At 70.1% G+C, this 114,029-nt stretch carries 104 protein-coding genes, 1 pseudogene and 1 riboswitch (2 of these 106 running past the window's edge); of the genes and pseudogenes, 72 read left to right on the top strand and 33 right to left on the bottom strand.

What is annotated here, in order from left to right; genetic code table 11:
• The 4 genes from purL to V6V89_RS05080 all read right to left on the bottom strand — a co-directional run.
• On the bottom strand, positions 1 to 1,728 hold the 5' portion of the coding sequence (gene purL / locus V6V89_RS05095) for a phosphoribosylformylglycinamidine synthase subunit PurL (protein WP_442935071.1). The gene continues 600 nt to the left of window position 1, outside the view; the window shows 1,728 of its 2,328 coding nt (coding positions 1-1,728); it begins with the start codon at positions 1,726 to 1,728; its stop codon lies beyond the left edge, outside the window.
• A 41-nt stretch (positions 1,729 to 1,769) separates the two neighbouring features.
• Positions 1,770 to 2,459, bottom strand: coding sequence for a phosphoribosylformylglycinamidine synthase subunit PurQ (purQ, locus tag V6V89_RS05090; RefSeq protein ID WP_334617757.1), 690 nt, complete (start codon positions 2,457 to 2,459; stop codon positions 1,770 to 1,772).
• Positions 2,456 to 2,737 carry a phosphoribosylformylglycinamidine synthase subunit PurS gene (gene purS / locus V6V89_RS05085; protein ID WP_334617756.1) on the bottom strand — a complete coding sequence of 94 codons (282 nt, stop codon included), beginning with the start codon at positions 2,735 to 2,737 and terminating at the stop codon, positions 2,456 to 2,458. The genes purQ and purS overlap by 4 nt, the downstream gene beginning before the upstream one ends.
• 146 nt (positions 2,738 to 2,883) lie before the next feature.
• Positions 2,884 to 3,630 (bottom strand): TMEM165/GDT1 family protein, encoded by a 747-nt coding sequence (locus tag V6V89_RS05080; RefSeq protein ID WP_334617755.1) that lies wholly within the window; start codon positions 3,628 to 3,630, stop codon positions 2,884 to 2,886.
• A gap of 136 nt (positions 3,631 to 3,766) precedes the next feature.
• On the opposite strand from V6V89_RS05080, the gene V6V89_RS05075 reads away from it, so the two are divergent.
• Positions 3,767 to 4,447 carry a S1 family peptidase gene (locus V6V89_RS05075; protein WP_334617754.1) on the top strand — a complete coding sequence of 227 codons (681 nt, stop codon included), beginning with the start codon at positions 3,767 to 3,769 and terminating at the stop codon, positions 4,445 to 4,447.
• A 133-nt stretch (positions 4,448 to 4,580) separates the two neighbouring features.
• On the opposite strand, the gene purB is transcribed toward V6V89_RS05075, so the two are convergent.
• Positions 4,581 to 5,996 (bottom strand): adenylosuccinate lyase, encoded by a 1,416-nt coding sequence (gene purB / locus V6V89_RS05070; RefSeq protein ID WP_334617753.1) that lies wholly within the window; start codon positions 5,994 to 5,996, stop codon positions 4,581 to 4,583.
• Between the two features lie 17 nt (positions 5,997 to 6,013).
• Positions 6,014 to 7,300: an acetyl-CoA C-acetyltransferase gene (locus V6V89_RS05065; protein ID WP_334617752.1), complete on the bottom strand. Its 1,287-nt coding sequence runs from the start codon at positions 7,298 to 7,300 to the stop codon at positions 6,014 to 6,016.
• A gap of 101 nt (positions 7,301 to 7,401) precedes the next feature.
• Between V6V89_RS05065 and V6V89_RS05060 the strand changes: the two genes are divergently transcribed.
• Positions 7,402 to 8,724: a 3-oxoacyl-ACP reductase gene (locus tag V6V89_RS05060; protein WP_334617751.1), complete on the top strand. Its 1,323-nt coding sequence runs from the start codon at positions 7,402 to 7,404 to the stop codon at positions 8,722 to 8,724.
• Positions 8,724 to 9,524 carry a MaoC/PaaZ C-terminal domain-containing protein gene (locus tag V6V89_RS05055; RefSeq protein ID WP_334617944.1) on the top strand — a complete coding sequence of 267 codons (801 nt, stop codon included), beginning with the start codon at positions 8,724 to 8,726 and terminating at the stop codon, positions 9,522 to 9,524. Before V6V89_RS05060 ends, V6V89_RS05055 begins: the two co-directional genes overlap by 1 nt.
• 91 nt (positions 9,525 to 9,615) lie before the next feature.
• Here the strand turns inward: V6V89_RS05055 and V6V89_RS05050 are convergent, their stop codons facing one another.
• Positions 9,616 to 10,251, bottom strand: coding sequence for a TetR/AcrR family transcriptional regulator (locus V6V89_RS05050; RefSeq protein WP_334617750.1), 636 nt, complete (start codon positions 10,249 to 10,251; stop codon positions 9,616 to 9,618).
• Between the two features lie 71 nt (positions 10,252 to 10,322).
• Between V6V89_RS05050 and V6V89_RS05045 the strand changes: the two genes are divergently transcribed.
• The 3 genes from V6V89_RS05045 to V6V89_RS05035 are packed head-to-tail and all read left to right on the top strand — an operon-like array spanning position 10,323 to position 13,600.
• Complete coding sequence (locus V6V89_RS05045; RefSeq protein ID WP_334617749.1) at positions 10,323 to 10,775, top strand: SCP2 sterol-binding domain-containing protein; 453 nt, start codon at positions 10,323 to 10,325, stop codon at positions 10,773 to 10,775.
• A 1-nt stretch (position 10,776) separates the two neighbouring features.
• Positions 10,777 to 11,991: an acyl-CoA dehydrogenase family protein gene (locus V6V89_RS05040; RefSeq protein ID WP_334617748.1), complete on the top strand. Its 1,215-nt coding sequence runs from the start codon at positions 10,777 to 10,779 to the stop codon at positions 11,989 to 11,991.
• Positions 11,992 to 12,043: 52 nt separating this feature from the next.
• Positions 12,044 to 13,600, top strand: coding sequence for an AMP-binding protein (locus tag V6V89_RS05035; protein WP_334617747.1), 1,557 nt, complete (start codon positions 12,044 to 12,046; stop codon positions 13,598 to 13,600).
• Between the two features lie 96 nt (positions 13,601 to 13,696).
• On the opposite strand, the gene purD is transcribed toward V6V89_RS05035, so the two are convergent.
• Positions 13,697 to 14,938, bottom strand: a complete 1,242-nt coding sequence (purD, locus tag V6V89_RS05030; RefSeq protein ID WP_334617746.1) for a phosphoribosylamine--glycine ligase — start codon at positions 14,936 to 14,938, stop codon at positions 13,697 to 13,699.
• Between the two features lie 13 nt (positions 14,939 to 14,951).
• A complete protein-coding gene (locus V6V89_RS05025) occupies positions 14,952 to 17,006 on the bottom strand; it encodes a SpoIIE family protein phosphatase (RefSeq protein WP_334617745.1) in 2,055 nt (684 codons plus the stop codon).
• Positions 17,007 to 17,088: 82 nt separating this feature from the next.
• Here V6V89_RS05025 and V6V89_RS05020 point away from each other — a divergent pair, with 82 nt between their 5' ends.
• Positions 17,089 to 21,489 (top strand): HAMP domain-containing protein, encoded by a 4,401-nt coding sequence (locus V6V89_RS05020; protein ID WP_334617744.1) that lies wholly within the window; start codon positions 17,089 to 17,091, stop codon positions 21,487 to 21,489.
• A complete protein-coding gene (locus V6V89_RS05015; RefSeq protein ID WP_334617743.1) occupies positions 21,490 to 22,035 on the top strand; it encodes a response regulator in 546 nt (181 codons plus the stop codon).
• Positions 22,036 to 22,080: 45 nt separating this feature from the next.
• Here the strand turns inward: V6V89_RS05015 and V6V89_RS05010 are convergent, their stop codons facing one another.
• Entirely contained in the window at positions 22,081 to 22,854 is a 774-nt protein-coding gene (locus tag V6V89_RS05010; protein WP_334617742.1) for a hypothetical protein, read from the bottom strand.
• 27 nt (positions 22,855 to 22,881) lie between these two features.
• Between V6V89_RS05010 and V6V89_RS05005 the strand changes: the two genes are divergently transcribed.
• Positions 22,882 to 24,663 (top strand): BTAD domain-containing putative transcriptional regulator, encoded by a 1,782-nt coding sequence (locus tag V6V89_RS05005; protein ID WP_334617741.1) that lies wholly within the window; start codon positions 22,882 to 22,884, stop codon positions 24,661 to 24,663.
• 10 nt (positions 24,664 to 24,673) lie between these two features.
• Here the strand turns inward: V6V89_RS05005 and V6V89_RS05000 are convergent, their stop codons facing one another.
• Entirely contained in the window at positions 24,674 to 25,009 is a 336-nt protein-coding gene (locus V6V89_RS05000) for an STAS domain-containing protein (RefSeq protein ID WP_334617740.1), read from the bottom strand.
• A gap of 122 nt (positions 25,010 to 25,131) precedes the next feature.
• Between V6V89_RS05000 and hemL the strand changes: the two genes are divergently transcribed.
• The 6 genes from hemL to ccsB are packed head-to-tail and all read left to right on the top strand — an operon-like array spanning position 25,132 to position 30,924.
• Entirely contained in the window at positions 25,132 to 26,460 is a 1,329-nt protein-coding gene (gene hemL, locus V6V89_RS04995; protein WP_334617739.1) for a glutamate-1-semialdehyde 2,1-aminomutase, read from the top strand.
• Positions 26,457 to 27,107 (top strand): histidine phosphatase family protein, encoded by a 651-nt coding sequence (locus V6V89_RS04990; RefSeq protein ID WP_334617738.1) that lies wholly within the window; start codon positions 26,457 to 26,459, stop codon positions 27,105 to 27,107. Before hemL ends, V6V89_RS04990 begins: the two co-directional genes overlap by 4 nt.
• Before the next feature lie 35 nt (positions 27,108 to 27,142).
• A complete protein-coding gene (locus V6V89_RS04985) occupies positions 27,143 to 27,649 on the top strand; it encodes a TlpA disulfide reductase family protein (RefSeq protein ID WP_334617943.1) in 507 nt (168 codons plus the stop codon).
• On the top strand, positions 27,649 to 28,395 hold the full coding sequence (locus V6V89_RS04980; protein WP_442935065.1) for a cytochrome c biogenesis CcdA family protein: 747 nt from the start codon (positions 27,649 to 27,651) through the stop codon (positions 28,393 to 28,395). Before V6V89_RS04985 ends, V6V89_RS04980 begins: the two co-directional genes overlap by 1 nt.
• On the top strand, positions 28,392 to 29,969 hold the full coding sequence (gene resB, locus V6V89_RS04975; protein WP_334617737.1) for a cytochrome c biogenesis protein ResB: 1,578 nt from the start codon (positions 28,392 to 28,394) through the stop codon (positions 29,967 to 29,969). The genes V6V89_RS04980 and resB overlap by 4 nt, the downstream gene beginning before the upstream one ends.
• Entirely contained in the window at positions 29,953 to 30,924 is a 972-nt protein-coding gene (ccsB, locus tag V6V89_RS04970) for a c-type cytochrome biogenesis protein CcsB (protein ID WP_334617736.1), read from the top strand. The genes resB and ccsB overlap by 17 nt, the downstream gene beginning before the upstream one ends.
• A gap of 117 nt (positions 30,925 to 31,041) precedes the next feature.
• Here ccsB and V6V89_RS04965 read toward each other — a convergent pair whose 3' ends face one another.
• Positions 31,042 to 31,719: a hypothetical protein gene (locus V6V89_RS04965; RefSeq protein WP_334617735.1), complete on the bottom strand. Its 678-nt coding sequence runs from the start codon at positions 31,717 to 31,719 to the stop codon at positions 31,042 to 31,044.
• 646 nt (positions 31,720 to 32,365) lie between these two features.
• Here V6V89_RS04965 and V6V89_RS04960 point away from each other — a divergent pair.
• Both V6V89_RS04960 and mqnP read left to right on the top strand, forming a co-directional pair.
• A complete protein-coding gene (locus tag V6V89_RS04960; protein WP_334617734.1) occupies positions 32,366 to 33,829 on the top strand; it encodes a menaquinone biosynthesis decarboxylase in 1,464 nt (487 codons plus the stop codon).
• The gene (gene mqnP, locus V6V89_RS04955; RefSeq protein WP_334617733.1) at positions 33,826 to 34,683 is read left to right on the top strand and encodes a menaquinone biosynthesis prenyltransferase MqnP; all 858 of its coding nucleotides are present in this window, start codon (positions 33,826 to 33,828) and stop codon (positions 34,681 to 34,683) included. The genes V6V89_RS04960 and mqnP overlap by 4 nt, the downstream gene beginning before the upstream one ends.
• On the opposite strand, the gene V6V89_RS04950 is transcribed toward mqnP, so the two are convergent.
• A complete protein-coding gene (locus V6V89_RS04950; protein WP_334617732.1) occupies positions 34,674 to 35,531 on the bottom strand; it encodes a terpene synthase family protein in 858 nt (285 codons plus the stop codon). The two genes, mqnP and V6V89_RS04950, sit on opposite strands and share 10 nt — an antisense overlap.
• Before the next feature lie 108 nt (positions 35,532 to 35,639).
• Between V6V89_RS04950 and V6V89_RS04945 the strand changes: the two genes are divergently transcribed.
• The gene (locus tag V6V89_RS04945) at positions 35,640 to 36,263 is read left to right on the top strand and encodes a UbiX family flavin prenyltransferase (protein WP_334617731.1); all 624 of its coding nucleotides are present in this window, start codon (positions 35,640 to 35,642) and stop codon (positions 36,261 to 36,263) included.
• Positions 36,264 to 36,303: 40 nt separating this feature from the next.
• Here the strand turns inward: V6V89_RS04945 and V6V89_RS04940 are convergent, their stop codons facing one another.
• Positions 36,304 to 36,609: a BldC family transcriptional regulator gene (locus tag V6V89_RS04940; protein ID WP_334617730.1), complete on the bottom strand. Its 306-nt coding sequence runs from the start codon at positions 36,607 to 36,609 to the stop codon at positions 36,304 to 36,306.
• Positions 36,610 to 36,797: 188 nt separating this feature from the next.
• Here V6V89_RS04940 and V6V89_RS04935 point away from each other — a divergent pair, with 188 nt between their 5' ends.
• The 3 genes from V6V89_RS04935 to V6V89_RS04925 are packed head-to-tail and all read left to right on the top strand — an operon-like array spanning position 36,798 to position 39,088.
• The gene (locus V6V89_RS04935; RefSeq protein ID WP_334617729.1) at positions 36,798 to 37,283 is read left to right on the top strand and encodes an Lrp/AsnC family transcriptional regulator; all 486 of its coding nucleotides are present in this window, start codon (positions 36,798 to 36,800) and stop codon (positions 37,281 to 37,283) included.
• Positions 37,261 to 38,358, top strand: coding sequence for a PLP-dependent cysteine synthase family protein (locus tag V6V89_RS04930; protein ID WP_334617941.1), 1,098 nt, complete (start codon positions 37,261 to 37,263; stop codon positions 38,356 to 38,358). Before V6V89_RS04935 ends, V6V89_RS04930 begins: the two co-directional genes overlap by 23 nt.
• A complete protein-coding gene (locus tag V6V89_RS04925) occupies positions 38,351 to 39,088 on the top strand; it encodes a metallophosphoesterase family protein (RefSeq protein WP_334617728.1) in 738 nt (245 codons plus the stop codon). Before V6V89_RS04930 ends, V6V89_RS04925 begins: the two co-directional genes overlap by 8 nt.
• Here V6V89_RS04925 and V6V89_RS04920 read toward each other — a convergent pair.
• The 4 genes from V6V89_RS04920 to V6V89_RS04905 form a co-directional block, all read right to left on the bottom strand.
• Entirely contained in the window at positions 39,051 to 39,665 is a 615-nt protein-coding gene (locus V6V89_RS04920; RefSeq protein WP_334617939.1) for a putative glycolipid-binding domain-containing protein, read from the bottom strand. The two genes, V6V89_RS04925 and V6V89_RS04920, sit on opposite strands and share 38 nt — an antisense overlap.
• A gap of 11 nt (positions 39,666 to 39,676) precedes the next feature.
• On the bottom strand, positions 39,677 to 41,059 hold the full coding sequence (locus tag V6V89_RS04915; protein ID WP_442935064.1) for a DEAD/DEAH box helicase: 1,383 nt from the start codon (positions 41,057 to 41,059) through the stop codon (positions 39,677 to 39,679).
• Positions 41,060 to 41,235: 176 nt separating this feature from the next.
• Positions 41,236 to 43,362 (bottom strand): hypothetical protein, encoded by a 2,127-nt coding sequence (locus tag V6V89_RS04910; protein ID WP_334617727.1) that lies wholly within the window; start codon positions 43,360 to 43,362, stop codon positions 41,236 to 41,238.
• A gap of 55 nt (positions 43,363 to 43,417) precedes the next feature.
• Positions 43,418 to 44,944: a C40 family peptidase gene (locus V6V89_RS04905; RefSeq protein WP_334617726.1), complete on the bottom strand. Its 1,527-nt coding sequence runs from the start codon at positions 44,942 to 44,944 to the stop codon at positions 43,418 to 43,420.
• Between the two features lie 167 nt (positions 44,945 to 45,111).
• Here V6V89_RS04905 and V6V89_RS04900 point away from each other — a divergent pair, with 167 nt between their 5' ends.
• The 3 genes from V6V89_RS04900 to V6V89_RS04890 all read left to right on the top strand — a co-directional run bounded on the left by V6V89_RS04900 (position 45,112) and on the right by V6V89_RS04890 (position 46,469).
• Positions 45,112 to 45,618 carry a hypothetical protein gene (locus V6V89_RS04900; protein ID WP_334617725.1) on the top strand — a complete coding sequence of 169 codons (507 nt, stop codon included), beginning with the start codon at positions 45,112 to 45,114 and terminating at the stop codon, positions 45,616 to 45,618.
• Positions 45,619 to 45,773: 155 nt separating this feature from the next.
• A complete protein-coding gene (locus tag V6V89_RS04895) occupies positions 45,774 to 46,196 on the top strand; it encodes a hypothetical protein (protein WP_334617724.1) in 423 nt (140 codons plus the stop codon).
• 9 nt (positions 46,197 to 46,205) lie between these two features.
• Complete coding sequence (locus V6V89_RS04890; RefSeq protein ID WP_334617723.1) at positions 46,206 to 46,469, top strand: DUF4229 domain-containing protein; 264 nt, start codon at positions 46,206 to 46,208, stop codon at positions 46,467 to 46,469.
• Between the two features lie 108 nt (positions 46,470 to 46,577).
• On the opposite strand, the gene V6V89_RS04885 is transcribed toward V6V89_RS04890, so the two are convergent.
• Positions 46,578 to 47,915 carry a C39 family peptidase gene (locus V6V89_RS04885; protein WP_334617722.1) on the bottom strand — a complete coding sequence of 446 codons (1,338 nt, stop codon included), beginning with the start codon at positions 47,913 to 47,915 and terminating at the stop codon, positions 46,578 to 46,580.
• A 160-nt stretch (positions 47,916 to 48,075) separates the two neighbouring features.
• Between V6V89_RS04885 and V6V89_RS04880 the strand changes: the two genes are divergently transcribed.
• The 11 genes from V6V89_RS04880 to V6V89_RS04830 all read left to right on the top strand — a co-directional run bounded on the left by V6V89_RS04880 (position 48,076) and on the right by V6V89_RS04830 (position 61,764).
• Positions 48,076 to 49,923 (top strand): M14 family zinc carboxypeptidase, encoded by a 1,848-nt coding sequence (locus V6V89_RS04880; protein ID WP_334617721.1) that lies wholly within the window; start codon positions 48,076 to 48,078, stop codon positions 49,921 to 49,923.
• 79 nt (positions 49,924 to 50,002) lie between these two features.
• Positions 50,003 to 50,066, top strand: a riboswitch (cobalamin riboswitch).
• A gap of 105 nt (positions 50,067 to 50,171) precedes the next feature.
• Positions 50,172 to 51,086, top strand: coding sequence for an ABC transporter substrate-binding protein (locus V6V89_RS04875; RefSeq protein WP_334617720.1), 915 nt, complete (start codon positions 50,172 to 50,174; stop codon positions 51,084 to 51,086).
• Complete coding sequence (locus V6V89_RS04870) at positions 51,083 to 52,135, top strand: FecCD family ABC transporter permease (protein ID WP_334617719.1); 1,053 nt, start codon at positions 51,083 to 51,085, stop codon at positions 52,133 to 52,135. The genes V6V89_RS04875 and V6V89_RS04870 overlap by 4 nt, the downstream gene beginning before the upstream one ends.
• Positions 52,132 to 52,914, top strand: a complete 783-nt coding sequence (locus tag V6V89_RS04865; RefSeq protein WP_334617718.1) for an ABC transporter ATP-binding protein — start codon at positions 52,132 to 52,134, stop codon at positions 52,912 to 52,914. The genes V6V89_RS04870 and V6V89_RS04865 overlap by 4 nt, the downstream gene beginning before the upstream one ends.
• Before the next feature lie 155 nt (positions 52,915 to 53,069).
• Positions 53,070 to 54,365: a hypothetical protein gene (locus tag V6V89_RS04860; RefSeq protein ID WP_334617717.1), complete on the top strand. Its 1,296-nt coding sequence runs from the start codon at positions 53,070 to 53,072 to the stop codon at positions 54,363 to 54,365.
• Positions 54,362 to 55,333, top strand: coding sequence for a glutamate ABC transporter substrate-binding protein (locus tag V6V89_RS04855; protein ID WP_334617716.1), 972 nt, complete (start codon positions 54,362 to 54,364; stop codon positions 55,331 to 55,333). Before V6V89_RS04860 ends, V6V89_RS04855 begins: the two co-directional genes overlap by 4 nt.
• Before the next feature lie 3 nt (positions 55,334 to 55,336).
• A complete protein-coding gene (locus tag V6V89_RS04850; protein ID WP_334617715.1) occupies positions 55,337 to 56,536 on the top strand; it encodes a hypothetical protein in 1,200 nt (399 codons plus the stop codon).
• Positions 56,533 to 58,779 (top strand): serine/threonine-protein kinase, encoded by a 2,247-nt coding sequence (locus V6V89_RS04845; RefSeq protein ID WP_334617714.1) that lies wholly within the window; start codon positions 56,533 to 56,535, stop codon positions 58,777 to 58,779. The genes V6V89_RS04850 and V6V89_RS04845 overlap by 4 nt, the downstream gene beginning before the upstream one ends.
• Positions 58,776 to 59,759 carry a PP2C family protein-serine/threonine phosphatase gene (locus tag V6V89_RS04840; protein WP_334617713.1) on the top strand — a complete coding sequence of 328 codons (984 nt, stop codon included), beginning with the start codon at positions 58,776 to 58,778 and terminating at the stop codon, positions 59,757 to 59,759. The genes V6V89_RS04845 and V6V89_RS04840 overlap by 4 nt, the downstream gene beginning before the upstream one ends.
• Entirely contained in the window at positions 59,756 to 61,048 is a 1,293-nt protein-coding gene (locus V6V89_RS04835) for a VWA domain-containing protein (RefSeq protein WP_334617712.1), read from the top strand. The genes V6V89_RS04840 and V6V89_RS04835 overlap by 4 nt, the downstream gene beginning before the upstream one ends.
• Positions 61,048 to 61,764, top strand: a complete 717-nt coding sequence (locus V6V89_RS04830; protein WP_334617711.1) for an FHA domain-containing protein — start codon at positions 61,048 to 61,050, stop codon at positions 61,762 to 61,764. Before V6V89_RS04835 ends, V6V89_RS04830 begins: the two co-directional genes overlap by 1 nt.
• A gap of 47 nt (positions 61,765 to 61,811) precedes the next feature.
• Here the strand turns inward: V6V89_RS04830 and V6V89_RS04825 are convergent, their stop codons facing one another.
• Complete coding sequence (locus V6V89_RS04825; protein ID WP_334617710.1) at positions 61,812 to 62,471, bottom strand: LPXTG cell wall anchor domain-containing protein; 660 nt, start codon at positions 62,469 to 62,471, stop codon at positions 61,812 to 61,814.
• 300 nt (positions 62,472 to 62,771) lie between these two features.
• Between V6V89_RS04825 and V6V89_RS04820 the strand changes: the two genes are divergently transcribed.
• Positions 62,772 to 63,374 (top strand): RNA polymerase sigma factor, encoded by a 603-nt coding sequence (locus V6V89_RS04820; RefSeq protein WP_334617709.1) that lies wholly within the window; start codon positions 62,772 to 62,774, stop codon positions 63,372 to 63,374.
• A 34-nt stretch (positions 63,375 to 63,408) separates the two neighbouring features.
• A complete protein-coding gene (locus V6V89_RS04815) occupies positions 63,409 to 64,143 on the top strand; it encodes a hypothetical protein (RefSeq protein ID WP_334617708.1) in 735 nt (244 codons plus the stop codon).
• Positions 64,144 to 64,245: 102 nt separating this feature from the next.
• Here V6V89_RS04815 and V6V89_RS04810 read toward each other — a convergent pair whose 3' ends face one another.
• From V6V89_RS04810 to V6V89_RS04795, 4 genes are read right to left on the bottom strand one after another with little or no spacing between them, the layout of a single operon-like run.
• Entirely contained in the window at positions 64,246 to 65,481 is a 1,236-nt protein-coding gene (locus V6V89_RS04810) for a (Fe-S)-binding protein (protein ID WP_334617707.1), read from the bottom strand.
• Positions 65,482 to 65,492: 11 nt separating this feature from the next.
• A complete protein-coding gene (locus V6V89_RS04805; protein WP_334617706.1) occupies positions 65,493 to 66,554 on the bottom strand; it encodes an FAD-binding oxidoreductase in 1,062 nt (353 codons plus the stop codon).
• Positions 66,551 to 67,996: an FAD-linked oxidase C-terminal domain-containing protein gene (locus tag V6V89_RS04800; protein WP_334617705.1), complete on the bottom strand. Its 1,446-nt coding sequence runs from the start codon at positions 67,994 to 67,996 to the stop codon at positions 66,551 to 66,553. The genes V6V89_RS04805 and V6V89_RS04800 overlap by 4 nt, the downstream gene beginning before the upstream one ends.
• A 52-nt stretch (positions 67,997 to 68,048) precedes the next feature.
• Complete coding sequence (locus V6V89_RS04795) at positions 68,049 to 69,212, bottom strand: 4-hydroxybenzoate 3-monooxygenase (protein ID WP_334617704.1); 1,164 nt, start codon at positions 69,210 to 69,212, stop codon at positions 68,049 to 68,051.
• A 70-nt stretch (positions 69,213 to 69,282) separates the two neighbouring features.
• Here V6V89_RS04795 and V6V89_RS04790 point away from each other — a divergent pair, with 70 nt between their 5' ends.
• Complete coding sequence (locus V6V89_RS04790) at positions 69,283 to 70,071, top strand: IclR family transcriptional regulator (RefSeq protein ID WP_334617703.1); 789 nt, start codon at positions 69,283 to 69,285, stop codon at positions 70,069 to 70,071.
• Here V6V89_RS04790 and V6V89_RS04785 read toward each other — a convergent pair.
• From V6V89_RS04785 to V6V89_RS04775, 3 genes are all read right to left on the bottom strand, one after another.
• Positions 70,042 to 70,575, bottom strand: a complete 534-nt coding sequence (locus V6V89_RS04785) for a hypothetical protein (RefSeq protein ID WP_334617702.1) — start codon at positions 70,573 to 70,575, stop codon at positions 70,042 to 70,044. The two genes, V6V89_RS04790 and V6V89_RS04785, sit on opposite strands and share 30 nt — an antisense overlap.
• Before the next feature lie 27 nt (positions 70,576 to 70,602).
• A complete protein-coding gene (locus tag V6V89_RS04780) occupies positions 70,603 to 72,600 on the bottom strand; it encodes a HelD family protein (protein WP_334617701.1) in 1,998 nt (665 codons plus the stop codon).
• A 150-nt stretch (positions 72,601 to 72,750) separates the two neighbouring features.
• Positions 72,751 to 74,136, bottom strand: coding sequence for an ATP-binding protein (locus tag V6V89_RS04775; protein ID WP_334617700.1), 1,386 nt, complete (start codon positions 74,134 to 74,136; stop codon positions 72,751 to 72,753).
• A 242-nt stretch (positions 74,137 to 74,378) separates the two neighbouring features.
• Here V6V89_RS04775 and V6V89_RS04770 point away from each other — a divergent pair, with 242 nt between their 5' ends.
• Positions 74,379 to 75,137, top strand: a complete 759-nt coding sequence (locus V6V89_RS04770; protein WP_334617699.1) for an MFS transporter — start codon at positions 74,379 to 74,381, stop codon at positions 75,135 to 75,137.
• Positions 75,046 to 75,885: a menaquinone biosynthetic enzyme MqnA/MqnD family protein gene (locus V6V89_RS04765; RefSeq protein ID WP_334617698.1), complete on the top strand. Its 840-nt coding sequence runs from the start codon at positions 75,046 to 75,048 to the stop codon at positions 75,883 to 75,885. The genes V6V89_RS04770 and V6V89_RS04765 overlap by 92 nt, the downstream gene beginning before the upstream one ends.
• On the opposite strand, the gene V6V89_RS04760 is transcribed toward V6V89_RS04765, so the two are convergent.
• Complete coding sequence (locus V6V89_RS04760; RefSeq protein WP_334617697.1) at positions 75,882 to 76,805, bottom strand: serine hydrolase; 924 nt, start codon at positions 76,803 to 76,805, stop codon at positions 75,882 to 75,884. The two genes, V6V89_RS04765 and V6V89_RS04760, sit on opposite strands and share 4 nt — an antisense overlap.
• 8 nt (positions 76,806 to 76,813) lie before the next feature.
• The gene (locus tag V6V89_RS04755) at positions 76,814 to 77,776 is read right to left on the bottom strand and encodes a hypothetical protein (protein ID WP_334617696.1); all 963 of its coding nucleotides are present in this window, start codon (positions 77,774 to 77,776) and stop codon (positions 76,814 to 76,816) included.
• A gap of 121 nt (positions 77,777 to 77,897) precedes the next feature.
• Here V6V89_RS04755 and paaA point away from each other — a divergent pair, with 121 nt between their 5' ends.
• From paaA to paaE, 5 genes are read left to right on the top strand one after another with little or no spacing between them, the layout of a single operon-like run.
• A complete protein-coding gene (gene paaA / locus V6V89_RS04750) occupies positions 77,898 to 78,932 on the top strand; it encodes a 1,2-phenylacetyl-CoA epoxidase subunit PaaA (RefSeq protein ID WP_334617695.1) in 1,035 nt (344 codons plus the stop codon).
• Entirely contained in the window at positions 78,929 to 79,213 is a 285-nt protein-coding gene (paaB, locus tag V6V89_RS04745) for a 1,2-phenylacetyl-CoA epoxidase subunit PaaB (protein ID WP_334617694.1), read from the top strand. The genes paaA and paaB overlap by 4 nt, the downstream gene beginning before the upstream one ends.
• The gene (gene paaC / locus V6V89_RS04740; protein WP_334617693.1) at positions 79,210 to 79,905 is read left to right on the top strand and encodes a 1,2-phenylacetyl-CoA epoxidase subunit PaaC; all 696 of its coding nucleotides are present in this window, start codon (positions 79,210 to 79,212) and stop codon (positions 79,903 to 79,905) included. The genes paaB and paaC overlap by 4 nt, the downstream gene beginning before the upstream one ends.
• Complete coding sequence (paaD, locus tag V6V89_RS04735; RefSeq protein ID WP_334617692.1) at positions 79,899 to 80,360, top strand: 1,2-phenylacetyl-CoA epoxidase subunit PaaD; 462 nt, start codon at positions 79,899 to 79,901, stop codon at positions 80,358 to 80,360. Before paaC ends, paaD begins: the two co-directional genes overlap by 7 nt.
• A 22-nt stretch (positions 80,361 to 80,382) precedes the next feature.
• Positions 80,383 to 81,477, top strand: coding sequence for a 1,2-phenylacetyl-CoA epoxidase subunit PaaE (gene paaE, locus V6V89_RS04730; RefSeq protein ID WP_334617691.1), 1,095 nt, complete (start codon positions 80,383 to 80,385; stop codon positions 81,475 to 81,477).
• A gap of 71 nt (positions 81,478 to 81,548) precedes the next feature.
• On the opposite strand, the gene V6V89_RS04725 is transcribed toward paaE, so the two are convergent.
• Positions 81,549 to 82,988, bottom strand: coding sequence for a phospholipid carrier-dependent glycosyltransferase (locus V6V89_RS04725; protein ID WP_334617690.1), 1,440 nt, complete (start codon positions 82,986 to 82,988; stop codon positions 81,549 to 81,551).
• Positions 82,989 to 83,060: 72 nt separating this feature from the next.
• Here V6V89_RS04725 and mqnC point away from each other — a divergent pair, with 72 nt between their 5' ends.
• The 22 genes and pseudogenes from mqnC (at position 83,061) to V6V89_RS04615 (ending at position 107,157) form a co-directional block, all read left to right on the top strand.
• Entirely contained in the window at positions 83,061 to 84,242 is a 1,182-nt protein-coding gene (mqnC, locus tag V6V89_RS04720; protein WP_334617689.1) for a cyclic dehypoxanthinyl futalosine synthase, read from the top strand.
• A gap of 86 nt (positions 84,243 to 84,328) precedes the next feature.
• Positions 84,329 to 85,444: an LPXTG cell wall anchor domain-containing protein gene (locus tag V6V89_RS04715; RefSeq protein ID WP_334617688.1), complete on the top strand. Its 1,116-nt coding sequence runs from the start codon at positions 84,329 to 84,331 to the stop codon at positions 85,442 to 85,444.
• Between the two features lie 118 nt (positions 85,445 to 85,562).
• Positions 85,563 to 86,726 (top strand): hypothetical protein, encoded by a 1,164-nt coding sequence (locus tag V6V89_RS04710; RefSeq protein WP_334617687.1) that lies wholly within the window; start codon positions 85,563 to 85,565, stop codon positions 86,724 to 86,726.
• 89 nt (positions 86,727 to 86,815) lie between these two features.
• Complete coding sequence (locus V6V89_RS04705) at positions 86,816 to 87,508, top strand: demethylmenaquinone methyltransferase (protein WP_334617686.1); 693 nt, start codon at positions 86,816 to 86,818, stop codon at positions 87,506 to 87,508.
• Positions 87,509 to 87,603: 95 nt separating this feature from the next.
• A complete protein-coding gene (locus V6V89_RS04700) occupies positions 87,604 to 87,840 on the top strand; it encodes a hypothetical protein (RefSeq protein WP_334617685.1) in 237 nt (78 codons plus the stop codon).
• A gap of 216 nt (positions 87,841 to 88,056) precedes the next feature.
• Complete coding sequence (locus tag V6V89_RS04695) at positions 88,057 to 89,319, top strand: geranylgeranyl reductase family protein (protein WP_334617684.1); 1,263 nt, start codon at positions 88,057 to 88,059, stop codon at positions 89,317 to 89,319.
• Positions 89,320 to 89,387: 68 nt separating this feature from the next.
• A complete protein-coding gene (locus V6V89_RS04690) occupies positions 89,388 to 89,753 on the top strand; it encodes an NADH-quinone oxidoreductase subunit A (protein ID WP_334617683.1) in 366 nt (121 codons plus the stop codon).
• Between the two features lie 12 nt (positions 89,754 to 89,765).
• Positions 89,766 to 90,440 (top strand): NuoB/complex I 20 kDa subunit family protein, encoded by a 675-nt coding sequence (locus tag V6V89_RS04685; RefSeq protein WP_334617682.1) that lies wholly within the window; start codon positions 89,766 to 89,768, stop codon positions 90,438 to 90,440.
• Entirely contained in the window at positions 90,440 to 91,183 is a 744-nt protein-coding gene (locus tag V6V89_RS04680) for an NADH-quinone oxidoreductase subunit C (RefSeq protein WP_334617681.1), read from the top strand. The genes V6V89_RS04685 and V6V89_RS04680 overlap by 1 nt, the downstream gene beginning before the upstream one ends.
• Positions 91,180 to 92,496, top strand: coding sequence for an NADH-quinone oxidoreductase subunit D (locus tag V6V89_RS04675; RefSeq protein ID WP_334617680.1), 1,317 nt, complete (start codon positions 91,180 to 91,182; stop codon positions 92,494 to 92,496). Before V6V89_RS04680 ends, V6V89_RS04675 begins: the two co-directional genes overlap by 4 nt.
• Positions 92,493 to 93,176: pseudogene (nuoE, locus tag V6V89_RS04670) on the top strand (NADH-quinone oxidoreductase subunit NuoE); the annotation flags it as partial. The gene V6V89_RS04675 and the pseudogene nuoE, both read left to right, overlap by 4 nt.
• 8 nt (positions 93,177 to 93,184) lie before the next feature.
• A complete protein-coding gene (gene nuoF, locus V6V89_RS04665) occupies positions 93,185 to 94,504 on the top strand; it encodes an NADH-quinone oxidoreductase subunit NuoF (RefSeq protein ID WP_334617679.1) in 1,320 nt (439 codons plus the stop codon).
• Complete coding sequence (locus V6V89_RS04660) at positions 94,504 to 96,945, top strand: NADH-quinone oxidoreductase subunit G (RefSeq protein WP_334617678.1); 2,442 nt, start codon at positions 94,504 to 94,506, stop codon at positions 96,943 to 96,945. The genes nuoF and V6V89_RS04660 overlap by 1 nt, the downstream gene beginning before the upstream one ends.
• A gap of 85 nt (positions 96,946 to 97,030) precedes the next feature.
• Complete coding sequence (nuoH, locus tag V6V89_RS04655) at positions 97,031 to 98,380, top strand: NADH-quinone oxidoreductase subunit NuoH (protein WP_334617677.1); 1,350 nt, start codon at positions 97,031 to 97,033, stop codon at positions 98,378 to 98,380.
• Positions 98,377 to 98,955 carry an NADH-quinone oxidoreductase subunit NuoI gene (gene nuoI / locus V6V89_RS04650; RefSeq protein ID WP_334617676.1) on the top strand — a complete coding sequence of 193 codons (579 nt, stop codon included), beginning with the start codon at positions 98,377 to 98,379 and terminating at the stop codon, positions 98,953 to 98,955. The genes nuoH and nuoI overlap by 4 nt, the downstream gene beginning before the upstream one ends.
• Positions 98,952 to 99,686, top strand: coding sequence for an NADH-quinone oxidoreductase subunit J (locus V6V89_RS04645; RefSeq protein ID WP_334617675.1), 735 nt, complete (start codon positions 98,952 to 98,954; stop codon positions 99,684 to 99,686). The genes nuoI and V6V89_RS04645 overlap by 4 nt, the downstream gene beginning before the upstream one ends.
• A gap of 34 nt (positions 99,687 to 99,720) precedes the next feature.
• Entirely contained in the window at positions 99,721 to 100,029 is a 309-nt protein-coding gene (gene nuoK, locus V6V89_RS04640; protein ID WP_334617674.1) for an NADH-quinone oxidoreductase subunit NuoK, read from the top strand.
• Between the two features lie 13 nt (positions 100,030 to 100,042).
• Complete coding sequence (gene nuoL, locus V6V89_RS04635; RefSeq protein ID WP_334617673.1) at positions 100,043 to 102,001, top strand: NADH-quinone oxidoreductase subunit L; 1,959 nt, start codon at positions 100,043 to 100,045, stop codon at positions 101,999 to 102,001.
• Positions 102,002 to 102,065: 64 nt separating this feature from the next.
• Positions 102,066 to 103,592, top strand: coding sequence for an NADH-quinone oxidoreductase subunit M (locus V6V89_RS04630; RefSeq protein WP_334617672.1), 1,527 nt, complete (start codon positions 102,066 to 102,068; stop codon positions 103,590 to 103,592).
• The gene (gene nuoN, locus V6V89_RS04625) at positions 103,592 to 105,124 is read left to right on the top strand and encodes an NADH-quinone oxidoreductase subunit NuoN (RefSeq protein ID WP_334617671.1); all 1,533 of its coding nucleotides are present in this window, start codon (positions 103,592 to 103,594) and stop codon (positions 105,122 to 105,124) included. Before V6V89_RS04630 ends, nuoN begins: the two co-directional genes overlap by 1 nt.
• Positions 105,125 to 105,191: 67 nt before the next feature.
• Positions 105,192 to 106,208, top strand: a complete 1,017-nt coding sequence (locus tag V6V89_RS04620; protein WP_442935070.1) for a polyprenyl synthetase family protein — start codon at positions 105,192 to 105,194, stop codon at positions 106,206 to 106,208.
• Between the two features lie 166 nt (positions 106,209 to 106,374).
• Positions 106,375 to 107,157, top strand: a complete 783-nt coding sequence (locus V6V89_RS04615) for an IclR family transcriptional regulator (RefSeq protein WP_334617669.1) — start codon at positions 106,375 to 106,377, stop codon at positions 107,155 to 107,157.
• A 34-nt stretch (positions 107,158 to 107,191) separates the two neighbouring features.
• Here V6V89_RS04615 and V6V89_RS04610 read toward each other — a convergent pair whose 3' ends face one another.
• A complete protein-coding gene (locus tag V6V89_RS04610; RefSeq protein ID WP_334617668.1) occupies positions 107,192 to 109,303 on the bottom strand; it encodes a PhoX family protein in 2,112 nt (703 codons plus the stop codon).
• Between the two features lie 191 nt (positions 109,304 to 109,494).
• On the opposite strand from V6V89_RS04610, the gene V6V89_RS04605 reads away from it, so the two are divergent.
• The 4 genes from V6V89_RS04605 (at position 109,495) to rarD (ending at position 112,132) form a co-directional block, all read left to right on the top strand.
• The gene (locus V6V89_RS04605; protein WP_265248691.1) at positions 109,495 to 109,989 is read left to right on the top strand and encodes a sigma-70 family RNA polymerase sigma factor; all 495 of its coding nucleotides are present in this window, start codon (positions 109,495 to 109,497) and stop codon (positions 109,987 to 109,989) included.
• Complete coding sequence (locus V6V89_RS04600) at positions 109,986 to 110,678, top strand: anti-sigma factor family protein (protein WP_334617667.1); 693 nt, start codon at positions 109,986 to 109,988, stop codon at positions 110,676 to 110,678. Before V6V89_RS04605 ends, V6V89_RS04600 begins: the two co-directional genes overlap by 4 nt.
• 69 nt (positions 110,679 to 110,747) lie before the next feature.
• Positions 110,748 to 111,206 carry a GNAT family N-acetyltransferase gene (locus tag V6V89_RS04595; RefSeq protein ID WP_334617666.1) on the top strand — a complete coding sequence of 153 codons (459 nt, stop codon included), beginning with the start codon at positions 110,748 to 110,750 and terminating at the stop codon, positions 111,204 to 111,206.
• Positions 111,203 to 112,132: an EamA family transporter RarD gene (rarD, locus tag V6V89_RS04590; RefSeq protein ID WP_334617665.1), complete on the top strand. Its 930-nt coding sequence runs from the start codon at positions 111,203 to 111,205 to the stop codon at positions 112,130 to 112,132. The genes V6V89_RS04595 and rarD overlap by 4 nt, the downstream gene beginning before the upstream one ends.
• Before the next feature lie 113 nt (positions 112,133 to 112,245).
• On the opposite strand, the gene V6V89_RS04585 is transcribed toward rarD, so the two are convergent.
• Positions 112,246 to 112,623: a phage holin family protein gene (locus tag V6V89_RS04585; RefSeq protein WP_334617664.1), complete on the bottom strand. Its 378-nt coding sequence runs from the start codon at positions 112,621 to 112,623 to the stop codon at positions 112,246 to 112,248.
• A gap of 74 nt (positions 112,624 to 112,697) precedes the next feature.
• Between V6V89_RS04585 and eccB the strand changes: the two genes are divergently transcribed.
• Positions 112,698 to 113,975, top strand: coding sequence for a type VII secretion protein EccB (eccB, locus tag V6V89_RS04580; protein ID WP_334617663.1), 1,278 nt, complete (start codon positions 112,698 to 112,700; stop codon positions 113,973 to 113,975).
• Here the strand turns inward: eccB and V6V89_RS04575 are convergent, their stop codons facing one another.
• Positions 113,976 to 114,029 carry the 3' portion of a glutamate ABC transporter substrate-binding protein gene (locus V6V89_RS04575; protein WP_334617662.1) on the bottom strand. Its footprint extends 813 nt past the window's final position, so 54 of the gene's 867 nt are visible here — the last part of the coding sequence; its start codon lies beyond the right edge, outside the window; its stop codon occupies positions 113,976 to 113,978.

Below are 114,029 nucleotides of genomic sequence, written 5' to 3'. Positions count from 1 at the left end.
CGTCGGGTGGATCGCGGCGGCGCCGGTCTGGTTGTAGAAGCTGACGTTGCCGCCGGTGACCGGGATGCCCAGCTCGGCGCAGCCGTCTGCCAGACCACGAACGGCCTCGGCGAACTGCCACATGACGCTGGGGTCCTCGGGCGAGCCGAAGTTGAGGCAGTTGGTGACGGCCAGCGGGCGGGCGCCGGTGACGGCCACATTGCGGTACGCCTCGGCGAGGGCGAGCTTGGCCCCCTGGTACGGGTCGAGCCGGGCGAACCGGCCGTTGCCGTCGACCGAGAGGGCCACGCCGAGGCCGCTGCGCTCGTCGATCCGGATCACACCGGAGTCTTCGGGCTGGGCGAGCACGGTGTTGCCCAGCACGTGCCGGTCGTACTGCTCGGTGACCCAGGTCTTGTCGCACAGGTTGGGCGAGGCGACCATCCGCAGCAGGGTCTCCCGAAGCGCCTCCGGTGTGGACGGTCGGGGCAGCGTTTCCGCGCGGTCGGCCTGGAGCAGGATGCGATCGGCGGGCTCGCGCACCGGGCGGGCGTAGACGGGCCCGTCGTCGGCCAGCGAGCCGGGCGGCACGTCGACCACGGTGTGGCCGCGCCAGTCGATCGTGAGGCGGCCGGGCAGCCCGTCCGGGCCGGGCGGGGTGACCTCGCCGATCGCGGTGGCGATCACGCCCCACTTTTCGGCGATCGCCAGCACCGCGTGGAGCTGTGCGGGCTCGACGATCAGCAGCATGCGCTCCTGCGACTCGCTCGCGAGGATCTCGTGCGGCGCCATCGACGGCTCGCGCAGCGGCACCCGCTCGAGGGCGACCGTCATGCCGGTGCCCGCCGCGGCGGCGGTCTCGGTGAGCGCGCAGGTGAGGCCGGCGCCGCCGAGATCCTGGATGCCGACCACCAGCTTGGCGTCGTACAGCTCCAGGCACGCCTCGATGAGCAGCTTCTCCATGAACGGGTCGCCGACCTGAACGGACGGCCGACGCTGCTCGCTCTCGTCGTCGAAGGTGGCGCTGGCGAGCACGGACACGCCGCCGATGCCGTCGCGGCCCGTCTTGGCGCCCATGAGCACCACGATGTTGCCGGCGCCGGCGGCGGCCTTGTTTTGCAGGCGGTCGACCGGCAGCACGCCGACGCAGAGCGCGTTGACCAGCGGGTTGCCCTGGTAGCAGGGGTCGAAGACGACCTCACCGCCGATGTTGGGCAGGCCGAGAGAGTTGCCGTATCCGCCGATGCCAGCCACCACCCCCGGCAGTACCCGGGCGGTGTCCTCGTGGTCGGCGGCGCCGAACCGCAGCGGATCCATGACCGCGACGGGTCGCGCGCCCATCGCGAGGATGTCGCGGACGATGCCGCCGACGCCTGTCGCGGCGCCCTGGTACGGCTCGACGTAGCTCGGGTGGTTGTGCGACTCGACCTTGAAGGTCACCGCGAGGTCGTCGGAGATCTGGATGACGCCCGCGTTTTCGCCGATACCGGCGAGCAGCCGGTCGCTCGGCGGCGCCTTCTCGCCGAACTGCCGCAGGTGCACCTTGCTCGACTTGTAGGAGCAGTGCTCGCTCCACATGATCGAGTACATGGCCAGCTCGGACTGCGTGGGCCGGCGGCCGAGGATCTCGCGGATGCGCTCATACTCGTCGTCCTTCAGGCCCAGCTCCGCGTAGGGCTGGAGCTCCTGTGGCGTCGCCGTGGCGCGCTGGACGGTGTCGGGCCCGCCGTTGTACTCGTCGACAGCCATCGACGGTGCCTCTTCTTGTTGTAGAGCGCTAGCTAGCTCGGTCATGCCTGTGCCCCCGCGCCGGCAAGGTGCTTGAGTACGGACGTGAAGAAGGCCAGCCCGTCGATGGACGGGCCGGTCAGGGCCTCGACCGCGTGCTCCGGGTGCGGCATGATGCCGACCACGTTGCCGGCGGCGTTGCTGATGGCCGCGATGTCGTTGAGGGAGCCGTTGGGGTTGCCGTTGATGTATCGGGCGACCACCTGGCCGTTGGCCTCCAACTCCTCAAGGGTCCGCTGGTCGGCGACGTACCGGCCTTCACCGTGCTTGACCGGGATCAGCACTTCCTGGCTGGCGGCGAACGCGTTCGTCCACACCGGCTGGACGGCCTCGATGCGCAGCCACTGGTCGCGGTTGCGGAAGTGCAGGTGCTCGTTGCGGGTCAGCGCGCCCGGCAGCAGGTGCGCCTCGCAGAGGATCTGGAAGCCGTTGCAGATGCCGAGCACCGGCATGCCGTCGCGGGCCGCCTGAGCGATCGACTCCATGACCGGGGCGAACCGGGCGATCGCGCCGCCACGCAGGTAGTCGCCGTACGAAAAGCCACCCGGGAGTATGACCGCGTCGACGCTGTGCAGATCGGGGTCGGCGTGCCAGAGGCGAACCGCTTCGCCACCCGCGAGGCGTACGCCACGGGCCGCGTCGCCGTCGTCCAGAGACCCGGGAAACGTGACGACACCGATGCGCGCGCTCATGCGGATGCCTCAACCGATTCGGCGGGCTCCTTCGCGGGCTCTTCCGCCTCCACCCGCACCGTGAAGTCTTCGATCACGGGGTTGGCCAGCAGCTCGTCCGCGATTTCCCGGGCGCGGTCCAAGTCTGGCTCGCCGGAGAACTCGATCTCGATCCGCCGGCCGATGCGCACCGACGCGACCTCGGTGACACCGAGCCTCGGCAGCGCGTTGGCGACCGCCTGGCCCTGCGGATCAAGGATCTCCGGCTTGAGCATGACGTCGACGACGACGCGAGCCACTGGGCACTCCTGACTGTGTATGCGGACGCTGCCGCTATCGACCGCCGGGGTCGAATGTGGTGCCGCCCCCCGCCCCCGGACAAGCGTGCCAAGCGTACCTGGTAGAGGGTGGGCAGCTTGCACCGGCTGTCCTGCTCACGGATGGCTCAACCGGCCACCGTACCGATCACCGTGATGGTCGCGAGGAGGGCGCATACCCCCGCGGCGGCGTACCGCACGACGGACAGCTTCACGCGCCGCAGCAGCCAGCGGCCGAGCAGCACCGCTGCCCCGGAGACGGTTATCAGCGCCGCCCAGGAGCCGAAGAACACGGGCACCGCGGGCTTTCCGCTCGCCACCAGACCGGCGGTCAGCAACTGGGACAGATCACCCCATTCGGCGGTGAAGAGGACGAGAAAACTCGTCCCCGCTGCCCGCCAGCCGCGCTTGCCGGTCGTGATCTTTTCGTTGAACTCGCGCTCCTGCTCGGCCTCGGCGCTGTCGGCCGAGCGCGCACCGCGAAACAGCAGCACCGCGCCGACCGCGAAGAGGGCGGCGGCGACCAGCGCCACCGGACGTTCTGGCAGTTGGGAGAGCAGATGGCCGGCACCGACCGCGACCAGGCACTGCACGCCGAACGCGGCGCTCACGCCGAGCCACACCGGCAGCGCCGGATACCGCGTGCTGAGCACCAGGGTGGCGACGAACGTCTTGTCTGGCAGCTCCACGGGGAGGATCAGCACGAACGCGGTGAGCGCGACGAGCGCGTACTCCATGGTGACGGTTTCCTTTCCCGGCAGGGCCGGGAGCACGGGCGCCCTCGACCCGGCCGCACGGCCTGGGTCGAAGGTCTCGCCCACCGCGGTCAACCGCGGCCACGTGGCCGGGCGCCGGGGCGCCAGTGTGTCGACCACGCGATTGGGGGCTACTCCCCTTCGCTGAAGCGATCATACCTGGCCATCACGCCGTCGTATGACCTGGATCGGATCCTTGTCGACAGGTGTCGATGCGTCCTAGCGTGTCCCAAACCCCTCACAAAGGAGGTCCACCATGCGCATGCGCCTAGCCGTGACGGCACTCGCCACCGCGGCCGCCGCGGCCGTGGCCGCGCCCAGCGCCGCGGTCGCCGCTGACGTGGAGCCGTACATCATCGGTGGCAGCACCGTCTCTTCGGCACCATGGGCGGCCGCGGTCTTCAGCGGCGGCTCGTTCACCTGCTCCGGCACCATCATCGCCCCGAACTGGGTGCTGACCGCGCGGCACTGCGTCAGCGGCAGCATGTCGGTGCGCGTCGGCAGCGTCCTGCGCTCGTCGGGCGGCGTCACCCGCACGGTCAGCGCCAGCTATGGCCGGTACGACCTGGCCCTCATGCGGCTCAGCAGCAGCGTCAGCACCAGCTACGTGACCCTGGCGAGCAGTGACCCGCCGGTGGGCTCGACCAACTCGATCTACGGCTGGGGCATGACCTGCTACAGCGGCTGCGGGGCCTCCAGCCAGCTCAAGACCGCGTCGGTGCGAGTGACCAGCACCAGCGTGTCGGACGCGTACGGTGGCCGCGCGATCCGCAGCACCGCGATCAACGGAAACGCGTGGCGCGGCGACTCGGGCGGCCCTGAGTTCTACAACGGCGCCCAGGTCGGCGTGGCCTCCACGGCCAACGGCGTCAACATCCAGAACTACGGCAGCGTCGCGTTCAACCGCGACTGGATCCGCTCGACCGCGGGCGTCTGACCTTCTCCCGCTTCCCGGTTCCGCCGATCAAGGGCAATGGCACGTGGTTCGATCTCCATTCCACGTGCCATTGCCCTTGATCGATGCGATGATCCTTACCGGTACCCGATCTGTCGGACATCCGCGGCGTCCCTCAAAGGATGGGATCGGGTGCGTACGCGGCGGCCTCCGGATGGTCCGCGACGACCTGCGCGACCCTCTCGGCCACGGCCGTCACCTGGGCTTGGGCGGCACCAACGAAAGCGGACCGGTCGGCCACCAGGGTGTCGATTTCGGCGCGGGTCAGGCCGAGGCGCTGGTCGTGCGCCAGCCGGTCGAAGAGGTCGTTCTCCGCGACGCCCTTTTCGCGCATGTCGAGCGCCACGGCCACCGCGTGTTCCTTGATCGCCTCATGCGCCGTTTCCCGCCCCACGCCGCGCCGCACGGCCGCGACCAGGACCTTCGTGGTCGAGAGGAACGGCAGGTACCGGTCGAGCTCGCGGGCGATCACGGCGGGGTACGCGCCGAACTCGTCGAGCACCGTCAAGAACGTCTGGAACAGGCCGTCGGCGGCGAAGAACGAGTCCGGCAACGCGACCCGGCGCACCACCGAGCACGAGACGTCGCCCTCGTTCCACTGGTCGCCGGCGAGCTCACCGACCATCGACAGGTAACCCCGGATGATCACCGCGAACCCGTTGACGCGTTCGCTCGACCGGGTGTTCATCTTGTGTGGCATCGCGGAGGAGCCGACCTGACCGGGCTTGAACCCCTCGGTGACCAGCTCCTGCCCGACCATCAGCCGGATCGTGGCGGCCAGCGACGATGGGGCGGCGGCGACCTGCGCCAAGGCGGACACCACGGCCAGGTCGATCGAGCGCGGGTACACCTGGCCGACGCTGTCGAGCACGCGGCTGAAGCCGAGGTGCGTAGCGACGCGCCGCTCCAGCTCGGCCGCCCGTTCGAAGGAACCGAGCAGGTCGAGCTGGTCGGCCGCGGTGCCCACCGGGCCCTTGATGCCGCGCAACGGGTACCAGCGGATGAGGTCTTCGAGGCGCTCGTACGCGATCAGCAGTTCGTCGGCGGCGGACGCGAATCGCTTGCCGAGCGTGGTGGCCTGCGCGGGCACGTTGTGCGAGCGCCCCGCCATCACCAGGTCGGAGTGCTCCACCGCGAGCCGGGCCAGGCGCGCCAGGGTCGCCACCACCCGGTCGCGTACGAGCTCCAGCGACTGCCGCACCTGGAGCTGCTCGACGTTTTCGGTGAGGTCGCGCGAGGTCATGCCCTTGTGGATGTGCTCGTGACCGGCGAGCGCGCTGAACTCCTCGATCCGCGCCTTCACGTCGTGCCGGGTGATCCGCTCGCGCGCCGCGATCGACGCCAGGTCGACCTGGTCGAGCACCGCCTCGTACGCCTCGACCACGCCCTCGGGCACCTCGACGCCGAGGTCGCGCTGGGCACGCAGGACGGCCAGCCACAGCCGGCGCTCCAGGCGTACCTTCTCTTCCGGCGACCAGAGGGTGACCAGCTCAGGGGATGCGTACCGGGCGGCGAGAACGTTCGGGATCACGCCACCACGGTACGGCGTCAGCGTTCGACGATCGCCACCACGCCCTGGCCACCGGCGGCGCAGATGGAGATCAGCCCGCGCCCCTTGGTGCCCTTCTGGGCGAGCAGCTTGGCGAGTGTGGCGAGGATGCGGCCGCCGGTCGCGGCGAACGGGTGCCCGGCGGCGAGCGACGAGCCGTTGACGTTGAGCTTGGACCGGTCGATCGCGCCCAGCGGTGCGTCGAGGCCGAGCCTGGTCTTGCAGTATTCGGGCGACTCCCACGCCGCCAGCGTGGCGAGCACCTGCGACGCGAACGCCTCGTGGATCTCGTAGAAGTCGAAGTCCTGGAGCTTCAGGTTGCGCCGGTCGAGCAGCCGGCACACCGCGTACGCAGGCGCCATGAGCAGCCCTTCGCCGCCGTGCACGAAATCGACCGCCGCCGTCTCGCCGTCGACGAGCCAAGCCTGTACCGGCAGGTTGTGCGCGCGGGCCCAGACCTCGGACGCGAGCAGCACCACCGACGCGCCGTCGGTGAGCGGCGTCGAGTTGCCGGCGGTCATCGTGGCGTCGCCGTCCTTGACGCCGTAGACCGGCTTGAGGGAGGCCAGCTTCTCCAGCGAGGTGTCCGGGCGCAGGTTCTGGTCGCGCTTGAGCCCGAGGTAGGGCGTCACCAGGTCGTCGAAGAACCCCTGGTCGTACGCCGCGGCGAGCTTGCGGTGCGATTCGAGCGCGAGGGCGTCCTGGTCTTCCCGGGTGATGCCCCACTCCCGTGCGGTGATGGCCGCGTGCTCGCCCATCGACAGCCCGGTGCGCGGCTCGGCGTTCTGCGGAAGCTGCGGCTTGAACGGCTGGAGTGGGCGCAGCTTGGCCGCGGCTCGCAGCCGCGCGCCGAGGCTGCGAGCCGCGTTCATCTCGATCAGCGCGCGCCGCATGTCTTCGTTGAGCTGGAGCGGCGCGTCGGACGTGGTGTCGACGCCGCCCGCGATGCCGACCTCGATCTGGCCGAGCGCGATCTTGTTTGCGACCAGCAGCGCCGTCTCCAGGCCGGTGCCGCACGCCTGCTGCACGTCGTACGCCGGCGTGTGCGGGTCGAGCTTCGAACCGAGAACCACCTCGCGGGTGAGGTTGAAGTCACGCGAGTGCTTGAGGACAGCACCGGCTGCCACCTCGCCGAGGCGCTTGCCGGCCAGCCCGTACCGGGCCACGAGCCCGTCGAGCGCGGCGGTGAGCATGTCCTGGTTGGACGCCGCGGCGTACCGGCTGTTGGAGCGCGCGAACGGGATGCGGTTGCCGCCGATGACGGCGACTCGTCGGACGGTCTGCACTTGGCGTTCCCCTCCCTAGGGGCGCCCACAAAACGCTTCGCTGCGCTCCACGTTTCCGCGGGGACCCCGCCACTCAACCTACTGACGAGTAGGATACGCCTATGAGCGATCGGTACGCGACCTTTGCCAACTCCGGGCCGGGCCGCGCCCTGGTCAAGCGCCTGGGGCTGCCCGCACCGCCGCACCTGCGTCGCCACCGGCCCGGCGACCCCCTGGTACCCGGCCCGGTGCGCGTCGAATCCGCCGCCGGGGGCCGACTTGACGAGCCGGTCAGGGCGATCCTCAAGGCGGCCGGAGTCTCCAACGACGGCGAGCGGTACTCCGGGCTGGTCTTCGACGCCACCGGCATCGCCGACTCCACCGACCTGAAGGCCCTGTTCGACTTCTTCCACCCGAACGCCCGCGCGCTCCTGCCCTCGGGCCGGGTGATCGTGCTGGGCACCCCGCCGGAGGCATGCGAGTCCCCGCGCGAGGCCACCGCACAGCGCGCCCTCGAAGGGCTGACCCGCAGTATCGGCAAGGAGTTCGGGCGGGGCACGACCGCGCAGCTCGTCTACGTGACGCCCGGCGCGGAGGGCGCCACCGAGTCGACGCTCCGGTTCCTGCTGTCCGGGCGCTCGGCGTACGTCTCGGGGCAGGTCATCCGAATAGGACCCGGCGCCTTCATGACGCCGGCCGACTGGGATCGGCCCCTCGACGGCAAGGTCGCGCTGGTCACCGGCGCGGCGCGGGGGATCGGCGCGGCCATCGCGCGGGTCCTGGCCCGCGACGGCGCGCAGGTCGTCGCGCTCGACGTGCCCGCCGCCGGCGACGCGCTCGCCGACGTGGCCAACGACATCAGGGGTACCACGTATCAGCTCGACCTCACCGCTGCCGACGCGCCCGGGCGGCTCGTCGACCACATCGGGAGCCGCCACGGCCGGCTCGACATCGTGGTGCACAACGCCGGCATCACCCGCGACAAGACGATCGCCCGGATGGACGCCGACCGGTGGGATTCGGTGCTCGACGTCAACCTCTCCAGCCAGGAGCGCATCAACGACGCGCTCCTTGCCCGCGACCTGATCCCGCACGGCGGGCGTCTGGTCGGGGTCGCGTCGATCGCGGGAATCGCCGGCAATCGCGGCCAGACCAACTACGCCACCAGCAAAGCCGGCGTGATCGGGCTCGTGGAGTCGATGGCGCCGGTGCTGGCCGAGCGGGAAATCACCATCAACGCGGTGGCACCGGGGTTCATCGAGACCCGGATGACCGCGAAGATTCCGGTCATGCTCCGCGAGGCCGGCCGCCGGATGAACAGCATGTCCCAGGGCGGCCTGCCGGTCGACGTGGCGGAGACGATCGCGTGGTTCGCGTCGCCGGCATCTGGCGGCGTCACCGGAAACGTGGTCCGCGTCTGCGGCCAGAGCCTGCTGGGGGCGTGATGTATCTGCGCGCCGCGATCGGCCTGGTCCCCGCGTTCTCCCGGCCCCGCACACTCCCCGACACCGTGCACGAACTGCGGGATGTGAAAGTCGAACTGCACCGGCTCGCCGACTACAACCGGGTCTGCGGCTTCCGGCTCACCGACGCGCTGCCGCCGACCTACCCGCACATCCTGGCGTTTCCGCTGGCGATGCGGCTCATGGCGGGTACGGACTTCCCGTTTCCGGTGGTGGGTCTGGTACACGTCGCCAACCGCATCGAGCTGTTGCGCCCGATCGACGCGAGCGAGCCGCTCGACCTGTCGGTGCGCGCCGCCGACCTGCGGCCGCACGACCGTGGCCGGCAGTTCGACATCGTGGCCACCGCCTCCTCGGGCGGCATCGAGGTGTGGCGCGGCGTCTCGACGTACCTGAAGCGGGAGGGCAAGGGCGGCGTCCGCGGCGGTGATCGCGCGGAACCGCCGGCGCCGTCCGCCCGGTGGCGCGTCGCCCCGCGCGTGGGCACCGACTACGCGCGCGTCTCCGGCGACCACAACCCGATACACACCTCGCGGATCGGGGCGCGGCTCTTCGGTTTCCCGCGCCCGATCGCACACGGCATGTGGAGCAAGGCACGCTGCCTGGCGGCGCTGGAGGGCCGCCTGCCCGCGGCGTACACAGTGGACGTGGCTTTCAAGCTCCCGATCCTGATGCCCGCGACGGTGGCCTTCACGGCCGCCCCGTCCTGGACGTTCGCCCTGCATGACGCAAGGTCCGGAAAGCCCCACCTCACCGGCGCCATCGATGGGCTGGTTGGCTGACCGGTCGCTACGCAAGGCGATGCATCGGCCTTCGAGGAGCACTCGTGGCTGTCCGCCGACGTCCGGAGGATGCTGCTTCCTGCCTAGGCGCTCACAACCTCGCGTGCCAGGTCTCGCCGCGCAGCAGCTGGGCGGCGCCTACCCAGGCGATGTTCATCATGCGGGTGGCGGTCTTGTCAGGGTCGGCGTCGGGATGGTCGGCGAGCCAGTCGGCCAGCGACTCCGAGGCGCCCACCAGGGCGTACGCCATCACCTCGAGGTCCATGTCGCGGACGTCCTGTCCCTCGGCGGCGAGTGCCTGCGCCAGCATCGCGGCGATCACCTGGACGATGCGCTCGCGCATGGTCGCGAGCGCGCCCGCGAACGGCTGCTCGCCGCGCGCCTGGCGGTACAGGACGGCCCAGCCGTCCCGGTGCGCGCCCACGAACCCGAAGAATGCCCGGAGCCCACGCCAGAGCTGCTCGTCGGGCGGGAGGTCGGCGCCGACTCCCGCCACGATGGCCTCCATCAGCCGGGTGCCCTCCCGGTGCAGGCAGGCGATGTAGAGCTCCTCTTTGGTGCCCAGGTACGCGTACACCATGGGTTTGGAGATGCCGGCATCCTCGGCGATCTCGTCCATGCTCGCTGCGTGGAACCCTCGGCGGGAGAAGACGCGGACCGCCGCGTCGAGCATTTGTTGCTCACGCACGGCCCGGGGCAGTCGTTTGAACGTTGGTGACGTTGTCACCCTTGCGAGCATACCTACTCGCACGTAAGGTTACGCGCGAGTAAGTTAATCAGATCCCGGAGGCACATCCGATGACCGACTTCGATCCGGCTACGTTCGCCAACGTAGACCCCAAGCAGTTCGCACAGCTCGTCAAGACCACGCCGGACGCGCAGATCAAGCAGGTCATGCAGAGCGACCTGCGCGGCAAGATCCTTGACGAGGTGTTCGGCCGGATGCCCACCCTCTTCCGTCCGGACCGCGCGGGCTCCACCAACGCGGTGATCCACTGGACGGTCACCGAGCGGCCGGACGGCGGTGCCGACACCTACGAGGTCGTCATCGAGAACGGCGCCTGCACGGTCTCGGAGAGCGCCGACCGCGACCCGAAGCTCACGCTCACCATGGGCCCGGTCGAGTTCCTGAAGGTCGTCTCGGGCGGTGGCAACCCCGTGATGATGTTCATGACCGGCAAGCTCAAGGCCAAGGGTGACCTGGGCCTGGCTGCCAACATCGCCAACCTGTTCGACATCCCGAAGGCCTGATATGCCTGAGTTCTCGCTCGACCTGAACGAGGAACAGCGGGATCTCCGCGACTGGGTGCACGGCTTCGCGCGAGACGTCGTGCGCCCAGCCGCGGCAGAGTGGGACGCCCGCGAAGAGACGCCGTGGCCGCTGCTCCAGGAGGCGGCGAAGATCGGGCTCTACGGCTTCGAGTTCCTCGCCAACTGCTGGGCCGACCCCACCGGCATCTCGCTGCCCATCGCCAACGAAGAGCTTTTCTGGGGAGACGCCGGCATCGGCCTGTCGCTGTTCGGCACGTCGCTCGCCGTCGCGGCGATCTACGGGTCCGGTACCCCGGAGCAGCTCGTCGAATGGGTGCCGCAGTGCTTCGGCACGGTCGACGAGCCGGCGGTCGCCGCCTTCTGCAGCACCGAGCCGGAGGCCGGTTCGGACGTCGGCTCGATGCGCACCAAGGCGCGGTACGACGAGGCCACCGACGAGTGGATCCTCAGTGGACAGAAGGCGTACGCCACGAACGGCGGGATCGCCACCGTGCACGTGGTCACCGCGACGGTCGACCCTTCCCTCGGCTCGCGGGGACAGGCAGCGTTCGTGGTGCCACCAGGTACGCCAGGACTGTCGTCGCCCGGCAAGCTCAAGAAGCTGGGCCTACGTGCCTCGCACACCGCCGACCTGTTCCTCGACGAGGTTCGGGTGCCGGGGCGGTGCCTGCTCGGCGGCCGTGAGGCGCTACAGGAGCGGCTCGACCGGGCACGCAGCGGCCAGCGGGCCGCAGGCCAGGCTGCGATGCGGACGTTCGAGCTGTCCCGCCCGACCGTGGGGGCGCAGGCGATCGGCGTGGCACGAGCGGCGTACGAGTACGCCCTGCAGTACGCCCGCGAGCGCGTGCAGTTCGGCCGGGCCATCATCGAGAACCAGGCCATCGCGTTCGCGCTCGCCGACATGAAGATGGAGATCGACGCCGCGCGGCTGCTGGTCTGGCGGGCCGCGTGGATGGGGCGCAACAACCGCGCCTTCGACGCGGGCGAGGGCTCGATGTCCAAGCTCAAGGCCGGCGAGGTCGCGGTGTCGGTGACCGAGAAGGCCGTGCAGATTCTCGGCGGCGCCGGGTTCCTGCGCGAGCACCCGGTCGAGCGCTGGTATCGGGACGCGAAGATCTACACGATCTTCGAGGGCACGTCCGAGATCCAGCGACTCGTGATCTCACGGGCAATCTCCGGGATGCAGATCAAATGAACCACCCCACGAAAATGCTCCGCCGCGCTCCACATTTCCGCGAGGAACCCGGATGATCACGCCGTTCGTCGTGGCGACGCTGACCCGACGCGGCCTGCTCACCCCGGGTTCCCCGGTGCGGGTGGCGTCCCAGGTCAAACAGCTCTGGCGGTGGGGCTTCAGCCTCGCCGGGGAGCTGCGGCAGGCCGCCGCCCGCGATCCCGGCCGGGTCGCCGTCATCGACTCCAGGCGCGGCCCGGTCACGTACGCCGAGCTGCTGCACCGCTCCGAACAGCTGGCCCGGTCGCTGCGCGGCGCGGCCGGCATCGGGTCCGGCGACCGGATCGGTCTGCTCTGCCGCAATCACGCGGGCATGGTCGAGGCGATGGTCGCCGGCACGCTGCTGGGCGCCGACACGGTTCTGATCAACACCGGCCTCTCCAGCGCGCAGCTGAGCGTGGTGGCGGTGGAACAGCGGCTGCGCCTGCTCATCCACGACGCGGAGTTCGCGGACCGGGTCGTCGAGGTGCCCGCACAGGTGGAGCGGATCGAAGAGAGCCGCGCCGAGGAGCTGACCGCTGGCGCGCCGCCGGGCGAGCTGCGGCCGCCCGAGCGCGACGGCCGCACGATCGTGTTGACCTCTGGCACCACGGGCATGCCCAAGGGCGCCCGGCGCCGCACGCCCGCCGGCTTCGGCCCACTCGTCTCGATCATCCACCGCATCCCGCTGCATGTCCGCGACCGCATCATGATCGCCGCGCCGCTCTTCCACACCTGGGGCTACGCCGCCCTTCAGGTCGCGTTCGCGCTGCGCGCGACCGTGGTGCTGGAGCGCAGGTTCGACCCGGTAGGCCTGGTCGCGGCGGTCACCCGCCACAACTGCCGGGCTCTTTTCGCCGTACCGGTCATGCTGCAGCGGCTGCTGGAGGTGCCCCCACCGGCGCCGAACCCGCTGCGGATTGTCGCGGTCAGCGGTTCTGCCCTACCCGGCGGGCTCTCGACGCGGTTCATGGACGCGTACGGGGAGGTGCTCTACAACCTGTACGGCTCGACCGAGGCGTCGTGGGTGTCGATCGCCACGCCCGCCAACCTGAGGATCGCCCCGCAAACCGCGGGCAAGCCGCCGCACGGCACCAAGGTCGCGATCCTCGACGAGAAGGGCGAGCCGGTGCCGCGCGGGCAGGTCGGCCGGATCTTTGCCGGCAACGAGATGATCTTCGAGGGGTACACGTCGGGTGCGAGCCGGGAGACCCTCGACGGGCTCATCTCCACCGGCGACCTGGGGTTCGTCAACGGCGACGGGCTGCTGTTCGTGGCCGGGCGCGACGACGACATGATCGTCTCCGGCGGCGAGAACGTCTTCCCGTCCGAAGTGGAGAACCTGCTCGCCGACCTCCCGCAGGTACGCGAGGTGGCGGTGATCGGCGTGCCCGACTCCGAGTTTGGCCAGCGCCTCGCGGCGTACGTGGCTCTGCACCAGGGGGAGACGCTCGACGCCGACGCGGTGCGCGAGTACGTGAAGCGCTACCGGGCCCGCTTCTGCGTGCCGCGCGACGTGTACTTCGTGCCGTTCCTGCCGCGCAACGCCACCGGCAAGGTCGTAACCCGGGATCTGCCTCAGCCCCGCTGACCCACGGGCCGGCCCTGGGAACGTCACAAGGGCGGCTCAGACCGGCCGCGCCGCCAGGCGCCGCGGCTTCAGACCGAGGCCGCCTCGTAGGGTGGCCTACCCGAGGCGTCCCTCGGCAGCCGCCAGCGCGATGTCGGAGCGCCGGTGCCCGCCCTCCAGACTCACCCCGTCGAGCAGCGCGTACGCCCTGGTTCGCGCCGTGGCAAGGTTCAGGCCGGTGGCGGTGCCACAGACGACCCTGCCGCCCGCGGAGACGAGGGCACCGTCGGAGGCCCGGCGCGCGGTGCCGGCGTGGATGATGCCGGCGCGTTCCGCGCCGGTGATGACGTCGCCGGTGCGCGGCGCGGCCGGGTATCCGGCGGACGCCAGCACGACCGTGACGGCCGCGCCCGGCCGCCAGCGCAGCGGCGGGTGCGCGGCCAGCGTGCCGGTCGCCGCCGCGTGCAGCAGGCTGGCCAGCGGCATGTCCAGCAGCGCGAGGACCGCCTGCGTCTCCGGATCACCGAACCGCGCGTTGAACTCGATCACCCGCGGACCGGCCTTGGTCAGCGCGAGCCCCACGTAGAGCAGTCCGCTGAACGGCGTGCCGCGGCGCCGCATCTCGGCGAGCGTCGGGTGCACGGTGCTGGCCAGCACCTCGTCGACCAGGCCGGCGGGTGCCCAGTCCAGCGGTGCGTACGCGCCCATGCCGCCCGTGTTGGGGCCGGAGTCGCCGTCGCCGACCCGCTTGAAGTCCTGCGCCGGCTGAAGAGGCACGGCTGCCTCGCCGTCGGTCACCACGAAGAGCGACACCTCGGGACCGTCGAGGTACTCCTCGATGACGACCCGCTCGCAGGCCGCCGCGTGCGCGAGGGCCGCGTCGCGGTCGCTGGTGACGACGACGCCCTTCCCGGCGGCGAGGCCGTCATTCTTGACCACGTAGGGCGCGCCGAACTCGTCGAGCGCCCGGGCGGCCGACTCGGCATCGGCGCATGCGTACGCCCGCGCGGTGGGCACGCCGGCGGCCGCCATGACGTCCTTGGCGAACGCCTTCGAGCCTTCGAGCTGGGCGGCCGCCCCCGAAGGGCCGAAGCAGGCGATGCCCTTGGCGCGTACCGCGTCGGCGACCCCCGCGACGAGCGGCGCCTCGGGACCGATCACCACCAGGTCGGCGCCGGTCTCCACGGCCAGCGCCGCGACCGCTGCCGGATCGGTCGCCGCCACCTGCCGTAGCTGGGCGACGGCCGCGATACCCGGGTTGCCCGGAGCGGCGATGAGCTGGTCGACGGCTGGGTCGGCGGCGAGGCTGAGCGCGAGCGCATGCTCCCGCCCGCCACCTCCGATGAGAAGTACGCGCACGCCAGAATCCTAGTTACACGGGGTCGTTCTTCAGGACGAGGATGGCGATGTCATCCCTTGGAGGCTCCGCGGAGAAGCCGATCGCGCTCGAGCGGAGCCGGGCGGCCACCACGTCGGCGGAGTACCCGGCCAGCGGCCCTGCCGTGTCGCGCAGCCGGTCCGGACCGAAGAGCTCGCGCCCGCGCCGCCGCTCGGTCACCCCGTCGGTGTAGAAGACGAGAGTGTCACCGGCGGCCAGGGGCACGGTGATCGACGGGGTGGTGATCGTGTCGAGCAGGCCGAGGGCGGTGCCACCGGTGCCGACGAACGAGGCGCGACCGTCGGCGCGTACCAGGACCGGCCGGTCGTGGCCGGCGAGATGCAGCGAGACGTCGAGCTGGCCGTCGAGTGACTGCCCGATGGCGGCGAGCGCCAGCGTGCAGTACCGCCCGCCGCCGCGCTCGACGAGCGTGTCGTTGAGCCGGACGAGGGCCTCGGCGAGCGGCTTGCCGTCTCGGACCAGCACCCGGATCACGTCTCGCACCAGGCCGGTCACCGTGGCTGCCTGCACGCCCTTGCCGGAGACGTCGCCGATGACCGCCAGCCACCGGCCGTCCGGCAGCGGCATGACGTCGTAGAAGTCGCCGCCGACCTCGGCGTCGTCGCCGGTCGGCACGTACTCCGCCGCGAACCCGATGCCTTTGACCGTGGGCAGGGCCGGCGGCAGGAGCGACTGCTGGAGCGTGTGCGCGATCCGACGGCGCTCGTCGTGGATGCGGGCGTTGTCGACGGCCAGCGCCGCCCGGCGGGCCACGTCTTCGAGTACCGCCATCTCGTCGGCGTCGTGCCGGTGCTTCGGGTGCCGGCCGACCGCGAGGGTGCCGAGGCGCTGGCTGCGGGCGACCAGCGGCACGGCGAAGCCCTCTGTCGGGGCGCCGAGCGGCACCCCGGACCCGACCCGCAGGGCCTCGCGCAGCCGGCCGACGACGGTGTCAGGACCGGTCTCGGCGAGCGTGGCGTGCAGCTGGGGAAGCGCGGTCTCGTCAACGTGGGTGGCAGCTGCGAGCTGGAGCCGGCCCCACTCGTCGGTGGTGTGCACGGCGCACCACTGGCCGAGCCGGGGCACGACGAGCTGGGGGATGAGCGCGAGCGTGAGGTTGACGTCGAGCGACTGTGCCAGCAGCTCGCTGGCCTCGGCGAGAAACGTGAGCCAGGTCTGGCGGCGCAGGTCGGCGCGGCGCAGCCGGTCGTTCTCCAGGTGCAGGGTGAGCCGTTCGGCGACGAGCGCGGCGAGCGGCGTGGCGTACCCGGAGGGCGCGACGTCGAGCTCCAGCTCACCGATGTACGGCCGCTGCACGCCGAGCGGTACCCGGAGCAGCTCGGACTCGGGACGGGGCTGCCGGCCGTGCCGGGCGAGCAGTTGCGTGCCGGCGCCGTCGCCTCGGTCGAGGCGAACCGCACCGCCGGCCGCGCCGACCAGCTCGGCGACCTGGACGAGGAGGTGGCTGGCGAAGTCACCGAGCGGGTCGTCGCCGTGCACATCGGGCTCGATCTGGAGGAGCGTGTTGAGGGCGCCGGCGGTGGGCGCACCGGCGGGTGCCGTCGCTCCCTCGGCGGCGGGAGGCGACCCGGCGGGGATCTCCGCGGACGCTTTGCTGTCGAGGCGGAACCACACGCCCTTGCCGGTGGGCAGGTGTGTCGTACCCCACCTGCTCGCGAAGTGGTCGACGAGAAGGAGACCGCGCCCACGTTCGGATATTTCGGAAATGTCCAGCTCATCATTTCGGGGGCGCGCTGTCAGCCTCTCGACAGGGCTGCTCGCGAAGTCGGTAACCGTAACGGTTAGCCCGTTCGGGTCGGCGACGACCTCGATGTCGAGTTCGGTGCCGGCGTGCAATACGGCGTTCGTGCTCAGCTCGGTGGTCAGCAGGAGAGCCTCATTTAGCAGCTCATCGAGGTGTGCATCGGTCAGCACGGACCGCACGACGGCGCGTGCGGCGGCCGGTGTCCGGCGGTCCGCGGGCAGCCGTACCCGCCGCACACGCTCGTCTGCGGCATTGTCGATCTCACGGCTGACCTCCCCTGACACGCTTGCATCCTCTACCGCCCGGGCGGGTTCATCCAAGCGGGACGCTCGCTTCTGTCACCGACAAAGCGCAATGATGAGACGCATGACCACGGCGAAACAGGTAAGTGCCCGGTCGGGATCGGACGAGGCCGCCGTTCTCAGCGAGCTGGCGGACGCGCTTCGCCGCGTGCGACGGGGAGATTTGAAGGTACGGCTGCCCCGGCGCGCAGGCGTCGCCGGTGAGGTGGCGGACGCGTTCAACGACGTGGTGTCGCTGCAGGAACGGCAGAACCTCGAGGTTCGCAAGATCAGCCGGATCGTGGGACGGGACGGGCGGCTCACCGAGCGTCTCGACGAGGAGGGCGTCGACGGCGCGTGGGCCGACCATGCCCGCGCGATCAACTCCCTCATCGACGACCTCGGCCGGCCGACCACCGAGATCTCACGGGTCATCGTGGCGGTGGCCGACGGCGACCTGACCCAGCACATGGCGCTGGAGATAGACGGCCGGCCGCTGCGCGGTGAATTCCTGCGCATCGGTCGCACGGTCAACACGATGGTCGACCAGCTCTCCTCGTTCGCCGACGAGGTGACCCGGGTGGCGCGCGACGTGGGCACCGAGGGCGCGCTCGGCGGCCAGGCCGACGTGCGCGGCGTGGCGGGCACCTGGCGCGACCTGACCGACTCGGTCAACACGATGGCGTCGAACCTGACCAGCCAGGTGCGGTCGATCTCGCAGGTGACCACCGCGATCGCCCGCGGTGACCTCTCCCAGAAGATCACGGTCTCCGCCAAGGGCGAGGTCGCCGAGCTGGCCCACACGATCAACTCGCTCACCGACACGCTGCGCACCTTCGCCGAGCAGGTGACCCGGGTGGCGCGCGAGGTGGGCACGGAGGGCAAGCTCGGCGGTCAGGCCCAGGTGCCCGGCGTGGCCGGCATCTGGAAGGACCTCACCGACAACGTCAACTCCATGGCGTCGAACCTGACCGCTCAGGTGCGAAACATCGCGCAGGTGTCGACGGCGGTGGCCAAGGGCGACCTTTCGCAGAAGATCACGGTGGCGGCTCAGGGCGAGATCCTGGAGCTGAAGAACACCATGAACACGATGGTCGACCAGCTCTCCTCGTTCGCCGAGGAGGTGACCCGGGTGGCGCGCGAGGTGGGCACGGAGGGCAAGCTCGGCGGCCAGGCCCAGGTGCGCGGCGTCTCCGGCACCTGGCGAGACCTGACCGAGAGCGTCAACCAGCTCGCCGGCAACCTGACCGCCCAGGTGCGAAACATCGCGCAGGTGTCGACGGCGGTGGCCAAGGGCGACCTGTCGCAGAAGATCACGGTGGCGGCTCAGGGCGAGATCCTGGAGCTGAAGAACACCGTCAACACGATGGTCGACCAGCTCTCCTCGTTCGCCGAGGAGGTCACGCGCGTCGCGCGCGAGGTGGGCACGGAGGGCAAGCTCGGCGGCCAGGCCCAGGTCAAGGGGGTACTGGGCACGTGGCGCGACCTCACCGACAACGTGAACTCGATGGCCTCGAACCTCACGGCTCAGGTGCGAAACATCGCGTCCGTCACCACCGCGGTGGCCAAGGGCGACCTGGGTCAGAAGATCACGGTGGACGCGCGCGGCGAGATCCTGGAGCTCAAGTCGACCGTCAACACGATGGTCGACCAGCTCTCGTCGTTCGCCGACGAGGTGACCCGGGTGGCTCGTGAGGTGGGCACCGAGGGGAAGCTGGGTGGTCAGGCGCAGGTGCGTGGGGTCGCGGGTACGTGGCGTGACCTGACGGACAACGTGAACTTCATGGCGTCGAACCTGACCGCTCAGGTGCGAAACATCGCCCAGGTCTCCACCGCAGTGGCCCGTGGCGACCTCTCCCAGAAGATCACCGTGGACGCACAGGGTGAGATCTGGGAGCTGAAGAACACCATGAACACGATGGTCGACCAGCTCTCCTCGTTCGCCGAAGAGGTCACGCGAGTGGCTCGTGAGGTGGGCACCGAGGGGAAGCTGGGTGGTCAGGCGCAGGTGCGTGGGGTCGCGGGCACGTGGCGTGACCTGACGGACAACGTGAACTTCATGGCGTCCAACCTCACCGGCCAGGTGCGAAACATCGCGAGCGTCACGACGGCGGTGGCCAAGGGCGACCTGTCGCGCAAGATCACGGTCGACGCCGAGGGCGAGATCCTGGAGCTGAAGCAGACCGTCAACACGATGGTCGACCAGCTCTCCTCGTTCGCCGAGGAGATCACTCGGGTCGGCCGCGAGGTCGGCATCGAGGGCAAGCTAGGCGGCCTGGCACGGGTCAAGGGCGTGTCGGGCACGTGGCGCGACCTCACCGAAAACGTCAACCAGCTCGCCGCCACCCTCACCACCCAGCTCCGGGCGATCGCGCAGGTCTCCACCTCGGTGACCAAGGGCGACATGACGCAGCGGATCACCGTGGAGGCACAGGGCGAGGTCGCCGAGCTGAAGGACAACATCAACCAGATGATCGTCACGCTCCGCGAGACCACCCGGAAGAACGCCGAGCAGGGCTGGCTGGACTCCAACCTGGCCCGGATCGGCGGCCTCCTGCAGGGCCAGCGCGACCTCGGCGAGGTCTGCCGCATGATCATGGGTGAGGTCACGCCGCTGGTCGAGGCGCAGCTCGGCGCGTTCTTCCTGGTCGACAACGAAGAGGCGGTGACCCGGCTGCGGATCGCCGCGTCCTACGGGTACGTGGCGCGCACCAACGAGGTCGTCTTCGGGCCGGGCGAAGGGCTGGTCGGACAGGCAGCGGTGTCGCGCCGGACCATCCGGGTCAGCGCCGACGCCACCGGGGCGCTGACCCTGCGGTCCGGGCTGCTCCGCTCGGTGCCCAAGGACGTCGTCGTGCTGCCGATCCTGTTCGAGGGCGAGATGCTCGGCGTGATCGAGTTCGCCTCGGTCAACGCGTTCTCCGAACTGCACCTGACGTTCCTGGAGCGGCTGGTGGCCACGATCGGGATCGCGCTCAACACGATCCAGGCCAACCGGCGCACCGAGGAACTGCTGGCCCAGTCCCAGCGGCTGGCACACGAGCTGCAGGAACAGTCGGCGGAGTTGCAGCGCACCAACGCCGAGCTGGAAGACAAGGCGCAGCTGCTGTCCGAGCAGAAGGGCAACATCGAGACCAAGAACCGCGAGATCGAGCTGGCCCGCGCCGGTTTGGAGGAGAAGGCGCAGCAGCTGTCGCGGGCGTCCGCGTACAAGTCGGAGTTCCTGGCCAACATGAGCCACGAGCTGCGTACGCCGCTCAACTCGCTGCTGCTGCTGGCCCGGCTGCTCGCCGACAACTCCGACCAGAACCTGACGCCGAAGCAGGTCGAGTTCGCGCGCACGATCCACAGTGCCGGCTCCGACCTGCTGGCCCTGATCGACGACATCCTCGACGTGTCCAAGATCGAGGCGGGCCGCATGGACGTAGAGCCGGTCGAGGTGCGGCTCGCCGAGGTGCGGGCGTACGTCGAGCAGGCGTTCGCGCCGCAGGCGGAGGAGAAGAAGCTCGACTTCAACGTCACGATCGCGCCGGGGCTGCCAGAGGTGGTGATCACCGACGCGCAACGGCTTCAGCAGATCATCCGCAACATGCTGGCGAACGCGGTGAAGTTCACCGACTCGGGCTCGGTGCGGCTGAGCATCGAGCGCGCCGAGCTGGGTGACGGCTACGCCGACGTGCCGGCCCTGGCCAGCGCCCGATCGGTGGTCGCGTTCGCGGTGACCGACACCGGTATCGGCATCTCCGACGACAAGCTCGACATCATCTTCGAGGCGTTCCAGCAGGCTGACGGCACGACCAGCCGGCGGTACGGCGGCACCGGTCTCGGCCTGTCGATCAGCCGCGACCTCGCCCGGCTGCTCGGCGGCACGATCATAGTGTCGTCGGCACCGGGACGGGGCTCGACGTTCACGCTGCTGCTGCCCGAGGTGATCGCGCCGGAGGCGGTACCCGTGATGCTGCCACCGGGGCCGGCGACCCGTCCCCTCACCGACCTGTCGGACCTGCCCCAACTGCCGGCGCTGGGCGACCTGCCGCTGCTACGGACGGCGCCCGACGGCGACCGTCCGACCTCTCCAGCGGCGCGCCAGCTCGACGGCGCCACAGTGCTCATCATCGATGACGACGTGCGAAATGTATTCGCTCTGACGAGCGCCCTTGAGCTGCACGGAATGACGGTGCTCTACTCGGACAATGGCGCGGAAGGGGTACGGTTGCTAGCAGAGCATCCGGAGGTCGACATCGTGCTGATGGACGCGATGATGCCCGATCAGGACGGCTACGAGACCACCCGCGCGATCCGCCGCAACCATCGCTTCACCGACTTGCCGGTGGTGTTCCTAACCGCGAAGGCGATGCCGGGCGATCGGGAATCGGCGCTGGGTGCCGGTGCCAGCGACTACATCACCAAACCGGTCGATCTAGACGAGTTGATCGAGCTTATGGCCGCCTGGGTCAACGGCGGCGGCCGAGAGGTTGTGTCTTAATTGGGTGTTGCCAAGGCCCTGCTGGTCGACGACCGGCGAGACAACCTGGTCGCCCTGGAGGCGATCCTCCAGGGTCTGCCGGTCCGGGCGGTCGCGGTGGAGAGCGGCGAGGCGGCGCTGAAGCAGCTGCTCGTCGACGACTTCGCGGTGATCCTGCTCGACGCGCAGATGCCCAACATGGACGGGTTCGAGACCGCGAGCCACATCAAGCGGCGGGAACGCACCCGGCACGTGCCCATCATCTTCCTCACGGCCGCGGACCGGGATGCCCAGCTGGCGCTGCGCGGGTACTCGGTCGGGGCGGTGGACTACCTCACCAAGCCGTTCGACCCGTGGGTGCTGCGGGCGAAGGTCTCGGTCTTCGTCGACCTGTGGACGAAGACCCAGCAGTTGCAGGTCCAGTCCGAGGCTGTGCGCGAACGGGAAGCGCAGTGGCGGACGCTGACCGAGGCCGTCGACGAGGCGACCGCGTTGCTGCGCTCGCCGGAGCCGGACGGCCGGGAGCGGGCGGCCGAGCTGCTGGAGAAGGCGCGCTGGGGTTCGTGACCTGATCGGGGCACCCCCGTCCGGAGGCGCCCCGATCACCCCCGATCAACTGTTGAGCAGCTCGTACGCCTCAGCCGGCGCTTCCTGCGTCTCGCCCGCGGGTGGTTCCTCGACCTTCGGCGCGGCGCCGTAGTCGCTGTATGTCGCCTGATGGGTGTACGCCCTGACCTCGCCGTACGCCGGCACGTCGAGCTCGATGGAGGTCAGCCGGCCCTGCCCGTCGACCACGGCGCGGAAAGGCACCGCCTTGGCGCGTTCGCCGAGAGCGCCGAGCCCTTGCTGGTCGAGGATCTCCGCCTTGGTCGCCGTGGTCAGGTCGACGGTGCCGGTGAACTGGCCGGCGGCGGGCTCGGTGACGTCGACGATCGACCGGAAGAGCGACACCGCGCCAGCCGGGTCCGGGTCGCCGAAGCCGACGTCCTCCTGGTCCTTCACCTTTGTGCGATCGAGGTGCAGCCACTTCTTGGGCAGCTTCGGCAGCCCGGTGACGTCCTTGGTGTTCGCAAAGGTGATCTTGACCCAGGATTCCTGGTCGATGATGAGGTAGCCCATCGTCATCGTGAAGCCAAGGTCCTTGTCCTTGTACACCGTGGTGAGGTGAAGCCGCCTACCCTGCGGGTCGACGGCGCCCTTCCCGGTGGTCTCGGCGTCCTTCAACGTGAAGCTGAAGGTGCCCTGCGATCCGTCCGGCACCGCGTCGAGGAGCTTCTCTTTCGGGGTCATCGGTGCGGGTGGCGCGGCGGTCGGCTCGTTCAGGGCGCCGCATCCGGCCAGCAGCACGACGCCCGCGGCCAGCGTCATCGCGATCGTTCGTCTCATCAACGTTTCTCTCTCTGCGGAGGGACTGTGCCTAATGCCCTCGCTTCGCTCGGGTCATTTCGCGCGCTTGGGTGCCGCCCTGTAGACCGCAGTCGCTCTGGTGCTTCGCTCCCGACGCTTTGTGCGGTCTGCGGGCGGCGTGCGCTCACTTCGACGGAAGCTTCTGCGGCCGGACTGCTGGACGGGTGCCGTTATGCTGCCGACGGCTGCCGCCCGACTGCCGCACACTGCGGTTCCGCTGAATGTCCTGCTCAACGGGGTGAGGTTGCGCTGAAACGCTTCGAGATCCTGGGGCCGGTACGCGCGTTCGACGGCGTACAGGAGTTGGACCTTGGGCCGACGAAGCAGCGGGCGGTGCTGGCGGTCCTGCTGTTGAACGCCAACAAGCCGGTGTCGACCACGCAGATCATCGACTCGGTGTGGCAGGACGATCCACCCGAAAACGGCGCCAACGTGGTGCAGAAGTACATCGCCGGTCTGCGCCGGGTGCTGGAGCCTGAACGGTCACCGCGTACGCCCGGCCAGCTGCTCACGTTCACGCCGGCCGGATACGTGCTGAGCGTCCCGAGCGGCGGGCTCGACGCCGACGCCTTTCACGAGCGGGTCCGCCGGGCACGCGCCGAATGGCTGGACGGCCGGCTCGCCCCCGCCGCCGCCGAGCTGCGTTCCGCCCTCGCGTTGTGGCGGGCCGATGCGCTGGCCGGCCTGTCCGGGCCGGTGTTCGACTCGGCGCGAGACCGGCTGACCGAGGCGCGGGCCAGTGCCCTGGAGGCGTGGTCCGAGGTCGAGCTGGAGCAGGGTGGCCACGCCACGCTGGTGCCCGAGTTGGCGCGGCTCGTCGCCGAGTACCCGCTGCGCGAGCAGCTGCGCTACTGCCAGATGCTGGCCCTGTACCGCAGCGGGCGGCAGGCCGAGGCGCTGGCGGCGTACCGGGAAGCGCGCGCGTACCTGTCCGACGAGTTCGGCGTCGAACCGGGCGAGCGGCTCCAGCAGCTGCACCAGCGGATCCTGCGTTCCGACCCGGCACTGGCGCCGGCAGAAGATCCCAGCGTGGTGCTCATGGCGCCCGCCTCCCCGACGATCCCCGTCGTCACGCCCAACGGGGGCCCCGTGAGCCCGCCCTGGGCGCCGCAGCCCCCGCTAGCCGCGTTCCAGCCGCAGCCGCCCTCCGGACAGGGCTGGCGGATCGCAATGAAGGTCTGCGCGATCGCCGTGCCGCTGCTCACCGTCGGCACGCTGACCTGGATGGTCGTCCTGATGTACGCGTTGCAGCGGCGCAGCAAGGTGCTCATCGTTGCCGCCGTCGGCTACCTGCTCCTGGCGGCGGCCGGCTGCGCGATCTCCGAGGCCACCAGCGACGAGGGCGATCCCAGCGGGTGGTTCGGCATCGCGATGTTCCTGATGGTGATCGCGACGCTCGGCGGGGCGTTCCACGTGGTCCTGCTCAGCTTCGTCGTGCCGTCGCGGGCTCAGCCGGACCCGCGCCTCATCGTGGCGATCGAGCAACGTGCGCGTCGGCAGCAGGCTCTTCAACTCGCCAGCCAGTACCCGGCGGTCGCGCGCGAACTGAACATCGGCCGGCCCGACCTGCCCCGCGTCTTCGACGACGGCGGTCTGATAGACATCAACGCCGCACCGGCCCAGGTGCTGACCGCACTGCCGGGCATGAACCCGCACCTGGCCGAGCGTGTCGTGGCCGAACGCCAGTACCGGGGCGCTTTCGGCTCAATCGACGACCTGGTATCGCGCGGCACCGTCCCACCCGAAGTCGCATACGCCCTCCGTGAACACGCGGTTGCCCTGCGTTAGACGGATCGCTTCAGTGGGTGGCGGGCTCGTTGCGGACGGTCAGGGCGGACCGCAGGCCCGTGATGTCGAGCACACGTAGCAGGAAGTCGCCGACGTTCGTCAGGCTGAGAACGGTCTGCGCGTGGCTGGCTTTGCGGCTCAACACCACTAACGTGCCTAGCCCTTGCGAGTCACAGAACGTGATGCCGCCCATGTCGAGCACGATGCGCGCTGGCGGTTCGCCGAGGATCTCATTGACGACGCTGGAGAGCTGGGCGGCCGTGAGCATATCGATTTCACCAGCGAGTTTGAGTACAACCTCACCGGGTGCGCGCAGCACCGCAATAGACAGCTCAGGACGTTCCACACCATCAGCCTAACGTGATCACCGCCGAGATGCCCGATGTGTACCCAGGTCATCGACCGGTTGAGGTCTCGTTTGGGGTGCCTTGCCGAGCACCGGAAGCACGCTGTCAGAATGGCTTAACCGTGACCACTACGTACGACGCCGGCGCCGGTCGCTACCCCGACGACGCGCCCGCATCCGAGGCCCTTTTCGATCGCGCTCAGGCCATCGTGCCGGGCGGGGTCAATTCTCCCGTGCGCGCGTTCCGCGCCGTCGGCGGCACGCCGAGGTTCATGGTGCGTGGTGAAGGTCCGTGGCTCTTCGACGCGGACGGCCGGCGGTACGTCGACCTCGTGTGCTCGTGGGGGCCGCTGATTCACGGGCACGCGCATCCCGAGATCGTCGCCGCGGTGCAAGAGGCGGCCGCCTCGGGCACCAGCTTCGGCACCCCGACTCCCCGCGAGGTCGACCTTGCCGAGGAGATGGTGGCGCGCACCCCGGTCGCGCAGGTGCGGCTGGTCAACTCGGGCACCGAGGCCACGATGTCGGCGATCCGGCTGGCTCGCGGCTACACCGGGCGCGCCAAGATCGTGAAGTTCGCCGGCTGCTACCACGGGCACGTCGACGCGCTGCTCGCCGCCGCCGGGTCGGGCGTGGCGACGTTTTCGCTGCCAGATTCGCCGGGCGTCACCGGCGCGGCGGCGAGCGAGACGATCGTGCTGCCGTACAACGACGTGGCAGCCCTGGAGGCGGCGTTCGCGGCCGACGGCGAGCACATCGCCGCGATCATCACCGAGGCGGCGCCCGGCAACATGGGCGTGGTGGCGCCGCGCGACGGATTCAACACCAAGCTCGCCGAGGTCGCGCACCGGCACGGCGCGCTGCTGATCCTCGACGAGGTCATGACCGGCTTCCGGGTATCGCGCGGTGGCTGGGCCGGGCTCGAACCCGTCGACGCCGACCTGTTCACGTTCGGCAAGGTGATGGGTGGCGGCCTGCCGGCCGCGGCGTTCGGCGGCAAGGCCGACATCATGGGTCGCCTCGCGCCCGCCGGGCCGGTGTACCAGGCCGGCACGCTCTCCGGTAACCCGTTGGCCTGCGCCGCCGGGCTGGCGAGCCTGCGCCTGGCCGACGAGGCGACCTACCGGCGTCTCGACGAGACGGCCGCGACGGTGAGCAAGCTCGCCACCGACGCGCTGGTCGCCGCAGGGGTGCCGCACCGTCTCTCGCACGCCGGCAACATGTTCTCGATCTTCTTCACCGACGCGGACGTGGCCGACTTCGACACCGCGCGCACCCAGGATGTGGCCGCCTTCAAGGCGTTCTTCCACGCGATGCTGGCTCGCGGCGTCTACCTGCCGCCCAGCGCGTTCGAAGCCTGGTTCGTGTCCACCGCCATCGACGACGATGCGCTCGAAATCATCGCGGCGGCCCTGCCGGAGGCCGCGGCAGCAGCGGGGAGTAGGGGATGACGAGTAAGACCGTCGTGCACGTGCTGCGGCACGGGGAGGTACACAACCCGGACAAGATCCTCTATGGCCGGCTACCCGGATTCCGCCTCTCTGAGCTGGGCGGGCAGATGGCCAAGGCGGCCGCGCAGGCGGTGGCCGAGCGCGACATCGCGTACGTGGTGGCGAGCCCGCTGGAGCGCGCGCAGGAGACCGCCGAGCCGATCGCCGCCCAGTTCGGGCTGTCCGTGGCGGTCGACGACCGGCTGATCGAGAGCGCGAACTGGTTCGAGGGCAAGCGGGTCTCGCCCGGCGACGGCGGGTTCCGCGACCCCCGCAACTGGTGGGTGCTGCGCGACCCGATGACGCCCTCCTGGGGCGAGCCGTACAAGCAGATCGCCGAGCGGATGTTCGCCGCGCTGCACGCCGCCCGCACCGCCGCGGAAGGGCGGGAGGCGGTGTGCGTGTCGCACCAACTGCCGATCTGGACGCTGCGCCGGTACATGGAGCGCAAGCGCCTCTGGCACGACCCCCGCAAGCGCCAGTGCGGCCTTGCCAGCCTCACGTCCTTTCACTTCGAGGGCGCCAAGGTGGTCGGCATCGGGTACTCCGAGCCGGCCGCCCACCTGGTCGCGCTCTCACCGGGCGCCCGGACCGCCAAGGGGGCGTGATGCGACGCCTTGCCGTGTTGTTGGTGCTCCTGCCCATGGTTGCCGCCTGTTCGGGCGGGAGCTGGGAAGACAAGTGCGACACCACGGCAGACGGTGTCATCCTGTGCGCGGCCGACCAGCGGCCCGACCCGCCGAAGGTGGCCGGTGAGCTGCTGGCCGGCGGGCAGTACGACCTCACGCAGGATCGCGGCAAGGTCGTCGTGGTCAACTTCTGGGGTTCGTGGTGCGCGCCCTGCCGGGCCGAGGCCGACGACCTTGAGGCCGCGTACCAGGCCACAAAGGACAAGGGCGCCACGTTCCTCGGCATCAACCTGCGCGACAGCCGCGACGCGGCCAAGGCGTTCGAGGAGGGCCGGGTCACCTACCCGAGCCTGTTCGACCCGTCGGGCAAGGTGGCGCTCGACTTCGAGGTGCCGCCGAACGCCATCCCCGCCACCGTCGTGATCGACCGAGACGGCCGGATCGCCGCGGTGATCCGGCGGGCCACCCTCCAGACGGAGCTGACGCCGATCGTCGAGCGGATCGCCGCGGAGCCGATGTAATGGGTTCGGCGTTCGAAGAGATGGCCCGCAGCGGGCCGATCGTGCTGGCGATCGGTGCGGCGGCGCTCGCCGGACTGGTCAGCTTCCTGTCTCCGTGCGTGCTTCCCCTGGTACCCGGGTATCTGTCCTATGTGACCGGTCTGTCCGGTGCGGAGCTTGAGGCGCACCGGAGCCGGCGGATCCTCGCCGGCACCATCCTCTTCATCGCCGGCTTTACCGTGGTCTTCACCCTGACCGCCGTGGTGGTCGCGCGGATCGGCGGGGCGCTGCTGGAGCACCGCCGCGGCCTGGAGATCGGCGTCGGCGTGCTCATCATCGTGCTCGGCCTGGCATTTCTCGGGATCGTGCCGGGCATGCAGCGCGAGTTCCGCATCCAGAAGCTGCCCACCGCCGGCCTGCTCGGCGCACCGGTGTTCGGCGCGGTGTTCGCGCTGTCGTGGATTCCGTGTGTCGGCCCGACCCTGGGCGCGGTGCTCGGCATGTCGACGGTCAGTGGCCAGACCGACCGCGCCGTCGTGCTCGCGGTCGCGTACTGCCTTGGCCTCGGCCTGCCGTTCATCGTGTTCGGGGTGGGCTTCCGGCGGCTGCTCGGCGTCTTCAAGGCCGTGCGGCGCAACAGCCAGTGGGTCACCCGGATCGGCGGCGCGCTGCTCATCGCCGTCGGGATCGCGCTGGTCAGCGGCGCGTGGAATAGCTTCCTGATCTGGCTGCAGACCACCGTGGGCTCGGGCGAGATCTCGATATGACGGCCATACAGGAGCGGCCTCCCGCTACACCGTCGCGGCCGAACCCCGCGCTGGCCCGGCTGCGGAACTCGTGGCGGCAGCTCACCAGCATGCGCACCGCGCTGATCCTGCTCTTCCTGCTGGCCATCGCCGCGATCCCCGGCTCGGTGCTGCCGCAGCGCGGCGTCAACGCGCAGAACGTCGACGGGTACTACGCCGAGCACCCCACGCTCGCGCCGATCCTCGACCGGCTGGGCGCGTTCGATGTGTTCGCGTCGCCCTGGTTCTCGGCGATCTACCTGCTGCTCTTCGCCTCCTTGGTCGGCTGCATCGTGCCGCGCCTGCGCGATCACTACCGCGCGTTGCGGATGGCGCCCCCGGCCGTGCCGGCCCGGCTCGACCGGTTGCCGCAGCACGCCGTCCTGGCCGGCGGGCCCGACACCGACGGCCTCGATGTGGAAGGCATCGCCGCCGTGCTGCGCAAGCGCCGCTGGCGGGTCGCGGTTCGCGACAACACGGTCTCCGCCGAGAAGGGGCACCTCAAGGAGACCGGCAACCTGCTCTTTCACGTGGCGTTATTGGCGGTACTGTTCAGCGTCGCGATCGGATCCTGGTACGGATGGCACGGCAACCGCCTGCTCGTAGCCGGCCCGGACAACGCGTTCTGCAACACGCTCCAGCAGTACGACGAGTCGGGCCTCGGCGCGCGGGTCCACGCGTCCGACCTGCCCGGCTTCTGCCTGGAGCTGACCGACTTCCAGGCGAAGTTCCGCCAGACCGGGCAGCCGGAGTCGTTCCGCGCGACCGTCCGCGTCGACGACGGCGCGCCGCGCGCGTTCTCCGTGAACTCGCCGCTGCGGCTCGACGGCGCCAACGTGTACCTGCTTGGGCACGGGTACGCGCCGGTGATCCGGTACACCGACCGGTACGGGCGGGTACAGACCACCACCGCGCCGTTCCTGTCCGTCGACGGGATGCTGACCAGCGAGGGTGTGGCCGCCTTCCCGGACGCCAACGTCGATCCGAAGACCGGGGCGCGCGATTCGAAGCTCCAGGTCGCCTTCGAAGGGCTGTACCTGCCAACCGCCCCCGACACCGCGCCGTACACCCGGTCGGTCTTCCCCGCCGAGCGCTCGCCCGCGCTGCTGCTGTTCGCGTACCGGGGCAACCTCGGCCTCGACGCCGGCATCCCGAACTCGGTGTACAGCCTCGACCAGCGCCAGGTCGCCAGCGGCAGGCTGGCCCGGGTCGGTGACGGCAAGCTGCTGCGGGTGGGCGAGAAGTGGACGCTCGACGATGGCACGACGGTGGAGTTCCTGGGCACCAAGCAGTACGCGACCCTGTCGGTGCGGCACGACCCGGGGGAGAAGCCGGTGCTGGCCAGCGCGGCCGTTGGCTTGCTGGGGCTGATGCTGTCGCTGACGGGCAGGCGGCGGAGGGTGTTCTTCCGTGTTACGACGGGGCGTAGTACTCTCGTCGAGGCTGGTGGCTTGCCGCGCACCGATTATGCCGGATTCGCCGAGGAGTTCGCTCAGCTCGTCAAGGACGTGGAGCACAGAGATTCGGAGGGGCGTGCCGATGGCCGCACTGTCTGACCAGCTCCTGGTCATCGCGATCATGTCGTACGTCGCGGCGATGGTGGGCCACGCCGCCGAGTACGCGTTCGGGCAGCGCAGCCACGTGGGCCGGGCGGCCGCACCCGCCGCACCGGTGCTGGTCGGCGCGGGCGGGCCGTCGGTCGTCGAGCCGGAGCTGCCCTCGTCGTTCGACCCGCCGGCGTCACCGCCCGACAAGGCCCGCTTCGCCGGCTGGTTCGCGGTCGCCGCCACCGTCGTCGCCGCGCTCGTCCACCTCGGTGCCCTCGCCACCCGCGGCCTCGCGGCCCACCGGATGCCGTGGGGCAACATGTACGAGTTCGTGCTGTCGGTGACGTTCGTCGGCATCGCCGCCTGGCTCGTCGTCCTGTCCCGCAAGCCCACGATCCGCCACCTGGGCCTCTTCGTCGCCCTCGCGATGGTGCTGCTGCTCGGCGTCGCCGGCATGGTGCTGTACGTCGACGTCGCTCCGCTCGTGCCGGCCTTGAAGTCCACCTGGTTCGTGGTGCACGTGTCGGCGGCGGTGCTCTCCTCGGGCATCTTCCTGCTCGGCTTCGTGCCCGCCGCGATGTTCCTGATCCGGTCCGGCTACGACCGCGGCAAGCGCAGCTTCCCGTACAGTCTCGGCGCCCGCGTACCGGCAGCCGACGTGCTCGACCGGCTGACGTTCCGGCTGCACGCGTTCGCGTTCCCGATCTGGACGTTCGGCGCCCTGATCGCGGGGCCGATCTGGGCCGAGGCGGCGTGGGGACGGTACTGGGGCTGGGATCCCAAGGAGGTGTGGGCCTTCATCTCCTGGATCGTGTACGCCGGCTACCTGCACGCCCGCGCGACGCCCAGCGTCAAGCGCACGACCGCGACCTGGATCGCCGTGGTGGGCTGGCTCACCATGCTGATGAACCTGTTCGGCGTAAACATCTTCTTCACCGGCCTCCACTCCTACGGCGGCCTATAACCGCGCCGCCCCACCCGCCGCCCCACCCGCCGATCAAAGGCAAACGCACGTGGTTCGATCTCTTTTCCGCGTGCATTCGTCCTTGATCGATGGAGGTCTCCTTGATCGGCGTCGTGGTCAGCAGGTGCCGGCGGTCCAGGTGTCGAAGTGCGTCGCCCAGTCCAAGCAGTACTCGCTGGTGCTGCCGCCCGACGCGGTCGGCACGTCGGCCTGCCGCCAGTAGCGGGTCGCGTCGCCGTCCCGCACCTGCACGTTGTCCACCGTGATCCTGGGTACCGGAAACGCCGTCCCACCGTCCACGTGCACCTCGACGAACTGCTCCACCTGCCCGCGCCCGCCGAGCGGCAGCTTCGCCGTCGTGAGCAGATGCCACCGGTCCCGCCACCACAGCCACGCCTGCCAGACGTCGTCCTTCTCCGTGTGCACCGAGATCCAGATCTCTTCGTTGTCGGCGAGCGGGAAGTTGTCGTAGAACGTCCAGGCGTTCCGCGTCGTGTCGTACGTGTAGACCCGCTGCTTGCCCTCGCCCGCCCAGCCGGTCTCCGCCCAGCCCGCCTCCAGCCACGACAGCTGGCCGTGCGCCGCTTCCTTGACCATGAGCCGGGTGGCTACGAAGTCGTGCGTGCCCGCCCGCACCCCGGCGTCCCGTACGGTCAGCCGCCCCAGCACACCCGACCACTCGCCCGTCGAGGCGGCGCCGAGGTGGTGGTACTGGGTTGGAGCAGCGCTGGCACCCCCGGCGAGCAACAGCCCGACGGTGACCCCCGCGATAGCCGCACTCCGAAAAATGGTCACACGAACAAAACCGCCATGGGCTTAGGCGGTGACGCACCCGAAGGTGTCGAACCTAGCCCACCATCGCGGTATGCTTGAGCCTGCGGAGTCCGGGTTGCCCCCGGGCACTGCCAAGAAAGCCCTCAGGTGATCCTGGGGGGCTTTCTGTTCTGGGTACCCGACCCAGTGAATGCCGTGGTCATCCTCCGGAAATCCTCGCGGGCTGAGCGCTGAGAGGTAGGACTCGGCGAGTGCGCGCCGGTACCTCTCCGGAGCTTCCGATCTTGAACCGTTCTGTAGCCCTCTTCGTTTGCGCGCGTATTGCAATGCTGCGAACGACAGGAAGTCGGCAGCTTGGATGAGTGGGCTCTCGATGCTCGATTGGAGGAGCATGTCTTTGATCACCGGTTTTCCTCGGGCCTGCGGAAGGCCGGCGCGGAGCTGCGCGTACACCTCTCGAAGTCGGTGCGAATCCTGCAAAGGTTTGGTGTGGCCTTTCGCCGCCATCGTCGACGAAGCACAGGAAATACACGCCGCGAGCTTAATGCGTTGTGATTCATGATCGTGTAGTGCTTTATTTGCGTGATTGCATTGGTGATGATGCGTGGATCACGACGTGGTGGGGGTGCGGGGGGCAAGGGGTGGGCGGTAGGACAGACTGGCTGGCATGGCGGTACGTGGGTTCCCATACACGGGGTTGAAGGACTTTCTCGCGGCGCTGGAGCGGGCCGGCGAGCTGCACCGGGTCACCGCGCCGGTCGATCCCACCCTGGAGATCAGCGAGGTGGTCACCCGAACCGTCGCGGCCAAGGGGCCGGCGCTGCTCTTCGAGCGGCCGACCCGGGGTGAGATGCCAGTGGCGATCAACCTGTTCGGCACGCAGCGGCGCATGGCGATGGCGCTCGGCGTCGATAGCGTCGAGGAGATCGGCGCGCGGATCGGTGAGCTGGTCAAGCCGGAGCTGCCCGTGGGATGGTCGGGCATCCGGGAGGGGCTCGGCAAGGTGATGCAGCTGAGGTCTGTGCCGCCGAAGAAGGTCAAGACCGCGCCCTGTCAAGAGGTCGTGTACCGCGACGGCGAGGTGGATCTCGGGCGGCTGCCAGGGCTTCAGACGTGGCCCGACGACGGCGGCATCTTCCACAACTACGGGCTCACCCACACGAAGCATCCCGAGACCGGCAAGCGGAACCTCGGGCTGTACCGCCTGCAGCAGCACTCGGCGACCACGCTCGGCATGCACTGGCAGATCCACAAGGACTCGACCGCGCACCACGCGGTGGCGGAGCGGCGGGGCGAGCGGCTGCCGGTGGCGGTCGCGTTCGGCTGCGACCCCGTGGTCTCGTACAGCGCCTCCGCGCCGCTGCCGAGCGACATCGACGAGTATCTGTTCGCCGGGTTCCTGCGCGGCGAGCGGGTCGAGATGGTCGACTGCCTCACCGTCCCGATTCAGGTGCCGGCGCACGCCCAGGTCGTGCTGGAGGGGTACGTCGAGCCGGGCGAGCGGCTGCCCGAGGGCCCGTTCGGCGATCACACCGGGTTCTACACGCCGGTGGAGCCGTTTCCGGTGCTGCACGTGCAGTGCATGACGACCCAGCGCGACCCGGTGTACCACTCGATCGTCACGTCGAAGCCACCGCAGGAGGACGGGCCGATCGGGCACGCGACCGAGCGGATCTTCCTGCCGTTGCTCAAGCTGCTGATCCCGGACATCGTCGACTACTCGATGCCGGAGGCGGGCGTCTTCCACAACTGTGTGGTGGTCTCGATCCGCAAGCGGTACCCGAAGCACGCGCAGAAGGTGATGTCGTCGGTCTGGGGCGCACACCTGCTCTCGCTGGCGAAGCTGATCGTCGTGGTGGACGAAGACTGCGACGTGCACGACTACAACGAGGTGGCGTTCCGGGCGTTCAGCAACGTCGACTACAAGCACGACCTGCTGATCACCGAGGGACCGGTCGACCACCTCGACCACTCGTCGTACCAGCAGTTCTGGGGCGGCAAGGCGGGCATCGACGCGACCCGCAAGCTGCCCACGGAGGGATACACGCGGGGGTGGCCGGACGAGGCGGTGATGTCGCCGGAGGTCAAGGCGTTGGTCGACAAGCGCTGGAAAGAGTACGGACTTTCATGAGGGCCTTCCTGAAGCTTGTGGCGATCGAGCACTCGGTCTTCGCGCTGCCGTTCGCGTACCTGTCCGCCCTGACCGTCATGACCCGCGACGGTGGGAAGGTGCGCTGGGGCGACCTGGTCATCATCACGGTGGCGATGGTGGGCGCGCGCACGTTCGCGATGGCCGCCAACCGGATCATCGACAGGCACATAGACGCGCGCAATCCGCGTACGGCCAACAGGGAACTTGTCACGGGGGCCGTGAGCGTGCGCACGGCCTGGACCGGCGCGGTGGTCGCACTGGTCGTGTTCGTCGGAGCCGCCGCCCTTCTCAACCCGCTCTGCCTGGTGCTTTCGCCGCTCGCGGTGGCGCCGCTGGTCGTGTACCCGTACGGCAAGCGGTTCACGGACTGGCCGCACGCCATCCTCGCGCTCGCCCAGATGGTCGGGCCGGTGGGCGCGTGGCTGGCGGTGACCGGCACGTTCGCGGGGTCCGGGCCGGCGTGGGTGCTGGCCCTCGCGGTCGGGCTGTGGATCGGCGGGTTCGACCTGATCTACGCCTGCCAGGACGCCGAGGTGGATCGCCGCATCGGCGTGCGCAGCGTGCCGGCGCGGTACGGCGTGCCGTTCGCGCTGCGTCTGTCCACTGTGGTGCACGTGGTGACGTTCGGGCTGTTCGTGTGGTTCGGTGAGCTGGTCGGGCTGGGCTGGCCCTGGTGGGTCGGGCTGGCGCTGACCGCGGTGGCGTTCGGATATCAGCACACGGTGGTCACACCGACTGACCTTTCCCGCGTCAATCGGGCGTTTTTCACCGCGAACGGCTTCGTGGGCATCGCCCTCTTCGCGTTCGCGTTGGGTGATCTGGTCTACCGGTAGCGGGCGCTCTCCAGAGACCAGTCGATGGTGCCGCGGATCGCCCAGTCGACCCCGTCGAGGTAGCGGTCTGCCGGCCCGCCGAGCACGGGTCTCAGTGAGGGCAGGCGGTTCATCGTCTCCTGCCACAGGTCGCGTACCCGTTCCGCTGCCACCTCGGGCGGCAGGCCGGACTCGGTCGCGACCGCAAGTACCAGGTTGTGCCCGCCGGACGTCGCGGCGTCCCGGTCGAGCGACAGCAGATCGTTGAACCAGGACAGCAGGTCGTTGCCGACCGCGCTGTACGCGCGCACGGCGGGGTGCCGCCACACCCCGTCGGGCACGCTGACGCCAGCGGCGAAGTCGACCAGCGCGTGCGCGACGTACGCCGCGGAGGTCGCCCGGCGCAGCCGGATGTACTCGGCGATCCCCGGGCGGTGTCCCTCGGCCTTGTTACGGGCCTCGACCACCACGCCGCGCAGGTGGTGCTCGACCGCGCCGACGAACCGCACCCGCCAGCGTGCCGGCATCCGTCGGCGCGGCTCCTGCCAGGCGTCCGCCAGCATCGAGCCGAGCGGTCCGTCGACGGCACCACTCCCGGTCTCGAGCAGGTCGAGGGCGCCGTTGACCAGCGCGCGGACCCGGTCGGGTTCGGGCACGCTCGCGCGGTCGCACTCGTCGTCGGCGAGGAAGAACCAGGTGAAGAGCGCCGCGACGACCTTCAGGTCGTCGGGCGTGGCGTCGGGATAAAGACGGCCCGCGTACCGGGCGATGCCGCCCTCCGCGAGCCGGTCCGCCAGTTCGGCAGGGAGTCCGTGCCGGCGTGTCCATTCACCGAGCCAATGTTGGACGTCGTCGGTGTATACCGACATAGTAGGATTTATCGGGCAGTCGAGAGTGAAACAGATCGTCGGCATCATCGCCGCCTCCTGCCGTCCGGCCAAACGTCAGTCTGATGACGGTAGCCCTACGCTGGAACTATGCGGAAGCCGACAATCGTCGGCGTCTCTGGTGCATCCGGCACGCCCTACGCCGCGGCGGTGCTGCGAGGCCTCATCGACGCCGGGGAACCCATCGATCTCGTGGTGTCGCGAGCGGCGCGGCTGACGATCCTCGATGAGACCGGCAGCGCGTTCCGCGACGCGCACTGGAAGGACGACCTGGCCGCCTGGCTCGGCCGTGACCTGGGTGGGGCCGACATCGTGCACTGGCCGGCAGGTGACCTCGCGGCCGGCCCGAGCAGCGGCTCCTACCCGGCGCGCGCCATGGCCGTCGTGCCGGCGAGCACGGCGGCGTGTGCCGGCATCGCGATCGGTCTATCAAAGGACCTGCTTCAGCGCGCCGCCGAGGTGCACCTCAAGGAGCGCCGTCGGGTCGTCGTGGTGCCCCGGGAGACCCCCGTCACCCGCAGCCACCTGGAGCACCTGATCGCCCTGCACGACGCGGGGGCGGTGGTGCTGCCCGCCAGCCCCGGCTTCTACGGTGCCGGGGCGGCAGCGTCAGCGCAGCAGCTCATCGACTTCGTCGCCGGCAAGGTGCTGGACGCGCTGGGCGTCGAGCACACGCTCTTTCGCCGGTGGACCGGCGAGCTGGGGGCACGCTGAGGCACCGCACCGGCGGTGCCGGTGCAGCGCCTTCGGGTGCTCAGCGAGCGGAGCTGGGCGAGTTGTGATTTGTGCGACTCGGGCCCGGATGTTGCCCGCCGGGTCCGTCGTTACGCGGCCGATGAGCCGTGCTCGGTGGTGGGGCGGACTCGTCGCGTAGAGCGTCCAACTCGCCCTCGCCTTCGAGCAGCGCTCGCACCTCCGACTCCCGGAAGCGCCGGTGCCCGCCAGGCGTACGAATGCTGCCAATTCGGCCCGCCGCCGCCCATCGGGTCACGGTCTTCGGGTCGACGCGGAACAGCGCAGCCACCTCGCCCGGCGTCAGCAGACGATCTCCAGTGTCCACGGGCCCCTCCCTTGCGTCGACGAAGCCACGCCGGGTGATGTCCCGACAGCCTCGATAGGGACGTACGGTCATTACAGCACCGCGAGCGTGTCGTGTCCGGGAAACAGGGAAAACGCACTGTCTGGGAAGTTAGACGGTAGGATTTGCGAGCCCTCCTCGCCTTCCCGGGCTGTTAGTGTCTAGCAACCGTGGACGGTATCGATCTGAGGCTTGTGGAGCTATTGCGGGCCAATGCCCGGCTCTCGTACGCCGAGTTGGCCCGGCAGGTCGGGTTGTCCGCCCCAGCCGTGCACGACCGCGTCGGCAAGCTTGAATCCACTGGCATCCTACGTGGATACCACGCCGATGCCGACCCGGAAGCGATCGGCCTCGGCGTCACCGCGCTCATCGGCCTCGTACAGGACTCCGGCGGCGACACCGACGACGTGCTGGCCGAGCTCCGCGAGATGCCCGAGGTCGAGTCGTGCTACTTCATGGCTGGCGTGGAGTCGTTCCTGCTCAAGGTGCGGGTGGCGACGATCGCCGAGCTGGAGACCCTGATAGTCCGGCTCAACCGCACCCGCGGCGTGGCCTCGACGCGCACCGCGATCGCCCTCTCGACCAAGTGGGAGGGGCGCCCCCAACCCTTGTTACGGTCAGGTGATGACGGGGATGAAGACGCTGGACCGGTGTGACGACGCCGGTCGGGTGTGGGTGACGGAGGCCATCGGCAAGGTCGAAGCCGACGCCAACCGGTCCGCCGACACGCACCTGCTGCCGTTTCCACTGCCCATCGCGTGGGGCGTCGACCTGTACCTCAAGGACGAGTCCGTGCACCCCACCGGCTCGCTGAAGCACCGGCTGGCCCGCTCGCTGTTCCTCTACGGCCTCTGCAACGGCTGGATCGGCCCGCACACCACGATCGTCGAGGCCTCGTCCGGCTCCACGGCGGTCTCCGAGGCGTACTTCGCGCGGATGCTCGGCCTACCCTTCGTCGCCGTGATGCCGGCCTCCACGTCACCGGAGAAGATCGCGCTCATCGAGTTCCAGGGTGGCAAGTGCCACCTGGTCGAAGACCCGGCCACCGTCGTGGTCGAGGCCCGCTGGCTCGCCGAGGACACCGGTGGGCACTTCATGGACCAGTTCACGTACGCCGAGCGCGCCACCGACTGGCGCGGCAACAACAATATCGCCGAGTCGATCTACGAGCAGATGGCGCTGGAACGCCACCCCATACCGGCGTGGGTCGTGGTCGGGGCCGGCACCGGCGGCACCAGCGCCACCATCGGTCGCTATGTCCGGTACCGCAGGCTCGGCACCAAGGTCTGCGTGGTCGACCCGGAGCACTCAGCGTTCTTCCCCGCGTGGCTGGCGGCCGACTGGGCGGTGGAGACCGGCCTCGGCTCCCGCATCGAGGGCATCGGGCGACCGCGCGTCGAGCCGTCGTTCCAGCCCGCCGTCGTCGACCGCATGGTGCGCGTGCCGGACGCCGCCTCGCTCGCTGCGATGCGCGCGGCCTCCGCCGTGCTCGGCCGCCGCGTCGGAGGATCAACGGGTACCAACCTGTGGGGCGCCTTCAGCCTGATAGCGCAGATGATCGCGGCCGGCGACACGGGATCCGTCGTGACCCTGCTCTGCGACGGCGGCGAGCGGTACGCCGACACCTACTACTCAGACGCCTGGGTGGCCGCCCAGGACCTCGACCTTGCGCCGCACCGCGCCACCGTCGACCGGTTCCTCGCCACCGGCGAATGGGGCGGCGATGCCTGAGCGCGTCGCCGTCCTCTCCGACATCCACGGCGTACTGCCGGCGCTGGAAGCGGTGCTCGCCGAGCCCGACGTGCGCGACGCCGACCTGATCGTGCTCACCGGAGACCTGGCGGCCGGGCCGCAGCCGGTCGAGACCATCGATTTGCTGAGCTCGCTCGGCGAGCGGGCGGTGTGGGTACGCGGCAACGCCGACCGCGAACTAGCCGCTGCCACCACCGAGGAACCGGTCTCCCGGTGGGCGGCAAGCCAGCTGCGCGACGACCAGCGGGTCCTGCTCGGCGGCCTGCCGCTGACGGTGACCCTCGACGTCGCCGGCCTGGGAACGACGCTTTTCTGCCACGCCACCCCGAGCGACGACGAAGAGGTGGTGCTCGTCGACAGCCCGCTCGACCGGTGGACCACCGTCTTCGCCGGCCTGCCCGACGAGGTGACCACGGTGGTGTGCGGCCACACGCACATGCCGTTCGCGCGCCTCGCCCACCGGCGGCTCGTCGTCAATCCGGGCAGTGTGGGCATGCCGTACGGCGGCGCGGGCGCGCACTGGGCGCTGCTCGCGGGTGGCGTGACGCTGCGCCGCACCCGCTTCGACCTCGACGCGGCGTGCGCCCGCATCAGGGCCGAGTCTGGGTACCCCGACGCCGCCGAGTGGGCCGACTACTTCGTACGGTCAGCCGCGTCGGACGCGGACGCGCTCAGGGTTTTCGGACCGCGAGCCCGGGATAGTGCGTGACGTACCCCTGATCGTCCACCGTCAGGTCAGCGGTGAACGTGCCGCTCGCGAAGCGAACCGTGTCTGGCCCGACCGACGTGTAGATCTGCTCGCTGGGAAAGACCTCCAGGCTGGGCAGGCGCACGAACGCCATCGTGAGCCGGTGTTCGGTGCCGGGCGGGGCGCGCAGCAGGTCGAGCCGCCGGATCGGCAGCGTGTTCGGCAGCGGCGCCGCCCACAGGTCGACGTCGATGGCGTCGTGCAGCCGTTCGGGCTCCTCGGTGCCGGGCAGCCCGGCCGGCGGGTGGCCGAGCGCGGTCAGCGCCGCGTCGAGGTCACCCTGCTCGGCGGTGCTTGCCCGCCAGCGGCCGGCGGCTCGCTCCAGCTTGAGCGTGCGCAGCCAGCCGGCGCCTTCGGCGGTCACGTCCAGCCGGACCGCCGCCCAGCCCTCGTCGGTGACCAGCTCGTACCGGCACACGTGCGGTATCGGGTCGATAGCGGTGGCGTAACCCCGTGCGTACAGCCCACGGCGATCATCCACAAGGGCCAGATCCGACCCAGTGCTATCGACCCGGTCCCAGAAGATCGCCGTAGGCATCACGCTCGTGATTATCCGCGCGGTGTGCGGTCCTTCGCACGAGAACCTTCGTGCTCGAAGCGGCGCCGCGGCGGCCGGGAGCCACGCGGACGGTCGAACCGGGGTGCCCGGTCCGATCGGCGGGCCGGGGGCGGAGTGGGCTCGTTGACCACCGGCACACCGCTGGGCTGGCGAGCCCCGGTCACGTCGGCCAGGGCCTGGTCGCCAGGGCGCACCCGGGTCTCCGTCGGCTTGACTCCGGCCCGCTGCAGCAGTGCGAGCGTCGACCGGCGCTGCTTCGGCAGTACCAGCGTGACGACGGCGCCCGACTCGCCGGCCCGTGCTGTGCGTCCGGCACGGTGCAGGTAGTCCTTGGAGTCGTTCGGCGGATCGATGTGCACCACGAGCGACACGTCGTCGACGTGGATGCCGCGCGCCGCCACGTCCGTGGCCACCAGCACGCCGACCCGCCCCTCGCGGAACTCCGCCAGGGTCCGGGTGCGGGCCCGTTGGGTCTTGCCGCCGTGCAGCGCCCCGGCCCGTACGCCCACCGCGGCGAGCTGGCCGACCAGCCGGTCGACGCCCATCTGGGTGCGGACGAACATGATCGTGCGGCCCTCGCGCGCGGCGATCGAGGCAGCGACCCCGAACTTGTCGTGCGGCGGGATCAGCAGAATGTGGTGATCCATCGTGGTGACCGTGGCCACCGCCGGCGCGGTCGAGTGCGTCACCGGGTCGGTCATGAAGCGCCGGACCAGCGTGTCGACGTCGCCGTCGAGGGTGGCCGAGAAGAGCAGCCGCTGCCCACCGGCCGGCGTCTTGTCGAGCAGATCGGTGACCTCGGGCAGGAAGCCCATGTCAGCCATCTGGTCGGCCTCGTCGAGCACGGTGATGTCGATGTCGTCGAGCGAGCAGGCACCGCGCTGGATCAGGTCGGCAAGCCGCCCCGGCGTGGCCACCATCACATCCGCGCCCCGCCGCAGCCCGTCGATCTGCCGGTCGTACGGCACACCACCGACCGCCGTCGCAAGGAACAGGCCGACGGCGCGGCCCAGCGGCCGCAGAGCGTCTGCGACCTGCATGGCCAGCTCGCGGGTCGGCACCAGGATCAGCGCCCGTGGGTGGCGCGGCCGGGCCTTCGGACCGGCGGACAGCCGGGCGAGCAGCGGCAGGCCGAACGCCAGCGTCTTACCGGAGCCGGTCTGGCCGCGGCCGAGCACGTCGCGGCCGGCCAGGGCGTCCGGCACCGTGGCGGCCTGGATCTCGAACGGGGTGGTGATGCCTTCCTTGTCGAGCGCCCGCACCAGGGGGCGCGGCACTCCGAGGTCGGCGAAGCTGGGCTCTTCAGCGGAGCTGGGCTCGTCAGCGGAGTCGAAAACGGACGGAAACGTGCTGGGGTCAGCGAAGGTGGTCAAGTAAACCTCTCAGCGGGGGGCCTTCTTCGCATGGCCCCGCCGCGGCCCACATCTCGCCGCCGATCGCCACAAAGAACGCCCATGGGCGCGGAACAGCCGCGCCAGGTCAGTGATCTCTGCAAGTGTACGGGTACGCGGCAGCGCACGCCCACGTGGGCGTGCTCACCCCAAGCGGCTCAGCTGTTCAGGAGACCGTCGAAAAGGCTGCTGAACGTGTCGCCCGCGGCGAGCGCGGCTATCACGCCGACCACGACCACGACGCCCAGCACGATCGCCATGATGACCATGACCCTGGCGGTGCTGCGCCCTGTGCTCGTCTCGTCGGACCAGCCCTGGGCCAGGATGTGGCCGGTGAGCGAGCCGGAGTTCTCCAGCGAAGGACCGTTCGGCACCGCCATGGTCATGTGCGGCGGCGGCTCGCTGCCCGGTCCGCCGTAGACGGTCCCGTGTGGACGCTGGCCTCGTGCCCACTGGCCGTACTCGGCCGATGTGGACACCGCCGCTGGTGGCGCGCTGGCGGGACGCTGCTCGGGCTCTTCGGCCCGGCCGCTGACCGGGGCACCCCAGGCGGCAGGCGCGGTGGGGTTGCCCGCCGGCGGCCAGCCCGGCAGCGCGGGAGCCGGCACCGCCGGCGCCGGTGGCGCGGCCGTGGCGCTGTGGCCGGGGGGCCCGATCGTGGGCGGTGCCGGCGGGAACGGCGGGACCGGCTCCGGTGCGGGGGGTGGCCCGGGCGGTGTCGGCGTGGGTGCGGGGCCAGGCGGCACCGGCACCGGCGGCACCGGGTCCGGTGGCGGGAACGGGTTTGGCGCCGGCCCTGGCCCTGGTGGCTCTGGGCGGGGCGGCTCGTCAGGAGGCGTGGGCTCGTTGGCGGTAGGCGCCCGATAGATTCGGGCTTGGCCGCCGGTGCCGCGCAGCAGCGCCACCCTGACCTCATCGGGAGTCGGCTGTGGAGCGCCCGGGACGGAAACGCGCGCCCGCGCGGCCACGCCGGGCTCCCCGGAGCGCTGCGCCGGCAGCACGTAGTCGGGAACCTGCTCGGCAGCGGCCGGGACCGGCGCGCCGGAGGTCGGCGCGGGCGGCGCGGACGAGGGCGGGGCGGACGTCGGCGCAGGCGGACCCGATGCTGGGGGCGCCGAGACCGCCGAGACCGCTGAGACCGCTGAGGCACGGCCAGCCACCGCCGCGGCCGCACCCAAGGAGGGCACGACCGGCGCGGGCGTTTCGTAGGAGGGCGTTTCGCGGGAGGGCGCTTCGTAGGAGGGCGCTTCGTAGGAGGGCGCTTCGTAGGAGGGCGGGGAGGCGCCGTAGGAGGTCGCAGCCGGCGGCGTGCTGTAGGACGGCAGGCCCGAGACGGGCGCCTCGTGAGACGGCGCGCCTGGCGCGGAAGCGCCGGATGGCGGCGAGACCGGTGCGGCCGAGCCGTAGACGGGCGAGGCCGGCGGCGGCGTGCTGTAGGCGGGCGGCGCCGGTGTGGGCGTGCCATAGACCGCTGGAGCGCTCGACACTGGAAGCGCCGCGGCAGCGGCTGGCGGGCCAGACGTGGGTGCTTCCGCCGGGTCCTTCCACGGCACCGCGAAGGCGGACCAGGGGGAGTTGTCGACCGGAGCCTTTGGCTGGCGCCGCGCGAGCGGCGGTGCCGATCCGGCCGGCGCCATCTGAGGCGACAGCGCGGAACCGCTCCCGACCTGGGGTGCGGCTTGCGGCGCGTCTGCGACGGGGGGTGGTGGCGCGGCCTCCGCCTCTGCCGAGGCGGCAGCATCGCCGGCCCGATAGGTGGTGCCGCCGGTGGCGGGCCGGGAGGGGAGCCCGGCGAGGTCGTTGAGGCTCGGCGCGGACGCGGACGCCACGGTCGCGCGGCCCCTGACGGCAGGCTTGTCCGGGGTGATCGCTGGCAGCCCAGGCGGCGTGCTCCAGACCAGCGCTCCAGGCGGCAGCGGCGCGATCCCGCCCGCCGGCGCGGCCCCAGAAGCCGGCGCCGGCACTGCGGCAGGAGGCGCGGACACCGCAGGAGGCGCGGACACCGCAGGAGGCGCCGACAGCGCGGGTGGTGCAGAGGTGGGTGGCGCCGACACCGAGCCAGGTGATGCCGGCAGAGCGCCGTCAGCGGGCGCGAAGCCCGGCCACAGCGCTCCCGCGGGCGGGGGTGGCGGCAGCTCGTAGGCCTCAGGCAGGTCTTCGGGCGGCGCCTCCGGCAGGGCCGTGCCAACGGGTGGGGGCGGCGGCAGTTCCGCCGGCGCCTCCCGGCCGGCCACCGGGCCGCCGGACTGGTGCTCGTTCATCATCGCCTCCCGCGTCCCCTTCACGTCTCACCGTGCCATATCCGCGCCCGCCCGCCCACCCAGACCCGGAAAGGGCAACTCAGGAGCCGCTGCTCGACGAGGCGGAGACGGACGATTCGGAATCGGGAGAGGCGTTGGAGGTGGCGGGCGCGGCGCTCGACGTACCCGGAGCCGCGCTCGGGCTGTCCGGCGGCGCGGGCGTCGGCGAGGGCGTGGTCGCCGGCGGTGTGGTCGGAGGCGTGGTGGGCGGTGTCGTCGTGGGAGGTGTGGTCGGCGGCTTCGTCGTCGTGGGTGGAGTGGTGGGCGGTTTCGTCGTGGCCGGCGGTGTGGTTGGCGCCGGTGTAGTCGGCGCTGGCGTGGTCGGCGCTGGCGTGGTTGGGGCCGGTGTGGTTGGGGCCGGCGTCGTTGGCGCCGGTGTCGTTGGCGCCGGTGTGGTCGGCGCGGCCACCTCGCCGTACACGCGGGTCGCTGCGAAGAGCCGCGACCACCAAACGGCGGAGATCTTCACCCTCTCCCGGCTGTTCGGCGCGTGAATCATCAGGCCGTTGCCGACGTACATGCCCACGTGGTGGATGCTCGACCAGCTGTTGCCGGAGGCGAAGAAGACCAGATCACCGGGGAGCAGCGCGTACTTGGAGACCGACTTGCCGCGGGTGGCGTAGTACTGGTCGCGCGACACCCGGGGAAGCTGGTAGTAACCGACCGACCGGTACGAGGCCCACATGAGACCCGAGCAGTCGTAAGTGTTGGGGCCCTCGGTGCCCCAGACGTACCGCTTGCCGAGCTGATCCTTCGCGAACTGCATGGCCGCGATGGCCTTGGGGTGTGCGGCCTTGCCGGCGATCGTCTCGTCGCCAACGTACTGGGCGCCGCGCCGCTGCTCTTCTTCCTCGCGAGCTCGTTCGATGACCGCGAGCTGGGCGGCGTTGCGCGACTCCAGCTCCCCGAGCGCCGCGTCCTTGGCCTTGTAGGTCGCTTCCAGCGTGGTGAACTGGGTGATCGCCAACTGGTGGCGGGTCAGCGCCGCGTTGTACGCGTCCTGCGCCACCCGCTCGGCGTCCTTGGCCCGTGCCACCTCGCGGTCGGCGTCCTGGGTCTTGGCGCTGGACCGCTCGCCGCGCTGGAGGCGGGACAGCTCGCTGAGCCCGTGCAGATCGGAGCCGAACATGCCCGGCGGCAGCTCGGCAGCCTCCTTGAGTGCCTCGGCGGCGACACTGTCGGCGGCGGACTCCGCCTTGGCGACGGCCTCCTTGGCCTGGCGGAGCTGGAGCTCGACGATGCCCAGGTCGGCGCGGGCCTGGTCGCGCTCCTGGAGGCGGGTGACCAGCTGCTGTTCGAGCGTCTGGACCTCGACCCGGGCGTTGTAGACCTGGGTGGCGAGCGGACCGTTGACGGTGGACGGAGGCGTGTAGGTGGAGTTGCCCGTGCTGGGCGGCGGCGTCTGGCCGGGGAGCTGAAGGCTGCCGGCGGGCGCGGGACGGGTGCCGGCGTCGGGGACCGTGTTGGGCAAGGTGGGCTCGGCGTGGACAGGACTGGCGAACGCGAAGGCGACCGCCGCGCTGAGCGCGGCAGACCAGGCGATCGGTCGCAGTACTGGACCAATCACCCCTTGTCGCGGTGCCTGATGCCTACCCTTACGCCTCGCCACTTGGCCTCCCCGTAGCCATCCCGTCCCATTCTGTTCCTACCGCAACGCACGACCTATGTCGATTGGAAGTCAGGTAACGGGTACCTGAGAGATCGTTGACCTACAACCAACGTAGGCTCGGCTTCATGGATCCGGTGCGCAAGCGGCAGGTTGACGACAAAGTATCCGGCCGGGAGTTGTTGCTGCCAGACGAGGTCGCGATCCTCGGCGCGTCTGACGACCTGTCCTGGCTGGGCCGCCTCGCGCACACCAGCCGCACCGCCCGGTACGGAGACCGCGTGACCTTCGTGATCGGGGGCGAAGCACCGGCAAGCCAGACCCCCGCTCCTGGCGCGTCGCCCGCCGAGTCCTTGAAGGCGTTCGCGCTGGCGCGGCTCCAGGCGGGCGACGAGGCGCACGTCGTCGCCTCTCTCGACGTGCACGGCGGACCCCTGGCGCAGCTCGCGCTGAACTTCGGCGCCGACGATCTCGTGTGTCCCGCCGACGCCGACCGCGACGACGTGCTCAACCTGATTTGGGACGCGGGTCTCCAGCCCGTCGAGCGAGACGCGGAGTACACGGTAATCACCGAATACGACCCGCCGGTCCCGCTGGCAGACCGCCGCCGCGAACCACAACACATCTGGACCTAGCCGCGCGCCCCTTTCCGTCGATCAAGGGCAAACGCACGTGATTTGATTTCAATACCGCGTGCATTTGCCCTTGATCGATGCAATGTCCCTTGATCGCAGCCGCGCCCGATCCCTTGGGAAGGATCGCCTCGGGCCTCACGTACGCTCGTGGGGTCATGACTGAAGCGCAGAGCAGCTTCCCTCGGCGCGACGCCGACGGGCGCATCGTCGCCATTACCGACCTGCTGGGCCTGGCGCTCGCCGGCCTGGTGATCGGCGTACTCGCGCTGGTCGTCTTCGACGGCGTCTTCTCCCTGCTCGACCTCGGCGACTTTGGTGAGGCGAGCGGCTGGCTGGCGATCATCCTGCCGGTGTGGATCTTCGTAGAGGAGTTCCGCGCCTGGGCGGGTGGTCCCGCTCGGATCGCCGCCGCGCTGGTGGGCGCCGCGATCGGCGTCACGCTGGGCCTGCTGGTGGCGGGGGTGGTCAGCGGTGCGGGCCCGCTCTGGTCTGGTATCGCCGCGGCGGCCGCTTTTGCGCTGGCGTACGCACTGATTTGGTTCTACGGCATCCGGTGGCTTGCCCGCCGGGCCGGGTAAGGAAAGGCCATGAGCCCCGCGATCAAATACACGTTGGGTCGGATCGGCCTGTTTGTGGGTGTTCTGGCGGCCCTGTGGCCGTTGGACCTCGACATCTTCGTCAAACTCATGATCGCCCTGCTGGCTTCGGCGGGTCTTTCTTTCGTCCTGCTGCGCGGCTGGCGCGACCAGATGGCCGGCCAGATGGCCACGGCCTCGCAGCGGCGCAAGGCGGAGAAGGAGCGGCTCCGCGCCGCCCTTGCGGGCGACGACGAGGCCGCGCCGAAGTCCTAGGCGATCGGCGCCCCGGGGCGCCGATCGAGGAACATCGCGTCGATCAAGGGCAAACGCACGCGGAAAGAGATCAAACCACGTGCGTTTGCCCTTGATCTGGGACAGGCACTAGAGGCCGCGGGGCAAGGGCTTCCACCAGGGCTTGATGATGTACGCGATGCCGCCGGAACCGCCCGACACGCCGCCGCTCGCGTTGATCCGCTTCGTACGCAGCCAGATCTGCTCGAACTGCGACCGCTTGTAGACGTTGCGCACGGCGTCGTTCGACGACGAGGCGGGATCGTTGACCACCACGTCACCGTTCGCCGTGAAGCCGACCACGACGAAGAGGTGTCCGGCGGTGCCGTAGTTGGCGCCGTCGAGCTCGCTGGCGAGGAACGACTGGCTCGTAATCACCGGGATGCCGGCCTTGATGAGCCGCTCCACGTCGTCGAGGGAGTGCAGCCGGGTCACGAACCCGTCAAGCCCCGGGAACGTGGCGGCGTACGCGGTGTTGAACGGCCAGTTCCCCGCCCCGTCGTACTGATAGTCGTAGACCATCCGGGCGGCGTGGTTGACGGTGTGGTCGGGGTACGTCGGGTCCACCCAGGACGTGTCCTCTTCGGAGGGCTTGCGTCCCCAGTACTCGATGACCATCTCGGTCGAGGTCGGTGAGCACCACGCCTCTCCACCGCCGTCGTACTCGGGATAGTGCCCCTGGTGGATGTTCTGCGAGTAGCGGGGCACCGCCAGTTCCCGGCCCCACGCGATGCCCCCGGCGCTCGGGGTGACGTTGAAGCGGTCCGGCACGTACGAGCTCATCGCGCCCAGCATCCACACCCGGGGTGACCGCCACTGCTCGGGCGCCCGGTACAGGGTGAGCCGCAGCTGGTATCCCCGCAGCATGACCCCGCCCGCGACGTCGTCGATGGAGAACGTGTCGGTCCAGATCGTCGACCAGGGATCACCCTGCCGGTTGACGCTGGTGCGCTTGATGTCCTGATCGCCCGCGGCCCAGCGCCCCATGACGTACCAGGGTGTCTGGTTGCCGGCGTTGTACGTGCCCTGCATCTCGATCTGGATCCAGGTGCCGGCGGGGGTTTCGGCGTTCCACGACGCCACCAGCTCGCTGGCGTCGAAGCCGACCTGCCGCACCGGTGACGTCCAGGTGGAGTACTTCCAGGTCTTCGTGGTGCCGGTGTGCGGATCGGCGTAGTCGACCGTGCCGGCGGGTTTCAACATCGTGATGCCGGCGCGTACCCCGGGAATCGCGACGGTGCCCTGATGGGTGCCGCCGCGCCAGTCCTGATAGGTCGACCAGTCCTGAAAGACGATCTGTTCGTCGTGCGCAAGGGAGTCGTGTGTAAGGGAGTCGTGTGTGATGACATCTCCGGCATGGGCGGGCGCCCCGGCACCGAGGACGGCGATGGCGGTGACGCCGGCGAGGGCAGCGGTGGTTCGGACCATAGCCGTCACTATCCCGCCCGAAGACAACTTTCGCCAGAGCCATCTTGTTGGTAAATCTTTGCCGACGGGACGACCACATTGACATATTGATATGACCACGTGATGGGTGCTGCAGTTGTTCATCACATAACCGGATCTCCCCACCCTCGGAGGTCGTGTAATGCAACTGCGCAGGATCACCATCCTCGGCGCCACAGCGGCTGCCGCGCTGCTCCTGATCACAGGAAGCCCGGTCACCGCCGAACCCGAGTCCGGCCCGAAGGCAGCCGTTCTGGCTGGCCAGTACAGCGTCATCGGCCCGCGAACGTTCGCGGACCGCGATGCCATCGCCCGCACGGGCGCCGCGATCGACTACATCGAGCACGGAAAGATCTACGTATCCGCGACGCCTTCCGAGGTGCGGGCCATCATCCGGCTCGGCTTCCAGGTCGTGGCCGTGCCGGCCGAGGCGCCGTCCGGCGGCGTGAGCACATTCGACTTCCCACCCGCCGACTCGGCCTACCACAACTACGCCGAGCTGACCGCGGTGGTCAACCAGGTGGTCGCCGACCACCCGAGCATCGCCCGCAAGATCAGCCTTGGCAACTCGCACGAGGGCCGCGACATCATGGCCGTCAAGATCTCCGACAACGTGGCCACCGACGAGGCCGAGCCGGAGATCCTCTTCAACTCCCAGCAGCACGCGCGCGAGCACCTGACCGTCGAGATGGCGATCTACCTGCTCAACCTCTTCACCGACAGCTACGGCTCCGACTCCCGGGTCACCAACGTGGTCAACACCCGGGAGATCTGGATCGTCCCCACCGTCAACCCGGACGGCAGCGAGTACGACGTCGCCACCGGCTCGTACCGCTCATGGCGCAAGAACAGGCAACCCAACAGCGGCTCGTCCAATGTGGGCACCGACCTCAACCGCAACTGGAGCTACAACTGGGGCTGCTGTGGCGGCTCGTCCGGCTCGACCAGCTCCGATACGTACCGTGGCCCGTCCGCCTTCTCCGCACCGGAGACCGCGCGGCTGCGCGACTTCGTCAACAGCCGGGTCGTCGGCGGCGTGCAGCAGATCAAGGCCAACATCGACTTCCACACGTACTCCCAGCTGATCCTCTGGCCCTACGGGTACACCACCGCCAACACGGCGCCCGGGCTCAACGCCGACCAGCAGGCCGTCTTCCAGACGATCGGTCAGCAGATGGCCGCCACCAACGGCTACACCCCCGAGCAGTCGTCCGACCTGTACATCACGGACGGCGACAGCATCGACTGGATGTGGGGCCAGCACGGCATCTGGGCGTACACCTTCGAGATGTACCCGGGCTCGGCCACCGGCGGCGGCTTCTACCCGCCCGACGAGGTCATACCCGCGCAGACCTCCCGCAACCGTGAGGCGGTGCTGATCCTCTCCGAGTACGCCGACTGCCCGTACCGCGCCACCGGCAAGCAGGCCCAGTACTGCGGCACCGGCGGCGGCACTACGGTCTGGTCTGACACGCTGGAGACGGCGACCGGCTGGACCACCAACCCGAACGGCACCGACACCGCCACCGTCGGCCTCTGGGAGCGGGGCACCGCGCAGGCGACCACATCCAGTGGCGCCAAGCAGCTGACCCCGTTTGCCGGCAGCAACGACCTGGTGACCGGCCGGCTCGCGGGCACGGCGGCGGGCGACTACGACGTCGACGGCGGCACCACCAGCGTGCGCTCGCCCGCGGTGACCCTGCCGTCGAGCGGGACGCTGTCGCTGTCGTTCGCCTGGTACCTCGCCCACGGCTCGAACGCGTCGTCGGCGGACTTCTTCCGGGTCAGCGTCGTGCACGCGGGCGGCACGACGGCGCTGCTGAACGTGGCCGGTGCGGCGAGTAACCGCAACGGCGCCTGGGCGACCGCCAACGCCAACCTCACCCCGTACGCCGGGCAGTCGGTCCGCATCCTGATCGAAGCGGCCGACGCCTCCACCGCCAGCCTCGTCGAGGCCGGCGTCGACAACCTCACCATCACCGCCTCATAAGCAGGTCACACATGCCCGCCCCGCGACTCCAAGGTGAGCCGCGGGGCGGGTAACGTGCTCCATGACCGCGCGTAGCGAAGCCGGTGCGACTCCGGCGCTGTCCCGCAACTGTGATGCCGCCCTCCCCGGGTGGACGAGCCAGGTCGCCTACGTACGGTCGCGATCCGCGCCTTCGAGGAGGGGCGCCTCGCGGGCGGAGCGCGGCTCTTGTCGGCGAAGCACCAAATCCTCGACCGACAGGAGGACCCATGAAGAGAGCCCTGACCGCCGCGGCGGTCGCCCTGCTCGCCCTGAGCGCCTGTGCCGACAACACCGACGAGCCGGCCGCTCCTACCACGAGCACGGCCGCCTACCCCGTCACTGTCGGCAACCTCACGCTGGACAAGCAGCCCCAGAAGATCGTCGTGCTCTCGCCCAGCGCCACCGAGATGCTCTTCGCGATCGGGGCTGGCGCCCAGGTGGCCGCCGTTGACGACAACTCCAACTACCCGCCCGAGGCGCCCAAGTCGGAACTGTCCGGGTTCCAGCCGAACGCCGAGGCCATCGCCGCCAAGAGCCCCGACCTCGTCGTGCTCTCGAACGACACCAACAAGGTCGTCGACCAGCTCACGGCGCTCAAGATCCCCGTGTACCAGGCGACCGCCGCCGTCACGCTCGACGACACGTACAAGCAGCTCACCGAGCTAGGCGCCCTCACCGGGCACCCCGACGAGGCAGCCGACACGGTGCAGCGCATCAAGGACGACATCGCCAAGCTGGTCAAGGACGTGCCGCAGCGCACCGAGAAGCTGACCTACTACTACGAGCTCGATCCCACGTTCTACTCGGTCACGAGCAAGACGTTCATCGGCTCGCTCTTCTCGCTCGCGGGCCTTTCGAACATCGCCGACGCTTCCGACCCCGACGGCGCGAAGGGCGGATACCCGCAGCTCTCCGCCGAGGTGATCATCAAGTCCGACCCCGACCTGGTCTTCCTGGCCGACAGCAAGTGCTGCCAGCAGTCGGCGGACACGGTCAAGGCCCGCACCGGCTGGTCCGGCATCACAGCGGTCAAGAACAGCCAGATCGTCGCCCTGGACGACGACGTCGCCTCCCGCTGGGGGCCGCGCGTCGTCGACCTCGTACGCGCGATCGTCGACGCGGTGAGCAAGATCCCCGCGTGAGTAAGCTGCGCCCGCTCTGGGTGGTGATCGGGCTGGTCGCGGTCCTGGTGGCGGGTGTCGCCGGGATCGCGTTCGGCCCGGTCAGCCTGCCACCCGGCAGCGTCGCGGCCGAACTGCTCAACCTCATCCCCGGCGTGCACATCGACAGCGGCCTCACCGAACGCGAGATCGCGATCATCACGCAGATCCGCCTCCCGCGCGTGGTGCTGGGTCTGCTCGTCGGCGGGATGCTCGCCCTGGCCGGCGGCTGCTACCAGGGCGTGTTCCGCAACCCGCTCGCCGACCCGCACCTGCTCGGCGTGGCAGCCGGCGCGGGGCTCGCGGTCACCGCCGTGATCGCGTTTCGGGTCAGCACCGGCCGGTCCGGCGGCGACGTGACCTCCGGCCTGCCGATCACTACCCCGATCGCGGCGTTCATCGGCGCGCTCGGTGCGGTGGCGCTCACGTACCTGCTCGGCGTCGCCGGCGGACGCGACCGCTCCACGGCCACGCTGATCCTCGCCGGGGTGGCCGTCTCCACCTTCCTCGCGGCCGGCCAGACGTACCTCATGCAGCGCAACGTCGACGCCATCCGCGAGGTCTACTCGTGGCTGCTCGGCCGCCTCGCCACCGCCGGCTGGCACGACGTGCTGGTGGTCCTCCCGTACGCGATCATCACGGGCGCGGTCGTCCTGCTCTACCGGCGAGAACTCGACGTGCTCTCCGTCGGCGACGACGAAGCCAGCAGCCTCGGCCTCCACCCGCAGCGCTCGCGGTACGTGCTCCTCGCCGCCGCCAGCCTCGGCACCGCCGCCGCCGTCTCGGTGTCCGGCCTGATCGGTTTCGTCGGCATCATCGTGCCGCACACCATCCGCCTGCTCTTCGGCGCCAGCTACCGCGTGATCCTGCCGCTGGCGGTGCTCTTCGGCGGCGCGTTCCTCACCCTCACAGACCTGGTCGCCCGCACCGTCGCGTCACCCGCCGAGATCCCCATCGGCGTGGTCACCGCGTTCCTCGGCGCCCCCTTCTTCGTACTCATCCTCCGCACCAGCCGCCGGGTGGCGCTGTGACCGCCGTAGAGGTGTCGGACCTACGCGTCGTGCTGGACGGTGCCACGATCCTGGCCGGCGTCGACCTGACGGTCGCCACCGGTGAATGGGTCACCGTCATCGGCCCCAATGGCGCCGGCAAATCGACCCTCTTGCGCGCCGTCGGCGGCCTCCTGCCAGCGTCGGGGTCCATCTCCTTGTTCGGTACGCCCACAGCCCGACTGCCTCGGCGACAGCGGGCCCGAATCGTGGCGACCGTGGCACAGTCCCCGGTCGTCCCAGCCGGCATGGTGGTCTTCGACTACGTGCTCCTGGGCCGCACCCCGTACATCCGCCCGCTCGGCCGCGAATCCGGCGCTGACCTTGCAGCCGTCCACGAGGTCCTGCACCGCCTCGACCTGACCCGCTTCGCCGGCCGCCACCTCACCACGCTCTCCGGCGGCGAGCGCCAACGCGTCTTTCTGGCCCGCGCGCTGGCCCAAGGCGCCACCCTGCTCCTGCTCGACGAGCCCACCAGCGCGCTGGACATCGGCCACCAGCAGGAAGTCCTCGAACTGGTCGACCAACTGCGCCGCGACCACGGCCTCACGGTTCTGGCGACAATGCACGACCTCTCCGTGGCCGGCGAGTACGCCGACCGCCTGATCCTCCTAGCCGAGGGTCGTATTGCTGCGACTGGCCGGCCGAGCGACGTCCTTACCGAACGCCTCCTGGCACTGCACTACGCCGCCCGGGTACGGGTAATCGACACCCCAACCGGTCCGGTCGTGGTCCCTATCCGTCGCCCGTCCGGCAGTTGAATTGGGTGGCGCGGCGATCAAGGGCATTCGCGTGGATCAAGGGCGTATGCACGTGGAAATGAGATCGAGCCACATGCGTTTGCCCTTGATCGGTGGGGATAGTTGAGCCGCCGGGGTTGCGGTGCGGGGATACCTTGATCCCCGAGGTGGTGAGCGTGACTCTCGTTCGCGAACCGGCGACGATCGCCCGGCGGCTTCCCGCGGTGCAGCGGCGCCTACGCCGCACTCCCGGGCGGCTGGGACTGGCAATGGCCGTGCTCATCGTGCTGGGCCTTGCCACGGGGCTGGCCGGCGCGATCGGTGTGCGCCAACGCATCGACCTGATCAATGGGGCGACCGCCCGAAACGGTGAGCTGACGGTGGCCGCCCAGCGGCTGTACCGGGCGCTCTCCGATGCCGACGCCACTGCCGCGAGTGCGTTCCTGGCCGGAGGTGTCGAGCCGGCCGCGATGCGTGAGCGGTACCAGGTGGACATCGCGGCCGCGGCCGCCGCCCTCTCGATCGTGTCGGGTGGCAGGGCGGGTGGTGAGCAGGGCGACGCGGCGGTCGCGAAGATAGCCGCCCAGTTGCCGGTCTACACCGGGCTCGTCGAAACGGCTCGGGTCTACAACCGCCAGGGCGTGCCGATCGGCGGCGCCTACCTGCGCGAGGCGTCCGGCCTGATGCGGTCGAGCCTGCTGCCGGCGGCACAGTCGCTGTACGAGGCGGTGTCGGAGGAGTTGGACGACGCGCGGGACAATGCCGGGGCCTTCCCGTGGTTCGCCATCTTCCTCGGGGTGGTGACGATCGTCGCGCTGATCGTCGTGCAGCGGTACCTGACCCGGCGCACCAACCGGGTGTTCAACGTGGGTTTGCTGGCCGCCACGGGGGCGGCTGTGGTGCTGGTCATCTGGCTGGCGGTGTCGGCGGTACTGGCGGCGGGGCGGTTGGACGCCAGCCGCGACGAGGGCTCGGCGCAGGTGGCCCGGCTGGCGGGGGCGCGGATCGCGGCGTTGCAGGCGCGGGCCGACGAGGCGCACACGCTGGTGGCACGGGGCAACGGCGCTGCGTTCGAGAAGGACTACGTCGAGGTGATGCCGCGGGTCACCGAGCTTCTGGCACTGGACGGCGCCGACGCCACCACTCAGGCGGCGGCCCAGGCGGCGACCGCCGAGGCGGCAAAGTGGCTGGAGGCGCACAAGGATCTGCGGGCGCTCGACGACGGCGGGCAGTACGCAAACGCGGTGACCGCCGCGATCGGCACCGAGCCCACCTCGACTGCGAGCATCTTCAACAAGCTCGACGAGCAGCTCGCCGGCGCGATCGAGCACAACGGCGAGCGCTTCGAGCGTGAGGTGGACCGTGCCGCCGGGGCGCTTACCGCCGCCGACATCGGTGTCGGGCTGCTGGCGGTGCTGCTGATCGTTGGCGCGGCCCTGGGTCTCCAGCGGCGGCTGGCGGAGTACCGATGAGACGCCCGATCGTGGTGGCTCTGGTGGCGGCGATGTTCCTCGCCGGCTGTACGACCGCTGAGTCGCTGCCGGAGGGGCGGGTGGACGGCAGCGCGCCCCGCCCGGTCGACGCGAGGGACCCGGCCGACATCCCCACGCAGGCCGGCGCCCCGGCCGGCTCCTGCGACCCGCGGGCGAGCCTGCGGCCGTCCGGAGCGTTGCCGGGTGCGGGCCGGATGCCGGCGGGGTCGACGATGGCGCAGATCGTGAAGCGCGGCCGGCTCGTCGTTGGCGTCGACCAGAACAACTACCGCTTCGGGTACCGCGACCCCAAGACCGGCAACCTGGTGGGCTTCGAGATCGACCTGGCGTACGAGATCGCCGAGGCCATCTTCGGCGACCGGAACAAGGTGCAGTTCCGCACGGTGACGACGGCCGAGCGGGAAAAGGCGATCCAGGGCGGCACGGTCGACATGGTCATCCGCAGCATGACGATGAACTGTGACCGGTGGCAACGGGTGGCTTTCTCCACCGAGTACTTCAGTGCTGGGCAGGCGATCCTGGTGGCGAAGGGCTCGAAGATCACTGCGCTGAAGGATCTCGCCGGTCAGAAGGTGTGCGCCGCGACAGGCAGCACGTCGATCCGCAACATCGCCGCGAAGGCGCCGCAGGCGCTGCCGGTGTCGGGTGCCGACGCGCTCGACTGCCTGGTGATGCTCCAGCAGAACCAGGTCGCCGCGGTCTCCACCGACGACGCGATCCTGGCCGGGTTCGCGGCACAGGACCCGAGCACGGTCGTACTGCCGGAGCGGTTCACCGAGGAGCCGTACGGCATGGCGATGAAGAAGGAGTCGACCGACCTGGTGCGGTTCGTCAACGGGGTGCTGGAAGGGCTTCGCGCCGACGGCACCTGGACCCGCCTGTACAACAAGTGGCTCTCCGCGCTGGGCAGCACGCCACAGCCACCCGCCGCCCGATACCAGGACTGAGCAATGGTGACGCCGCCGATGGGCCGCGACGAGGTGGATTTCGCCATCGTCGGGCTGGTGGCCGCGCACGACCGGATCTCGGCAGCGATGTACACAGTGGACGCCCACCCGGGGCTGGTGGCGTTGCGCCGCAACGACCTTCGAGGTACCACGCTGAGTGTTGCAGCCGAGACGCTGCCGCGCGTCGACGCGCTGTGGTCGCAGTTCAGCGCGCTGCGGTCGGTGCTCGACCGGGTGAGGGCGGTACGAGCGGAGCGGTCCCGCCCGGGCGACGAGGAGCTGCAGGAGCTGACCATCCTGTTGCGCGGGCCGGTGCTGCCGCTGGGACCGGATGGCATGGTGGTCGACGACCCCCTCGCCGGCCCACCGCCGAACTGGGTGACCACGATGGGGCTTGCCCAGGAGTTGGAGCGGGCCGGCAACGAGGTCACCGACACGCTCGACGCCGTGCAGACCGCGCAGGCGGACGTGGCCAGCCGGTTCGAGCCGCTGAACAAGGCGCTGGAGCAGGCCAGGTCGGCGGCGGACGTGCTCGGGTACGCCACCATGGGTTCCGACGTGGAGCGGTTGGACGTGCGGCTGGCGGAGGCGACGTTCGCCGCTATGCGCGATCCGCTCGACCCGGCCGGTCCGCCGGCGGATCTGGTTCGCGAGGTGGACACGCTGGCGGCGAAGCTGGCCGAGTACAGCCGGCTCCGCGACGCGTATCCGGACCGGGTCCGGCGGCTGAAGGGGGCCCTCGACGAGGTGGCCAACGCCGAGGCGGACGCGGCTACGGCGTACTCGATAGCTTTTGAGAAAATCGCGAACCCGGGCTTGCCGGCGGCGCCCGACGCGGTTCCGGCCCTGCGCGCCCATATCGCGCAGCTCGATCAGCTCCACCGCGAGCAGCGGTGGCCGCGCCTGGCCGATGAGCTTTCCATTGTGGAGCGTTCGGTGGCGGCGGCCCGCGAGCGAGCCGCGCACCTGCACGAGGCGGCCGACGGACTGATGCGGCGCCGGGCCGAGCTGCGCGGCCGGCTCGACGCGTACCGGGCCCGCGCCGGACGGCTGGCGCTGGCCGAACACTCGCAGCTGTCGGCGCTGCACCGGGCCGCGCAGGAGCTGCTGTACACGAGTCCGTGCGACCTGCCGGCCGCTACCCGCGCGGTGGTCGCTTACCAGCGTTACCTCAACGAGCTCACGGAGAGGGGACACCGATGAGGTGTGTCCGGGCCGACTGTCCCGGGTCGTACGGGCCGGAGGGTTACTGCGACGAGTGTGGTCGGCGCAAGCCCGACAAGCCGCTGGCAAGCGTGCCGTCGGCCGCGTCTGCCGCCGGGTCCGTGCCGTCCGTCGCCACGGTGGGTGGCGGCTCGACGCGTGCCAGCTCGGGCCGCACGCGTGGTTCTTCGCGCGGTGGGCTCGGCGCGGGCCTGATCGACATCGCTCGGGTGCCGCTGCGCGACCCCGCGACCGCGGTCATGCAGGACCCGAAGGTGGCCGAGGGCCGGCGGTACTGCGCGAAGTGCAACGAGCCGGTCGGGCGCGGCAAGGACGGAAAGCCGGGCCGTGTCGAGGGGTTCTGCCCCAACTGCGGCACGCCGTTCTCGTTCGTACCCCGGCTGCATCCCGGCGACATCGTCAACGACCGGTACGAGATGCTGGGCGCGCTCGCGTACGGCGGGTTGGGCTGGATCTACCTGGCCCGCGACCGCAACGTCAGCGACTCGGTCAGCGACCGATGGGTTGTCCTCAAGGGACTCATCAACACCGGAGACGCCGACGCCATGGCGGCCGCGGTGACCGAGCGGCGGTTCCTGGTCGAGATCGACCACCCGAACATCGTGAAGATTCACGACTTCGTCCAGCACCCGGACCCGAAGAGCGGCGAGCTGATCGGGTACATCGTCATGGAGTATGTCGGTGGCCATTCGTTGCGCGACATCCTGGTGGCCCGGCGGGCCGAGGGCGCTCGGGTGCTGCCGCTGGCCGAGGTCATCGCGTATGGCGTCGAGATCCTGCCGGCCCTCGGCTACTTGCACGACCGGGGCCTGATTTTCTGCGACTTCAAGCCGGACAACGTCATCCACGCCGAGGAGCAGCTCAAGCTCATCGACCTGGGCGGCGTGCGGCGGGCCGACGACGACGTGAGCGCGGTATACGGCACGCCCGGCTACCAGGCGCCGGAGGTGGCGGAGCTCGGTACCTCTGTCGCGTCGGACATATTCACCGTCGGGCGGTCGCTGGCGGTGCTGAGTTTCGAGTTCCGCGGCTTCTCCACCACGTACGCCGACCGGCTCCCGGACGTGTCGGACGTGCCGCTGCTGGCGCAGGAGGAGTCGTACCACCGGCTGCTGCGCCGGGCCACGCACTTCGAGCGCGACCGGCGCTTCCAGTCGGCGGCCGAGATGAGCGAGCAACTGCTCGGCGTGCTGCGCGAGGTGGTTTCGGCGGCCGACGGCATACCGCGACCGACGCTGTCGCGGCAGTTCACGCCGGAGCGGCGGGCGTTCGGCACGGGGGCGGGCGAGGTTGGTGACGGCACGGTGCCGCAGCTGCGTCCGTCCGATGTGGCCGTTGGGCTTCCGCTGCCGCAGGTCGACGTCCTCGACGCGGGCGCGGGTTTCCTGGCGACGCTGAGCGTCACCGACCCGGGCGAGGCGGTGAAGCAGCTCAAGGCCGCGCCGATGTCCAGTGTGGAGGTGGCACTGCGCCTGGTGCGGGCGCACATCGAGAGCGGCGATCGGGCGGCGGCGCGGGCCGGGCTGGACGAGCTGGCCTCGGCCGACCCGTTCGACTGGCGCATCGACTGGTACCGGGGCATCGCCGCGCTGGCCGGAGGCGACGCGGGCGAGGCACGGGTCTCGTTCGACGCCGTCTACGACGCGTTGCCCGGCGAGCCGGCCGCCCGGCTGGCGCTGGCCGCCGCGATCGAGTGCACCGGCGACGTGGACGCGGCCGCTCGTCTCTACGAGCGGGTCTGGCGGGTGGACCACGGATACATCAGCGCCGCCTTCGGACTCGCCCGCATCCGCCTGGCGGCGAACGATCGAGCCGGGGCGCTGGCGGTGCTCGACCAGGTGCCCGACAGCTCCAGCCTGCACATCGCCGCGCAGGTGGCCGCCGTGCGCGCCAGCCTTGGCGCCGATGTGCATGCGCTGAAGCACGACGACCTGGTCGCCGCGTCCGGCCGGTTGGAAAGGATCACCCTGGACGTGGAGCGCCGCGCCCGGCTCGCGGTGGAGATGCTGGAGGCCGCGCTGGGCTGGATCACCGGCTCGAAGCTGCCGGGGCACCGCCTGCCGCCGGGCGCCAAGGTGCTGGGCCACGAGTTGACCGAGCGCGGGCTGCGCTTCGGGCTGGAGCAGGCGTACCGGGCGATGGCTCAGCTCGCGCACGACCCCGACGCCCGCATCGCGCTCGTCGACCGCGCCAACGCGGTGCGCCCGAGGACGCTGACGTGAGGGCCTGCCCCGAGCACGGTCCGCCGAGTGAGGTGGACCACCGGTTCTGCGAGGTCTGCGGGCGCAACCTCGACACCGGCGAGCCGCCGCGCGTGGAGGTGCCCACGGTGTGGGTGTCGTCGAGGGCGTCGGGCACGGCGTGCGGGGGGTGTGGCGAGGCGTTCGCGAGCGCGGAGGCGTACTGCGACCACTGTGGACGCCGCCGGTCGGTTGGGCGCGACCACGCGGAGCTGGATCTGGGCACCGTCGCCGCCGTGACCGACCGCGGCAGGCGCCGCCGCCGCAACGAGGACGCCGTCGTAGTAGGCCGGGCGGCAGGGCTCAACCTGGCCGTGGTGTGCGATGGCGTGTCCACATCGACCCGTTCCGACGCGGCGTCGCACGACGCCTCCGAAGCGGGCCTCACCTCGCTGCTGGCGGATCTGGGCCGGGGGGCCGACCCGGCGAAGGCCACGGTGGAGGCTGCTCGGGCGGCGGCCGCGGCGGCGCGCGCGGTGGCCGAGGCGAGCGACGGCGACACGCCACCGAGCTGCACGTACGTCTCCGGCGTCGCGACACCGGAAGGCGTGACCGTGGGCTGGATCGGAGACAGCCGTGCCTACTGGCTCGGTCCCGACGCCGCCGAACTCACGGTCGACGACTCGATGGCGGCGCTGATCGCTGCCGGTCGGCCGGTTCCGGCCGCGCTCGACCCCGACCCGGAGTCACGGGCGCTGATCCGCTGGCTGGGCGCCGACTCCGGCGACCCCGAGGCGCAGGTGGTGTCGTTGCGCCCCAGCGGCCCGGGCCACCTGTTGCTCTGCTCCGACGGGCTGCACCACTACCTGTCCGACCCGGCGGCGCTGGCCGACGCGGTCGCGGGCCGGTCTCTGATCGACGTCGCCCGCCACCTCACCACCGTCGCACTGGACGGCGGCGGGCACGACAACATCGCGATCGCACTGCTCGCCTTCCCACCCCCAGGAGGACCCCTGTCATGACCGCGCAGTTCTCGGCCGAAATCGACCAGAACGAGTACCTGCCCGAGGGCGGCCGGGTGGTCGACGCCATCATCACCGTTACCGCGCAGGGGGGCGACCTGCGCGAGACTTCCACGGCGCCAACCGCGGCTGAGGTCATCATGGTCGACGTCTCTGGCTCCATGAGCATGCCGGCCAAGAAGATCGCGGAGGCGAAGAAGGCCACCGCGGTCGCCATCGACACGCTACGGGACGGGGTCGCGTTCGCGGTCATCGCCGGCACGGCGGGGGCGCACATGGTGTATCCGGGCGACGCGACGATGGTGCCGGCATCCGCGAAGACCAAGGCGGAGGCGAAGGCCGCCGTGCAGCGGCTGCGCGCCGACGGCGGCACCGCCATCGGTCGCTGGCTGGACCTCGCCAACTACCTCTTCGCGGGGCAGCAGGCCGAGGTGAAACACGCCATCCTGCTCACCGATGGCCAGAACCAGCACGAGAGCCCGGAAGACTTCCAGCGGGTACTGAACGCCTGCGAGGGCAAGTTCGTGTGTGACAGCCGGGGCGTCGGCGACGACTGGGTGGCCCGTGAGCTGCGGCTGATCGCCTCGACGCTGCTGGGCACCGCCGACGGCCTGGAGGATCCGTCGGAGCTGCCGGCCGCGTTCCAGGCGATGACCGAGGGCGCGATGGGCAAGGCGGTCGCCGACGTGTCGTTGCGGGTGTGGTCGCCGGCCGGCGCGACGATCAAGTTCGTCAAGCAGGTGTACCCGCAGGTGGAGGACCTGACCGCCCGGCGCACCGAGGTGAGCGGCCGGATCGGCGACTACCCGACCGGCGCCTGGGGCGCCGAGAGCCGCGACTATCACGTCTCGATCGAGGTCGAGCCTGACGTGGTCGGCGAGGAGGTGCTCGCGGCCCGGGTCAGCCTGGTCAGCGGTGGTCAGGTCCTCACCGAGAAGCTGGTGCTGGCGCGCTGGACCGACGACACCGCACTCTCCACGAAGATCAACCCGCAGGTGGCTCACTACACGGGCCAGGCCGAGCTGGCCGCGGTCATCCAGGAGGGGCTCGAGGCCCGCGACGCGGGAGACATCGATACCGCGACAGCCAAGCTGGGTCGCGCGGTGCAGCTTGCCAACGAGTCCGGCCACGAGGGCACGGCGAAGCTGCTCGCTCGCGTGGTCGACGTGGTCGACGCGCCGACCGGCACGGTGCGGCTCAAGAAGCAGGTGTCCGGTGTGGACGCTGAGCTGACGAACGTCCGGTCGACGGTGACGGTGCGGGTGAAGAAGAAGCAGGGGGAGGGCTGATGGCGACCTGTCCGAAGGGCCACGAGTCCGGCACCGCCGACTACTGCGACGTGTGCGGTGCACGGATGGGCGGCGCGTCTGCGTCTGCGGCTCCCGCCGCGGCTGTTCCCTCCGTGGCGGCGCCGGCCGCCGCGGCCCCGCAGGCGCCCGACGCCAAGACGTGCCCGGTGTGCGGGTCGTCGCAGACCGGGCGGTTCTGCGAGGAGGACGGGTACGACTTCCTGCTGGCGCCGCCGGTGGGCGCGCCGCCTGTCTCAACGCCACAACCGGTGGCCGCGCCGCCAGCCCAGGCCGCGCCGACCACCGGCGTGTGGCAGGTCGCCGTCCGCGCCGACTCCGCGTACTTCGAGGTCATCAAGGCGATGGGTGGTGAAGACGCCGGCTCGCTGGCGTTTCCGCGTTTCTCGCCCGAGCGCCGCTTCCAGCTCTCCGGCGAGCAGGTGGTCATCGGCCGGCGCAGTCGCTCGCGCGGCGTCAACCCGGACATCGACCTGACCGGGCCACCGGAAGACCCGGGTGTGTCACACCTGCACGCCCTGCTCGTCGCCCAGCCCGACGGCTGGGCGGTGGTCGACCTGGAGTCCGCGAACGGCACCTACCTGAACGACCCGTCGTCGAACCCGCTGGACCCGAACGTTCCACATCCGCTGAAGGGCGGCGACACGATCTACGTCGGCGCCTGGACGGCTCTCACCGTCACCACGACAGCTCCGTGAGCATTGCGTCCTTCAAGCCGTCGAAACAGCTTGAAGGACGCAATGGATCACGCTACTGGGGTGATGTCACGCCTGCGCCGCAGCACCAGCAGCGCCACGCCACCGGCCACGAGCGCGCCGCCGAACAGCGCGATACCCGCCACTCCGGTGCCGGTGATGGGCAGGTCGCCCGAGCCACCACCGGTGCCCGGCGTGGTGCTCGGGGTCACGCTGCCCGAGGTGTCTGGCGAGACCGACGCCGATGGCGACGGCGATCCGGAACCGCCCGGTGTCGGTGTCGGCGTCCCCTTCCCGGTCGCCGCGCAGGTGTGTGTCAGGTTGAACTGGTCCTGCGGCGACGTGCCGGTGATCTCCGCGGTGGCGCCGGTCAGCGTCCACCCGGCCGCGGTGGCGATCCAAGCCTTGCTGGTGCCCTTGTTGTCGACGATCGCGCCGCCGTCGGTCGGGATCGTCCGGGTGACCGCGCCCTCCGGCGTGCTGAATGTCGCGGTCACCGTCACGAAGTCGCCCGAGTTGCCGGGCAGGACGAAGACCCAGACGTCCTTGTCGGCGTACGGGCCACCGCCGAAGTCGCACCCCTGCTCGTAGTCGGCGGCCGTGGTCGGCACGTTGCCCGGATTTATCGGGATCGTCGTGGCCGCCAGCGCGGGCGATGCCGTACTCAGTCCCACGGCGAGCGCCGCGCCGGCAACCGTGGCCAGACGCACCAACCAGCGTCCCCCCATTGTTTCTGTCCCCTCTTAAGGTGTGCGCAGGATCGAGGGATGATCGCAGCAGTTCAGACGCGTCGCCGTGAACCCGTGAACCGGTCCGATCACCATGTGCGCAGGGGCGCTTGTCGCCGACCAACGGCCACACTTGCCGATCATGGGCGAGTTCGAGTAACGGACCTCTGCTCGACTTGAGTCCGATGGGCTCAAGTAAGCCCATCCTTCCCTGGTAGCGGGCCTGCGGGAAGGGTGTAGCCTGCTGGCTCGGCGCTTTCCAGACGCGACGGGATCGATGATTTGGACGACGAGGAACTCGCGGGGGCCCTGTCAGCCGCTGTGCGGGGCGACGCGGCGGCCTTCGCGGTGCTGTGGCGCGCACTGCAGCCGGCTTTGCTGCGGTATCTGCGGGTCATCGTAGACGAGGCGGCCGAGGACGTGGCCTCGGAGACGTGGCTGCAGGCCGCCCGCGACCTGCGTTCCTTCGCTGGCGAGCCGCCCGCGTTCCGGGTCTGGCTCTTCCGGATCGCTCGCCACCGGGCGATCGACGAGCGTCGCCGCGCGCGTCGCCGGCCGGAGGAGCCGCAGGACCTCACCGACCAGGACCTCGCGGCCAGCGCGCCGGACGCGGCGGCTGAGGTGATCCAGCGCTCCGACACTGACTGGGCGCTCAGCGTGATCGCATCGCTGCCCAAAGATCAGGCCGAGGCGGTCACCCTGCGCGTGGTGGCGGGCCTCGACGTGGCGCAGACGGCACAGGTACTGGGCAAACGCCCCGGCGCAGTGCGGATCGCGGCGATGCGGGGCCTGCGGCGGCTCGCCGGGCACGCGGAGGTCCAGGCGCGGCGGGCCGCGATCCGGCCGTCTCTGGGCCTGAACTCGGCTCGGCCGGAAGGGGTGTAACACCGTGGGTCTGTGGGACGCCCTTCTGAGCAAGATGCTGACTGCACGAAAGCGCCGGATCGGGCACCGCGAGGCGGAGCAGATGCTCTCCACGCCGGGCTCGGATCCCACGCACCCCGAGTTGAGCTACCTGCTCGCCGCGGCGGCGGCTCCGCCCCGCTCCGACGAGTTGGTCGGTCTCGCCGCGGCGGTTGCCGCGTACGAACGGGCCGGGTTCGCTACTGGCGAAACGGCCGTGCCGGCGCCCCGCCGGTCCTGGCTGACCCGGTCGGTCGCCGTCAAGGCGGCCGCCGGCACCGCCGTCCTCCTGATGGGTGGCACCGCGCTGGCAGCCGAGACCGGTAACCTGCCGAACGGCGCCCAGCAGCAGGCCCACGACCTGTTCTCGGGGTTGGGCGTGCCGCCGCCCGGCGCGCGCGCCAGTGCCACCCCGACGCCGGGCGGCACGCCGTCCGCACGGCCCACTCCGGCGCCCAGTCCAAGCAACCACGGCCGGACGATCAGCCCCAGCAGCCCAGCGGCCCTCGGGCTCTGCCGGGCCTGGGAGGCCGGCGAGAAGAAACCCACCGGCAAGAAGATGGCGGCGGAGGCGTTCCAGGATCTGTTGCGGGCAGCCGGCGGCGAGGCGAACATCGCCAAGTTCTGCGCACCGCTGCTCGATGCCGGCCCAGCCGAGAACGGGCAGGGCCCGCCGTCGGCCAAGCCCAGCCGTCCCAATGAGGGCAAGGGGCGCGGCCGGCCTACGACGACTCCGCACCAGAAGGGGTAAGAAGGGGCACCCCTCTGTGGCTGGCTTCGCAACCTCCCCCAGATCTGCGAGGCCGGCCAGGCACCCCGGTGTGGGCCGCACGCACCCACACCGGGGTGCCACCTATTTCGACCCAGTACCGCGGATCGAGGCGTCGACCAGCTCGACCGGGTGCACGATCGGTGTGCCGTCCGATGTGAACCGTCCGATCTGGAGCAGGCAGCCCGCGTTGGCGGTGGCGATGACGTCCGCCGCGACCGAGGCGAGGTTCGCCGCCTTTCGCTTGCCCAATTCCTCAGCGGCCTCCGGCTGCAGCAGGTTGTAGACGCCGGCCGAGCCGCAACAGATCTGCGCCTCCGGCACGTCGACCAGCACGACACCGGGGATCGCGGCGAGCACCTGGCGCGGCTCGGCGGTGATCCGCTGCGCGTTGGCCAGGTGGCAGGCGTCGTGGTAGGCCACCCGCGCCTCGACCGGATGTCGGGGTGCGACCGGCGGCAGCTCCGCCAGGAGCTCGGTCACGTCGCGGACCTTCGCGGCGAACGCGGCGGCCCGCTCGCGGTACTCCGGATCGGCGCTCAGCAGCTCGCCGTACTCCTTCATCGTCGAGCCGCAGCCGGCCACGTTGACCACGATCGCGTCGTACCCGTCTCCGAACGCGTCGATCGTGCGCCGCGCGAACCGGCGCGCCTCCTCGTCGCGGCCGCTGTGCAGGCTGAGCGCCCCGCAGCAACCCTGCCCGCGCGGCGCGACCACCTCGCACCCCTCGGCGGCCAGCACGCGCACCGTGGCGGCGTTGACCTTGGCGAAGAAGACTCTCTGGGCGCAACCGGTGAGCAACGCGACCCGCCTCCGCGCGGACCCTGCCGGCAGCGTCGCGCGCGGTGTCCGCGCGAAGAGATCGCGTACCCGCACCGGCGGCAGCAGCGACTCCAGCGCCCGTGCCCGGGCCGGCAGCCTCGCCAGAAGGCGGGTCGGGCGAATCCCGATGCGTTGATAGAGCACGCCGAAGACCGCCGCGGCCCGCAGTCGGCGCGGGTACGGGAAGAGGGCGAACACGAGCCGCCGAAAGAGGGTGTCGCGCGGCGCCTCTTCCTCGATGCGTGGCCGAGCCGCCTCGATGAGCAGGTTGTACTGGACACCGGACGGGCACGCCGGAACGCAGGCGAGGCAGCCGAGACACGAGTCGATGTGTTCGGTGAACGCGCCGCCGATGGAGGCTTCGCCTCGTTCGGCGAGACTCATCAGGTAGATCCGCCCGCGCGGCGACTCCGCCTCGTCACCGGTGAGCACATACGTCGGGCAGGTGGGCAGGCAGAAGCCACAGTGGACACACACGTCGAGCAGTTCGCGCTTCACGCCACACCTCCCTAGAACCACGGCGAGAAGCGGCCCGCGCCCAGCCGCCCCGCCGGATCGAACCGCTGCTTGACCGCCCGCATCAGCGGCACCGCCGCGTGCGGGCGTCCCCACGCCGGCAGGCCGGAGCCGGCCGGGCGGCGGCAGAGCGTCACGTGCTCGAACTCGGCGCGCAGCCGTTCGACAGCCGCCGCGTCGTCCACCGCCACGGTGTGCACGCCGACGGCCACGCTGCTGGCGATGCGGGCCGCGTGCTTGGCGACGTACGGGAACTGGTCGGGGCGGCTGCCACAGCGCACCACGGTCTCCTCGTCGCTCACCTCGCGGACGCGCCGCCAGGCGGTGGCCTCGGCTGGTGGGTCCAGCACCTTGTCTCCAGGACGGATCAGCGTCGCCGCGGCGCGACGCTCCACACTGGACGGGCCACCCTCGTATCGTGCGAGCAGCGTGCCGTCGCACCACTCCAGCGCCGCCGGTTCGAGCCGCGCCGCGAGCAGCCGGCCAACCGCGTCCAGCGCCTCGGCGGCGTCACGCGGCAGCGCCACGGTGCGGGTGGCCGGCGGCAGCGGATGCACCCGTAGCACCACCTCGGTGATCACGCCGAGCGTGCCGAACGAGCCGCAGAACAGCTTTCCCAGGTCGTACCCGGCCACGTTCTTGATGACGTGCCCGCCGGAGCGCGCCACCGTGCCGTCGGCCAGCACCACGGTCACGCCGATCACCAGGTCACGCGGGCCGCCGTGGCTGTGCCGCAACGGGCCCGAGTCGGCGGTCGCCACCAGCCCGCCCACGGTCGCTCCGGCCGGTACGCGGGCGGCGTCCAGCGCGATCCGCTGGCCGCGCGATGCCAGCTCGGCCTGCAGGCGCGCCAGCGGCATTCCGGCCTCGACCGCGACCGTCATGTCGTCCGGGTTGTAGGTGAGCAGCCGGTCCAGCCCGGTCGTCTCGATCTCGGTGGCGCCGGGAAGCGGCGTGCCGGCCCACCCCGCGGCCGTGCCGGCGCCGCGCGCGAGGAGCGGGCCGTCCGTGTCCCGGACCGCGTCCCGCAACTCCGCGAGCGTCACCGGTCTCATAGGCGCTCGATCACCCCGGTCGCCTCCAGCGGGTGCGGCCGGTACGGTCCGGGCCGCTCACCACAGAGCCGTGGTGTCGGGAAGATCTTCCCGGGATTGCACAGCCCCGCCGGGTCGAACGCGGCCCGCAGCCGCTGCATCGTTTCCAGGTCGTCGGCCGAGAACATGCGCGGCATCGAGCACGCCTTGTCGGTGCCGATGCCGTGCTCGCCGGAGAGCGAGCCGCCCAGCTCGACGCACAGCTCCGCGATCGCGGACGAGAGCGCCTCGGCCCGCTCGTGCTCGCCGGCCGCCTCGCTGTACAGCACCAGCGGGTGCAGGTTGCCGTCACCGGCGTGGAAGACGTTCGCTACCCGTAACCCGGCCTCGCCGGCCATCGCGGCGATCCGGGCCAGCGCCTCGCTCAGCCGGGTACGCGGCACGACGCCGTCCTGCACGAAGTAGTTCGGGCTCAGGCGGCCGACCGCCGCGAACGCCGCCTTCCGCCCGCGCCAGAACCGGGCCCGCTGCTGCGCGTCCTGCGCGATCGTGACCCGGGTGGCCGCCGTACACACGGCCGTCACCTCGGCGAACCGCTCCTCCACCTCGTCGGCCGGACCGTCCAGCTCGATGATGAGCACCGCCGCGGTATTCGGGTCGAAGCCGGCGTCCACCGCCTCGTTGACCGCTTCGATCGCCAGGTTGTCCATCATCTCGATCGCGGCCGGCACGATGCCCGCGGCGATCACCGCCGTCACTGCGGCACCCGCGGTCTCGGTCGACTCGAAGTCGGCCACCAGCGTGCGTACCGTCGCCGGCGTGTGTAGCAGCCGCACCACGACCGCGGTGACCACGCCCAGCGTGCCCTCGCTGCCCACGAACGCGCCCAGCAGGTCGAAGCCGGCCTGGTGCGGCGCGTCACCGCCGAGCCGCGCCGATGTGCCGTCGGGGAGGACCACGTCGACGGCCAGCACATGGTTGGCCGTGAACCCGTATTTGAGACAGTGGGCGCCGCCCGAGTTTTCCGCGACGTTGCCGCCGATCGTGCACACCTGCTGGCTCGACGGGTCGGGCGAGTAGTACAGCCCGTACGCGGCGGCCGCCTTGCTGATGTCCAGGTTCGTCACGCCGGGCTGCACGACGGCTCGCCGGTTGACCGGGTCGACCTCGACGATCCGTCGCAGCCGCTGGAGCGAGATGACGACGCCGTCGGCGGTGGGCAGCGCGCCCCCAGACAGTCCCGTGCCCGCGCCTCGGGCCACGAACGGCACCCCGTGCTCGGCGCACGCCCGCACGGTCGTGGCCACCTCGCCGGCGTCGCGGGGGAGGACGACCAGGGCGGGCACCACCCGGTATCCGGTCAGCGCGTCGCACTCGTACGTGCGCAGGTGTGCCGGGTCGTCGATCACACCATCGCGGCCGAGGTCGGCGACGAGCTTGTCTCGCAGGTCCGTCAGCGCCATGCTGGCCTCCCAGCCCGACTCTACTATCGGCCTCGCTCCGCTCGGCGGCTCGTTATTTGTATGGCAGGCCGACGTAGTTTTCGGCGAGGCTGGTCGCGGCGGCCGTCGATGTCGCGGTGTACCGGAGCTGCGACAGTTGCAGCCGGCGCTGGAAGTCGTCGGCGCCGGGCGCCTGGTGCAGCATCGACGTCATCCACCAGGAGAAGTGCTGGGCCCGCCACACCCGGCGCAGGCAGGTGTCGCTGTACGCGTCGAGCAGGTCGGTGCGCCCCTCGCCAAAGTACCGGGCGAGCGCCTCCGCGAGCACCGACACGTCGTGGATGGCGAGGTTCATGCCCTTCGCCCCGGTGGGCGGCACGATGTGCGCGGCGTCGCCGGCCAGGAAGAGCCGCCCGTGCCGCATCGGCTCGGTGACGACGCTGCGCATCGTCGTGATGCCCTTTTCCAGGATCGGCCCGGTGGTGAGCGTGAACCCGTCCGCGGTAAGGCGGCGGCCCAGCTCGTCCCAGATCCGCTCGTCAGACCAGTTCTCGATCCGCTCCTCCGGCGGCACCTGGAGGTACAGCCGGGTGATTTCGGGGGTCCGCATGCTGTGCAGGGCGAAGCCGCGCTCGTGGTGCGTGTAGATCAGCTCGCTGTGTGACGGTGGCGCCTTGGCCAGTACGCCCAGCCAGGCGAACGGGTAGTCGTGGGCGTGCGTGGCCGAGGGCGCCACGGTGTGGCTCACCCCGTGCGAGCCGTCGCAGCCGGCGATCACCTCGCAGTCGAGCCGCCGCCGCGTCCCGTCCGCGTCGACGTAGGTGATGTACGGCCGGTCGGTCTCCACGTCGTGCGGCCGCACGTCCGAGACCTCGAACGCGATCGGCTCGCCCGCGTCCAGCCGCGCGGCGATCAGGTCCTTGACCACCTCCTGCTGGCCGTAGACGGTGATCGACTTACCGGTCAGGTCGGTGAGCGCGATGCGGTGGTCGGCGCCGTCGAAGCGCAGCGACAGGCCGTGGTGCGGCATCCCCTCACGGTCCAGCCGTTCGGCGACGCCCGCCTCGCGCAGCAGCTCGACGGTGGGGTGTTCGAGGACGCCGGCCCGGACCCGCCGCTCGACGTACTCGCGGCTGCGGGCCTCCAGGACGACCGAGTCGATGCCGTGCAGGCGGAGCAGGTGGGCGAGGGTCAGTCCCGCGGGGCCCGCGCCGATGATGCCAACCCGGGTACGCATGCCAGCAGCGTCCAACGCGCGGTACCCCGGTGGCATGGCTCTTCCGTTCAGCGGAAGCGATGATGGTGCGATGGGGCCCACCGTCACGTCCCGGGTGCTGCGGCTGCTGGAGGCGTTCGGGCCGGACCGGCCGCGGCTGACGCTGTCGCAGCTCAGCCGCCGTGCCGGGCTGCCGCTGACCACCACGCACCGGCTGGTCGGGGAGCTGGCCGCGTGGGGCGCGCTGGAGCGTGACGACGAGGGCCGGTACCGGATCGGCCTGCGCCTGTGGGAGGTCGCCGCGCTCGCGCCGCGCGGTCTCGGGCTGCGTGAGCACGCGATGCCCTACCTGGAGGACCTGTACGAGGCGACCCGCCAGAACGTGCAGCTCGCCGTGCTCGACGGCACCGAGGCCCTGTACCTGGAACGGCTCAGCGCGCGCGGCGCCATCGGAGTGATCTCCCGCGTGGGCGGGCGCCTGCCCCTGCACGCCACCGGAGTCGGTCTCGCGCTGCTCGCGTACGCCGAACCGGACGTGCAGGAGCGGGTGCTGGCGGGTCCGCTGCCCCGGTTCACCCCGCACACCGTCACGAACCCGCGTGACCTGCGCCGGAAGCTGGCCGAGGTGCGCCGGACCGGTGTGGCGATAAGCGACCGGCTACTGGAGCTGACCGCGCTGTCGGTGGCGGCGCCGGTTTTCGGGGCGGGCGAGGAGCCGGTGGCGGCACTGTCAATCGTGGTGCCCGCCGGCGAGCCGCCCGGTGCCTACATTCCGGCCGTGCGGGCGGCCGCCCGCGGAGTGTCGCGGGCGCTCGGCTCGCCGCGCGCCCGCGCTTGGCCTTCGTCGGCGCTACGGAATCTCGGGACCCCGGCGCCGTAGCTCCGTCACCGCGCCCATCGCGCCGCGCAGCTCGTCGAGCCAGCTGTTGGCGTGCTGACCGACGAGGCGTACGCACCAGGCGAGAGCCTCCGACCGGGAGCGGGCCACGCCCGCGTCGACCAGGGTGTCGAGCACCTGCCGCTCGGGCTGGCGCAGCCGGGTCATGACCGGCGCGGACAGGTTGGTGAACAGTTGGCGGGTGTTGCCGCAGACCACACCCCAGGCGACCTTGCGCTGGTACCTGTGCTCGACCTGGCGGGCGATCTTGATGCGGCGTTCACGGGTGTCTTCGCGGTGCTGGTTGATCCGGCCGGCCTCGGCGGCGGTCCGGTCGGCGTCGGACGCGTCGTCGGCGAGCTGCGGCTCGGGCAGCCGCCCGTACACGACGATCTCGTCCCGGTCGATGATCACTTCGGGTGGCTCGGTGAACCATCCCTCCGGCAGTGCGCCGGTGATCCATGCCGCCGCGCCGTCGGCGGGGGGCGGCTCTAGCTTCTCACGCATGATTACATGATTACACCGTTGCGGCGATTACGCTATAGCAGTCGGTAGTGGCTCCGCGTGCACCACAGCCAGCCGCGATACCGCCCGCGTCAGCACCACGTACAGCCGGTGCAGGCCGCGCGGCTCGGCGGCCACGATCTGCGCCGGCTCCACCACCACGACGTGGTCGTACTCCAGACCCTTCGCCAGGCTGGCCGGTACCAGGGTCACCCGCGCGGACGGCTCGTCGAGCGTGCCGGCCGCGATACCGGCGGCCGCCAGCGCCGCACCGACACGGTCGAGCGCCGCGTCTGCCGCGATCACCCCGACCGAGCCGTCGTGTGACAGCGCCGCCCGCACCTCACCCACCGCTGCCTCGTCCACATCGGATGCTTTCCTGATCTCCAGCTCGCCGTCCTGGCGCAGAGAAACAGCCTCGGGTACATCGACAGCCAGCTGCGCAAGCAGGCGGTTCGCGAGTGCGACCACCACGGCGGGTACCCGGAAACCGGTCGTCAACGGCACCACCGGCGCGTCCGGCTTGCCCAAGTGGCGCAGCGACTCCCGCCAGTCGGTCGCCGCCCACGGCGCCGTGCCCTGTGCCAGATCACCGAGCAGCGTGATCGAACCGTGTTCGCTGCGCCGCGCGATCGCCCGGCACTGCATCGCCGACAGATCCTGGGCCTCGTCGACCACCACGTGGCCGAAGCTCGACGGCCGCTCGATCAGGCCGGCCGCCTCGTCGATCAGCACCGCATCGGCCGCGCTCCACTTGGCCGCCTTCGGCGTGCGCGGCTTGGCCGTCCACAACAGGCGCTCCTGCTCGTCGGCGCTCAGCACGCCGTCAGCCGCGCCCGCCAGCGCGCCGGCGTCGCTCAGCAGCCCGAAGACGAGCCCATCCGGCGTGACCGCCGGCCACACCGCGTCCAGGAACTCGGTGACCGGCTTGCCACGCGACATCCGCCGCATCCACGCGTCACCCGGCGACTCCGCCCGCCGCGCCTCGGCCTGCCGTTGCAACAGCCCCACCACGCGGGCGCGCACCCGCTCCCGGCCGGTCCCGTACGGCAGCCCCTCCCGGCGCGCCTCGTCGACCACCCTGCGCAGCGCCTCCTCGCTGATCCGCCAGCGGTACGAGCCGTCCGACACCACCATCGGCTCGACCGGCTTGCGGATGTGCCGCCACAACGCCCGGTGCAGCACGGTCGCCATCCGGCCGTCGTGCTTGACCGCCGCGGTCTGCGCAGCGTCCCGCCCGCGCACCGGCACCCGGGCGATCAGCTCGTCCACGGTGCTCTGCTGCACCTCCACCTCGCCGAGCGCCGGCAGCACCGCCGAGATGTACGACAGGAAGGCCTTGTTCGGCCCGAGAATCAGTACGCCTGAGCGGCGCAACCGCTCCCGGTGCAGGTAGAGCAGGTAGGCGGCGCGGTGCAGCCCGACCGCCGTCTTACCGGTGCCCGGCGCACCCTGCACACAGATCGAGTCCTCCAGGTCCGCCCGCACCAGCTCGTCCTGCTCCGGCTGGATGGTGGCGACGATGTCGCGCATCGGCCCGACGCGCGGTCGCTCGATCTCGGCGGTCAGGATGCGCGACTTGGTGCCCAGCTCCTCGCCCCGGTCGAGGTGCTCATCTTCGAAGCTGGTCAACTCGCCGGCCGCGAAGCCGAACCGCCGCCGCACCGTGACACCTCGCGGGTCGCGGGCGCTCGCCCGGTAGAACGCCCTGGAGATCGGCGCCCGCCAGTCCAGCACCATCGGCTCGCCCACGTCGTCGGTGACGTGCCGCCGTCCGATGTGGTGCGCCTCGTCGCCGAACCACAGGCGGCCGAAGAAGAGCGGGATGGTGGGGTCGTCGGCCAACTCGGCCACTCGCCGAGAGAGCGTCCGCCCCAGTGTCTCGGCGGCGTACGCGTCACCGGCAACGTTCGCGCCGGTCGCGAACAGCGCCTCGGCCCGGTCTCGCATTCGCCGCAGTGCGGCACGGGACGAAGTGAGGTGTTCGCGTTCGTTCTTGAGGTCGGTGTCCAGGTCGGATGCGGGCACGCTGACTTCCTATCGGTCATCTGCTGCTCGCTCGCGTTTCCGGGGCCGGGTTGCCGGCCCGCGGCGCGGGGACGTCCAATGCGGTGCTACTCACCTCGGCCGTCAAGCGGCCCTCCACCCTACGCGTCCCCGATTGCCCTCTCCACCGAATTAACCAGCGCCGACGACATCAGCGGGCGTGAACGTACGGACTTCGGGATGGCTGGCCAACGTCTCGTCCGCGTCGCCACGGGACCAGAATGCGAATATGAGCCCAGCGGAACCCGGTGGCGGCAAATGGGCGGCTCGGCGCTGCAGCTCACTGAGGTCTCGTTGGGTAAGTTGCTTGGTCTGCCATCGGCACTCTCCTACGAAGGCGGGCTGATCACCAGTCAGCCCGAGCACGTCGATCTCGACGGTCTCGTCCTTCCACCATCGGCCGATGATGGTGTCGCTGGGGAACTCGCCAGTCGCCACCAGTCGCTGGGCGTGACTACGGGCCGCGTGCTCGAAGACTCTGGCTAGGTGCGTCTGCCAGCGCCCAAAGGTCCGTCGCCTGACAGCCGCGCCTTGGCCGCCGTCGATTAGATCTGCGTCATCGCGCAGTACCGCGAACCAGTACGCGAGGTAGTCGTCGGCGATTTCGTAGAGAGGATCGGGCGAGCCGGCGCTGCCGAGTGAACGGACCACACGCACGTAACCGGCACGGCGTAGCCGGTCGAGGGTGTAGTCGATACGCTGCTGCGCTCGCCCTGCGATCTTGGACCGCCGCCGTGCACCGCCTGCCATAGCGGTGAGGACGCGTTCGTATCCCCCGCGCCAGTCCAGATCTTCGGAGAGGATGTCCGGAGCGTCGCGAAGAAGTAGTCCGCCTGGGGTGAAAGCCATTTCGTCGAGGTTTTCGTCGACGGACCGTTGTGCTGACCAGCGATCCAGGTGCAATGGATAGCCGCCGCAGGCCGCATATGCCTCGATAAGCTCCGTCGGCGACAGGTCGGGCTGAAATGCGCGCGCGTCGACAAGTGGAAAAGGGTCCATGCGCCGCTCGACTCCGGCCCGGCGGTGCAAGCCCCCCTGAGGACCCAGCATGTGCTCCATCACCGCAACTGCCGAGCCGGTAAGCACCAGCATCAGTCGCTGGCTCTTGATGTGGTTCTCCCACACTGCAGAAACCGTGTCTGCGAAGTCCGCATGACCGCCGGTTAGGCGTGGGGCCTCGTCGAGCACCACTAGCAAGGGCTCCACGCGGGCAAGGCCCGCTACGAACCGCAGCGCCGCTTCCCAGGAGGGGAACGTGGACGGCGCGAGGTCTGCCACCTCGTCGCCGAGCTGCTCGCGTAGAGCCTCAGCGAACCGGTGCAGCTGGCGGTCGTCGGTGTCCTGACGGGTTGCGGTGAAGTAGACGGAGCGCTTGCGATCGGCGAAGTGGCTCAACAGGTACGTCTTACCGACCCTGCGGCGTCCCCAAACGACCGCCAGTTCCGGCGCGCCGGAACTGGCGCGAGCCCACGCCGTCTCCAGCTCCGCCAGTTCGGTCGCGCGTCCGATGATTGCCACAGATCGAATGTACTACAAACAGCTTGTACTACAAACTGTTTGTAGTACTACCAGGACGCGGGCGATGGCGCCGGGCTCGTCAGTCGGTCGGGACCGCCAGGAATTGCGCCGTGACCGTCCGGGCGCCCTCGGGTGCGCCGGTCATCCGGTTCCGCCGTTTGTACGGCTCGACCAAACTCCCGCATCGCCGCGCCTAGCACCCGCGGCGGGGGCTGCTGCTCAGTACACGAAGAGGAGGTGGCATGAAGGCCAAGCCGGCGGCGGCCGGCGTGCCCGGACCCGGTTGGCGGTTGCGCCAGGACCCGATCGTGCTGGCGATGACCGTGGCGATCGCCGGGACGGTGGCCGGGGCCGGTGCGGTGAACGTCGTCGAGGTCTTCTTCATCCGGGACACGCTGGGCAGTTCGACGACCGTGTTCGGGGTGGTCCAGGCGACCTGGACGGCCGGCATGCTGGCGGGCGGTTGGCTGCTTGCCCGGCCGGCGCGGCGGGCGCGGGGCGACGGCGCGCTGGTCAACGGGCTGACGCTGATGCTCGGCCTGTGCTGCGTCGCGGTCCTGGCCGGTGCGGCGGTGCCCAGCTGGGGTTGGCTGGTGCCGTTATGGCTGTTCGGCGGCGTATTCAACGGCGGGCTCAACGTCTTCAGCACCATGATCATGGCGAACTGGGTGCCTGCGGCGGACCGCGGGAGGGCGTTCGCGGCGCAGGGCGCGGCGATCCAGGGTGCCGGGATCTTCGGGTTCCTCGCCGGTGGCCTGCTGCTCGAACGCTTCGACCCGAGGCCGCTCGTGGCCGCCTGCGGGCTGGCCGGGCTGCTCGTGGTGCTTCTGGTGGCGCCAAAGGTGCGGTCGGCCACTTCCGAGGTGACTGCCCGACCCGCGCCCGGAAGCGGCCGATACGGTGGGGATCATGAGGCGTCCGCGAGTCGGCCACATCCAGTTTCTGAACTGCCTACCGATCTACTGGGGCTTGATGCGCTCGGGCGCGCTTATCGATGTTGAGCTGCACAAGGACTCCCCGGACCGGTTGAACGCCGCCCTCGTGGCCGGCGACCTGGACATTGGGCCGATCTCGCTGGTCGAGTACCTACGCAACGCCGAGGACCTGCTGCTCCTGCCGGATCTCGCGGTGGGCAGCGACGGGCCGGTGCTCTCCGTCAACCTGGTCTCCACCCGGCCGCTCGCCGACCTCGACAACGCGAAGGTGGCTCTCGGCTCCACCTCACGCACGGGCGTACTGCTGGCCCAGATGCTGCTCGCGGAGCGGTACGGGGCCAACCCGGAGTACTTCAGCTGCCCGCCCGACCTGACCCAGATGCTGCTCGAAGCGGACGCTGGCGTGCTCATCGGCGATACGGCGCTGCGGGCCCTGTACGAGGCGCCCCGCCGCGGCCTGTCCGTCACCGACCTCGGCCAGGCGTGGCGGGAGTGGACCGGCCTGCCGATGGTGTTCGCGGTCTGGGCGGTCCGGCGCGAGTTCGCCGACGCGCACCCCGGCCTGGTGAAAGAGGTGCACGGGTCGTTCCTGCGCTCGCGCGACCTGTGCCTGGCCGAGCTCGACGAGGTGGCGGCGAGCGCGGCGCGCTGGGAGCCGTTCGACGCCGCGACGCTCGCCTCGTACTTCCGGGTGCTCGACTTTTCGCTGGGTGAGCGCCAGGTCGCCGGGCTGCGCGAGTTCGCCCAGCGCGCGGCGGTGCTGGGCAAGACTCCTCCGCTACCGGACCACGGCCCGGAGTTCGTCCTTCCTTAGGCCGTCGGCGTCTTGAGCTTCGTCGCCACGTCCTTGCAGATCTTGGCGCCGTACTCGTAGCCGAGGTTCGCCGGGTAGTGGGTCATCACGCCCAGCGCCCACTTGTCGCCGATCGCCAGGCAGTTGACCTCCCACTCGCCGGAAGCGTCACGGACCACCCAGCCGTTCTTGATGGCGATCGTCGAGGACACGTCGTCCGGAAACGCCTTGCGGATGCCGAAGTCGCCGACGCCGCGTACCGCGCGCATCTCGTCGAGCAGCCAGTTCGTCCACTTCTTGCCGGCGGCGCGGCCGTCGGCGATGCAGGCGCCGAGGCGGGCGGTGTCGCGGGACGACAGGGCGGTGATGCTCCAGTTGGAGTTCGCCTTACTGTCGGTGAGCTTGCACATCTTGATCATCCGCTGCGTGGAGGCTGCGCGGCCGACCTGACCCCAGAGGGTCTGCGCCGCGTTGTTGTCGCTGTCTCGGATCATGATGCGGAGCTGCTCAATGCGCAGGTTGCTGGGCGTCTGGCCGTTTTCAGCCGCGCGGCGCAGGTAGTCGGCACCGATCCACGCCTTGATCATCGAGGCGGTGCTGCTGGTCGTGGCCATGTTCTTCGAGCCGGAGATCTTTCCGGTTCGGCGGTCGATCATCGCCCACGAGAAGTCGCCCTCGACGTTGAGCGTGATGCTGGCGGGTTGGATCGCGAGCGGCGGCAGGGACGGGCTCGGCGACGGGGTGGGCGAGCCCGATGAGCCCGACGATCTCGTCGTGCCGGTGTTCGAACCAGCCGCGCTGGCCGACAGCGGCGAGCCGGGCAGCGTCCGGAGTCCGACGCCGGCGAGCGCGAGCCCTGCGACGGTGACGACGCTGAGCAGCCACCAGAGCGCCTTGCCGGAACCGGAGCGGGAACGGGAACGCCGCCGCGAACTAGCCATCGTGTCGGTTAGCCCTTCGTTTCGGGGGTTTGCGTCACGAGCTGCCTCGCGACACTCGCGCACACATTGGCTCCGTAGTCGAGCCCGTACTCGATCGGATAGCGGGTCGTGACGGCCAGCACCCAGTCGTCTGCCACCGCTAGGCAGTTGAGGTGCCACATGCCATCCGCGCCTATCCGGGTCCAGCCGTTCTTGATGCCGACGCCTCGCTTGACGATCTCGTCGGGCAGGCCGTCGATGATGCCCCAGCGACCGCCGCCGGACTTTTCGTGCTGGTCCTTGTCGGCCGTCGTACCGCGCACGCGCGCCATCTCGTTCAGCACCCAGCCGGTCCACTGCGGGCCAGCGGCTGTGCCCTTCTTGACGCAGTCACCGAGACGCACCGCGTCGCGCGGCGACATCTGGGTGTAGCTCCACCAGCCCGACCGGCCGATCTTCGTGTCGGTCAGCCCGCAGATGGAGATCATGCGGGTGACCACCGGGTCGCCGCCGCCCGCCACGTACAGCGACTGCGCGGCGTCGTCGTTGCTGTCCCGGATCGCTGTGCTGGCCTGTGCGAGCCGCTCGGCCGACGGCTTTTCGCCCCGCTCGGCGGCGCGGCGCAGGTAGTCGGAGACGAGCCAGATCTTGATCATCGACTCGGTGGAACTGGTGGCGGAGATGTTCTTCGACCCGGCGATCGTGCCGGTGGCGCGGTCGAGCAGCGCCCACCCGAAGAAACCATCCACATCAACCTCTACGGGTCCAGCGGCCAGGGTGGTTCGGTTTTCGGCGTCCGGTGTCGGTCTGGGTGTCGGATTCTGTTTCGGCGTCGTCGCCTCAGCCGACGGCGAGGTCGACGGCGATGCCGCCGGCGCCGGGGCAGCGTCGGGCTCGTCTCGCCCGAGTCGGGCGAACGCGGCGGGTACGAGTACGAATCCACCGAGGACGATCGCCGCGATCGTGAACAGCATGATCACGCGAGGGCGCATGGGGGGTGTTTCCAGGGGTGTAGCCGGAGGGATGGACCCGTGGAGTCTACGTCCAGAACCCGGATACGCCATGCCGTAGTTGATCGACTACCAACAGTGGATTTTGTGACACCCGCTGGCCGTGCATCACTTCAGCTGTAACACTGGTGGGGTGTACGGGAACGATGGACTTCTGGATGAGGTCGAGGCTGCTGAGGAGGCGCTCCGGGACGCCGCCGGGCGCCGGGTCGTCGGCAGTGAAGGGCTCGACGACTACTTCACCGCGGTGATCGAGGCCGATCAGAAGATCGAGCCGCGCGATTGGATGCCGGATTCCTACCGTAAGACGCTGATCCGGCAGATCGCTCAGCACGCCCACTCCGAGATCATCGGCATGCAGCCCGAAGGCAACTGGATCAGTCGAGCGCCCTCGCTCAAGCGCAAGGCCATCCTGCTCGCCAAGGTCCAAGACGAGGCCGGGCACGGCCTGTACCTGTACGCCGCCGCCGAGACACTAGGCGTGAGCCGTGACGAACTGGTCCAAATGCTGCTGGAAGGCCGGCAGAAGTACAGCTCGATCTTCAACTACCCGACGCTCACCTGGGCGGACGTCGGCGCGATCGGCTGGCTGGTCGACGGTGCCGCGATCGTCAACCAGGTGCCGCTGTGCCGCTGCTCGTACGGCCCCTACGCGCGGGCGATGATCCGGATCTGCAAGGAGGAGTCGTTCCACCAGCGGCAGGGCTACGAGATCCTGCACACACTCGCCCACGGCACCGGTGGCCAGAAAGCCATGGCGCAGGACGCGGTGAACCGCTGGTGGTATCCGTCACTCGCGATGTTCGGGCCGCCCGACGCCGACTCGACGCACTCCGAGCAGTCGATGGCGTGGAAGATCAAGCGGTTCTCCAACGACGACCTGCGGCAGCGGTTCGTCGACATGTGCGTGCAGCAGGCCGAGGTGCTCGGCTTGACGCTGCCGGATCCCGACCTGCGGTGGAACGAGCAACGGCAGGCGTACGACTACACGCAGCCCGACTACGACGAGCTCAAGCGGGTCATATCGGGCGACGGCCCGTGCAATCGGCAGCGGACCGCGCATCGGCGCCGCGCGCACGCCGAGGGCGCCTGGGTGCGCGAAGCCGCCGCCGCATATGCGAAGAAGCACGCAAAATGAGCGGTGAATGGCCGTTGTGGGAGGTCTTCGTCAGGCCTCGGCGTGGTCTGTCGCACGGGCATGTCGGCAGCCTGCGCGCACCCGACGCCGTGATGGCGCTGCGTAATGCCCGTGACCTCTACACCCGCCGTCAGGAGGGGGTGTCGATCTGGGTCGTGCCCGCCACGGCCATCACCGCGGCGAGCCCGGACGAAAAGGACGCCTTCTTCGACCCCGCCGCCGACAAGGTGTACCGCCACCCCACGTTCTACGAAGTACCGGACGGGGTGCGGCACCTGTGAGCGACGTCGAGCGCCTTCTGCAACTCGGTGACGACGCGCTCATCGCGGCGCAGCGATTCGCCGAGTGGCACGCCAGCTCACCCGAGATGGAAGAAGACGTCGCCCTCGCCAACATCGCGCTCGACCAGCTCGGCGCCGCGCGACTACTGCTGAGCTACGCTGGCGAGTCCCTCGGCAAGGACGAGGACACGCTGGCCTACCAGCGCGACGATCGCGACTTTCGCAACTGCCTGCTGGTCGAGCTGCCCAACGGCGACTTCGCGGTCACGATGGCCAAGCTGCTCTTCCTGTCCGCGTACCAACTGCCGCTCTATACGGCGCTCGCCGCCGGGCCCGACGAACGGCTCGCCGCCATCGCGGCCAAGACCCGCAAGGAGTCCGCGTACCACCTCGACCACGGTTCACAGTGGACGATCCGCCTGGGCGATGGCACCGAGGAGTCGCACCGGCGCATGCAGGACGCCGTCGACCAGGTCTGGCCGTACACGCACGAGCTGACCGCCGGCGAGGTCAGCCGGGCCGACTGGCTGGCGATCGTCGAGCCTGTCCTCGACGAGGCGACGCTGGTGCGCCCGGCCGACGACGGATGGGCGCCGACCGGCGGGCGGTCGGGCGTCCACACCGAGCACCTGTCGTACCTGCTCGCCGAGATGCAGGTGCTGCACCGGGCGTACCCAGGGGCGAAATGGTGACACCACGGCAGGCCGCCGCCGCGGTGGTCGACCCCGAACTGCGGGTGTTGACCATCGAAGAGCTGGGCATCCTGCGGGACGTGCGGGTCGACGGTGAGCGGGTGACCGTCACCATCACGCCCACATACACCGGTTGCCCGGCCATGGACGTTATCCGGGCAGACGTCCAGGCGGCAGTGCGTGCGGCCGGATACCGGGACGTCGCCGTCGAGACCGTGTTCGCGCCGGCCTGGACCACCGACTGGATCAGCGACTCCGGCCGGGCGAAGCTCGCGGCGGCGGGGATCGCGCCGCCGCACCGCGCCGGTCCCGTCAGGCTGAGTCTCACCGTCCGCTGCCCGCGCTGCGGATCGCCCGATACCGAGCAGCTCAGCCGCTTCGGCTCCACCGCCTGCAAGGCGCTGTGGCGCTGCCGGGCCTGTGCCGAGCCCTTCGACCACGTGAAGGCACTCTGATGACGGCTGCGGGAGGCGGCGCATGACCGTCACCATCACGCGGCCGGTGCGGCGGCGCCCGGTTTTCCATCCGCTCACCGTCGCGGCCGTCGACCGGATCACCGACGACGCGGTGGCGGTGACCTTCGCGGTGCCGCCGGAGCTGCGGGAGGCGTTCGGGTTCCGGGCTGGGCAGCATCTCACCGTGCGGCGGGTCGGCTCGGACGGCGATGACGTGCGCCGGTCGTACTCCCTCTGCTCGACGCCCGCGGAGCTGGCAGCGTCGGGCCGGCTGCGAATCGGGGTCAAGGAGATCCCCGGCGGCGCGTTCTCCGGCTTCGCCGCCCGCACCCTGCGTCCCGGCGACGCGGTCGAGGTGCTGCCGCCGCTCGGGCACTTCACCACGGCGTTCGCGCCGGACCGGGTCCGGCACTATGGCGCGGTCGTCGCGGGTTCGGGCATCACCCCGGTGCTGTCGCTGGTCGCGACCGCGCTGGCCACCGAGCCGGGCAGCCGCTTCACGCTGCTGTACGGCAACCGGTACGCGCGCAGCGTCATGTTCGCCGAGGAGCTGAGCGACCTTAAGGACCGGTACCCGGACCGGCTGCACGTCGTGCACGTGCTGTCGCGGGAACCGCAGGATGCCCGGCTGCTCTCCGGGCGCATCGACGCGGACCGGCTCGCCGCGCTGGTCGAGGCCCTCGATCTGTCCGACGTGGACGAGTGGTTCCTCTGTGGACCGCACGGCCTGGTGATGGACGCCAAGGCCGTGCTGGGCTCCGCTCACGTCCACATTGAACTCTTCCACGTGGAGGACGCTCCGGCACCGCCGCGCCGCCCCGAACCCGACCAGGGTGCCGGCGGCGCCCAGGTCACCATCCTGCTGGACGGCCGGTCGTCCAACTTCACGATGGCGCCGGGGGAGCGGGTACTGGACGCGGCGCTACGGGTGCGCGGCGAGCTGCCGTACGCGTGCAAGGGCGGCGTGTGCTCGACCTGCCGGGCCAAGGTGGTCGAGGGCGCGGTGGTGATGGCCCGCAACTACGCCCTGGAGCCGGACGAGCTGGCCGCCGGATACGTGCTGACCTGCCAGTCCAGCCCTACCACCGACCGGGTGGTCATCGACTATGACGCGTGATCTCGTTCAGACTTTCCAGCGGGAAGAACGGCAGCAGGCCCAGCCCGACGACCGACACGGACAGACCGGAGTTACCCGGCCGGCGGTGCTCCATCGACGTTCTCCCCCTGCTTGTTGATCAACCCATGCAAGGCTAGCGCGGCGCCGACGGCGGCCAGCGGCAGCGCGGGCAGCGCATACCGGGCCTCGTACATGCCAAGCAGCACGGTCAGCACGGTCAGGCCCGGCCCGGCGAGCAGGAGCATCACCGTGGCCAGCCGGGTGCGCCCGGGCACCCGGCGTCCGGCGAAGAGCGCGGCGAGGGTCAGCAGGAGCGCCGCCGAAAACATCAGCGGGATCGTGCGGACGTACTTCCCGTACACGTCCAGGGCGCGGGTGAGCGGGGTCGCGGCGGGCGCGTTCGAAAGCGGCGCGAAGTCGTCGGCGTAGTTCGGGCGGGCGCGGGCCGGCGGGCACCGATCCGGTACGGGCGTGGTGTCACGCCACTGCTCCGGCGGCGCCCAGCGCTCGCGCAGGCACTCGTGCATCGGTCCCAGACGCATCCCGGGCACGAAGTGGGCCAGCGACTCCTTGCCGACCGAACGCAGATAGTCCAGCGGCTGCTGCCTGATCACCGCGATGGAGAACTCGGTGACCAGCTTGACGCCCTCCGGCGTGTACACCATCCGCTGCATGTGCTGTGGCCGCAGCCAGAAGTACGCGTCGGCCCGGTCGTAGTGCGCCACCGGGCAGAGCGTGCGTTCCTCGGGCGTCAGCTTGATCCGGTCGCAGTCGGCGATGATGGCCGCCCGGCCGTACAGGGCGATGCCGGTCTGCGAGCCGTAGACGCTCTGCCGGTCACCGATCCACTGCATGATCGCGATGTACGGCACGGCGAACGCGACCGCGTACGCGACCAGCGGGCGCCAGCCCACCCTCATCGCGAGCAGGTACAGCCCGACCAGGAGCACTACGGGCAGGGCGCTGGGCTTGGTGAACCAGGCCGCGACGAGCAGGATCCCGCAGCCGGCGGTGGCCAGCCAGCCGGGCTTGTGGTGCCACAGCACCAGCAGCACGCCGATGGCCAGCAGCGCCGTGAAGAGCGTGTCGGGGAGCAGGTAGTGCTCCACCGTGACGGCCAGCTCGTCGAAGAGCAGCGGCGCGACCGCCAGGCAGGAGATCCAGCGGGCCACGCCCCGGCGCTGGAGGACGGCGTACACCAGCACGGCCAGCCCGAGGCCGAGCAGGTGCTGGACCAGCGCCACCGACATGAAGGTGCCGGTGGGTTCGAGCCACTTGAGCAGTACGACGAAGCCGAGGCCGCGGCTGACGTGCGGGGCGAGCGGGGCCTCGCTCAGCCGGATGTACGAGCCGCTGTCGCCGTAGAACCAGAAGGCAGGCTGGTACGCGATCATGAAAAGCAGCCGTAGGACGCCACCGAGCAGCAGGAGCGCGCCGAAGACCCAGTGCCGCCGAAGTTGATCAACTTTGCCGGCCGCGGGTGTCGCGGGAGCGATCACGGTAGCGGTCACAAGTGCGGCGGCCTTCACAGCTAGAGGGGTTGCCAGCATATCGGCGGGGGTGTGCTCACGTACGCTCGGATTGTGAATCGGGAGATCGAGAGCATCCTCCAGCGCGGCGCCGACGGCGGGCGGATCACGCCCGAGGAGGCGCTACTCCTCTACACCGACGCCCCGTTCCACGCCCTGGGTGAGGCGGCCGACGCGGTGCGGCGCCGCCGGTACCCGGACGGCATAGTCACGTACCTCATCGACCGCAACATCAACTACACGAACGTGTGCGTGACCGCGTGCAAGTTCTGTGCCTTCTACCGGGCGCCGAAGCACCGCGAGGGCTGGTCGCACCCGATGGAGGAGATCCTGCGGCGGTGCGGCGAGGCGGTCGAGCTCGGCGCCACCCAGGTGATGCTCCAGGGCGGACACCACCCCGAGTACGGCGTCGAGTACTACGAGGAGCTCTTCTCCACGGTCAAGTCGGCGTACCCGCAGCTCGCCATCCACTCCATCGGCCCGAGCGAGATCCTGCACATGGCCAAGGTGTCGGGTGTCTCGCTCGAAGAGGCGATCACCCGGATCAAGACCGCCGGCCTGGACTCGATCGCAGGCGCCGGCGCCGAGATGCTGCCGGACCGGCCGCGCAAGGCCATCGCGCCGCTGAAGGAGTCGGGCGCGCGGTGGCTGGAGGTCATGGAGCTCGCGCACACGCTCGGCGTCGAGTCCACCGCGACCATGATGATGGGCACCGGTGAGACGCACGCCGAACGCATCGAGCACATGCGGATGATCCGCGACGTGCATGACCGCACCGGCGGGTTCCGCGCCTTCATCCCGTGGACCTACCAGCCCGAAAACAACCACCTCAAGGGTCGCACGCAGGCCACCACGCTGGAGTACCTGCGGCTGATCGCGGTGGCCCGGCTCTTCTTCGAGCAGGTGGCGCACCTCCAGGCGTCCTGGCTCACCACAGGCAAGGAGGCCGGTCAGCTCTCCCTGCACATGGGTGTGGACGACCTCGGCTCGATCATGCTGGAGGAGAACGTCATCTCCTCGGCCGGCGCCCGCCACCGGTCCAACCTGCACGAGCTGATCTGGATGATCCGGTCCGCCGGCCGCATCCCGGCTCAGCGCGACACGCTGTACCGGCACCTGGCCGTCCACCGCACGCCCGCCGACGACCCGGTCGACGAGCGGGTGGTTTCGCACTTCTCGTCCATCGCGCTGCCCGGTGGCGGTGCGGGGCTGCCTCTGCTTGAGGTCAACCGGTAACGTTCTGTCTATGCTTTCGCGCGTCGGCTGGGCCACTGCGTCGGGTCTGCTGGTGTGCAAGCTCGACACCGGGGTGGTCAAGGCCGGTGACCGCCGACACGGCTGATCCCGTCCCGGCCAACAACACGGCCACCGCGTCGGTCGCCGTCGGTGGCGAGGGCGCCGACCTGCGACTGTTCGCACCCGACGTGTACCTGGACAGCAGCGAGGGCAACGATCCGATCCCGCCGGGCGGCACCGGCACCCTCTGGGCCTTCGTGCAGAACCAGGGCGACACGCCGGTGACGGGCGTCACCGTGACGATCGCGTTGCCCGCGCACGTCTGGTTCACCGAGAGGCTGGCCGGCTGCGCGTACTACCAGACCGCACGCCGTGCGGTCTGCTCGCGGGCCGACGTCGTACTGGTGCCGGCGCACGAGGACGACCCGGAAAACGAGGAGGACCCGCCGTCGTCGGGCTGGTTCTACTGGCGGGTCAAGGTTACCGCCGACGCTCCCGGTCCGAAGGCGTTGACCGGGGGCACCCTCACCGCCGCGCCGATCGAGGCTGGCGTTACCGCGGCACGGGCTCCCGCCGTCGAGCATGGCGACTTCTTCACCGCGAAGGCACCGCTTGGCATCGAGATCGACGTTGACGCGACCGACAACACCGACGAGTACACGGTGTTCGTCGCGGCGGCCACCTCACCCAGCCCGAGCCCGACTCCCACCAAGAGTCCGACGCCCAGCCCCAGCGCGAGCGGCGGCGGCAGCCTGCCGGTCACCGGCGGCGGCTCACCCGGCGCCGTCGCCGCCATCGGCCTCGCGACGCTCCTCGCTGGTTCGATCCTCGTCTTTGTCGCACGCCGGCGAACGCGAACTTCGCTAGCCGGTGGGTGTCACCGTCCCTTTCGGTCGGCGAAATCGATGCCACCGATAATCGAGATGACTTTGTTATCCGTACGCAGAAGCGTGGCGGCGCTGGCGGCGGGGTCGCTTCCCGTGATAGGCGGTCCGATCGGGCTGGTCACACGGCCGTGGAGGCGGCGCTCTGGTCGTCGGCATTGGTCTGTCACTGCTGATTCGGCGACACATGGTCACCTCCTCGTCACGCTGACGTGTGTCAATGATCGGTCGAACGGACGACAGATCATGTGCGACCCGATTTATCTTTCGACTGTCCCGCCCACCCAACGACGCACCAAACTGGACAATCGCCACTAACAGCGAACGTCGAGCCTTCTCCGGGGAATTCAAGAGGGGTAGCGGGGCGCGACCGCTGACCGCTAGCGTCCCGCCTCGAACTTTTCGTTTTCCTTAACCTCACTCGGGGGAAGCTTCGATGCACTTCCGCACACGTGCGTTGGCGTATGCCGGCGCCGGCGCCGTCGGTCTGTTCGCGACCGGTCTGTTCGCCGCTCCGGCCCTTGCCGCCGACGAGGCCGACGTTTCGGTCAAGGCGGTGTCGAGCAAGATCGCGATCGGAGCCGGACTCAAGCTGTTCCGGTACGACGTGAAGAACGCCGGCCCGAGTGTGGCCGCCGCCACGCAGGTGGCGATCGACCTTTCCGGGCTCGACCCGAAGCAGGTCACGATCGACGTCGACGAGCTTGAAGAGGCAGACCGGGTCGACGTCGTAAAGGCGGAAGCGGACGAGGTCGTCCTCGACCTCGGTGACCTGGCGTCCGGCGAGACCTGGGCGATCCCGCTGCCGCTCTTCGTCGCCGAAGGCGCCGAGCCCGGCCCTGCGGGCACGTTCAAGCTGACCATCAAGTCGGCTGTGGCCGACCCTGCTGCCGGCAACAACGTGTCCAGCGTTCCGGTAGAGGTCACCAAGAGCGGCGTCGACCTGCTCAGCGTGGCCTCGGACGTGTACGCGTTCGGCGAGGAAGGCGACGAGGAGCTCAAGCCGGTCCCGCCGGGCGGCGAAGGTGCCCTGCCGTGGATCGTGCTGAACCAGGGCGACCAGGGCTCGCAGGGCCTCCGGGTCGGCGTCACGCTGCCGGAGAAGGTCAGCTTCATCGAGGACTACGAGGGCTGCACGATCAGCGGCGACCGTCGGGTTCTGCTCTGCCAGGACTCCGAGGCCGTCCTGGCCCCCGGTGACGCCTTCGGTGGCGTATTCCCGGTGAAGGTGTCCAAGGACGCCTCCGGCCCGGTGACCCTCACCGGCGGCACGCTCAAGGTCGGCGGCTTCTCCGCGATCGAGTCGCCCTCCCCGGCGGCGCGGGCCGCGACCGCCTCGAAGGTGTTCGACCAGTTCACCGAGAAGGCCGAAGAGGTCCTCGCTGACATCGACCCGGCCGACAACGACTCCGAGTTCTCGGTGTTCGTCGGCGGCACCGGTGGCGGTGGCGGCGGCGACCTGCCGGTGACCGGTGTCCAGGCCGGCCTCATCGGTGGCGTGGGCCTGGCCGTGCTGGCCGGTGGCGGCGTTCTCCTCGTGATGTCCCGCCGTCGCAAGGTCGTCCTGGTGACGCCGGGCGATGAGACCCCGACCGCCTGACGGTCGTTTATATAGAGCAAGGCGTCGAGGGCGGGGTGGACAACCACCCCGCCCTCGGTGTCTGCGTAGCTCCTGGCAAAGTTGTCGACGTGACCCGCGCTGATCTGGACAAGCAGCCCCACGAGATCGCCGCGATGTTCGACGGCGTGGCCCGGCGGTACGACCTGACCAACACGATCCTGTCGTTCGGGCAGGACCGGGGCTGGCGCCGCGCCACCCGGGAGGCGCTTGGACTCCGGCCGGGCCAGCGGGTGCTCGACGTCGGCGCCGGCACCGGCGTATCCACTGTGGAGCTGGCCACATCTGGGGCGTACGCGGTCGGGCTGGACCTCTCGATCGGCATGCTCCAGGCGGGGCTCCGGGTCCGGCCGGACGTGCCGCTGCTGGCCGGCGACGCCCTGCGTCTGCCCTTCGCCGACGAGACCTTCGACGCCGCGACGATCTCGTTCGCGCTGCGCAACGTGGTGGACAACGCGGCGGCCCTGCGCGAGCTGGCACGGGTTACCCGGCCGGGCGGGCGCCTGGTGGTCTGCGAGTTCAGTCACCCGACCAACGCGGCCTTCCGCACCGCCTACATGTCGTACCTGATGCGGTCGCTGCCGGCGGTGGCGCGCAAGGTGGCGAGCAACCCGGACGCGTATGTCTATTTGGCCGAGTCCATCCGTGCGTGGCCCGACCAGGCAGGTCTCGCGACCCGGATCGCGGCGTCCGGCTGGGGCCACGTCGCCTGGCGCAACCTGACGGGCGGCATAGTCGCCCTCCACCGTGCGGTCCGCCAATAGGCGCTGTGCCCGGCCCCGTCCTGGGCTGGGTTTTCTTTGCGAGGCACAGACGCGGATCGTACAAAAGGGATATTTGTGGTAGTAAGCTGCGTCACATGTTGGGGCAGACCGACGACACCGCCGACACGGTGGCGCAGATGCGGCAGCTTGCCGCCCAGGACCCTGAAGCCGCTCAGAAACTCGCCGCGGACCTGATGGCTGCGCTAGCCCGCGCAGGCGCCTCGGTGCCCGGCGAATCCGCGCCGGACCCCACGCCGCCGGCGGACTCACCCTCCGGTGGTGTCGCGCCCTGCGCGGCCGCTGACGTGGCGGCGGGCGGCCCCGCAGCCTGACCGATCAAGGTGATCTGCATCGATCAAGGACAAAAGCACACGGATCGGAGATCCAGGCACGTGCATTTGTCCTTGATCGACGGAAAGTCCGGGGAAGCGGGTCGCAGGCTGGGCTGGTTAGGGTGACCTAAGACCTGTAGGGGGCCTGGGCGGTTCTAGACTCCACTCGGAAACGCTTGTGAAGCATTTCACTAGCGCCCGAGTGGAGGTGAACCGGTGACCGACGAAGCCGACGTCATCGTCGTAGGCGCCGGTCCGGGCGGTTCGACGACCGCCTACCACCTGGCCCGGCACGGTCTCCGGGTGCTGCTGCTGGAGAAGACCGAGTTCCCCCGCGAAAAGGTCTGCGGCGACGGCCTCACCCCTCGCGCGGTCAAGCAGATCGTCAAGCTGGGCATCGACACCAGCCCGGAAAACGGCTGGCTGCACAACAAGGGCCTGCGCGTCATCGGCGGCGGCGTACGCCTGGAGCTCGACTGGCCGGAGCTCGCCAGCTTCCCCAACTACGGCCTTGTGCGCACCCGCCTCGACTTCGACGACATGCTCGCCAAGCAGGCGGTCAAGGCCGGTGCGGTGCTGCACACCAAGGCCAACGTCGTCCGGCCGGTGCTCGACGGCAACGGCCGCGCCACCGGCGTGGTGGCCGAGATCGACGGCGAGGAGAAGGAGTTCCACGCCCCGCTCACGATCGCGGCCGACGGCGTGTCCGGCCGGTTCCCGCTCGCCATGGGTCTCGCGAAGCGAGAAGACCGGCCGATCGGTGTAGCGGTCCGGCGGTACTACCACTCGCCGGTCCGGCACCAGGACGACTACCTGGAGTCGTGGCTTGAGCTGCGCAGCCGCGAGGCCGGCGAGAAGCTGCTGCCCGGATACGGCTGGATTTTCGGCATGGGCGACGGCCGGGTCAACGTAGGGCTCGGCGTGCTCAACTCCTCGGCCGCGTTCGGCAAGACGAACTACCGGCGGCTGCTGGTCGACTGGCTCGGCAGCACCCCGCCGGAGTGGGGCATGAGCGACGAGGCCAACGCCGACGGTTCGATCCTGGGCGCGGCGCTGCCGATGGGCTTCAACCGGGTGCCGCACTACACGCGGGGTGTGCTGCTGGTCGGCGACTCCGGCGGTATGGTCAACCCCTTCAATGGCGAAGGCATCGCGTACGCGATGGAGTCGGGTGAACTGGCCGCCGAGGTGGCCGTGCAGGCGCTGGCCCGTCCGGCCGGCCCCTCCCGGGAGCGCGCGCTCGCGGCGTACCCGGCTGAGCTCAAGGCCCGGTACGGCGGCTACTACCGGCTCGGCAACATTTTCGTAAAGCTCATCGGCAACCCGCAGATCATGAAGATCGCCACCAAGCACGGCATGCCGCACCCGACGCTGATGCGGTTCGTGCTGAAGCTGTTGGCCAACCTGACCGATCCGCGTGGCGGCGACGCCATGGACCGGGTCATCAACGCGATGACCAGGGTGGCCCCCGCCGTATGACGGCGTGGGTTGCCCAATAGTGTGACGTAACCGAGGCAAGGCAGGGAAAGGACGAGCAGGGGAAGACGATGTCGCTCTCGCCTTACGTACCCATCATCGGGATGTTCGCCCTCGCCGCGGGGTTCGCGGTCTTCTCGGTCGCGATCGCGCCGTTCATCGGCCCACGCCGCTACAACAAGGCCAAGCTCGCCGCGTACGAGTGCGGCATCGAGCCGTCGCCCGAGCCGATCGGCGGCGGTCGCATCCCGGTCAAGTTCTATCTGACCGCGATGCTGTTCATCATCTTCGACATCGAAATCATCTTCCTCTACCCGTGGGCCGTGTCGTTCGACTCGCTCGGCCTCTTCGGGTTCGTGGAGATGCTGCTCTTCATTGGGACGGTCTTCATCGCGTACGCCTATGTCTGGCGGCGCGGCGGGCTGGACTGGGACTGAGGATCTGGCGCCATGGGTATCGAAGAGAAGCTGCCGAGCGGCATCCTGCTGACCTCCGTCGAGAAGCTGGTCAACTGGACCCGCAAGACCTCGACGTGGGGCGCGACGTTCGGCCTCGCCTGTTGCGCCATCGAGATGATGGCCGCGGGCGCCCCGCACTACGACCTCGGTCGCTGGGGCATGGAGGTCTTCCGGGCCTCGCCTCGCCAGGCCGACTTGATGATCGTGGCGGGCCGGGTGAGCCAGAAGATGGCACCGGTGCTCCGCCAGATCTACGACCAGATGGCCGAGCCGCGCTGGGTGCTCTCGATGGGTGTCTGCGCGAGCAGCGGCGGCATGTTCAACAACTACGCGATCGTCCAGGGCGTCGACCACGTGGTGCCCGTCGACATGTACCTGCCGGGCTGCCCACCGCGGCCGGAGATGCTGATCGACGCGATCCTCAAGCTGCGCGAGAAGATCATGCAAGAGCCGCTTGGTGCGAACGGCCGCAAGATGCTGGAGGAGCGCCAGGCCCGCGGTGACGTGCCGGCCGTCGCGCCCGGTGCCATGCCCTCGTCGTACCGGTCGGACAGCGCGAAGCGGGCCGAGTGGACGCAGGCCGTCAAGGAAGGCCGCGAGGAGCAGCTCCGCATCGAGAAGTGGATGCAGGAGCAGAGGCATATGCAGGCAGGGGGTCGCTGGTAATGGTCGAGCCCAACAAGCCCAGTCAGGACCCGGGCGGTGGCGTCCCGGCCGAGGCGCCTCCGGTCGGCGCGACCGCCGGTGCGCCGGCCGAGTACCCGCCGGCCAGCCGCGCGGGCCGCGGCATGTTCGGCATCCACGGCAGTGGCGACACGTCGGGCTTCGGTGGCCTGGTGCGCCGCCGGGTGGCGCCCGCCGGAGCGGAGCAGCCGTACGGCAGCTACTTCGACGAGGTGTACGACGCTCTTGATGAAGCCTTCCCGGGGCTGGACGGTGCGATCGAGAAGGTCGTGGTCGACCGGGGCGAGCTGACGCTCCACATCAAGCCGGAGCGGATCGCCGAGGTTTGCCAGGTGATGCGCGACGACGAGTCGCTGCGCTTCGAGCTGTGCTCCAGCGTGTCCGGTGCCGATTACCTCGGGGCCGACGACCGCCGCTTGCACGTCGTCTATCACCTGACCTCGATGACGTACCGCAGGCGCGTGCGGCTGGAGGTCGCGGTAACCGCCGACAACCCGCGGGTGCCGAGCGTGACCAGCGTCTACCCGACCGCCGACTGGCAGGAGCGGGAGACGTACGACTTCTTCGGCGTCATCTTCGAGGGCCACCCCAACCTGACCCGGATTCTCATGCCGGATGACTGGGAGGGCTTCCCGCAGCGGAAGGACTACCCGCTCGGCGGCGTGCCGGTCGAGTACAAGGGCGCCGAAATCCCACCGCCGGACAAGCGGAGGAGCTACCAATGACGTACGCGACCGAGCGGGAGACGACCGAAGGCAAGGTCTTCAACGTCACCGGCGGCGACTGGGACACCGTCGTCGGTGGGGCCGACCCCATCGAGGCCGAGCACATCGTCGTCAACATGGGTCCGCAGCACCCGTCGACGCACGGCGTGCTCCGGCTGGTTCTGGAGCTCGAGGGCGAGACCGTCCGCGAGTGCCGGCTGGTCGTCGGATACCTGCACACCGGCATCGAGAAAAACCTCGAGTACCGCAACTGGGTGCAGGGCTCGACGTTCGTGACCCGGATGGACTACCTCGCGCCAATCTTCAACGAGACGGCGTACGCGCTCGCGGTCGAGAAGCTGCTCGGCATCGAAGAGCAGATCACCGAGCGGGCCACCACGATCCGGGTGCTCATGATGGAGCTCAACCGGATCGCGTCGCACCTGGTGTGGCTGGCCACGACCGGCATGGAGCTGGGCGCGATCTCGATGATGCTCTACGGCTTCCGCGAGCGTGAGTACATCCTGGAGATCTTCGAGATGATCACCGGGCTGCGCATGAACATGGCGTACGTCCGGCCCGGCGGGGTCGCGCAGGACGTGCCCGAAGAGGCGGTCAAGAAGATCCGCGACTTCCTGGAGCTGATGCCCAAGAAGCTCAAGGAGTACGAGGACCTGCTCTCCGGCCAGCCGATCTGGCACCAGCGCACCAAGGACGTCGCGGTGCTCGACGTGACCGGCTGCCTGGCGCTCGGCATCACCGGCCCGGTGCTGCGCTCCGCCGGCCTGCCCTGGGACATGCGCAAGACCATGCCCTACTGCGGCTACGAGACGTACGAGTTCGACGTGCCGACCACGACCACCGGCGACGTGTGGGGCCGGTACCTGGTGCGGGTGGCCGAGATCCGTGAGTCGCTGAAGCTCGTCGAGCAGGCGCTCGAACGGCTCAAGCCGGGCCCGATCATGGTGGCCGACAAGAAGATCGCCTGGCCGGCGCAGCTCGCGATCGGCGTGGACGGCATGGGCAACTCTCTCGAACACGTCGCGAAGATCATGGGGCAGTCGATGGAGTCCCTGATCCACCACTTCAAGCTCGTGACCGAAGGCTTCCGGGTTCCGCCGGGCCAGGTGTACGTGGGCATCGAGTCGCCGCGCGGCGAACTCGGCGTGCACGCGGTCTCCGACGGTGGCACCCGGCCGTACCGGGTGCACTACCGGGAGCCGAGCTTCATCAACCTCCAGGCCATCCCCGCGATGGCCGAGGGCGGCCTGATCGCCGACGTGATCGCCGGTGGCGCCTCGCTGGACCCCGTGATGGGTGGATGTGACCGATGACAGTGCAGTATTCCGACGACCTCAGGGCCAAGGCGATCCAGATCGTCGCGCGGTACCCCGCCGACCGGTCGCGTTCGGCCCTGCTGCCCCTGCTGCACCTCGTGCAGGCGGAAGAAGGGCACGTCTCGCCTGCCGGTGTGGAGTTCTGCGCCGAGATGCTGGGCATTACCAAGGCGCAGGTCGGAGCGGTGGCGACCTTCTACACGATGTACAAGCGCCGGCCCACCGCTGACTGGCTGGTCAGCGTCTGCACCAACACGATGTGCAATGTGCTCGGCGGCCAGGAGGTCTACGACCGGCTATCCGAGCACCTGGGCGTCGGGCACGAGGAGACCACCGCCGACGGCAGCGTCACGCTGGAGCACGCCGAGTGCCTGGCCGCCTGCGACTACGGCCCGGTCATGACGGTCAACTACGAGTTCTTCGACAAGGTCGACGCGGACGGCGCGGTCGGCCTCGTGGAGAAGCTGCGCGGTGGCGAGCGGCCGATGCCGAGCCGCGGCGCCCGGCTCTGCACTCTCAAGGAGATGGCGGTGCAGCTCGCCGGCTTCGCCGACGACCGGCCCGAGGGCGTCGCCGACGGCGTCGCGGGCGAGCCCACCCTTCGCGGGGTGCGGCTGGCCCAGGAGCACGGGATCAGCGTCCCCGGGTTCGACCCGGAGACGCCCATCAAGGCGCAGGAGGCGAAATGAGCACTGCCCCTCGGCGCGAGGTGCTGGAAAAGCTCACTCCGGTACTGACCAAGCGCTGGCTGTCGCCGGAGGCGTGGCGCCTCGACGTGTACGAGCAGCTCGACGGGTACGCGGCGCTGCGCAAGGCGTTGGCCGCCCACCCTGACGACCTGATCCAGCTCATCAAGGACTCGGGCCTGCGCGGCCGGGGCGGTGCGGGCTTCCCCACCGGCCTCAAGTGGGGCTTCATCCCGCAAAACGACGGCAAGCCGCACTACCTCGTGGTGAACGCCGATGAGGGCGAGCCGGGCACCTGCAAGGACCTGCCCCTGATGACGCACGACCCGCACTCGCTCATCGAGGGCGTGATCATCGCGGCGTACGCCATCCGCGCCAACCGCGCGTACATCTACATCCGCGGTGAGGCGGTCAACGCCGCGCGCCGGCTGCGCAACGCGGTCGACGAGGCGTACAAGGCGGGATACCTGGGCACGAACATCCTCGGCTCCGGACACGACCTCGACCTGGTCGTCCACAGTGGCGCCGGCGCCTACATCTGCGGCGAGGAAACGGCGCTGCTCGACTCGCTGGAGGGCTTCCGCGGCCAGCCCCGGCTGCGCCCGCCGTTCCCCGCGACCCACGGCCTGTACGCCAGCCCCACGGTGGTCAACAACGTCGGCACGATCGCGAGCGTGCCGTACATCGTGCTGGGCGGTGCCGCCTGGTGGAAGACCATGGGCACCGAAAAGTCGTCTGGCCCGATGATCTACTCACTGTCCGGCCGGATCACCAACCCCGGGCAGTACGAGTGCGGGCTCGGCGTCACGCTGCGCGAGCTGATCGAGCTGGCCGGCGGGATGCTACCGGGCCACAACCTGAAGTTCTGGACGCCAGGCGGCTCGTCGACGCCGCTGCTGACCGCCGAGCACATGGACGTGCCGCTCGACTTCGAGTCGGTCGCGGCCGCCGGTTCGATCCTCGGCACCACGGCGACCCAGCTCTTCTCCGACCAGGACTGCCCGGTCTACGCGACCTACAAGTGGCTGGAGTTCTACCACCACGAGTCGTGCGGCAAGTGCACCCCGTGCCGTGAGGGCAACTTCTGGATGGTGCGGGTCTACCGCCGCATCCTCTCCGGCGAGGGGACGTTCGAAGACCTCGACACCCTGCTGGACACCTGCGACAACATCCTCGGCCGCTCGTTCTGCGGTCTCGGTGACGGTGCGACCAGCCCGGTGACGTCCTCGCTGCAGTACTTCAAGCAGGACTACCTCGACTACATCGAGGGCCGCACGGCACCCCGGTTGACGGGCAAGCAGTTGGTTGGAGCGCACTGATGACCGACGTCGCCAAGAAGGCCGACACCGTCACGCTCACGATCGACGGCGTCGAGGTGACCGCGCCCAAGGGCGCGCTGCTCATCCGGGTCGCCGAGCAGCTGGGCATCGAGATCCCGCGGTTCTGCGACCACCCGCTGCTCGCGCCGGCCGGCGCCTGCCGGCAGTGCCTCGTCGAGGTGGAGGGCCAGCGCAAGCCGGTCGCCTCCTGCACCCAGACGGTGGCCGACGGCATGGTGGTGAAGACGCAGCTCACCTCACCGGTCGCCGAAAAGGCGCAGGCCGGGATCATGGAGCTGCTGCTCATCAACCACCCGCTCGACTGCCCCATGTGCGACAAGGGCGGCGAGTGTCCACTCCAGAACCAGGCGATGTCGAGCGGCCGTTCCGACACGCGTTTCCACGAGCACAAGCGCGAGTACCCGAAGCCGCTCCCGATCTCGACGCAGGTGCTGCTCGACCGCGAGCGGTGCGTGCTCTGCCAGCGCTGCACGCGGTTCTCCGACGAGATCGCCGGTGACAAGTTCATCGACCTGATGGACCGGTCGTCGGGCGAGCAGATCAACGTGTACCGGGACAGCTTCTTCGGCGAAGACAACGATGACGAGGGCGACAGCGCCGTCGAACCCTTCAACTCCTACTTCTCCGGCAATACCGTGCAGATCTGCCCGGTGGGCGCGCTCACCGGCGCCCAGTACCGGTTCCGTGCCCGCCCGTTCGACCTGGTCTCCTCGCCGAGCGTCTGTGAGCACTGCTCGGCCGGCTGCGCCCAGCGCACCGACCACCGCCGCGGCAAGGTGCTGCGCCGAATGGCCGGCGACGATCCGGCGGTCAACGAGGAGTGGAACTGCGACAAGGGCCGGTGGGGCTTCCAGTACACCACCGCGTTCGACCGGCTCACCACGCCGCTGGTGCGCGACGCCAAGACCGGCGAGCTGCGCGAGGCGCCGTGGTCTGAGGCGCTGTCGGTGGCGGCCGAGGGGCTGCGCAAGGCCCGCGACGGCGCGCACGGCATCGGCGTACTGACCGGCGGGCGGCTGACGGTCGAAGACGCGTACGCCTACGCGAAGTTCGCCCGGGTGGCCCTGCGCACCAACGACATCGACTTCCGGGCCCGACCGGTCTCGCAGGAGGAAGCCGACTTCCTGGCGAGCACGGTGGTGGGCAGCACAGAGGTAACCTACGCCGACGTCGAGAAGGCGCCGGTCGTGGTCATCGCCGGGCTGGAGCCCGAAGAGGAGTGCCCGATCCTGTTCCTCCGGCTGCGCAAGGCGAGCCGGAAGGGCAAGCAGAAGGTGCTGGCGCTCTCGCCGTTCGTCAGCCGCGGCCTGGAAAAGCTGGGCGCGTCGGTGGGCATCACGGTGCCGGGTGACGAGGCCAGGGTGCTGACCGACGACGAGCGGTTCGCCGAGGCGCTGCGCACCGAGGGCGCGATCCTGATCGTCGGCGAGCGGCTCGCCACCGTCCCTGGTGGACTGTCGGCCGCCGTCACGCTCGCCGCGCGTACCGGAGCGAAGCTGGCCTGGGTGCCGCGGCGCGCGGGTGACCGCGGCGCTATCGACGCAGGCTGCCTTCCCAACCTGTTGCCCGGCGGGCGCCTGGTCACCGACGCGGCCGCGCGGGCCGAGCTGGCTGGAGCATGGGACCTTGAGGCCGGGGTCATCCCGAGCCAGGCCGGCCGAGACACCGACGGAATCGTCGCGGCGGCGGCCGGCGGCCGGATCGGCGCGCTGCTCGTCGCGGGCGTCGACCCCGCCGACCTGTCCGACCCGCGCCTCGCCGAGCAGGCGCTCGACACGGTGCCGTTCCTGATCAGCTTCGAGGTGCGAAACAGCGCGGTCAGTCGCCGCGCTGACGTGGTCTTCCCGGTCGCTCCGGTGGTCGAGAAGGCTGGCAGCTTCGTCGACTGGGAAGGGCGCCTGCGCACGTTCGAGGCGGTGCTGGAGACGCCGGCGATGACCGACGGCCGCGTGCTCGACGCGCTCGCCGCGCAGCTCGGCATCCAGCTCGGGACCGGCCAGGTCAACCTGGTCCGCCGCGAGCTGGGTTCGCTTCCCGCGACCCGCGCCGAGCGGCCGGCAGCGCCGCTGGCCGCCTCGCGGCCGGTGCCGCGGCCGAACGCGGGCGAGGCGGTGCTGGCGACCTGGCACCAGCTCATCGACCTGGGCAGCCTGACCGACGGCGACGAGTACCTGGGCGGCACTGCCCGACCGCCTGTCGTGCGGCTGTCGAAGGCCACGGCCGAGCGGCTCGGCGTGGCCGAGGGTGACCCGGTGACGGTGGGCACCGACCGTGGGGCGATCACCCTGCCGGCGGCGCTCACGGAGCTGCCCGACACGGTGGTCTGGCTGCCGACGAACTCTCCGGGCTCGACCGTCCGCCGCGCGCTCGGCGTCACGTCGGGCGCGGTGGTCCGGCTTTCGAAGGGGAGCACCCTGTGAGCGCGAGGAGTGAGCTTCGACGGCTTGGAGCCGCGTGCGGACGTCCGCCTGCGAGCCCCGCGGTCGCGAACGAAAGGCAGGCGCAGTGATCGTCGCCCAGGACCCGACCCTCCAGGATTTCGGCCATGACCCGTGGTGGCTGGTCATCGTCAAGATCGTGGCGGTCTTCGCCTTCGGCATGGTGATGACGCTGCTCGGCGTGTGGTTCGAGCGCCGCGTCGTCGCTCGCATGGCGGTGCGCCCCGGCCCCAACCAGGCTGGCCCGCTCGGCCTGCTGCAGACGCTGGCCGACGGCCTGAAGGGCGCGTTCAAGGAAGACATCATGCCGCGCACCGCGGACAAGGTGGTCTTCTTCTTCGCGCCGACGGTCGCGGTGATCTGCGGTTTCACGGCGTTGACGGTGATCCCGTTCGGCCCGATGGTGAGCATCGCGGGACACCAGACACCCCTGCAGGTCACCGACGTGCCGGTCTCGGTGCTGCTGGTCTTCGCCTGCTCCGGGATGGCCGTCTACGGCATCGTGCTCGGCGGCTGGGCGTCCGGCTCGACGTACCCGCTCCTCGGCGGTCTGCGGTCGAGCGCTCAGATGATCTCGTACGAGGTCTCGATGGGCCTGTCGATCGTCGCGGTGTTCATGACCGCCGGCTCGGCGTCGACCAGCCAGATCGTCGCGGCACAGCGCAGCGGCCAGCCGATCAACCTCTTCGGCCTGGACGTGACCGCGCCGGGCTGGTACGCGATCCTGCTGATCCCCAGCTTCCTGATCTTCTGCATCGCGGCGGTCGGTGAGACCAACCGGGCGCCGTTCGACCTGCCCGAGGCCGAGTCGGAGCTCGTCGCCGGCTACATGACCGAGTACTCGTCGCTGAAGTTCCTGCTCTTCATGATGTCCGAGTACGTGGCCATGGTCGGCATGTCCGCGATGGTGACCACGCTCTTCCTTGGTGGCTGGCGGGCCATTCCGCCGATCACCACCTTCTGGGAGGGCGCCAACTCCGGCTGGTGGCCGCTGCTGTGGTTCACCACCAAGGTCGTACTGATGCTGTTCGTCTTCGTGTGGCTGCGGGCAACGCTGCCCCGGCTCCGGTACGACCAGTTCATGCGGCTCAACTGGCGGGTGATGCTGCCGATCAGCCTGGTGTGGATCCTCGTTCTCGCCGGCATCAAGGTGCTGCGCGAAGACGTCGACAGCACCTCGCGGAACCTGATCCTCGCGGGCGCCATCGTCGCGGCACTCCTGGCGGCGTTGCTCTGGCCGTCGAAGAAGAAGCCACCGGCGCCGACGCTGGAGGAGCTCGCCAGCTCGCGCCCGGCGGGCAGCTTCCCGCTGCCGCCGATGGACCTGACGGTGCCGCCGAGCCCGCGGGCCCGCCGCGCGGTGGCCGAACGGGAGCCGGCGAACGTCGGCGCCGCACCCGAAGGAGAGCAAGAATGAGCGCATTGGGCGCTGTGAAGGGCTTCGGGGTCACCTTCGCCCACATGTTCCGCAAGACGGTGACCACGAAGTACCCGTTCGAGACCCCGGTGACGGCGCCGCGCTATCACGGGCGGCACATCCTCAACCGGCACCCGGACGGCCTGGAGAAGTGCATCGGCTGCGAGTTGTGCGCCTGGGCCTGCCCGGCCGACGCCATCTACGTCGAGGGCGCCGACAACACCGAGGAAGCGCGCTTCTCCCCCGGGGAGCGGTACGCGGTCACGTACCAGATCAACTATGCCCGCTGCATCTTCTGTGGACTGTGCATCGAGGCCTGCCCGACCCGGTCGCTGACCATGAGCAACGAGTACGAGCTGGCCCGCGACTCCCGCCAGGACCTCATCTTCACGAAGGAGCAGTTGCTGGCGCCGCTGCTGCCCGGCATGGAGCAGCCGCCACACGACATGTACCTGGGTGAGACCGAGAAGGACTACTACCTCGGTGCGCTGACCAACCCGGGCACCTCGGCGGGCGCCGAGCGGGCGCCGTGGTCCGACCAGGAGACCGTGGACGGATCGGGGGCACCCGCATGAGCACCGGTGAAGCCGTCACCTTCTGGATCCTGGTCTGGCCGGCCCTCGTCGGCGCGATCGGCATGGTGCTGGCCCGCAACGCGATCCACTCGGCGCTGTGGCTCGTGCTGACGATGCTGAGCATCGGCGTCTTCTACGTGCTTCAGGCGGCGCCGTTCATCGGCCTGGCACAGATCATCGTCTACACCGGCGCCATCATGATGCTGTTCCTCTTCGTGCTGATGCTGGTCGGCCGGGACGCGTCGGATTCGCTCATAGAAACGCTACGCGGCCAGCGCGTCGCCGCGGTGCTGCTGGGAATCGGGTTCGCGGCGCTGGTCGGCACCGGCGTGTACCGTGCGCTCGACAACGCCACGCCCGCCGGGCTGGAGCAGGCCAACGCGCAGGGCAACGTCGAGGGCATCGCGCGGCTGCTGTTCACCAAGTACGTCTTCGCCTTCGAGGTGACCTCGGCGCTGCTGATCACGGCGGCGGTGGGCGCGATGGTGCTGGCGCACAAGGAGCGGCGCAGGGGTGAGAAGCGCGGCCAGCCGGAGACCATGCGGGCCCGCTTCCTGCCCGGTAACTACCCCGGCCCGAAGCCAGGTCCCGGCGTGTACGCCACGTCCGACTCGGTCGCCACGCCGGGTCGCCTGCCGGACGGCACGCTGACCGACCGCAGCACCTCCAAGATCCTGCCCGTGCGCGAGCTGACTTCGTCGGAGTCGGCGCCGAAGGGTACTGAGAAGTGAGCGCAGCGAACGATCGGAAAGAGGGCACTGCGAAGTGAGTCCTTCTAATCCTGAGTGGTATCTCGTGTTGGCGACGGTGCTGTTCACGATCGGCGCCACCGGTGTGCTGATCCGGCGCAACGCCATCGTGCTGTTCATGTGCGTCGAGCTGATGCTGAACGCGGCCAACCTCGCGCTCGTGACGTTCAGCCGGATGAACGGCAACCTCGATGGCCAGATCATGGCGTTCTTCGTCATGGTGGTCGCCGCCGCCGAGGTGGTCGTCGGCCTCGCCATCATCATGTCCATCTTCCGTACGCGCCGGTCGGCCAGCGTCGACGACGCAAACCTGCTGAAGTACTGAGACTGAGGCGGAAATGCACGACGTATTGAAAGGTGCGCACGCTGCGCCTGCTGAGAACGCGGTCAACTACGTTGCCGCGAGTGGGCTGCTCTCCAGCGTCTGGCTGCTGATCGCCATCCCGCTGGCCAGCGCGGCGGTCCTGCTGCTGCTCGGCCGGCGCGCTGACAAGTGGGGGCACTGGCTCGGCGTGGCCAGCGTCGGGGTCGCCTTCGTGCTGGGCCTGACGTACTTCTTCCAGCTCCGCGGCCTCGACAACCGTGCGGTCGAGCTGAGTCTGTTCGACTACATCGAGGTCGGCTCGCTGCACGTCGACTTCGGCCTGCTCTTCGACCCGCTGTCTGCGGTGTTCGTGCTGCTGATCACCGGCGTTGGCTTCCTGATCCACCTGTACGCGGTCGGCTACATGGAGCACGACGAGGGCCGGCGCCGGTTCTTCGGGTACTTCAACCTCTTCGTCGCCGCGATGCTCCTGCTGGTGCTGGGCAACAACTACGTGATGCTCTACATCGGCTGGGAGGGCGTGGGTCTCGCCTCGTACCTGCTGATCTCGTTCTGGGTGACCCGGCCGTCGGCGGCCACCGCCGGCAAGAAGGCGTTCCTGATGAACCGCGTCGGTGACGCCGGGTTCGCGATCGCCATCTTCCTGATGTTCGCCCAGCTCGGCACCACGCAGTACGACGAGGTGTTCAACGGGATCGGCGCGGTCGCCTCCGGCACCATCCTCATCATGGGCCTGCTCCTGCTGCTCGGCGCCGCGGGCAAGTCCGGCCAGTTCCCGCTCCAGGCGTGGTTGCCGGACGCGATGGAGGGCCCGACCCCGGTGTCGGCCCTTATCCACGCGGCCACGATGGTGACCGCGGGCGTGTACCTGATCGCCCGGTCCAACCCGATCTTCTCGCAGAACGCGACGCTCCAGACCGTCGTGGTCAGCGTCGGCGCGCTCACGCTCCTGATCGGCTGCATCATCGGTTGCGCCAAGGACGACATCAAGCGCGTGCTGGCCTGGTCGACGGTGTCGCAGATCGGCTACATGTTCCTCGGCGTCGGGCTCGGCGGTGCGGCGTACGCGCTGGCGATCGTGCACCTGCTCGCGCACGGCTTCTTCAAGGCCGGCCTGTTCCTCGGTGCCGGCTCGGTGATGCACGGCATGCACGACCAGACCGACATCCGCCGATTCGGCGGGCTGTGGCGGTACATGAGGATCACCTGGGCCACGTTCGGCCTGGCGTGGCTCGCCATCATCGGCCTGCCGCCGCTGTCCGGCTTCTTCTCCAAGGAGCCGATCATCGTGGCGGCGTACGAGCGGGAGGGCTGGACGGCCTGGCTCTTCGGCACGGCCGCGCTGATCGGCGCCGGTGTCACCGCGTTCTACATGACCCGGCTGTTCGTGCTGACGTTCCACGGGCCGAAGCGGTGGACCGAAGACATCGACCACCCGCACGAGTCGCCGCCGGTCATGACCGTGCCGCTCGTGCTGCTCGCCGTGGGCTCGGTGGCGGCCGGTGGCCTGATGGCGACCTCGGTGCCCGACTGGCTGGTGCCGGCGCTCGGCGACCACTCCGGCGAAGAGGTCCACGCGGTCATGTCGCACGGCCTGATCACGGCACTGTCCATCGTGGTCACGCTGCTCGGCGTCGGCCTGGCGTACGCGCTGTTCCGCAACGGCACCGCCCTGCGGGAGCAGCCGGCGGGCCCGGTCGTGACGGCCGCTCGCCGCAACCTGTACGCCGACGCGTTCAACGAGGCGGTCTTCGAGAAGCCCGGCATCTTCCTTACCCGGGCGCTCGTCTTCCTCGACAACCGAGGCATCGACGGGCTGGTCAACGGGCTCGCCGCCGGGGTTGGTGGCGGCTCCAGCCGGCTGCGTCGCCTCCAGACCGGCTTCGTGCGGTCGTACGCGATGTCCATGCTCACGGGTGCGCTGCTGGTCGTGGCCGCGTTCCTCGCTCTCCAGCTTGGGTGGCTGGCGTGACGAACATTATTCGTCCGCCCCACACCGCGGACGGCGAGCTGACGACGGAGATAGAGGACGAATAATGTTCGCAGACTTTCCGTTCCTGTCCATCCTGACCGGCGTCCCGCTGGTCGGCGCGCTGATCGTGGCGTTCCTGCCGCGGGCGAAGCCCGAGCTGGCCAAGCGGGTGGCGTTCGTCTGGTCGCTCGCGGTGCTGGCGCTCGCGGTCGTGATGTGGATCGCGTACGACGCCGGCGGTGATCGCTTCCAGTTCCGCGAGTCGTACACCTGGATCCCCGCCTGGGACGCCAAGTTCACGTTCGCGGTCGACGGCATCGCGCTGGTCATGCTGCTGCTGATCGCGGTGCTGGTGCCGCTGGTCATCCTGGCCTCGTGGCACGACGCCGACGCGTCGCGGCGCAGCGTGCCGGTGTACTTCGCGCTGCTGCTCGTCCTGGAGAGCACGATGATCGGCGTCTTCGCGGCCGCCGACGTCTTCCTGTTCTACGTGTTCTTCGAGGTCATGCTCGTGCCGATGTACTTCCTCATCGGCTCGTACGGCGGACAGCGGCGCCAGTACGCCGCGGTGAAGTTCTTCCTGTACTCGCTGGTCGGCGGCCTCTTCATGCTGGCCGCGGTGATCGGACTGTGGGCGCTCGGCGGCCACACGTTCGACTGGCAGCAGCTGCTGTCGGCCGACTTCTCCACCGGCACCGAGCGCTGGCTGTTCCTGGGCTTCTTTGTGGCATTCGCCATCAAGGCGCCATTCTTCCCGTTCCACACCTGGCTGCCGGACGCCGGTGGCGCCGCGCCGGCCGGTTCGGCGGCGCTGCTCGTCGGCGTGCTCGACAAGGTGGGCACGTTCGGCATCCTGCGGTACTGCCTGCCGCTGTTTCCCGAGGCTTCCACCTGGTTCGCGCCGTACGCCATGGCCCTCGCGGTGATCGGCATCATCTACGCGGCCCTGCTCGCGGTCGGGCAGAACGACCTCAAGCGGCTCGTGTCGTACACCTCGATCGCCCACTTCGGGTTCATCGGCGTCGGCATCTTCGCGTTCACCACCCAGGCCGGCACCGGCGCGGTGCTGTACATGCTCAACCACGGTCTCGCCACCGGCCTGCTCTTCCTCGTGGTCGGCATGTTCGTCGCCCGGCGCGGCTCTTCGCTGATCAGCGACTTCGGCGGCGCCGGCAAGCTGGTGCCGCTGCTCGCGGGCGTGCTCTTCTTCGCCGGCCTCGCGTCGCTGGCGCTGCCCGGCACGGCGCCGTTCGTGTCCGAGTTCCTCGTGCTGATCGGCACGTTCACGGTCAACAAGACGGTCGCGGTGATCGCGACCGCCGGCATCATCCTGGCCGCCGCGTACGTGCTGTGGATGGTGCAGCGCACCACCCAGGGCACGCTCAACCCGGCGCTGGCCACTGTGGACGCGATGCGGCGTGACCTGACCGTCCGGGAGAAGGTCGTGGTCGCGCCGCTGATCGCGCTGCTTCTCGTGCTCGGCTTCTACCCGAAGCCGGTCACCGACGTCATCAACCCGGCTGTGCAGGCCACCATGCAGGACATCCAGAAGACGGACCCTGCGCCGGCCATTACGGAGGCGGCAAAATAATGGAAGACCTCAGCCTGCCGAAGATCGACTATGCGGCCATCGCGCCCATGTTGATCCTGTTCGGCGTCGCCTGCCTCGGGGTGCTCTTCGAGGCCGTGCTGCCCAAGGCCGCGCGCCGTTCGGCGCAGCTGGTCCTGGCCCTGCTCGGCCTGTTGGCGGCGCTCGTCATGATCGTCGTGGAGGCCGACACCCGGGTGCTCACGGCGGGCGGGGCGGTCGCGATCGACGGGCCGACGCTCTTCCTGCAGGGCGCGATCATCGTGCTCGGCATCATGGCGCTGCTGCTGATCGGTGACCGAGCCCTGGAGCACGGTGGCGCGTTCGTCGCGCAGGCCGCGGTCACGGTGGGCTCCGAGGCCGACCGTCGCCAGGCCGTCAAGGAGCAGGGCGCCACCGAGGTGTACCCGCTCAGCGTTTTCGCGATCGCCGGCATGCTGCTCTTCGTCGCCGCCAACGACCTGCTGACGATGTTCGTCGCGCTCGAGGTCTTCTCCCTGCCGCTGTACCTGCTGTGCGCGCTGGCCCGCCGTCGCCGCCTGCTCAGCCAGGAGGCCGCGCTCAAGTACTTCCTGCTCGGCGCGTACGCGTCGGCGTTCTTCCTCTTCGGCGTGGCCCTCGTGTACGGCTTCGCGGGCGGCGTCGAGTTCGGCACCATCCACGACGCGGTGACCGAGTCGGCGCAGAGCACGGTGCTGCTGTACGCCGGCCTTGCAATGATCGCGATCGGCCTGCTCTTCAAGGCCGCGGCCGCCCCGTTCCACGTGTGGACGCCCGACGTGTACCAGGGCGCGCCGACCCCGATCACGGGCCTGATGGCGGCGTGCACCAAGGTGGCCGCGTTCGGTGGCATGCTGCGCGTGCTGTACGTCGGCTTCGACGGGGTCGCGTGGGACTACACGCCGATTCTCGGCGCTGTGGCGGTGCTCACCATGCTCATCGGCGCTGTGCTCGCGGTGACGCAGACCGACATCAAGCGACTGTTGGCGTACTCGTCGATCGCCAACGCCGGTTACCTGATGGTGGGCGTGCTCGCGCTCTCCAAGGACGGCCTGTCGAGCACGATGTTCTACCTGGTGGCGTACGGCTTCACGGTGATCGCCGCGTTCGGCGTGGTGACGCTGGTGCGTGACGCCGACGGCGAGGCTACCCATCTGTCGCGTTGGGCCGGTCTTGGCCGCCGTTCGCCGCTGTACGCGGGCATCTTCACCTTCATCCTGCTGGCGTTCGCCGGCATCCCGCTGACCAGCGGCTTCATCGCGAAGTTCGCGGTCTTCGGCGCGGCGCTCGACGCGGGTGAGGTGTGGCTGGTCGTGTTCGGTGTGATTACGAGCATGCTGCTGGCGTTCCCGTACCTGCGGGTGGTCGTGATGATGTGGCTCTCCGAGCCCGGCGAGTCCACGCCCACGGTCTCGATCCCGGGTGGCCTGACGGCGGCGGCGCTGGTGATCGGCGTCGTGGCCACGCTGGTGCTCGGCGTCGCTCCCGCACCTTTGCTGGATCTCACGACCAGCGCGGCAGACTTCGTGCGCTGACGGCCACAACGGGGCCTCCCGGAGACGCGCCGGGAATCCCGTGTGGCATCGTGGGGATGTGGACGGGGTGCTGGCAGCTGGCGGACTGACGTCGATCGGGGTCGATTTTATCGACCCCGCGCTCGAAGCGTCGGTTCTACAGACGTTGGCAGAGGTCGAGCGCGAGCTGCGCACCGGTGTCGAGAGCGCCGACCCGTTCGTCACCGAGGCGGCGCGCCACCTGGTCGAGGCCGGCGGCAAGCGGTTCCGGCCGCTGCTCGTGGCGCTGGGTGCGCACTTCGGTGACCCGCGTGCGCCGCTGGTGGTGCCGGCGGCCGTGGTGATGGAGCTCACCCACCTCGCGACGCTGTACCACGACGACGTCATGGACGAGGCGCCCGTGCGCCGGGGCGCCCCGAGCGCCAACTCCCGCTGGACCAACTCGGTGGCGATCCTCGTGGGCGACTATCTCTTCGCCCGCGCCGCCGACATCGCGGCCGACCTCGGCACCGAGGCGGTTCGCTTGCAGGCGCGCACGTTCGCCCGGCTGGTACACGGCCAGATCGCCGAGACGGTCGGCCCGCGCGCGGGCGACGACCCGGTCGTCCACTACCTCGACGTGATCTCGGAAAAGACCGGTTCGCTGATCGCCACGTCGGCGCGGTTCGGCGGCATGTTCGGCCACGCGGAGCCGGCGCACATCGAGGCGCTCGCGGGGTATGGCGAGACGATCGGCGTGGCGTTCCAGCTCTCCGACGACCTGCTCGACATCGCCTCCGACTCGCTGCAGTCCGGCAAGACGCCGGGCACCGATCTGCGCGAGGGCGTGCCGACGCTGCCGGTGCTGTACGCGCTGGCCGCTGACGACGCCGACGCCGCGTCGGTGCGCCTGCGGGAGATCCTGTCGGCCGGCCCGGTGACCGACGACGCCCTGCACGCCGAGGCGCTGGGTCTGCTGCGCGAGTCGCCGGCGCTCAAGCGGGCCCGCGAGACGGTCCGCACGTACGCCGAGGATGCCCGGGCCCGGCTGGCGCCACTGCCCGACAGTTCGGCGCGGCGGGCGATGGAGTCGCTCTGCGACTTCATCGCGGATCGCACCGGCTGAGGTCGTAAACCCGACAGTGGGCCCGAAAAAATAGTCGGGCGTATCAACATAAAGTCGTGCTACCCCTACCGTCGGTCGCCGTAGATGTGGTCTCTTCGATCCGAACGGGCGTTTCGCTCGTGCACGGTTTTTCATATGGTGTAAGTCCCCGGCGGCGGAGGTGGTTGTGCGCGACCCCTTGGCGGAACCTTCCGACCTGATCCGTAGCGTCTCTCGCGCGCTGCGAGTCCTGGAAGCGGTGGGAAGGGCCCCGCGAGGCCTGACCGTCAAACAGATCGCCCGGCGTTGCGAGTTGACTGTCGCGACGACGTACCACTTGGTGCGCACGCTCGCGTACGAGGGCTACGTGATCCGGCGGGAAGACGGCACGTACATCGTGGGGCTCGAGGTGGCAGATCGGTACCGCGAGCTGGTCGCGGCGTTCCGTGGCCCGCCCAGCATCGGCGAGGCGTTGCGCCGTGCCGCGATCGAGACCGGATACAGCCACTTCGTGGGCCGGTTCGTCGGTGGGCGGGTGGCGATCACCGCCGCGGCGGAGGGGCCGCGCTCGCCGTACCTGGAAGACCTGATGCCCGGGTACGACGAGGGCGCGCACGCGACGGCGCTGGGAAAGGCTCTCCTGGCCACGCTGACGGCCGATCAGCGCTTCCGGTACCTCAAGGAGTGGGGTATGCGGCAGTTCACGCAGCAAACGCTCACGACGCCGGAGGCGTTCGAGGCTGATCTCGCTGCCGGTGACCGGCGCGGGATGCAGGTCGAGATGAACCAGTACCGGCAGGGCGTCGGCTGCGCGGCCGTGATGGTGACGCAGGACAAAGACATGGAACGACGGGTGGCGTTGGCCTGCGCGATGCCGGTGGCGGAGCTGATGACGTCGGCGCGGGTGGTGCGCACCCGGCTGATGACCCTGGCGAAGGGCCTGGCCGAGACGATCGCCGCGGACGTGTGAGGCGCCCCCGTGGGGGCGCCTCAACGCCGTCGAGCTAGCTGCCGACGGCGCGGCCGTCCAGGCGCCACGTGCAGACCACGCCTGGCTTGGCGTAGTCGCCGTCCGGCCACGTGGAGGCCGGGTTCTCGACCGACGCACCGGTGATCTCGCCGGGGTGCTGCACCGCGACGAAGACCGACCGGTTGTCGGCGGTGATGAACGGGCCGCAGGTCTCCGCGCCGAGCGGCACGGTGAGGAACTGCTTCAGGTGGCCGCGCTCCGGGCCCTCGATGGCGGTCGCGAAGAGGCCGTCGTTGCTGCCCAGCGCGTTGCCGTCGGTGGAGATCCAGAGGTTGCCGGCGCCGTCGAACGCCACGTTGTCCGGGCAGGAGATCGGCGAGACCTTGGTCTTGTCGTACCCGGCGAAGTACGTCGACGCGTCTGTCGGGTCACCGCAGACGATCGGCAGCGACCAGGTGAAGGTCTCGGCGGCGTTGTCGCCCCGGTCCTCGACCACTTCGAGGATGTGCCCGTGCTTGTTGGCGTTGCGCGGGTTCGCCTCGTCGGCCTTCGGGTTGGTGCCGGTGCCGCGGTTGGTGTTGTTGGTAAGCGCCACGTAGACCTTGCCGGTCAGGAGGCTGGGCTCGACGTCCTCGGGACGGTCCATCTTGGTCGCGCCCACCGCGTCGCCGGCCAGCCGGGTGAACGTGAGCACGTCGGCAGCGGTCATACCGTCCACGTAGGACTTGTTGCCCCGTACCAGCTTGATCCAGCGGCCGGTGCCGTTGAACGCGCCGTCGGTGGGCAGCTTGCCCATACCGTCGATCTCGGCGGCGCTGGTGTAGTCGAGCTTCGCCACGTACAGCGAGCCGGACTCCAGCAGCGTCAGGTTGTGCTTGCGGGCAACCCACGAGTTCCCCGGCATGTACTTCTTGTCCGAGACGAACTTGTACAGGTAGTCGAACCGCTCGTCGTCGCCCATGTACGCCACGACGTGGCCGTCCTTGGCGACGATGACGTTCGCGCCCTCGTGCTTGAAACGCCCGAGTGCGGTGTGCTTGCGCGGCTTGGCCTCCGGGTCGAACGGGTCCACCTCGACGATCCAGCCGAAGCGGTGCGCCTCGTTGGGGTGCTTGGCGAGGTCGAAGCGCTCGTCTGCGCGGTCCCACTTGCGGCTGTCGCTCGGGTACCGGGCGGTCGTGGAGATGCCGTAGCGGGCCAGCTTCGGCTTTAGCGCCTCGGGCACGCTGTCGCCGCCCACGAAGTACTGGTTGAAGTTTTCCTCACCGGAGAGCACCGTGCCCCACGGGGTCACGCCGCCGGCGCAGTTGTTGAGCGTGCCGATCGCCACCTTGCCGCGCGGGTCGGCCGCGGTCTTGAGCCACGCCGAGCCGGCCGCCGGACCAGTGAACTCGAACCGCGTGGACAGCGCGGTGATCCGCCGGTTGTACGGCCGCGGGCCCTTGCTGACCGGCATCCACTCGCCGCTGTTGCCGACCCGCTCGATCTCGACCACGGAGAGGCCGTGCGCGGCGATCGCCACCCTGAGCTGCTCGACCGAGAGCGCGTCCATGGTGGTGAAGCCGGGGAACATCAGGTTTTCGTTGGTGTACTCGTGGTTGACCACGAGGAGGGCACGGCGGCCGCGCTTGTCGACCGGCAGCACCGCGACGAAGTCGTTGTTGTAGCCGAACTGCTTGGACTGCGCCGCCGCGGTCTGGTTGTCCAGGTCGAAGTCGGGCGCGCCCGGCACCACCGGGTCGCCCCAGCGGATGACGACCGCGTGGTCGTACCCGTTGGGCACGACGAGGGTGTCGAGCTTGTTCGGCGGGATTGGCTTGAACGTCAGGGCGCCGCTGAACCTCGCCGGCTTCAGCGCGTCCGTGTCCGGCGCGGCGCCGCCTGCGGCCCCTGCGGCGAGAGCGGGCGTGGCGCCGGCGGCAGTTGCGCCGGCGAAGCCGAGCACGAGGGCGCCGACGGCGCCCGCCCGGACGACGCCGCGGCGCGATACCTCCGTGCGCACCACGTCACCGAAGTACGGGTTGTCCGAGTCGTTCGGTACCGGGTGGTCGCACGCGTTGCCGCAACGGTACTGACAGGTCATCGCGCTGCGCCCGCCGTGCCCGGTCTGGCCGAGCAACGGGAGCAGCCGCGGTCGGTCACTCATCTTTGGGGAGCCTCCTCGCTATCCGGTGCCTCCGAGGCAGGCACCGAGCAGGACGCTAGGAGCAGGCTATGAGCGCTGCTCAGATACGTCGTGAACGGAAGGTGAACGAGGCTGGATGAACCGCTCGGCGATCTCGTGCGTAAAAGTGGGCGAAGGGAGGCGCGGGTGGCTTGACCGACCAGGATGCCCAATTGCTGCGTGCGCTGCAGGACGAACACGGCGACGCACTATTCGCCCACGCCCTGCGGCTCGCGGGGGGCGACCGGCAACGTGCCGAGGATCTTGTGCAGGAGACGCTGCTACGTGCGTGGCGGCACCCCGAAGCACTCGATCCCCAGCGTGGCTCGGTACGGGCCTGGTTATTCACCACCGCGCGCAACCTGGCAATCGATGCGTGGCGGCGGCGTTCCGCCCGGGTCGGGGAGATCGTCACCGACGAGCTGCCCGAGCCGCCGCCCGCGGTGGACGAGGCTGACCGGGCGGTAGAGGCCTGGACCGTCGCCGAGGCCCTGGGGAGGTTGTCCGCGTCCCACCGCGAGGTGCTCGTGGAGTGCTTCTACGAAGGGCGTTCAGTAGCCGAGGCGGCGACCCGGTTGGGCGTGCCCGCGGGCACGATCAAGTCCCGTACGCACTACGCGCTGCGTTCGCTGCGGCTGGTATTGGAGGAGATGGGGGTGACGAGATGAGGTGCGACTACGAATACGACAGTGGTGCCTACGTGCTCGGTGCCCTGTCGCCCGGGGAGCGGGCCGCGTACGAGCGGCATCTGGCCGGCTGCCCGACCTGCCGCGAGGCGGTCGGCGACGTGGCCGTGCTCCCGGGGCTCCTCGGCCGGCTCGACCCGGCCGGTCTGGAGACGCTCTCCTCCGGGCCGTCGAACGAGTCGCGGATGCCCCAGCTACTCGCCGCGGTCTCGGACTCGCGCCGACGTGAGAAGGCCAGCCGGCGCTGGCGATCGGCTGGCTCCATGCTCGCGGCCGCCTGCTTGGCGCTCTTCGTCGGCCTGGGCGTCGGCATCCTGCGCGACGGCGGCCCGGCGGGCACGACGCCGCAGCAGGTGCAACTCGCCTCGATGCGGTCCGTCGCGCCCGAAGCGCCGGTGACCGCCGAGGTCGGGCTGACGACCACGAGATGGGGCACCGTGGTGACGATGCACTGCTCGTACACCGGACACCCCGGCGAAAACAAGGCGTACACGTACCGGTTGATCGCGTATGACACAGAGGGTGACGAGGAGCAGATCAGCTCCTGGTCGGTGTCACCGGGGGCAGACCTGAAGCTCTCCGGCATGACCAGCTTCTCTGGCGCCAAACTATCCAAAATCGTCCTAACCAAGAAGGACGGCACTCCACTGCTGGAGTACCGCGTCCCATAACGGCGGCGTCCGACCACCTTCTGGGAATTGGCCCGAGACCAGAGTGGGGTCTCGGGCTAGTTTCACCTTGTGTCGATCATCGGGCGCCGCGACGGGTACGAACTGTCCACCGACCCTGCGCGCCTCGATGTCGACCGGGTTCACCGCTGGCTGTCGACCGACGCCTACTGGGCGCTCGACCGGCCGCGCGACGTGGTCGAGCGGGCCGTCGCTGGCTCGTTGGTGTTCGGCGTCTACCGGGCCGGCGACGGTGAGCAGGTGGCCTTCGCCCGCACCGTGACGGACGAAGCGACGTTCGCGTGGCTCTGCGACGTGTACGTCGACCGGTCCGCGCGCGGCAACGGCCTGGGGACGTGGCTGGTGAGCTGTGTCCGGGATCACCTGGCAGCCGCTGGCGTCCGGCGCATCCTGCTGGCCACGCTGGATGCACACGGCGTGTACGAAAAGTTGGGGTTCACCCCGATTGTCGAGCCGGGCCGCTGGATGGAGCTAGACCGGCGGCCAGCGACCAGGGACAACACCGCATGAGCGAGTTACGCAAGGGCTACCTGTACGCCTTTGCCGCATACACGATCTGGGGCTTCTTCCCGATCTACATCAAGCTCCTCCGGCCGTCGGCGCCGGTGGAGATCCTCGCGCACCGGGTGGTGTGGTCGGTCGCCTTCGTGGCGTTGGTGCTCACGGTCGTCCGTAGCTGGCGCTTCCTCGGCACGCTGCTCCGGCGGCCACGGTTGCTGGCTGGCATCACGCTGGCCGCCGCGCTGATCGCGGTCAACTGGGGCATGTACATCTACGGCGTCAACTCCGACCGTGTGGTGGAGACGGCGCTCGGGTACTTCATCGGGCCGCTCGTCATGGTGCTGCTCGGCGTGACGATCCTGCGCGAGCGCCTGCGCCCCGCGGCTTGGGCGGCGCTCGGCATCAGCGCCGTCGCGGTCACCGTGCTGACGATCGACTACGGCCGCCTGCCGTACATCGCGCTGTCCCTGGCGGCCAGCTTCAGCGCGTACAGCCTGGTCAAGAAGCGGCTCGGGCTGCCGGCGGCGGAGGCGTTCTTCGTCGAGTCGGCCGCCTTGGCGCTGCCCGCGCTCGGTTACCTCGGCTGGCTGGTGTGGCAGGGCGGGTCGACGTTCGGCCAGGTGTCCGCGGGGCACACGCTGGCGCTGGCGCTGGCCGGCGCGGCGACCGCGACGCCGCTGATGCTCTTCGCCGGTGCGGCCAACCGGATTCCGCTGACCGCCCTCGGCATCATGCAGTACATCGGGCCGGTGCTGCAGTTCGCGACCGGTGTGCTCGTCTTCCACGAGCCGATGCCACCGGTACGGCTGGCCGGCTTCGCGCTGGTCTGGCTGGCGCTCGTGATCTTCACCGTCGATGGGCTGCGACAGGCGCGATCCGCGGCGGCCGTGCGGCGCGCGACCATGCCGGCACCAGAGGCCGCCGCGGCCCGGTAGGGCCTTGCCCTCGTTCAAGGGAAACCGCATCGATCAAGGGCAAATGCACGCGGATCTGAGATCAACCACGTGCCTTTGCCCTTGATCGACGAGGTGCGGGCGCGGGACGGTGGTTAGTCGCGGTCCTTCACGACGAAGTTGAGGATGCTGCTGGCTATGCCGACGATCAGGGCGCCGAGCACCGCGCTCGGCCAGAAGTCGTCGACGTGGAACGGCAGGTCGAGCTCGCCGGCGATCCAGCTCGCCAGCAGGAAGAGCAGGCCGTTTACCACGATTGCGATCAACCCGAGGGTGAGGATGTAGAACCCGCAGCCCACGGTTTTGATGATCGGCCGCAGGACGGCGTTGACGACGCCGAAGATCACCGCGACGGCCACCAGCGTGCCGGCCGCCTTCGGTATCGAGTCGGTCGACAGCGTGATTCCAGGCAGGATCCAGGTCGCGAGCCAGAACGCCGCGGCGCTGATGGCCAGCCGGATGACGATTCCCATAGGCGGCGATCATAGGGTTCGTGCGCGCCGGCCGCGCCCCCACCTAGCATGTCTTCTCGCGGTAGCCTGCCGGGATGCCGTCGCGGCAGGAGCAGGTGCGGTCCCACCAGTTCGCCGTGCAACGGGTCGTGGCCGCCGTGGTCACACGCGACACCGACCCTGACCGGCTGCCGTTCCGTCGCGTGGCCGGCGCGACGCTGGCCGGTGTGCTGGTCGCCACCATCGGGTTCGGCGCGGTGGCGGCGTACGCGGCCATCACGGGCAGCGAGCCGGACGACTGGCGCGACCCGCGTGCCGTCATCGTCGAGCGGGAGTCCGGCTCCCGGTACGCCTTCCGCGACGGCCGGCTGCACCCGGTCGCCAACTACACATCCGCGCTGCTGATCGCCGGCTCCGGAGCGAAGACCAGGCTGGTGCCGCGTGCCGCGCTCGCCGGCGAACCGCCCGGCGCTCCGCTCGGCATCGCCGACGCCCCTGACCCGCCGCCGGCCCCCGAACACCTGGTCACGGGCCCGTGGTCGGCCTGCTCGGCAACCCGAGAGCAGCCGGTGCCGCTCGTCGGGCGGCCGGTGCCAGACAGCGCACCGCTCGCCGGCCGCGCGCTGCTCGCCGAGCACCCCGACGGCACGGCCCACCTCGTTTGGCATGACCGGCGGCACCTCATCCGCAACACCGGGCTCGTGCTCTCCGCGCTCGGCTGGACAGGCCATCAGCCCGTGCCGGTCGCGCCCGCGGTGCTCGGCGCGCTCGGGGCCGGAGCCGACCTTGCCCGCACACCGATCGCGGGTGAGGGTTCGCCGTCGCGCGCGGTGCCCGGCGCCACGGTCGGCGAGGTATTCGTCGTGGTGACCCAGGGCGGCCAGCGCCAGTACGCCGTCGCGCACGCCAGCGGGCTGGCCGCCATCACCCAGGTCGAGGCCGACCTGATCCTCACCGACCTGCACCAGGACCGCCCGACGCGGCTCACCCAAGGGGAGTACGCCGACCTGCCCAAGGTGCCCGGCCGGCCACCGGCGGCCGCGCCACCGCCGGCCACGACGCCGCCGCTCGTGCCGGCGGGCGGGGCGGTGTGCGCACAGGTCCAGGACGCCCACGGCGTGCCCGAGGTGCGGCTCGCCACGCGGGTGCCCACCGCCCCGGTCGTGGAGCCGGGTCGCGGTGCGCTGGTCGAGGCGGGCGGCGATGTGTGGCTGGTCACCGATCGCGGTCGCCGCCACGCCATCACCGACCCAGAGACCCGCGCGCTTCTCGGCTACGCGGACACGCAGCCGACGCGCGTGCCGGCGTCCTTCGTGCAGCTCGTGCCCAAGGCCTCCGAACTGACCCGCGAGGCAGCTCTGCGCCCGCTGTGATCAGCCGCGGTACCGGGACTCCGGCGGGGGTGGGGCGGGGCCGAGCGTCGCCGC

Origin of the sequence: Micromonospora sp. CPCC 206061 (genome assembly GCF_036906915.1) — a bacterium.
GTDB lineage: Bacteria > Actinomycetota > Actinomycetes > Mycobacteriales > Micromonosporaceae > Phytohabitans.
The sequence above is the reverse complement of the archived record's forward strand: the minus strand, read 5'-3'. Positions and strand labels throughout refer to the sequence as shown.

Excerpts from the sequence above, each read along its gene's own strand:
- V6V89_RS04880 (WP_334617721.1), top strand. The coding sequence starts at position 48,076 with ATGCAACTGCGCAGGATCACCATCCTCGGCGCCACAGCGGCTGCCGCG.
- V6V89_RS04790 (WP_334617703.1), top strand. The coding sequence starts at position 69,283 with ATGGGGCCCACCGTCACGTCCCGGGTGCTGCGGCTGCTGGAGGCGTTC.
- V6V89_RS04985 (WP_334617943.1), top strand. The coding sequence starts at position 27,143 with ATGGTTGCCGCCTGTTCGGGCGGGAGCTGGGAAGACAAGTGCGACACC.
- V6V89_RS04890 (WP_334617723.1), top strand. The coding sequence starts at position 46,206 with ATGAGCCCCGCGATCAAATACACGTTGGGTCGGATCGGCCTGTTTGTG.
- V6V89_RS04895 (WP_334617724.1), top strand. The coding sequence starts at position 45,774 with ATGACTGAAGCGCAGAGCAGCTTCCCTCGGCGCGACGCCGACGGGCGC.
- V6V89_RS04960 (WP_334617734.1), top strand. The coding sequence starts at position 32,366 with ATGGCGGTACGTGGGTTCCCATACACGGGGTTGAAGGACTTTCTCGCG.
- V6V89_RS04830 (WP_334617711.1), top strand. The coding sequence starts at position 61,048 with ATGGCGACCTGTCCGAAGGGCCACGAGTCCGGCACCGCCGACTACTGC.
- paaE (WP_334617691.1), top strand. The coding sequence starts at position 80,383 with ATGACCGTCACCATCACGCGGCCGGTGCGGCGGCGCCCGGTTTTCCAT.
- eccB (WP_334617663.1), top strand. The coding sequence starts at position 112,698 with ATGCCGTCGCGGCAGGAGCAGGTGCGGTCCCACCAGTTCGCCGTGCAA.
- V6V89_RS04600 (WP_334617667.1), top strand. The coding sequence starts at position 109,986 with ATGAGGTGCGACTACGAATACGACAGTGGTGCCTACGTGCTCGGTGCC.
- V6V89_RS04845 (WP_334617714.1), top strand. The coding sequence starts at position 56,533 with ATGAGGTGTGTCCGGGCCGACTGTCCCGGGTCGTACGGGCCGGAGGGT.
- V6V89_RS04760 (WP_334617697.1), bottom strand. The coding sequence starts at position 76,805 with ATGGCTAGTTCGCGGCGGCGTTCCCGTTCCCGCTCCGGTTCCGGCAAG.
- V6V89_RS04800 (WP_334617705.1), bottom strand. The coding sequence starts at position 67,996 with ATGGCGCTGACGGACCTGCGAGACAAGCTCGTCGCCGACCTCGGCCGC.
- V6V89_RS04805 (WP_334617706.1), bottom strand. The coding sequence starts at position 66,554 with ATGAGACCGGTGACGCTCGCGGAGTTGCGGGACGCGGTCCGGGACACG.
- mqnP (WP_334617733.1), top strand. The coding sequence starts at position 33,826 with ATGAGGGCCTTCCTGAAGCTTGTGGCGATCGAGCACTCGGTCTTCGCG.
- V6V89_RS05075 (WP_334617754.1), top strand. The coding sequence starts at position 3,767 with ATGCGCATGCGCCTAGCCGTGACGGCACTCGCCACCGCGGCCGCCGCG.
- nuoF (WP_334617679.1), top strand. The coding sequence starts at position 93,185 with ATGAGCACTGCCCCTCGGCGCGAGGTGCTGGAAAAGCTCACTCCGGTA.
- V6V89_RS04585 (WP_334617664.1), bottom strand. The coding sequence starts at position 112,623 with ATGGGAATCGTCATCCGGCTGGCCATCAGCGCCGCGGCGTTCTGGCTC.
- V6V89_RS04785 (WP_334617702.1), bottom strand. The coding sequence starts at position 70,575 with ATGCGTGAGAAGCTAGAGCCGCCCCCCGCCGACGGCGCGGCGGCATGG.
- nuoL (WP_334617673.1), top strand. The coding sequence starts at position 100,043 with ATGCACGACGTATTGAAAGGTGCGCACGCTGCGCCTGCTGAGAACGCG.
- V6V89_RS04645 (WP_334617675.1), top strand. The coding sequence starts at position 98,952 with ATGAGCACCGGTGAAGCCGTCACCTTCTGGATCCTGGTCTGGCCGGCC.
- V6V89_RS04685 (WP_334617682.1), top strand. The coding sequence starts at position 89,766 with ATGGGTATCGAAGAGAAGCTGCCGAGCGGCATCCTGCTGACCTCCGTC.
- V6V89_RS04795 (WP_334617704.1), bottom strand. The coding sequence starts at position 69,212 with ATGCGTACCCGGGTTGGCATCATCGGCGCGGGCCCCGCGGGACTGACC.
- V6V89_RS04610 (WP_334617668.1), bottom strand. The coding sequence starts at position 109,303 with ATGAGTGACCGACCGCGGCTGCTCCCGTTGCTCGGCCAGACCGGGCAC.
- V6V89_RS05035 (WP_334617747.1), top strand. The coding sequence starts at position 12,044 with ATGATCACGCCGTTCGTCGTGGCGACGCTGACCCGACGCGGCCTGCTC.
- resB (WP_334617737.1), top strand. The coding sequence starts at position 28,392 with ATGACGGCCATACAGGAGCGGCCTCCCGCTACACCGTCGCGGCCGAAC.
- V6V89_RS04850 (WP_334617715.1), top strand. The coding sequence starts at position 55,337 with ATGGTGACGCCGCCGATGGGCCGCGACGAGGTGGATTTCGCCATCGTC.
- V6V89_RS05020 (WP_334617744.1), top strand. The coding sequence starts at position 17,089 with ATGACCACGGCGAAACAGGTAAGTGCCCGGTCGGGATCGGACGAGGCC.
- purQ (WP_334617757.1), bottom strand. The coding sequence starts at position 2,459 with ATGAGCGCGCGCATCGGTGTCGTCACGTTTCCCGGGTCTCTGGACGAC.
- paaB (WP_334617694.1), top strand. The coding sequence starts at position 78,929 with ATGAGCGGTGAATGGCCGTTGTGGGAGGTCTTCGTCAGGCCTCGGCGT.
- rarD (WP_334617665.1), top strand. The coding sequence starts at position 111,203 with ATGAGCGAGTTACGCAAGGGCTACCTGTACGCCTTTGCCGCATACACG.
- V6V89_RS04835 (WP_334617712.1), top strand. The coding sequence starts at position 59,756 with ATGACCGCGCAGTTCTCGGCCGAAATCGACCAGAACGAGTACCTGCCC.
- V6V89_RS04770 (WP_334617699.1), top strand. The coding sequence starts at position 74,379 with ATGAAGGCCAAGCCGGCGGCGGCCGGCGTGCCCGGACCCGGTTGGCGG.
- V6V89_RS04945 (WP_334617731.1), top strand. The coding sequence starts at position 35,640 with ATGCGGAAGCCGACAATCGTCGGCGTCTCTGGTGCATCCGGCACGCCC.
- V6V89_RS05040 (WP_334617748.1), top strand. The coding sequence starts at position 10,777 with ATGCCTGAGTTCTCGCTCGACCTGAACGAGGAACAGCGGGATCTCCGC.
- nuoI (WP_334617676.1), top strand. The coding sequence starts at position 98,377 with ATGAGCGCATTGGGCGCTGTGAAGGGCTTCGGGGTCACCTTCGCCCAC.
- V6V89_RS05055 (WP_334617944.1), top strand. The coding sequence starts at position 8,724 with ATGTATCTGCGCGCCGCGATCGGCCTGGTCCCCGCGTTCTCCCGGCCC.
- V6V89_RS04920 (WP_334617939.1), bottom strand. The coding sequence starts at position 39,665 with ATGCCTACGGCGATCTTCTGGGACCGGGTCGATAGCACTGGGTCGGAT.
- nuoN (WP_334617671.1), top strand. The coding sequence starts at position 103,592 with ATGGAAGACCTCAGCCTGCCGAAGATCGACTATGCGGCCATCGCGCCC.
- V6V89_RS04980 (WP_442935065.1), top strand. The coding sequence starts at position 27,649 with ATGGGTTCGGCGTTCGAAGAGATGGCCCGCAGCGGGCCGATCGTGCTG.
- V6V89_RS05010 (WP_334617742.1), bottom strand. The coding sequence starts at position 22,854 with ATGAGACGAACGATCGCGATGACGCTGGCCGCGGGCGTCGTGCTGCTG.
- V6V89_RS05060 (WP_334617751.1), top strand. The coding sequence starts at position 7,402 with ATGAGCGATCGGTACGCGACCTTTGCCAACTCCGGGCCGGGCCGCGCC.
- V6V89_RS04900 (WP_334617725.1), top strand. The coding sequence starts at position 45,112 with ATGGATCCGGTGCGCAAGCGGCAGGTTGACGACAAAGTATCCGGCCGG.
- V6V89_RS04755 (WP_334617696.1), bottom strand. The coding sequence starts at position 77,776 with ATGCGCCCTCGCGTGATCATGCTGTTCACGATCGCGGCGATCGTCCTC.
- V6V89_RS04885 (WP_334617722.1), bottom strand. The coding sequence starts at position 47,915 with ATGGTCCGAACCACCGCTGCCCTCGCCGGCGTCACCGCCATCGCCGTC.
- V6V89_RS04765 (WP_334617698.1), top strand. The coding sequence starts at position 75,046 with ATGAGGCGTCCGCGAGTCGGCCACATCCAGTTTCTGAACTGCCTACCG.
- V6V89_RS04815 (WP_334617708.1), top strand. The coding sequence starts at position 63,409 with ATGCTGACTGCACGAAAGCGCCGGATCGGGCACCGCGAGGCGGAGCAG.
- V6V89_RS04990 (WP_334617738.1), top strand. The coding sequence starts at position 26,457 with ATGACGAGTAAGACCGTCGTGCACGTGCTGCGGCACGGGGAGGTACAC.
- V6V89_RS04675 (WP_334617680.1), top strand. The coding sequence starts at position 91,180 with ATGACGTACGCGACCGAGCGGGAGACGACCGAAGGCAAGGTCTTCAAC.
- V6V89_RS05045 (WP_334617749.1), top strand. The coding sequence starts at position 10,323 with ATGACCGACTTCGATCCGGCTACGTTCGCCAACGTAGACCCCAAGCAG.
- V6V89_RS04925 (WP_334617728.1), top strand. The coding sequence starts at position 38,351 with ATGCCTGAGCGCGTCGCCGTCCTCTCCGACATCCACGGCGTACTGCCG.
- V6V89_RS04930 (WP_334617941.1), top strand. The coding sequence starts at position 37,261 with ATGAAGACGCTGGACCGGTGTGACGACGCCGGTCGGGTGTGGGTGACG.
- V6V89_RS04680 (WP_334617681.1), top strand. The coding sequence starts at position 90,440 with ATGGTCGAGCCCAACAAGCCCAGTCAGGACCCGGGCGGTGGCGTCCCG.
- V6V89_RS04710 (WP_334617687.1), top strand. The coding sequence starts at position 85,563 with ATGCACTTCCGCACACGTGCGTTGGCGTATGCCGGCGCCGGCGCCGTC.
- V6V89_RS04855 (WP_334617716.1), top strand. The coding sequence starts at position 54,362 with ATGAGACGCCCGATCGTGGTGGCTCTGGTGGCGGCGATGTTCCTCGCC.
- V6V89_RS04875 (WP_334617720.1), top strand. The coding sequence starts at position 50,172 with ATGAAGAGAGCCCTGACCGCCGCGGCGGTCGCCCTGCTCGCCCTGAGC.
- paaD (WP_334617692.1), top strand. The coding sequence starts at position 79,899 with ATGGTGACACCACGGCAGGCCGCCGCCGCGGTGGTCGACCCCGAACTG.
- ccsB (WP_334617736.1), top strand. The coding sequence starts at position 29,953 with ATGGCCGCACTGTCTGACCAGCTCCTGGTCATCGCGATCATGTCGTAC.
- V6V89_RS04630 (WP_334617672.1), top strand. The coding sequence starts at position 102,066 with ATGTTCGCAGACTTTCCGTTCCTGTCCATCCTGACCGGCGTCCCGCTG.
- V6V89_RS04690 (WP_334617683.1), top strand. The coding sequence starts at position 89,388 with ATGTCGCTCTCGCCTTACGTACCCATCATCGGGATGTTCGCCCTCGCC.
- V6V89_RS04700 (WP_334617685.1), top strand. The coding sequence starts at position 87,604 with ATGTTGGGGCAGACCGACGACACCGCCGACACGGTGGCGCAGATGCGG.
- V6V89_RS04950 (WP_334617732.1), bottom strand. The coding sequence starts at position 35,531 with ATGTCGGTATACACCGACGACGTCCAACATTGGCTCGGTGAATGGACA.
- V6V89_RS04660 (WP_334617678.1), top strand. The coding sequence starts at position 94,504 with ATGACCGACGTCGCCAAGAAGGCCGACACCGTCACGCTCACGATCGAC.